The 107225-nt window shown below is 56.8% G+C and carries 90 protein-coding genes and 13 pseudogenes (1 of these 103 cut by a window edge); 44 read left to right on the top strand and 59 right to left on the bottom strand.

Annotation, left to right across the window (positions count from 1 at the left end):
- Positions 1-546, top strand: a pseudogene (locus AD662_RS29645) (hypothetical protein); the annotation flags it as partial.
- A 296-nt stretch (positions 547-842) separates the two neighbouring features.
- Here the strand turns inward: AD662_RS29645 and mdeB are convergent.
- The 4 genes from mdeB to AD662_RS11555 all read right to left on the bottom strand — a co-directional run bounded on the left by mdeB (position 843) and on the right by AD662_RS11555 (position 5654).
- A complete protein-coding gene (gene mdeB, locus AD662_RS11570) occupies positions 843-3542 on the bottom strand; it encodes an alpha-ketoglutarate dehydrogenase (protein ID WP_053187265.1) in 2700 nt (899 codons plus the stop codon).
- The gene (locus tag AD662_RS11565; RefSeq protein WP_053187261.1) at positions 3539-3961 is read right to left on the bottom strand and encodes a hypothetical protein; all 423 of its coding nucleotides are present in this window, start codon (positions 3959-3961) and stop codon (positions 3539-3541) included. Before AD662_RS11565 ends, mdeB begins: the two co-directional genes overlap by 4 nt.
- 56 nt (positions 3962-4017) lie before the next feature.
- On the bottom strand, positions 4018-4479 hold the full coding sequence (locus AD662_RS11560) for a hypothetical protein (protein WP_053187258.1): 462 nt from the start codon (positions 4477-4479) through the stop codon (positions 4018-4020).
- A gap of 158 nt (positions 4480-4637) precedes the next feature.
- Positions 4638-5654 carry a 1-aminocyclopropane-1-carboxylate deaminase gene (locus tag AD662_RS11555; protein ID WP_003200489.1) on the bottom strand — a complete coding sequence of 339 codons (1017 nt, stop codon included), beginning with the start codon at positions 5652-5654 and terminating at the stop codon, positions 4638-4640.
- A gap of 199 nt (positions 5655-5853) precedes the next feature.
- Between AD662_RS11555 and AD662_RS11550 the strand changes: the two genes are divergently transcribed.
- The 4 genes from AD662_RS11550 (at position 5854) to AD662_RS11535 (ending at position 9288) form a co-directional block, all read left to right on the top strand.
- Positions 5854-6363 carry an Lrp/AsnC family transcriptional regulator gene (locus AD662_RS11550; RefSeq protein WP_053187255.1) on the top strand — a complete coding sequence of 170 codons (510 nt, stop codon included), beginning with the start codon at positions 5854-5856 and terminating at the stop codon, positions 6361-6363.
- Between the two features lie 139 nt (positions 6364-6502).
- A complete protein-coding gene (locus tag AD662_RS11545; protein ID WP_024616699.1) occupies positions 6503-7021 on the top strand; it encodes a transporter suffix domain-containing protein in 519 nt (172 codons plus the stop codon).
- Positions 7022-7094: 73 nt separating this feature from the next.
- Complete coding sequence (locus tag AD662_RS11540) at positions 7095-8225, top strand: HlyD family secretion protein (RefSeq protein WP_018608156.1); 1131 nt, start codon at positions 7095-7097, stop codon at positions 8223-8225.
- Entirely contained in the window at positions 8215-9288 is a 1074-nt protein-coding gene (locus AD662_RS11535) for a DUF2955 domain-containing protein (RefSeq protein WP_053187252.1), read from the top strand. The genes AD662_RS11540 and AD662_RS11535 overlap by 11 nt, the downstream gene beginning before the upstream one ends.
- Before the next feature lie 17 nt (positions 9289-9305).
- On the opposite strand, the pseudogene AD662_RS30115 reads toward AD662_RS11535, so the two are convergent.
- From AD662_RS30115 to AD662_RS11520, 5 genes and pseudogenes are all read right to left on the bottom strand, one after another.
- Positions 9306-9647, bottom strand: a pseudogene (locus AD662_RS30115) (ATP-binding protein); the annotation flags it as partial.
- Positions 9648-10166: 519 nt separating this feature from the next.
- A pseudogene (locus AD662_RS30110) lies at positions 10167-10502 on the bottom strand (response regulator transcription factor); the annotation flags it as partial.
- Between the two features lie 210 nt (positions 10503-10712).
- Positions 10713-11762, bottom strand: a pseudogene (locus AD662_RS30105) (sensor histidine kinase); the annotation flags it as partial.
- A gap of 1294 nt (positions 11763-13056) precedes the next feature.
- Positions 13057-14184, bottom strand: coding sequence for an ABC transporter substrate-binding protein (locus AD662_RS11525; protein WP_235862396.1), 1128 nt, complete (start codon positions 14182-14184; stop codon positions 13057-13059).
- Positions 14185-14373: 189 nt separating this feature from the next.
- On the bottom strand, positions 14374-14985 hold the full coding sequence (locus AD662_RS11520) for a LysE family translocator (protein ID WP_053178904.1): 612 nt from the start codon (positions 14983-14985) through the stop codon (positions 14374-14376).
- 98 nt (positions 14986-15083) lie between these two features.
- Between AD662_RS11520 and AD662_RS11515 the strand changes: the two genes are divergently transcribed.
- Positions 15084-15536 carry an Lrp/AsnC family transcriptional regulator gene (locus AD662_RS11515; RefSeq protein ID WP_053187243.1) on the top strand — a complete coding sequence of 151 codons (453 nt, stop codon included), beginning with the start codon at positions 15084-15086 and terminating at the stop codon, positions 15534-15536.
- A 39-nt stretch (positions 15537-15575) separates the two neighbouring features.
- Here the strand turns inward: AD662_RS11515 and AD662_RS11510 are convergent, their stop codons facing one another.
- From AD662_RS11510 to AD662_RS11475, 8 genes and pseudogenes are all read right to left on the bottom strand, one after another.
- Positions 15576-16205, bottom strand: a complete 630-nt coding sequence (locus AD662_RS11510; RefSeq protein WP_053187241.1) for a LysE family translocator — start codon at positions 16203-16205, stop codon at positions 15576-15578.
- Positions 16206-16539: 334 nt separating this feature from the next.
- Complete coding sequence (locus AD662_RS11505) at positions 16540-16863, bottom strand: P-loop nucleotide/nucleoside kinase family protein (RefSeq protein ID WP_053187238.1); 324 nt, start codon at positions 16861-16863, stop codon at positions 16540-16542.
- Positions 16864-16992: 129 nt separating this feature from the next.
- Positions 16993-17154: pseudogene (locus tag AD662_RS11500) on the bottom strand (EAL domain-containing protein); the annotation flags it as partial.
- Between the two features lie 226 nt (positions 17155-17380).
- Positions 17381-19033: a hypothetical protein gene (locus AD662_RS11495; RefSeq protein WP_053187235.1), complete on the bottom strand. Its 1653-nt coding sequence runs from the start codon at positions 19031-19033 to the stop codon at positions 17381-17383.
- 242 nt (positions 19034-19275) lie between these two features.
- Positions 19276-20112 (bottom strand): sugar phosphate isomerase/epimerase family protein, encoded by an 837-nt coding sequence (locus tag AD662_RS11490; protein ID WP_053187233.1) that lies wholly within the window; start codon positions 20110-20112, stop codon positions 19276-19278.
- Position 20113: 1 nt separating this feature from the next.
- Positions 20114-21346, bottom strand: a complete 1233-nt coding sequence (locus AD662_RS11485; RefSeq protein WP_053187229.1) for an NAD(P)/FAD-dependent oxidoreductase — start codon at positions 21344-21346, stop codon at positions 20114-20116.
- Between the two features lie 18 nt (positions 21347-21364).
- Entirely contained in the window at positions 21365-21685 is a 321-nt protein-coding gene (locus tag AD662_RS11480; RefSeq protein ID WP_018608132.1) for a MocE family 2Fe-2S type ferredoxin, read from the bottom strand.
- A 36-nt stretch (positions 21686-21721) separates the two neighbouring features.
- Positions 21722-22810: a fatty acid desaturase family protein gene (locus AD662_RS11475; RefSeq protein ID WP_018608130.1), complete on the bottom strand. Its 1089-nt coding sequence runs from the start codon at positions 22808-22810 to the stop codon at positions 21722-21724.
- Between the two features lie 162 nt (positions 22811-22972).
- Between AD662_RS11475 and AD662_RS11470 the strand changes: the two genes are divergently transcribed.
- Positions 22973-24022 (top strand): LacI family DNA-binding transcriptional regulator, encoded by a 1050-nt coding sequence (locus AD662_RS11470; protein WP_053187227.1) that lies wholly within the window; start codon positions 22973-22975, stop codon positions 24020-24022.
- Between the two features lie 162 nt (positions 24023-24184).
- On the opposite strand, the gene AD662_RS11465 is transcribed toward AD662_RS11470, so the two are convergent.
- From AD662_RS11465 to AD662_RS11435, 7 genes are read right to left on the bottom strand one after another with little or no spacing between them, the layout of a single operon-like run.
- Entirely contained in the window at positions 24185-24841 is a 657-nt protein-coding gene (locus AD662_RS11465) for an HAD family hydrolase (RefSeq protein ID WP_169788910.1), read from the bottom strand.
- 48 nt (positions 24842-24889) lie between these two features.
- A complete protein-coding gene (locus tag AD662_RS11460; RefSeq protein WP_053187221.1) occupies positions 24890-26308 on the bottom strand; it encodes a UbiD family decarboxylase in 1419 nt (472 codons plus the stop codon).
- 14 nt (positions 26309-26322) lie between these two features.
- Positions 26323-27573 (bottom strand): MFS transporter, encoded by a 1251-nt coding sequence (locus tag AD662_RS11455; RefSeq protein ID WP_174553533.1) that lies wholly within the window; start codon positions 27571-27573, stop codon positions 26323-26325.
- 25 nt (positions 27574-27598) lie between these two features.
- Positions 27599-28819, bottom strand: a complete 1221-nt coding sequence (locus AD662_RS29640) for a phosphoribosylanthranilate isomerase (RefSeq protein WP_074849653.1) — start codon at positions 28817-28819, stop codon at positions 27599-27601.
- Positions 28816-29871 (bottom strand): anthranilate phosphoribosyltransferase, encoded by a 1056-nt coding sequence (trpD, locus tag AD662_RS11445; protein WP_018608121.1) that lies wholly within the window; start codon positions 29869-29871, stop codon positions 28816-28818. Before trpD ends, AD662_RS29640 begins: the two co-directional genes overlap by 4 nt.
- Positions 29868-30479, bottom strand: coding sequence for a cysteine hydrolase family protein (locus tag AD662_RS11440; RefSeq protein ID WP_018608119.1), 612 nt, complete (start codon positions 30477-30479; stop codon positions 29868-29870). The genes trpD and AD662_RS11440 overlap by 4 nt, the downstream gene beginning before the upstream one ends.
- A gap of 27 nt (positions 30480-30506) precedes the next feature.
- Entirely contained in the window at positions 30507-31562 is a 1056-nt protein-coding gene (locus AD662_RS11435) for an LLM class flavin-dependent oxidoreductase (protein ID WP_159439824.1), read from the bottom strand.
- Positions 31563-31937: 375 nt separating this feature from the next.
- Between AD662_RS11435 and AD662_RS11430 the strand changes: the two genes are divergently transcribed.
- On the top strand, positions 31938-35168 hold the full coding sequence (locus AD662_RS11430) for a DEAD/DEAH box helicase (protein ID WP_053187216.1): 3231 nt from the start codon (positions 31938-31940) through the stop codon (positions 35166-35168).
- A 186-nt stretch (positions 35169-35354) separates the two neighbouring features.
- On the opposite strand, the gene AD662_RS11425 is transcribed toward AD662_RS11430, so the two are convergent.
- A complete protein-coding gene (locus AD662_RS11425; protein ID WP_053187213.1) occupies positions 35355-35849 on the bottom strand; it encodes a calcium-binding protein in 495 nt (164 codons plus the stop codon).
- Here AD662_RS11425 and AD662_RS28470 point away from each other — a divergent pair.
- Positions 35824-35958: pseudogene (locus AD662_RS28470) on the top strand (transposase domain-containing protein); the annotation flags it as partial. The gene AD662_RS11425 and the pseudogene AD662_RS28470 overlap by 26 nt on opposite strands.
- Positions 35959-36087: 129 nt before the next feature.
- Here AD662_RS28470 and AD662_RS11420 read toward each other — a convergent pair.
- Positions 36088-36996, bottom strand: a complete 909-nt coding sequence (locus AD662_RS11420) for a hypothetical protein (protein ID WP_053187210.1) — start codon at positions 36994-36996, stop codon at positions 36088-36090.
- Positions 36997-37338: 342 nt separating this feature from the next.
- On the opposite strand from AD662_RS11420, the gene AD662_RS11415 reads away from it, so the two are divergent.
- From AD662_RS11415 to AD662_RS11405, 3 genes are all read left to right on the top strand, one after another.
- Positions 37339-37542 (top strand): EAL domain-containing protein, encoded by a 204-nt coding sequence (locus tag AD662_RS11415; RefSeq protein ID WP_053187207.1) that lies wholly within the window; start codon positions 37339-37341, stop codon positions 37540-37542.
- 288 nt (positions 37543-37830) lie between these two features.
- Positions 37831-39933 carry a putative bifunctional diguanylate cyclase/phosphodiesterase gene (locus AD662_RS11410; RefSeq protein WP_053187204.1) on the top strand — a complete coding sequence of 701 codons (2103 nt, stop codon included), beginning with the start codon at positions 37831-37833 and terminating at the stop codon, positions 39931-39933.
- Between the two features lie 293 nt (positions 39934-40226).
- A complete protein-coding gene (locus AD662_RS11405) occupies positions 40227-41759 on the top strand; it encodes an ATP-binding response regulator (protein ID WP_074849651.1) in 1533 nt (510 codons plus the stop codon).
- A 557-nt stretch (positions 41760-42316) separates the two neighbouring features.
- On the opposite strand, the gene AD662_RS11400 is transcribed toward AD662_RS11405, so the two are convergent.
- The 11 genes and pseudogenes from AD662_RS11400 to AD662_RS11355 all read right to left on the bottom strand — a co-directional run bounded on the left by AD662_RS11400 (position 42317) and on the right by AD662_RS11355 (position 54336).
- A complete protein-coding gene (locus tag AD662_RS11400; protein WP_018608094.1) occupies positions 42317-43498 on the bottom strand; it encodes a hypothetical protein in 1182 nt (393 codons plus the stop codon).
- A 166-nt stretch (positions 43499-43664) separates the two neighbouring features.
- Entirely contained in the window at positions 43665-44903 is a 1239-nt protein-coding gene (locus tag AD662_RS11395) for a serine hydrolase domain-containing protein (protein WP_018608092.1), read from the bottom strand.
- Positions 44904-44909: 6 nt separating this feature from the next.
- Positions 44910-45866, bottom strand: a complete 957-nt coding sequence (locus tag AD662_RS11390; protein ID WP_018608090.1) for an ABC transporter ATP-binding protein — start codon at positions 45864-45866, stop codon at positions 44910-44912.
- A 24-nt stretch (positions 45867-45890) separates the two neighbouring features.
- The gene (locus AD662_RS11385; RefSeq protein WP_053187201.1) at positions 45891-46922 is read right to left on the bottom strand and encodes an ABC transporter ATP-binding protein; all 1032 of its coding nucleotides are present in this window, start codon (positions 46920-46922) and stop codon (positions 45891-45893) included.
- Positions 46922-47806 carry an ABC transporter permease gene (locus AD662_RS11380; RefSeq protein ID WP_053187198.1) on the bottom strand — a complete coding sequence of 295 codons (885 nt, stop codon included), beginning with the start codon at positions 47804-47806 and terminating at the stop codon, positions 46922-46924. Before AD662_RS11380 ends, AD662_RS11385 begins: the two co-directional genes overlap by 1 nt.
- Positions 47803-48819 (bottom strand): ABC transporter permease, encoded by a 1017-nt coding sequence (locus AD662_RS11375; RefSeq protein WP_033062669.1) that lies wholly within the window; start codon positions 48817-48819, stop codon positions 47803-47805. Before AD662_RS11375 ends, AD662_RS11380 begins: the two co-directional genes overlap by 4 nt.
- Positions 48820-48987: 168 nt before the next feature.
- Entirely contained in the window at positions 48988-50532 is a 1545-nt protein-coding gene (locus tag AD662_RS11370) for an ABC transporter substrate-binding protein (RefSeq protein ID WP_018608082.1), read from the bottom strand.
- Positions 50533-50755: 223 nt separating this feature from the next.
- On the bottom strand, positions 50756-51583 hold the full coding sequence (locus AD662_RS11365; protein ID WP_018608079.1) for a helix-turn-helix domain-containing protein: 828 nt from the start codon (positions 51581-51583) through the stop codon (positions 50756-50758).
- 185 nt (positions 51584-51768) lie between these two features.
- Positions 51769-51988 (bottom strand): annotated as a pseudogene (locus AD662_RS29775) (ammonium transporter); the annotation flags it as partial.
- A gap of 33 nt (positions 51989-52021) precedes the next feature.
- Positions 52022-53737 carry an alkaline phosphatase D family protein gene (locus AD662_RS11360; protein WP_053187195.1) on the bottom strand — a complete coding sequence of 572 codons (1716 nt, stop codon included), beginning with the start codon at positions 53735-53737 and terminating at the stop codon, positions 52022-52024.
- The gene (locus AD662_RS11355; RefSeq protein WP_139213107.1) at positions 53734-54336 is read right to left on the bottom strand and encodes an MBL fold metallo-hydrolase; all 603 of its coding nucleotides are present in this window, start codon (positions 54334-54336) and stop codon (positions 53734-53736) included. Before AD662_RS11355 ends, AD662_RS11360 begins: the two co-directional genes overlap by 4 nt.
- 356 nt (positions 54337-54692) lie before the next feature.
- Here AD662_RS11355 and AD662_RS11350 point away from each other — a divergent pair, with 356 nt between their 5' ends.
- Positions 54693-55814 carry a hypothetical protein gene (locus tag AD662_RS11350; RefSeq protein WP_053187188.1) on the top strand — a complete coding sequence of 374 codons (1122 nt, stop codon included), beginning with the start codon at positions 54693-54695 and terminating at the stop codon, positions 55812-55814.
- A gap of 47 nt (positions 55815-55861) precedes the next feature.
- Here AD662_RS11350 and AD662_RS11345 read toward each other — a convergent pair.
- Positions 55862-56137, bottom strand: a pseudogene (locus tag AD662_RS11345) (IS5/IS1182 family transposase); the annotation flags it as partial.
- Between the two features lie 345 nt (positions 56138-56482).
- Between AD662_RS11345 and AD662_RS28460 the strand changes: the two are divergent.
- A complete protein-coding gene (locus AD662_RS28460) occupies positions 56483-56821 on the top strand; it encodes a hypothetical protein (protein WP_074849649.1) in 339 nt (112 codons plus the stop codon).
- A gap of 301 nt (positions 56822-57122) precedes the next feature.
- Here the strand turns inward: AD662_RS28460 and AD662_RS11340 are convergent, their stop codons facing one another.
- The 5 genes from AD662_RS11340 to AD662_RS11320 form a co-directional block, all read right to left on the bottom strand.
- The gene (locus tag AD662_RS11340; protein WP_109755298.1) at positions 57123-58196 is read right to left on the bottom strand and encodes a polyamine ABC transporter substrate-binding protein; all 1074 of its coding nucleotides are present in this window, start codon (positions 58194-58196) and stop codon (positions 57123-57125) included.
- Positions 58197-58240: 44 nt separating this feature from the next.
- Positions 58241-58582, bottom strand: a complete 342-nt coding sequence (locus AD662_RS11335; RefSeq protein WP_027912458.1) for a cupin domain-containing protein — start codon at positions 58580-58582, stop codon at positions 58241-58243.
- Positions 58579-60003 carry an NAD(P)/FAD-dependent oxidoreductase gene (locus AD662_RS11330; RefSeq protein WP_027912459.1) on the bottom strand — a complete coding sequence of 475 codons (1425 nt, stop codon included), beginning with the start codon at positions 60001-60003 and terminating at the stop codon, positions 58579-58581. The genes AD662_RS11335 and AD662_RS11330 overlap by 4 nt, the downstream gene beginning before the upstream one ends.
- Before the next feature lie 57 nt (positions 60004-60060).
- Positions 60061-60861 carry a helix-turn-helix domain-containing protein gene (locus AD662_RS11325; RefSeq protein WP_030141819.1) on the bottom strand — a complete coding sequence of 267 codons (801 nt, stop codon included), beginning with the start codon at positions 60859-60861 and terminating at the stop codon, positions 60061-60063.
- A gap of 104 nt (positions 60862-60965) precedes the next feature.
- Complete coding sequence (locus AD662_RS11320; RefSeq protein WP_235862394.1) at positions 60966-61796, bottom strand: DMT family transporter; 831 nt, start codon at positions 61794-61796, stop codon at positions 60966-60968.
- On the opposite strand from AD662_RS11320, the gene AD662_RS29515 reads away from it, so the two are divergent.
- From AD662_RS29515 to AD662_RS11295, 6 genes are all read left to right on the top strand, one after another.
- Complete coding sequence (locus tag AD662_RS29515) at positions 61780-61980, top strand: hypothetical protein (protein WP_162492173.1); 201 nt, start codon at positions 61780-61782, stop codon at positions 61978-61980. The genes AD662_RS11320 and AD662_RS29515 overlap by 17 nt on opposite strands.
- Before the next feature lie 71 nt (positions 61981-62051).
- Complete coding sequence (locus AD662_RS11315) at positions 62052-62669, top strand: TetR/AcrR family transcriptional regulator (RefSeq protein WP_025214418.1); 618 nt, start codon at positions 62052-62054, stop codon at positions 62667-62669.
- A 185-nt stretch (positions 62670-62854) separates the two neighbouring features.
- Positions 62855-64162, top strand: coding sequence for a sulfite dehydrogenase (gene soxC, locus AD662_RS11310; protein ID WP_223528798.1), 1308 nt, complete (start codon positions 62855-62857; stop codon positions 64160-64162).
- Entirely contained in the window at positions 64149-64724 is a 576-nt protein-coding gene (locus tag AD662_RS11305) for a c-type cytochrome (RefSeq protein ID WP_025214420.1), read from the top strand. The genes soxC and AD662_RS11305 overlap by 14 nt, the downstream gene beginning before the upstream one ends.
- Before the next feature lie 61 nt (positions 64725-64785).
- A complete protein-coding gene (locus tag AD662_RS11300) occupies positions 64786-65175 on the top strand; it encodes a DUF2946 family protein (protein ID WP_025214421.1) in 390 nt (129 codons plus the stop codon).
- 71 nt (positions 65176-65246) lie between these two features.
- The gene (locus AD662_RS11295; protein ID WP_025214422.1) at positions 65247-67397 is read left to right on the top strand and encodes a TonB-dependent receptor; all 2151 of its coding nucleotides are present in this window, start codon (positions 65247-65249) and stop codon (positions 67395-67397) included.
- A 210-nt stretch (positions 67398-67607) separates the two neighbouring features.
- Here AD662_RS11295 and AD662_RS30100 read toward each other — a convergent pair whose 3' ends face one another.
- The 4 genes and pseudogenes from AD662_RS30100 to AD662_RS11280 form a co-directional block, all read right to left on the bottom strand.
- Positions 67608-68375: a methyl-accepting chemotaxis protein gene (locus tag AD662_RS30100; RefSeq protein ID WP_374046025.1), complete on the bottom strand. Its 768-nt coding sequence runs from the start codon at positions 68373-68375 to the stop codon at positions 67608-67610.
- A 96-nt stretch (positions 68376-68471) separates the two neighbouring features.
- Positions 68472-69485 (bottom strand): annotated as a pseudogene (locus tag AD662_RS30095) (HAMP domain-containing protein); the annotation flags it as partial.
- A 247-nt stretch (positions 69486-69732) separates the two neighbouring features.
- A complete protein-coding gene (locus tag AD662_RS11285; RefSeq protein ID WP_025214424.1) occupies positions 69733-70968 on the bottom strand; it encodes an NAD(P)/FAD-dependent oxidoreductase in 1236 nt (411 codons plus the stop codon).
- A gap of 12 nt (positions 70969-70980) precedes the next feature.
- The gene (locus AD662_RS11280; RefSeq protein WP_025214425.1) at positions 70981-71328 is read right to left on the bottom strand and encodes a RidA family protein; all 348 of its coding nucleotides are present in this window, start codon (positions 71326-71328) and stop codon (positions 70981-70983) included.
- Positions 71329-71790: 462 nt separating this feature from the next.
- Here AD662_RS11280 and AD662_RS11275 point away from each other — a divergent pair, with 462 nt between their 5' ends.
- The 10 genes from AD662_RS11275 to AD662_RS11230 all read left to right on the top strand — a co-directional run bounded on the left by AD662_RS11275 (position 71791) and on the right by AD662_RS11230 (position 81682).
- Positions 71791-71997, top strand: a complete 207-nt coding sequence (locus tag AD662_RS11275; RefSeq protein WP_025214426.1) for a hypothetical protein — start codon at positions 71791-71793, stop codon at positions 71995-71997.
- Positions 71994-73130 (top strand): aminotransferase class I/II-fold pyridoxal phosphate-dependent enzyme, encoded by a 1137-nt coding sequence (locus AD662_RS11270; RefSeq protein ID WP_025214427.1) that lies wholly within the window; start codon positions 71994-71996, stop codon positions 73128-73130. The genes AD662_RS11275 and AD662_RS11270 overlap by 4 nt, the downstream gene beginning before the upstream one ends.
- Positions 73130-73867 carry a histidine utilization transcriptional repressor HutC gene (gene hutC, locus AD662_RS11265; protein ID WP_025214428.1) on the top strand — a complete coding sequence of 246 codons (738 nt, stop codon included), beginning with the start codon at positions 73130-73132 and terminating at the stop codon, positions 73865-73867. Before AD662_RS11270 ends, hutC begins: the two co-directional genes overlap by 1 nt.
- Before the next feature lie 368 nt (positions 73868-74235).
- Positions 74236-75018, top strand: a complete 783-nt coding sequence (locus tag AD662_RS11260) for a transporter substrate-binding domain-containing protein (protein WP_025214429.1) — start codon at positions 74236-74238, stop codon at positions 75016-75018.
- A 56-nt stretch (positions 75019-75074) separates the two neighbouring features.
- Positions 75075-75794 carry an ABC transporter permease gene (locus AD662_RS11255; protein ID WP_053187185.1) on the top strand — a complete coding sequence of 240 codons (720 nt, stop codon included), beginning with the start codon at positions 75075-75077 and terminating at the stop codon, positions 75792-75794.
- Positions 75791-76501: an ABC transporter permease gene (locus AD662_RS11250; RefSeq protein WP_027912470.1), complete on the top strand. Its 711-nt coding sequence runs from the start codon at positions 75791-75793 to the stop codon at positions 76499-76501. The genes AD662_RS11255 and AD662_RS11250 overlap by 4 nt, the downstream gene beginning before the upstream one ends.
- 16 nt (positions 76502-76517) lie before the next feature.
- A complete protein-coding gene (locus tag AD662_RS11245) occupies positions 76518-77282 on the top strand; it encodes an ABC transporter ATP-binding protein (protein WP_027912471.1) in 765 nt (254 codons plus the stop codon).
- Positions 77283-77655: 373 nt separating this feature from the next.
- Positions 77656-79347 carry a urocanate hydratase gene (gene hutU / locus AD662_RS11240; protein ID WP_053187182.1) on the top strand — a complete coding sequence of 564 codons (1692 nt, stop codon included), beginning with the start codon at positions 77656-77658 and terminating at the stop codon, positions 79345-79347.
- Entirely contained in the window at positions 79344-80876 is a 1533-nt protein-coding gene (hutH, locus tag AD662_RS11235) for a histidine ammonia-lyase (protein ID WP_025214434.1), read from the top strand. The genes hutU and hutH overlap by 4 nt, the downstream gene beginning before the upstream one ends.
- A 473-nt stretch (positions 80877-81349) precedes the next feature.
- Positions 81350-81682: a carboxymuconolactone decarboxylase family protein gene (locus AD662_RS11230; protein ID WP_025214435.1), complete on the top strand. Its 333-nt coding sequence runs from the start codon at positions 81350-81352 to the stop codon at positions 81680-81682.
- A 370-nt stretch (positions 81683-82052) separates the two neighbouring features.
- Here AD662_RS11230 and AD662_RS11225 read toward each other — a convergent pair whose 3' ends face one another.
- Complete coding sequence (locus AD662_RS11225) at positions 82053-82277, bottom strand: thioredoxin family protein (protein ID WP_223528801.1); 225 nt, start codon at positions 82275-82277, stop codon at positions 82053-82055.
- On the opposite strand from AD662_RS11225, the gene AD662_RS29770 reads away from it, so the two are divergent.
- Entirely contained in the window at positions 82179-82457 is a 279-nt protein-coding gene (locus AD662_RS29770) for a hypothetical protein (RefSeq protein WP_235195341.1), read from the top strand. The two genes, AD662_RS11225 and AD662_RS29770, sit on opposite strands and share 99 nt — an antisense overlap.
- Here the strand turns inward: AD662_RS29770 and AD662_RS11220 are convergent.
- The 4 genes from AD662_RS11220 to AD662_RS11205 form a co-directional block, all read right to left on the bottom strand.
- Positions 82454-83149, bottom strand: a complete 696-nt coding sequence (locus AD662_RS11220) for a DsbA family oxidoreductase (RefSeq protein WP_025214436.1) — start codon at positions 83147-83149, stop codon at positions 82454-82456. The two genes, AD662_RS29770 and AD662_RS11220, sit on opposite strands and share 4 nt — an antisense overlap.
- Positions 83150-83320: 171 nt before the next feature.
- Complete coding sequence (locus AD662_RS11215; RefSeq protein WP_025214437.1) at positions 83321-83875, bottom strand: OsmC family protein; 555 nt, start codon at positions 83873-83875, stop codon at positions 83321-83323.
- 363 nt (positions 83876-84238) lie between these two features.
- Positions 84239-84802: a TetR/AcrR family transcriptional regulator gene (locus AD662_RS11210; protein ID WP_025214438.1), complete on the bottom strand. Its 564-nt coding sequence runs from the start codon at positions 84800-84802 to the stop codon at positions 84239-84241.
- A gap of 107 nt (positions 84803-84909) precedes the next feature.
- Positions 84910-86394, bottom strand: a complete 1485-nt coding sequence (locus AD662_RS11205; RefSeq protein ID WP_025214439.1) for an amino acid permease — start codon at positions 86392-86394, stop codon at positions 84910-84912.
- A 376-nt stretch (positions 86395-86770) separates the two neighbouring features.
- On the opposite strand from AD662_RS11205, the gene metC reads away from it, so the two are divergent.
- Complete coding sequence (metC, locus tag AD662_RS11200) at positions 86771-87961, top strand: cystathionine beta-lyase (RefSeq protein ID WP_025214440.1); 1191 nt, start codon at positions 86771-86773, stop codon at positions 87959-87961.
- A 298-nt stretch (positions 87962-88259) separates the two neighbouring features.
- Here the strand turns inward: metC and AD662_RS11195 are convergent, their stop codons facing one another.
- On the bottom strand, positions 88260-89186 hold the full coding sequence (locus tag AD662_RS11195) for an AEC family transporter (RefSeq protein ID WP_025214441.1): 927 nt from the start codon (positions 89184-89186) through the stop codon (positions 88260-88262).
- Between the two features lie 183 nt (positions 89187-89369).
- Positions 89370-90254 (bottom strand): LysR family transcriptional regulator, encoded by an 885-nt coding sequence (locus AD662_RS11190; protein ID WP_025214442.1) that lies wholly within the window; start codon positions 90252-90254, stop codon positions 89370-89372.
- A gap of 175 nt (positions 90255-90429) precedes the next feature.
- Between AD662_RS11190 and AD662_RS11185 the strand changes: the two genes are divergently transcribed.
- Together AD662_RS11185 and AD662_RS11180 are read left to right on the top strand one after the other, a co-directional pair.
- Positions 90430-90819: a DUF2946 domain-containing protein gene (locus AD662_RS11185; RefSeq protein ID WP_025214443.1), complete on the top strand. Its 390-nt coding sequence runs from the start codon at positions 90430-90432 to the stop codon at positions 90817-90819.
- Between the two features lie 202 nt (positions 90820-91021).
- Positions 91022-93007, top strand: coding sequence for a TonB-dependent receptor (locus tag AD662_RS11180; protein ID WP_038436690.1), 1986 nt, complete (start codon positions 91022-91024; stop codon positions 93005-93007).
- A 35-nt stretch (positions 93008-93042) separates the two neighbouring features.
- On the opposite strand, the pseudogene AD662_RS29765 reads toward AD662_RS11180, so the two are convergent.
- Positions 93043-93192, bottom strand: a pseudogene (locus AD662_RS29765) (GlxA family transcriptional regulator); the annotation flags it as partial.
- 2 nt (positions 93193-93194) lie between these two features.
- Here AD662_RS29765 and AD662_RS11175 point away from each other — a divergent pair.
- Positions 93195-94510 (top strand): annotated as a pseudogene (locus AD662_RS11175) (TonB-dependent receptor); the annotation flags it as partial.
- Between the two features lie 180 nt (positions 94511-94690).
- On the opposite strand, the pseudogene AD662_RS28455 reads toward AD662_RS11175, so the two are convergent.
- Positions 94691-94825: pseudogene (locus tag AD662_RS28455) on the bottom strand (helix-turn-helix domain-containing protein); the annotation flags it as partial.
- Between AD662_RS28455 and AD662_RS11170 the strand changes: the two are divergent.
- Positions 94824-95375: pseudogene (locus AD662_RS11170) on the top strand ((Fe-S)-binding protein); the annotation flags it as partial. The pseudogenes AD662_RS28455 and AD662_RS11170 overlap by 2 nt on opposite strands.
- 14 nt (positions 95376-95389) lie before the next feature.
- On the opposite strand, the gene AD662_RS11165 reads toward AD662_RS11170, so the two are convergent.
- A complete protein-coding gene (locus AD662_RS11165) occupies positions 95390-96418 on the bottom strand; it encodes a GlxA family transcriptional regulator (RefSeq protein WP_025214446.1) in 1029 nt (342 codons plus the stop codon).
- A gap of 133 nt (positions 96419-96551) precedes the next feature.
- Here AD662_RS11165 and AD662_RS11160 point away from each other — a divergent pair, with 133 nt between their 5' ends.
- Together AD662_RS11160 and AD662_RS11155 are read left to right on the top strand one after the other, a co-directional pair.
- Complete coding sequence (locus tag AD662_RS11160) at positions 96552-97442, top strand: MBL fold metallo-hydrolase (RefSeq protein WP_025214447.1); 891 nt, start codon at positions 96552-96554, stop codon at positions 97440-97442.
- A 97-nt stretch (positions 97443-97539) separates the two neighbouring features.
- Positions 97540-98085 carry a cysteine hydrolase family protein gene (locus AD662_RS11155; protein ID WP_025214448.1) on the top strand — a complete coding sequence of 182 codons (546 nt, stop codon included), beginning with the start codon at positions 97540-97542 and terminating at the stop codon, positions 98083-98085.
- Between the two features lie 146 nt (positions 98086-98231).
- On the opposite strand, the gene AD662_RS11150 is transcribed toward AD662_RS11155, so the two are convergent.
- Positions 98232-99203: an IclR family transcriptional regulator gene (locus AD662_RS11150; RefSeq protein WP_223528804.1), complete on the bottom strand. Its 972-nt coding sequence runs from the start codon at positions 99201-99203 to the stop codon at positions 98232-98234.
- Here AD662_RS11150 and AD662_RS30090 point away from each other — a divergent pair.
- The 6 genes from AD662_RS30090 (at position 99106) to AD662_RS11120 (ending at position 106002) form a co-directional block, all read left to right on the top strand.
- A complete protein-coding gene (locus AD662_RS30090) occupies positions 99106-99315 on the top strand; it encodes a DUF1656 domain-containing protein (RefSeq protein WP_053187179.1) in 210 nt (69 codons plus the stop codon). The genes AD662_RS11150 and AD662_RS30090 overlap by 98 nt on opposite strands.
- Positions 99312-100193 carry an efflux RND transporter periplasmic adaptor subunit gene (locus AD662_RS11140; RefSeq protein ID WP_025214451.1) on the top strand — a complete coding sequence of 294 codons (882 nt, stop codon included), beginning with the start codon at positions 99312-99314 and terminating at the stop codon, positions 100191-100193. Before AD662_RS30090 ends, AD662_RS11140 begins: the two co-directional genes overlap by 4 nt.
- Entirely contained in the window at positions 100190-101869 is a 1680-nt protein-coding gene (locus tag AD662_RS11135; RefSeq protein ID WP_025214452.1) for an FUSC family protein, read from the top strand. Before AD662_RS11140 ends, AD662_RS11135 begins: the two co-directional genes overlap by 4 nt.
- Positions 101870-101921: 52 nt before the next feature.
- Positions 101922-102251 (top strand): carboxymuconolactone decarboxylase family protein, encoded by a 330-nt coding sequence (locus tag AD662_RS11130; RefSeq protein ID WP_025214453.1) that lies wholly within the window; start codon positions 101922-101924, stop codon positions 102249-102251.
- Between the two features lie 486 nt (positions 102252-102737).
- Complete coding sequence (locus AD662_RS11125; RefSeq protein ID WP_025214454.1) at positions 102738-103700, top strand: GlxA family transcriptional regulator; 963 nt, start codon at positions 102738-102740, stop codon at positions 103698-103700.
- Positions 103701-104724: 1024 nt separating this feature from the next.
- Positions 104725-106002 carry an O-acetylhomoserine aminocarboxypropyltransferase/cysteine synthase family protein gene (locus tag AD662_RS11120; RefSeq protein ID WP_053187176.1) on the top strand — a complete coding sequence of 426 codons (1278 nt, stop codon included), beginning with the start codon at positions 104725-104727 and terminating at the stop codon, positions 106000-106002.
- Between the two features lie 845 nt (positions 106003-106847).
- On the opposite strand, the gene istB is transcribed toward AD662_RS11120, so the two are convergent.
- Positions 106848-107225, bottom strand: partial view of an IS21-like element ISPsy20 family helper ATPase IstB gene (istB, locus tag AD662_RS11115; RefSeq protein WP_024677664.1) — the 3' end only. The gene runs 426 nt beyond the window's last position; the window shows 378 of its 804 coding nt (coding positions 427-804); the start codon falls outside the window, past its right edge — the gene reads right to left on this strand; it ends in the stop codon at positions 106848-106850.

Below are 107225 nucleotides of genomic sequence, written 5' to 3'. Positions count from 1 at the left end.
CTGCAAATTCCTGTGGGAGCGAGCCTGCTCGCGATGGCTGTGGATCAGCTTGCATCAGCGTTGGATGTGCCGCCGTCATCGCGAGCAGGCTCGCTCCCACACTGGGTCGGGAACGATCTACAGATTTGCGGCCACTGCAAATCCCTGTGGGAGCAAAGCTTGCTCGCGATAGCGGTGGATCAGCTTGCATCAACGTTGGATGTGCCGCCGTCTTCGCGAGCAGGCTCGCTCCCTCACTGGGTCGGGAACGATCTACAGATTTGCGGCCACTGCAAATCCCTGTGGGAGCAAAGCTTGCTCGCGATGGCGGTGGATCAGCTTGCATCAGTGTTGGATGTGCCGCCGTCTTCGCGGGCAAGCCCGCTCCCACACTGGGTCGGGGGCGATCTACAGATTTGCGGCCACTGCAAATTCCTGTGGGAGCAAAGCTTGCTCGCGATGGCGGTGGATCAGCTTGCATCAGCGTTGGATGTGCCGCCGTCTTCGCGGGCAAGCCCGCTCCCACAGGAGAAACGCGGTCCCACCAAGAACCAGGTCGGCTACTAGGCCGCCTCGCGGTGGACGTTGATCTCGGCGCCCCGTTAACCACGCTGGCTGAACGAAGGTATTGCGCAGTGGGCAACCCGGCATGGATGCCGGGTTAGCCGCGCTGGGCCATGGATGGCCCTTCGCGGCGGCCCACGGAGCAATGCCTTCGTTCAGGCATGCCGAGCCTAGGCGAGGCACCGAGTGGTGGGGCATGAGCGTTTTGCTTACTTTTGCGCTTCTCAAAAGTGAGCCGCTGTAAGAGCGGAACCCTAAGCGGCCGTTACCGCAGCAACGGATATACACCCCCCCTGAAATCAAGCATCCCAAGGGGCCACCGCGTCCACATCAATGGCGTACCGCCCAATGGCCTCGGCACACACACTGGCATCGAGGCGCCCCATGTGCACCAGGGCAGTCAGCGCACTCAAGACAATCTGGTGGCGGTCCACTTCGAAGAACCTGCGCAACTGGTCGCGGGTATCACTACGGCCAAACCCGTCGGTCCCGAGTACCGTGTAGCGGGCATCGAGATAACTGGCGATCAACTGCGGCAAGGCGCGAACGTAATCGGTGCAAGCAATGATCGGCACCGAGTCGTTGAGCGACGCCTGGACATGACTACGGCGCGAAGGCTGTCCAGGATGCAGTCGATTCCAACGTTCCACTTCACGGGCATCACGTGCCAACTCGGTGAAGCTGGTAACGCTCCAGACCTGACTGTCGATACCCCAGTCGCTCTCCAGCAACTCGGCGGCGGCAATCACTTCGCGCAGGATGGCGCCGGAACCCAACAACTGGACACTTCCACGCGCACCCTCGACTTCATGCCGGGCGAACCGATACATGCCCTTGATAATCGCCTGTTCGACGCCTTCAGGAAGGTTGGGCTGCGGGTAGTTCTCGTTCATCAAGGTGACGTAATAAAACTCGTCCACCTGACGCTCCAGCATCTGACGCATGCCGTGATCCAGGATCACCGCGAACTCGCCGGCAAATGCCGGATCGTAGGCACGGCAGTTGGGGACCATCGCCGCCATCAGATGACTGTTGCCGTCCTGGTGCTGCAGACCTTCGCCCCCCAATGTCGTGCGGCCTGCGGTGGCCCCGAGCAAAAAACCGCGGGCCCGTTGATCCGCCGCCGCCCAGATCAGGTCGCCGATGCGCTGGAAGCCGAACATCGAGTAGTAGATGTAGAACGGCAGCATCGGCAAGCCATGCACCGAATAGCTGGTCGCCGCTGCAACCCAGGAACTGATCGCCCCCGCCTCGCTGATGCCCTCTTCGAGAATCTGGCCGTCCAGCGCTTCTCGATAGCTCAGGATCGAACCGATGTCTTCCGGCTCATATCGCTGCCCCACGCTGGAATAAATACCGATCTGCTTGAACAGGCTGGCCATGCCGAACGTACGCGCTTCATCCGCCACGATCGGCACGATGCGCGGGCCCAGTTGTTTGTCCCGCAGCAGACCACTGAGCATTCGAACGAACGCCATGGTGGTGGACATTTCCTTGCCTTGGGCAGCAATGGCAAACGCGCCATAGCTGCTGACGTCAGGCACCGCCAATGATTCGGCAGTCGAAGGACGCGATGGCATGTAGCCGCCCAATGCACGGCGACGCTCATGCAGATAGCGCATTTCAGCACTGTCTTCAGCGGGCTTGAAGAAGCTCAACGAGGCGGCCTGTTCATCAGTCAACGGCAGGTTGAAACGATTGCGGAACGCGATCAGCGCCTCCCTGTCGAGCTTCTTCTGCTGGTGCACGGTCATCTTGCCCTGCCCGGCATCGCCCATGCCGAAGCCCTTCTTGGTCTGCGCCAGAATCACGGTGGGTTTCTTGCCTTCGAGCAGCGCGCTTTGATAGGCGGCGAATATCTTCACCATGTCGTGACCGCCACGTTTCAGACGGTCGATCTGTTCATCGCTCAGGCCTTGTCCCAACTGCGCCAATGCCTCGTTCTGACCAAAGAAATGATCACGGTTAAAGCGCCCGTCTTTTGCCGCGAACGTCTGGAACTGGCCATCGACGGTGCTGGACAGCGCCTTGACCAGCGCGCCATCTGTATCACGCGCAAACAAACTGTCCCAGTCGGAACCCCAGACCAGTTTGATGACGTTCCAGCCTGCCCCACCAAACAACGCCTCCAGCTCGTCGATGATGCGACCATTGCCACGAACCGGCCCGTCCAGCCGTTGCAGGTTGCAATTGACCACCCAGACCAGATTATCCAGCCCTTCCCGCGCGGCCAGCGTCAGTGCCGACATGCTTTCCGGCTCATCCATTTCCCCGTCGCCAAACACGCCCCAGACGGTTCGCCCGGAGGTGTCTTGCAGGCCTCGATGCTCCAGGTAACGCATGAAGCGCGCCTGGTAGATCGAGCTGATCGGACCGATGCCCATGGAACCGGTCGGAAACTGCCAGAAGTCCGGCATCAACCAAGGATGCGGGTAACTCGACAGCCCCCGGACACCCTTGGCGCGCGCGCTGATCTCTTGCCGATAATGCAGCAGATCCTGTTCTTCCAGGCGTCCCTCGAGGAACGCCCGGGCATAGACCCCTGGCGCCGAGTGCGGCTGATAGAACACCAGATCGCCACCGCTCCTTTCGGTTCGCGCTTTGAAAAAATGGTTGAAGCCCACTTCGAACAAATCCGCCGCGCTGGCATAACTGGCGATATGGCCGCCCAATTCGCCATAGGCGTAGTTGGCCCTGGCAACCATGGCCAACGCATTCCAGCGCATGATCGAGGCCAGCCGTTCTTCGATGGCCAGGTCCCCTGGAAATACCGGCTGGCACTCAACACTGATGGTATTGATGTAAGGCGTGCCATGGCTGGGCCGCCAACCGATGTCCGAGGCGCTTGCCACAGCCACCAGCATGTCGAGAATCTGTTTGGCCTGTGCCGTGCCGCTATGGGCGATAACCGACAGCAAGGCGTCCCGCCATTCAGCAACTTCTTGAGCATCTTCAGTGGTCTGGCCCGGCCATTGGGCATGAATATCGAACAGGTTCATGGGCATCTCCTGCAAATGTCAGGCAACGCTTCAAGGTGGCGCGAATAGCTCAATCGGGCGAGTTTTTTGACTTGCTCTACCGCGTCAATGACGGAGCGCTCGGCCCAGCTGTCTTGCCCTATCTGGTAGATGCACGGGTTGCCAATGGAAAGATTGTTCAATAGATACTCTTCAAGTTCACCGCAAACGAGAAAGCTGTAGTCACACCCCGCTACGTGTACTTCAACGCACCTGCCAGCCCCTGTATCCGAAGGCTCAACCTGCACAAGCGCGATATTGTCAAAACAGCTGAACCCATGATGCATCAGGTCAATATGATCACTGTCAATTGCGGACACGATGACAACAATGCGGGTACAGCTCGAAGGTTCACGCATCCACTTCGTGGTTTTAGAACGACAGTCGGCAGATCGGCTCATGAGTGCGGCCTTTCCATTGGGGTCATAAATTCAGGCGTGTGTGGCGATGACTTTCGCTAGATGAAACAACGCTCTTGCAAGCCGCTTTTCACCAGTGTCCGGGTCACCGATAAAATCTCTTCCACCTGTTTATCGATCGCTGCGTGGGAGGCTACGTCTTCCAGTTTGAGGACACGCAGTGGGTGACCGCAGACTGATCCCAGCCAGGTGAGACGGGGTATCGGGCTGACTTCGACATCCAGTAAAAAGCAGCCTTTGGATACGCCGCGCAGCAGTTGGCTGGCCCGGCAGGTGGTCGCCGGCGCTGCATCTATCGGGTTGGACCCAAACTGCAACCAGTCGAGCATAAACGCCCTGGATTGCTGGACCACCAGGTAAGCAACCTGGTCCCAGTCGTCGATTTCCATGTGCAACTTGTCAATCAGGTACTGGGGCAACGCGGCGCTGGTCACGATGACGACCCCGGTATCCGCCAGCGGTTCTTTCACCCAGATTGCAGACTGCGATATCGCATGCATGGTGGTACTCCCAGCGTGATTCCTGAGCCTGGCTGACACAATCCCCTGTGGGAGCGAGCTTGCTCGCGATTGCGTTGGTTCAGTGCCTACGGAGGTACCTGACAAATCGCTATCGCGAGCAAGCTCGCTCCCACAGGCAACCCCAAGCAGTTCTACGCTCAGCCGTTACGAAACAGGAAGCTGTAGGCGTTCAGCGCCGGCGCCCCGCCCAAGTGTGCGTAAAGCACTTTGGAACCTTCGGGGAATTCGCCACGACGGACCATTTCAATCATGCCGTGCATCGATTTACCTTCGTACACCGGGTCTGTCAGCACACCTTCAAGGCTGCCGCACAGTCGGATGGCTTCCAATGTACCTTCGTTGGGCAAGCCATATTCCGGGTAGGCGAAACGCGTATCGAGCACCACGTCCTCTTCCGTAATCTCGCGTCCCAGCTCCACCAGCTCAGCCGTGTGTCGGGCGATGCGCAGGATCTGTGCCTTGGTCTGTTCCGGCTTGGCCGAAGCGTCGATACCAATCACATTCTTCGAACGACCGTCCGCCGCGAAACCGACAACCATGCCCGCCTGCGTACTGCCGGTCACCGAGCAGACCACGATGTAGTCAAACTTGAAGCCCAGTTCTTTTTCCTGCTGCCGCACTTCTTCGGCAAAGCCGACGAAACCGAGGCCGCCGTAGGGGTGTTCGGAACAACCCGCCGGAATCGGAAACGGTTTGCCACCCTGCTCCACGACATCGCTCATGGCCTTTTCCCAACTTGGCCGAATGCCAATATCGAAGCCAGCGGCGTCAAGCCGCACGTCAGCGCCCATGATCCGCGACATCTCGATGTTGCCGACGCGGTCATACACCGCGTCGGAATAGTTCACCCAGTTTTCCTGCACCAACACGCACTTCATGCCCAGGTGGGCAGCGACGGCAGCGACCTGGCGGGTCTGGTTCGACTGGATGCCGCCGATGGAGACCAGCGTATCGCAGCCTTGCTCGATCGCTTCAGGAATAAGGTATTCGAGCTTGCGTGTCTTGTTCCCACCAAAGGCCAGGCCACTGTTGCAGTCTTCACGTTTGGCATACAGCTCGACCTTCCCCCCCAGATGTTGACTGAGGCGCTTCAAGGGCGTGATGGGCGAAGGACCGAAGGTCAATGGATAACGTTCAAAACGATTCAGGTTCATGACTCTGCTCCTTGATATGGGATATCCAAGCGCCAGACCGAAAGGGAAAAGGCCGCATTCCAGGCTCTTTCCAGAGGGGCTTCGATGAGTTCAATATTAAGAAGAATCCAAAAAATATGTGTTGCAAGTTTCCGCCACTTGGAAAAACATAATTTCCATTAAGTAACACCAAACATACTTTTAATGCGTGGAATTCAACATGCGAGCAACAAACACTCACAAGAAGCCGGGCGCTACGGCCCCAGTGCCGCAGCCACTGGATCGAACCGACCGCGCGATTCTCAAGGCCCTGCAACGGGATGCCTCCATCTCCAACGTGGCGCTTGCAGAGAAGGTGAAGTTGAGTGCCCCGGCTTGCCTCAGGCGCGTGGAACGACTCAAGCAGGTCGGGCTGATCAAGAACATCGTCGCCCTGTTGGACAATGAAGCGCTGGATGCGGGGATGGTGGTCTTGATCGGCGTGGTGCTGGACCGCTCCACACCGGAATCCTTCGCCGCATTCGAGGCGGCCGCACAAAAAGTGTCCGGCTGCATGGAGTGCCATGTGGTGACGGGGGAGTTCGACTACTTCATGTTGCTGCGCACCAAGGACAGCAACAGTTTCAACCGGCTCCACGCGGAGCAATTGCTTTACCTGCCCGGGGTTCGCCAGATTCGCTCGTTCATGGGCTTGCGCCAGGTCTTGTCGACAACCCACATCCCCCTTTGAGGCTCCCGTCAGATCGAGCAGGCATCGGGGGGATGCGCAGAAAAACTGACACGACTGAATGCGTTGGCAATCCAGCTGCTAAGCTCAATTTCGCTCCAGACCACAACCAATAACAATGTTCAAAGAAAGGTAAGGCAGCATGACCACGGCACAGTCTCCGGCAACGTCCGCGAAATGGCGTTTCAAGTTAGGCATCGCCATTCTTTGTCTAATGCTCACGTTGTGGTTGTTGGTGCCACTGGCAGCGGCCGCGGATGTGCCCCGCTCCACCATCGCCGCTATCACCGGCGCCCTGTTCATCATCAACAAGGTGTTGTTGCTGCTGGTGATCGCCGTGATGGGCAAGGCGGGTTTCCAAGAGCTCAAGCAGCATGTATTCAGCTATGTGTCGGGCCTTGTGCCCAACGCCGAGCAAGAGGTAAGCGTCACCCGCCACCGTATTGGCCTGGTGATGTTCTGCTTGCCGTTGGTGTGTTCCTTTCTCGAACCCTATGTCGACACCCTCGCGCCCGGTCTGCGCCCCAATAGCTGGGCATTGCAACTGCTGGGCGATGCCCTGTTGGTTGGCAGCTTCTTTGTACTGGGTGGCAATTTCTGGGAGAAATTGCGCGCGCTGTTTATCCGAACCGCACGGGTCACTGCCTCCGACCCGGTCTGAGCCAACGCCCGGATCGCCTCCCCCCGGCGCGCTGTCGGTTGTTCTTGAAGCGCCATGACTTACAGGTGCCGATATGCCCGAAACACAGAACGCTCCCGTTTCCGTCGAGCCTGAGCGCCAAGCCGAACCGCCTCCTGAAAAGCCTGCGCCAGCCAATCCGCTGCGGCGCATTGCACTAGGTGTGGCGGTGTTGATCGCCGTGCTGTTTACCCTCTCCATTTTTATGGAACGACGCACGCCCTCGACGTCGCAAGCCGTGGTGCAAGCCTATGTCGTGCAAATGGCTGCCGAGGTAGGTGGTCGTGTGACAGAAATTGCGGTGCTCGACAATGCCCGGGTGAAGACTGGCCAGGTGCTGTTTCGTATCGACCCGCAACCCTACAAGCTTGTCGTCAGCGAGGCTGAAGCGCGGCTGGAAGAAACCGGCCAGGCGTTGGGTGCCAGCACCGCCTCGGTGGATGCCGCCCAGGCACAGCTGGTGTCGGCGCGCGCGCAGCGTGACAACATACGCGAGCAAGCCCGGCGGGTGAACCAATTGGTCGAGCGCGGTGTGTTCGCCCCGGCGCGCCAGGATGAAGCCAAGGCCTCGCTGAGCTCCGCCGAGGCGGCCGTGAGCAAAGCCCAAGCCGACCTGGAGCGGGCGCGTCAGCAATTAGGGCCCAAAGGCAACGACAACCCGCAATTCAAGCAAGCCCTGGCCGCACTGGAAAAAGCCCGGCTCGACCTGGTGCGTACCGAAGTCATTGCACCCGCCGATGGCGTGATTACCCATCTCCAGCTCGCCGTGGGTCAGGTCGTCAGCGCTGGCCAACCGGCACTGACCTTCATCGACAGAGGCACCGTATGGGTGTCTGCCGCCTTCAAGGAAAACAGCCTGGAGCATGTGCAGGCTGACGACCCGGCGGAACTGGTGTTCGATGTATTGCCAGGCCGCGTGTTCAAGGGCCGCGTTGAAAGCGTCGGCTGGGGTGTCGCGCAACAGGATAGCAGCAACTCCGCCCTGCCCTCGGTGCGCAACGAGAGTGGTTGGGTGCGCGACCCGCAGCGCTTTCCGGTGCGCCTGCTCGTGGAGGAACCGCACCCGATCGGCCCGCGATACGGCTCGCAAGTGACCGTGGTGATCTACACCGATGACAACCGCATGACTAACGCGCTAGGGGCATTTATGACACGCCTGGGCGCCTGGCTGAATTATGTCAATTGATGGGCAAGCTGCGCTGGAGCTGCTGCGGATAAAACGCCAGGGATTGCGCGTCGCCCTGGCAGCGACCGTAGGCTTGTGCACGGGTCTGGTCCTGGGCGACATCCTGCCTTTTCTCGCGCCCTTGTTCGCCATCCAGTTCCTCTTGGCCAGCCGCCGCGCACCAGCGTTGTCTCAGGGATTGATAACGTTGCTGGTGAGTCTGCTGACCGGCGCACTGCTGGTGTGTATGACCGGCATGCTCGGTGAGCGGCCGTGGGTGCTCCTGCCGGTGCTGTGGCTGTTTTATTTCGCCTGTTTTACCGCGCAAGGCCAACAACAGGGCGGCGCGGGGCCGGCGCTGATGCTGGTCATTGCCATTGTGGTACCGATGCTCGATATCGTGCAGCGCGATCTGGGCGAGTCCATCGTGCTAGTGCTGGTCAAGGCGGTCAGCCTGGGATTGCTGCTGACTTGGGGCGCCCATGCGCTGCTGCCCGACCCTGCTGGTGAATACACCGACCAGCAAATCGCACAGCCGCGCGAGCTGACGCTGGTGATTCACCAGGCCATGGCCAGCGCGGCGATTCTGCTGGCCATGGTTGCCCTGTGCCTGAGCGCCCCGCGGCTGGCCACGGCGATGGTCGTCCCCATCACGGTGGCCTCGTTGCTTAGCCAGTTTTCGCTAGGCATGAGCAGCCGCACCGCCCTTGGCCTGGTGATGGTCAACCTGCTGGGCGGGGTGGTGGCTTCCCTGGCCTTTACGCTGTTCGAACTGCGGCCGACCCTGTGGCTGGTGGCGCTGATCCTGCTGCTGGTAAGCCTGCTGTTTGCCGGCAAAGCCGCCATCGGTAACACCGCTGGCAAAGTATTCGGCGGGGGGCTCATGACCTTCCTTATTCTGTTCGGGCTTGGTGTATCACCGTTGCCGACGGAAACGCCCCAGCTGTTTTCCACCCGTATCGCCTACGTGCTGTTTGCGGTTGTCTATGCCGTTGGCCTGGCCGCGCTGTTGTGGCCAAGGGCGGGCGTCATGCCGGCCGAGGCGGCCGACGCCCATCGCAGCCTATCGTCCGTCGACCAGTAGCATCCGCGGCTCGGTGTTCACCGCTTACTCGGCGGCGCCTCAAGGGGAATATCGAGGACAAAGGTTGCGCCCTGTCCTGCCCCGTCGCTGCGCACGCTCAAGCTGCCCCCCATTTCCTGTGCGGCCAGCGCGCAACTGTGCAGGCCAAAACCGTGACCGTCTTTGCGCGTCGTGAAACCATGGGAAAAGATCCGCGCCAGGTGCTCAGGCGCAATCCCATTACCGTTGTCGGCCACCGTGATACGCAATACTGCCCCGTCAGCGAGGGACGCGCTGAACGTGACGCATCGGCTGCGATCGATCACGCCGTCCAACGCCTGCTTGGCATTGTTGATCAGGTTCACCAGGATCAGCAGCATCCGGTGCCGGTCCAGCGGCAGCAGGGGCAAGTCGGCAATGTCCTTGACCACCGTCACCTCCTCGCGCGCCAGTAATCCAGCACTCATGCGCAAGGCATCGTCGATCAACTCTGCGACCGGCACTGTCTCAACAATACTGACAGCAACGGCATAGGACTGCTGGGCAGCGACAATGGTTTTGATCTGGTCAATGCCCTTGGTGAGTTGTTCGAGTTCTTCGATGATGCCCTGCTGCTCTTGCGCCACCACTTTCGCCAGCTTGAGCAGGTAATCAGGCAACATCTTTCCCTTGTGGTCTTTGGTGAGAAAATCGCTCAGGTCATGGACGTGTTCGTTCATCATTTGCGCCACCTTGCCCAGCCCCTGGGCTTTGGAGGTGCGCATCTGGCTGCTGACCAGTTCTGCCGATACGTTCACGCTGTTGAGGACGTTGCCGACGTTGTGCAGCACAGTCGTGGCGATTTCGGCCATGCCCGCCTGACGGGATTTTGCATTCAGTTCGGTTTGCACCTGGCTCATGCGCAGCGCCGCGCGTACGCGAGCCTTGAGCTCCAGCGGCGAGAAGGGTTTGGCGATATAGTCATCGGCGCCACTCTCCAGCCCGGAGACGCAGGCCTCGCTACCGCCGCGGGCGGTCACCAGGATCACGGGCAAATGGGCAAAACCGGCGCTGGCCTTGATTCTGGCTGTCAGGCCGAAGCCGTCGAGCTTCGGCATCATCACATCCGAGACGACGACATCGATGGGCTGACGCTGCAGGAGTGCCCAGGCCTGCTCCCCATCCGTTGCGGTGACGACGCTGTAGTCGTCGCGCAACAGCTCGCGGAGATAGCCAAGCATTTCCGGGCTGTCGTCGACCACGAGCACGTTGGATCGCAAAGCGTGTTCCGAGTGCTGCGCCTCCGCGTCGTCCATCGGCGCCCGGTCATTGCGACTGCCAAGGCGACCGTCGTCGAAACGCAGGTGGCGCTGCTCGGTTGTGCTTGCTGTGCTCGGTGACGATCGCTCGTGCATATTGCTGGTTTCGGGCGGTACGGTGTTTTGCTCAGCCCCCAGCGGAAGTCGAACAAAGAAGCACGAGCCCTGTCCGGGCTCGCTGTTGACGCCGACTTCGCCGCCCATCAGTTTGACCAGATCCTTGACCAGGGCGAGACCGATGCCGGTGCCGCTGTAATGGCGCGTGGCGGAATTGTCGATCTGGGAAAAACGCTGGAACAGCAACGGCAGTTTGTCAGGCGCAATGCCAATCCCCGAGTCTTGCACCGCGAGCTCGAATCGCTCACCATCAATCGCAGTCACTGCCAGGTGCACGGTGCCGCCAGCGGGCGTGAACTTGATGGCATTGCTCACCAAGTTGAGGAGAATCTTCTCGAAGTGTCGGGGGTCCAGGAACACCGTGCCAAGCGTGGGATCGATGCTGCAGGTCAAGGTGCAGCCTTTGCCCTCGGCCACCATGGCGGCATCTTCGGCCAGCACACCCACCGTCTTGTTCAAGTCAACGGGCATCGGACACAACTCGAACTTGCCCGCTTCGGCCTTGGAGAAATCGAGGATGTCGTTCACCCGGTTCATCAGGCGCAGCGCGTTGCGTTGAGCGCGATCGACCTGCACATGCCAGTCCGCCGGCGGGGTGGTCGCCGCCGAGAGTTGCTCCAGGGGAGCGAGAATGAGGGTCAGGGGGGTGCGCAGTTCGTGGCTGACCGTGGCCACGAAATCGCTCTTTGCCTGGTTAGCCGTCTCGGCCTGGTTGCGCGCCTGAATGAGTTCGATGGCCTGCGCCTCCAGCACCTCGGTCTGGTGGTGCAGCGTGTCGGTCCGCTCGGCGACCATTCTCTCCAAAGAGGCCTGGACTTGCTGTCGTTCGGCCTCGGCCTCGGCCTCCAGCACCCGGATGCGCAGGGCATTCTCCTGGAACACCCGTACGGCGCGGGTCATGATTCCAATCTCATCGCCGCGTTCGGCGCTGGCGATCTCGGCGTTCAGGTCGCCGGCCGCAAGCCGGCGCATGACCGAGGCCAGGGCCACGATGGGCTGGGCGATGAATCGCGACGTGCTCCAGGCGATGGCGCCGGCCAGCAGGATGGCGACAGTACCGGCAACGATCGTCGCAAGCATGCCGCGATCATTGTGGATCAAGGCATCGGAGCGCGCCTGGCCAGCGAAGCGCGCCACCAACAGGCCGGCGCTTCGTGCCTCGTTGCGAACCTGGTCGCGCGCGCCGCTCAAGGCGTTGCTCGCCTGATGGAACCTGGCGAATGCCGCCCGGTAGCCAGCAATCTGATCGGTGACAGTCAGGGGGGTAGCCTTGGCTTGCAGCCCCACGGACGAAGGGAGAACGCGAGAGAGACGGGTAAGCTCGTCCAGGATGCCGCCGACCGAGCCGGCGACCTCGGCCGACGGTGACAGGCGAAACGACAGGGTCTGCGCCTCCAGGGTGGCAACACGCTCGGCAAAACGCTTGGACAACGCGGCGGCATTGTTCAGCAAACCGGTTGCAGCCTGAATGTCGCTTGCGTCATGGACAACCTGCCCCTCCACTTCAGCCAACATTGCCTCGAGGCGCTCGACCACATCCCCGACGGCGACGAGCTGCCGCAAAGCCTCGCCTCCCCGGAGCTTGGGCGCCTCGCCAAGGTGCCCGACCGCCAGGCTGACCGCAGCGACCGCCGTCGCCAACTGGTCCACGTTCTCTCGCTCCTGCGGCGCCGTCATCAACTCGCGCAATTGCTCGACCACGGGCGCGAGTGCCGCGCTGGCGTTCCGCGCCGCGGTGGCGGCCGCCCCATTACCGGTCACCAGCATCTTGGCCACATTGGCGATGATGATCCGTTCGCCGTTGCGCAGGATATCCAGAATGCGATGAGCACTTTCGATGTTGCTCACCCGCGCCTCGTGCTCAGCGGCGCGGGCATCAACCCCCTTCAGCCCATCGGCGATGCCCTGTTCGACGAGGATCGTCGCCTCTCGCATCCGCCCGTAATGGGCTGTCATGTTCTCCGTTTCGCCATCCATGGTCAGGGTCGCCGCTCGCAAGGTGGCGATTGCCGCGGCGAGCCTTTGCAGACTGCCCTTGAGCGATTGCGCCTCTGCCACCGGAATGGCAGTGAGGCCGGCGATAGCCGTCGCCACCATGCCTTCGGCCTGGGACAGGCTTTCCTGGTCGCGGGTGGCGATGAAGTTTTCCACCCGCCCGGTGGCGCCGTTGACCGAGGCCAGAATTTCCGCGGAATGGCTGGCGGAATCCACCGCACGCACCATGCCGCGCAGGCCATAGAGGTTCACCAGCGATACCACCAGCATCAGGAACACCAGCGCGGCGACCGCCAGGCCAATCCTGACGGCAATGGGCCTGTCCGTGGAGGATTTGAATGTCAACATGGCGCCTCGCCCCCTCGCTCCACGCCTGCCACTACTGCTTCGTCACCTCCGGCAAAGGCGTCGGCGCCGCCGTATTGCTGATGGCCGCGTCGATCATCGCCGCAACGGAAGCCTGGCTGTAGAGAGGATTGGCAGCGCCGCCCACCGGCATCGTGGCGAGCCAGGTGTCCAGGTCTTTCGCATCGATGCGTACCAGCGGTACCTCGACGAACTTGGGCACCTGCTTGCCCGCCAGAATCTGCTGGGCCACCCAGAAACCCACCTGGGAGACGCTCGGGGAAGCGGAGACCGAGACGGTCTCGTAGCCATTGGCATCGCGCTCCTGCTTCCACAGGGCGAGTTCGTCCTGACGGTTCCCCATCACGATGATCGGCAAAGGGCGTCCCGCCGCCTTGAAGGCCATGGCCGCGCCATAACCGTCGCCGCCCTGAGTCGCGACGGCATCAATGCTGGGCAGCGACGGCAGCGCCAGCGCCACCTCCTTGCGTGCGACAGAAGCCGTCCAGTGCCCGTACACGGTCTTGGCGAACTTCAGGCCCGGATAGTCGCTGGCGGCCTTGCGAATGCCGTCGCTGATGTTTTTATCGGTGGCATCGCCGGCAATGCCGCGGATCTCCAGCAGCGTCCCGTTCCCCTTGAGTCGCTCGGCGATATAGTCCATTTCCACACGGCCCATGGCGGACCAGTTGTAGTCCACGGTATAGGCGCAGGGTTCGGTGACCAGGCTGGCCATGACAACCACCACGATGCCGGCGTTGCAGGCATCGCGGATCACCCCGTTGAGGGCCGTGTCGGACGCGGCCAGGATGACGATGGCGTTGGCCCCCTTGACGATCATGTCCTGGATATGGGCCGCTTGTTCCGATGCCGAGTTATTAGCGCTGACCACCGGCGCCTCGCGGATCAAGCCATCCTTTTGCGCCTGGACCGCAATCTCCTGCCAGTTGCGCACCATCACCTTGCGAAAATCGCTGCCAGCGTAGGAGTTGCTGAAGGCAATGCTATAGCTTGCGGTAGGGCCGCCGGCGATGCCGCCGTCGGCAGCGTGGGCTGGATTGACAGCAACCAGCGCCAGCCCGGTCACGCAGCCGGCCAAGCGCCAGAAGATTTTGTGGATGGTCGAAATACGTCGATGGACACGCGTTACCAGACTGCGCATTCGACCATTCAGAGAATAGAACCGGGCATGAAGAATCAGACACATACAGACTCCTTTCCTTGGTGGGCGACAAGTGAAACCAGTACATTGCCTGCAGTGGCAATGAGCATAGTCTCAACGTGCCCGCTTCGCGCGGCCATGGAAGGATTTCAGCCAACTGAGCGATACACAAGGTCACATCGGCTACGGCTATGAAAGGGCCAACCGCAGAATCGCAGGCATCGTAGTCAGTATCAAGATGATGGACATGGACACGTTGAAGGCTAACGAATAGCTGGGGCGCGTTAGCACCTGGCGTAATGCAGCCCCACCCACTGCCCAGACTCCCACGCATAGCATCGACAGAGCCGCCAATAGAGCAGCTGCTATACATAGGTTCAGGACATGGTTTTCGACGGGTATATAGGTTGCAGATGCGCTAATTGAAAGCGCCCACGCTTTCGGATTTATCCACTGAAATGCCGCACCCGCTAATAGCCCCATTGGAGGCCGGCTGTCTTGACCGATTTCCAACGGGCCGCTGGTTGCAATTTTCCAGGCCAGCCAAAGGATATAGCCTGCGCCGACAACGCCTAGCGCTGTATGAAAACCTGGCGCCGCGTCAAATAGGGCACCTAGCCCCAGCCCAAGCAGCACGAACTGCAAGCTGACTCCAAGGGCGATACCACTGACCAAGGGCATCGTTCGCATCACGCCCACCTTCGCACCTGAGACCAACACCATGGCGTTATTAGGGCCCGGTGTACCGGTCATCACGATGGCGAAAATCATGAATGGAATGAGGAGCGTGGGATCGGTCATGACAAGGATAAGCCTGCTTGAGAAGTGCGGAAATTTTATAGCGCAGTACACGCACAATGGTTGCATAATCACGAATAAATCCAGGACAAACACAACTAATGAGCGAATTTGATCAAATTGACAGGAGAATATTGCGTGAGCTTTCGCGGGACGCCCGCCAGACCAATTTGAAGCTGGCCGAACGAGTCGGGCTGTCTGCCTCCGCCTGCCTGAGAAGGGTTCAAGAGCTAGAGCGATCTGGGGTCATCACAGGCTATAGGGCAGTCATCGATAGGTCTCGCCTGGGAGCAGGGTTTGTGGCCTACGTGACCGTAGGACTCTCCAACCACACGAAGGACACGCTTCGGGCTTTTGAAAAAGCGATCTGCGCCTGTCCGGATGTGGTTGAGTTTCACACTGTCACCGGGACGTTTGAGTATCTTCTGCGTGTCGAGCTGGCGGACATGAAGGCTTACAAGACATTCCACAGTGAGGTCTTGGGTACGCAGCCGCATGTTTCTTCGATTACGAGCTACATCGTAATGGACACGCCAAAGAACGACCGTGCCTAAGCGTGGAGAACCGCCGGCGGCCATACATGGAGCTTCGGCTCAAGCCGGATTGGAAACAGCCAGTTTGAGCCCAAACGCGACAAAAACACCGCCCGTGAGTCGGTCAAGTGCCTTCAGGGCCGCCGGACGCTTCAGGAAATTGCTCAGCGGCACCGTCGCCGCTACCAGAATGCCGAACCAGGCCAGCGTCAACAGCACGTGTAACGCCGCAAGGAAGAAGGAGTAACTGACCACGCTCGCGCCACTCGGGACAAACTGGGGGAGGAACGTGATGTAGAAGACACCAATCTTGGGGTTCAGCAGGTTCGTTAATAATCCGCGAATAAAGGCGTCACGCGAAGAGCCAGCCATGTTCTCGATCCCCTGCCCTTGCAACATTGTCCTGGGTCGCAGCAGCAGTTTTACACCCAGCCAGACGAGATAAGCGGCACCCACAATTTTCAGCGCAAGGTAAGCCCACTCCGAAGCTTGCAACAAGGCACCAAGCCCCAGTGACACCGCGGCTCCCCACACCAGGCACCCAAGCACAATACCGATAGAGGCCATCGCCGCCGAACGTCGTCCCCCGGTCGCTGTAGCGCGAAGCACCATGGCTGTGTCCACGCCGGGGGTAACCGTGAGCACTGACGCAGCAGCGATGAAGGCAAGCAGCAGGGATAAGTCGCTCATTTGGATCTCCATGGCAGTCGGCAGCTGTACGGCTATCCACTCTAACTAGCTACTTCGGAACATGCTTGCAAAGTGATCCCGGTTTTCAGCGCCCTGTTTAAATTCAATGGCCTACGGCGGGCGGTGATGCCAACCTGCCTGTACATTTTTTGAGCGCTCGTTAAAACGCCCTGTCTACCTGGCATCGGCGTGGTTATCCACAGACATACTCACGGATTTCTTGGATAACTGGATGGGGTCGTGAAGCACTCCTGCCGTAGCGAACCTATGGATTCGATGCCCTGTATTTCGCGAGATGTAACCCCACCTTTAATGCCCCTATATTTTCAACGGATCAAATCCGGTGTATGACAACATCCAGTCCTTCCGTCTGGTCGGGTGCACGAAAGTAGCTCGTGATCAGGTCGAATTCAGCATCAGTGGCTGCGAAGTCATGCCTCGAGAGCATGTCGATGACCAGCGGCCCCAGGACATCCCGGATCCGATGCGCATGCAGGATGTAGTCCGCTACCGATTTGATCTGATCAGGGTAGAGCCTTGAAAGCCAGTGATCTTCGCTCAACAAAACGGCTGAATGCTCAGCCTTTAACGATCGGGCCAGCGTGGATTTTCCCGAAGCAATTTTACCGCACAAGAGGTGGAGTACAGGCGTGGGCATGGGACGCGTCCTTATGTCGAGGTCCGATAATGGCCCATCGAGTATTTTGGACGCAATGCGGTGAATGACGAGTGAGCAACGGACTGGCAGTGTTCACACCCATCAGGAAACATGATGAAGGGCTTGGAGGGTCAGTGCCATGTCAATCTTCAGCACCTGCGGCTGGAACATGGCCAGCAGGTTAAGGCCCGAATAGCCCGCGCCAAAATCGTCGACAGCGGTAATGAAACCCTGGCGCTCGTACTCCACGAAAATCGATTTGAGGTGCTCAGGGTCTACCACCTTCTCGCCTCGATGCTTTCGACATGCCCCGACACAGGCTGATCAAAGCCCATCAGCATGATCCGCGCCGGCTTGCCGACGTGGATCTGCCGGATCTTCGTCTCCCTCAAAATAACCTGTGATCCAGAAGCTCGCCGCGTCGAGGACAGCAACCGTTGTCGAACCGGCCGTCGCAAGCAACGATCGTCGCCAGGCCACATACTTTTCAATGACGTTCTCTCGACGAGGAAGGCTGCTACACGATATCACCATCATCCTGAGCAGGCGGACGCGCGGGCGCTGAGGACGATGCTTGGACCGGCGTAACGGCGAGCGGCGGCATGGGCACGCTCTGACCATGTACGGCTTGGCTTTGAGAGGTGCCCGCGGCGCGTTGCCTCAGGGCTCCCATGCTTTTGTCCCAGGCCGATTGGGAGGTGGTGCCAATGGCGCTGGCAACGCTAATGACTCCATTCCCTACCGCTTGGGCTGCACTTTTTGTGTGGTTGGTCGCTGAAACAGCTGTCTCTTTGGCAAATCTGGCGCCGGTGAGTGATGTCTTGACTACAAGCTCACCTCCCTTGGCCGCCACCCTGCCAGCAGCATCTGCGCTCCCTTCTACTGCTTTTGGTACATGGGTATCGACAGCAGCGACGGCTTTTTTCGGCAATGATCCACCTAGCGAGGCACCAGCTGCCCACAGCCCGAAAGCCAGGGTACCCAATACGTTTTTTACACCCTCCGAGGCTGCGGTAGCCGCCATTTTTCCCAGCTCCTTCGACTTGGCCAAGTTGGCTGTGGCGGCTGTACCCGCGCCCATGGCAGAAAAACCGCCAATCAGCAGACCATTTCCTAAAACGCTGACCGGGTCTGCTATCTCTTTCAAGGCATCGCCGCTGATGACCGCATTCAGAGCCGTAGCCGCGCCTTCACCCAGCCGCGCGGAGACCATCTTGACCAGGGCAGTGGCATCGAGATCCTTTAACGTCCTGAAGTCATCCAGCCATTCGGTATCTTGATCAATAGGCTTATGAGCCTGCCCTTGCGGCACAGCATCGCGACGACCATAGAGCATCGCAGGGTCAGCTAAATGGTTAGTGCGATCGCGGCTCACATGGTAATGCTCGATTGCCATGCCCACGATGATAGCCGTGACCGGTCGTAGCGCAGGCTGCAGGACTGCATCCAGGTGCTCTTTGCCAGCAGCCGTCATGGCAAGCGTTGACGCGTACATTGCCGTATTACGTACGGCAAACCCGGTAAGCCACTTATTGGCTTCGTCAAAAGCATTACGCAATGGACCTTTGTCCAACGCCAGCAGCTTTTCCGCCACTGATGCTTGAAGCGCCGGGTGCAGCGTATTGCTCTCGGGCTTAAGGTAATAACCAGGCTTGAAGCCTGCAATCATCTTGTTACCGCCAGCATCCGCCATACCGGCATACAAGCACGCCATGGCGTTCTCTATAGCCGCTTCGCGTACGGTATTGGCATGCTGGCCCGCTACCTGGAGGATGGACGGCTGGAAATTTCCTGCCTCGGTAAGCGCCGCAAAGGGCGTCCCCCCCATCCCTGATTTTATTGATGCAAACAATCTGTCGGCCCTGGCTGCGTTTTTTTCCGCTTTCTCCATGTCATGGACGTTATAGCCCCCTGCCTCCAACCGTTGAGCACGGTCATCGCGAATGGCGTTCAGCTCCGCGTTGCGGGCGCTTGAAGCAGGGGCCGCGGGTTGATCGGAGCCCGCTTCTGTTTCAAGGTGAGCCTCGAAATGGTTTTGAAGCCGCGTGCTCATCGCTAACCCGATAGCGCCGAGGTCAGGAGAGTGAGAGGCCTGTTGCGTTGCTTCCTGCTGTATCTCATCAGGTACACGAGTCAGCTCGCGGCTTGCACGTACATTAGGCGTGTCCATGGCATGTCCTCTTAGTGATCGGCAGCTGGAAGAATGCAAATGACCCCGGTATGAGCGGCGACATCCTTACACCTGAGTGACCGTGCCGAGAGAAGCGTTCCAAAGGATGTGATAAAAATGAACACCAAGCGGCTACTGGATAACCCGCGCCGTGGATTGACCGCCGCAACAGCGGTTTTCCAATCTGGACCTCACCCGTTTTTCCCACTGATACAGACCGTCACAACCAATCATGCCTTGGATCAGCGCCCCGCCTGACATTCATCCCAAACACCACGCATCAGTTCCTTCAGCATCAGCGCCTCGCCCCAGCGATCCGTTAGATCGCGCCCATCACTCCCTGTGATCGCATAGGGTGGCGGGCCAAGCTCGCAGGTGAAGGACAGGCTCGCGGGAGTGTTCGGTCGCGCCAGCCAATCCTTGATTCCGTAACGCCACCAGCCCAGAAACCGGTCCAGCCAGGGGCGATGCTGGGCGAAGGTCAAGGGCACCTGGACCTGCTCACTATTAGCGACCCGCCCATGAAAACCCCAACTGTGTCGTAGGATGGTGTGAATCTGTTCGTCGTCTTCGGCAGTGGCCGACTCAGGCAATTCGCGGCCCACGACGTAATGGGACAAGTCAGCCAACAATTTGAGGTCGGGCATCTGCGCGAGCAAGTCGAGGGTGAACAACAGGTCACTGGTGAGACGATAGCGGTGGGTTTCCAGCAGGATCGGAAAGTCCACCTGCTCGGCCAGACGCTGCCAGCCTTCGATCAGTGTGATCGCCTGTGCCAGCGTGCGCGGCCGGACGTCGGCTTGCAGCGTGAGGTGGTGGCAGCCGTAGCGGGAGGCAACCTCAAGCGCTTGCGCCAAGTCACTCACGGTGCGGGGAAACAGTTGACCTTCGATTTGCAGGCCATGCGCCTTGGCAGCGGCATGCAGGCGCTCGGCCTGTGGCGCGATCCAGAAATGGTCGGTGATCCCATCGAAGCCAGCAGCGGCAATCTTCTCCACCTGCGCCTCAAGGGAAAGATCGCATTGACCACGGTGATCTTGCATGGCCCACAGGGACTGAAATACCAGGAATTCACGCATGTCAGGGCCTTAGCAGATGTTTGAGCGACACATCGGCGTCGGCCAATGCGTCCACAGAGAGTGGGGTCAAGTTGGCAATCAGCCGTTCACACAACTTGATGTCCTTGGCAACGCTGTTGCCCTGCCCCCAACCGCAGGCGCCTTGCAAACGTTGCTCGGTGTCCAGGTAGAACAGCAGCAGACCACCGCCTGCCAAGGTACGAACGGCCGAAGGTGGCGTCGGTGAGATCACGCCCACTGTCTGCAAGCCCCAGTCGTACTGATCAGACCAGAAGCCGGGAACACCCTCGAACGGCAACTCGCCGCCCAACAGATTCAATGCCGCGTGGCGGCCCTGGGTCTCGGCATTGCGCCAGGTTTCCTGGCGCTGGAATAACGCGTCGGCGTGCAGGCGAAACTCACACACATCGCCGGCAGCAAAGATGTCTGGCGCGCTGGTGCGCAACTGGGCATCGACTCGAATCCCCTGGCCCACTTCAAGCCCCGCCGCCGCGGCCAATTCGATGTTGGGTTGCATGCCGATACCGACCACCACCCAGTCACAGGGCAGCACCTGGCCGTCCACCAGTTGCACCGCCTCAGCGCGTTCAATGCCTTGTACCCTTTCAAGCGCTACGTTCAGCCGCACGTCAACGCCGTGTTGCCGATGCAATGCCAACAAGGCCTGGGACACAGCTTCAGGCAAGACTCGCCCGGCCAGTCGTGGCCCGACTTCCAGCAACGTCACCTGACAGCCTAAGGTCCGGGCCGTTGCCGCGACTTCGAGGCCGATAAAGCCACCGCCGATGATCACCAGGCGCGTGCCGGGCATCAATGCGCTGCGCAGGGCCAGGGCTTCGTCATGGGTGCGCAGGTAAAGCACGTTGGCCAGAGGTTCAGGCACCAGGGACAAGCGACGCGCTCGGCCCCCGGTCGCCAACAGTAATCGGCTGTAGGGCAACCAACGTCCGTCGGTCAATTGCAGGCGGTGGTGCTGCGGATCCAGGCTTTTTACCGGGTTGCCCGCCAGGTGTTCGATGTTCAGTCCAGTGCGCTGGCTATCTCTCCACAGGCTGCAATCGTCCAGGTCCATCGTGCCCTGCAGCAAGCCCTTGGACAGCGGAGGACGCTCGTACGGCAAATGGTGTTCATCGCCGATCAGGATCAGCCGACCGGTATAACCCTGCTCGCGCAAGGTCAGCGCGGCACGGCCACCGGCATGGCCGGCGCCGACGATAATCAGTGGAGCATTCATGGCGTGCACTCCTGGCGGTCAAGCCGAAATGGCGAGCAGAACCCGTCCCGCGTCGACCCGTACCGGATAGGTCTTGAGATTGACGCACACTGGCGCCCCCAAGGCTTTGCCGGTGCGATAGTCAAAGCGCCCGTTGTGCTTGGGGCACTCGATGACATGGTCCATCACCAGGCCGTCAGCCAGGTGGATCGACTCGTGAGTACACAGGCCAGCAGTGGCAAAAAACTCGTTGTCAGCAGAGCGGTAGATGGCATAGGTATGCGGACCGTGGTCGAAGCGAATGACGTCTTCTTCATTGATTTCGCCCACGGCGCATACATCGATCCATTGATCGTTCATGGCGTTTTCTCTTGTTCGGGATACAGCCGGAAGGTGTCAGCCCAGGGTGGCTTCAGCCTGTGGATGAGCGTCGGTGGCAGGCCTTGAGCTACCGACGGGGCGTCGCACGAAATACGTCGGGTCCTTGCGCTGCTTCAAGAGGGTCGGAATGATTTCCTTGAAGGCCTCGCCTATGTTGGCGTAAGGCGGCGGGCAGTCGTGGCGGATCTCTTCATGGAGTTGCGCCAGGGCGTGGTACGGCACCATCGGGTACATGTGGTGCTCAAGGTGATAGTTCATGTTCATGTACAGAAAGCGCAGTACCCGGTTCATATAGATGGTGCGGCAGTTGCTACGGTGGTCCAGCACGTCTTCCGCCAGGCCCACATGTTGGGTGAGGCCTAACAGGTAGGACAACCAGCCGCCATACAGGATGGGCAGGCCGATATACATCAGCGGCAACCAGCTGTGCAGGTAAAGCGCCGCGCCAAAGACAACGGCGTAAATCACCAGCCAGATGCGGGCCGCCAGGAACACCTTGGACCATTCGGACTCAGGGATGAACGTCTGTTCCTCGGCACCCATTTTGCCAACCGCGTGCCGGCACACGCCTCCCATCGTCTTCAGCAGCAACGGGATCTGGAACAGGCTCAGCAGCATCATGAACAAGCTCGGTGGACGCGGTTCGACGATTTCCGGATCGCGGCCGACGACGATGGTGTCGGTATGGTGCCGGGCATGGCTCCAGCGCCACACATGAGGCTCGAACATGCACATGAAGCTCGCCACCTGGTAGAGCGCATCATTCATCCAGCGGGTCTTGAAGGCGGTGCCGTGAACGGTTTCATGCCAGCGCGGGTTGGAGGCGGTGGCGTATAGAACGCCATACGCAAGGAAAAACGGCACACAAGCCCAAGTGCCCCAGAACCAGTAGCCGCCGAAGCCGGTGATCAGCAGGGTCAGCAGCCAGATGGCGGTGTCGAGCAAGGCCGGGCCGTCGCGGCGCTGCATCAGTTGCTTCATGCGTTGACGGGAAATGGGCGACTGGTACCAACTGGCCGATACAAGGCCTTTTTCAGCCGCGCGGGCGGCTTCAGGGCCGGTCAGGCGATAGTCCCGAGTAGAGGCGGTGTTGTCTTGAGACATTGTTATTGTTCTCCGCAAGCGTGAGATGTCAGGTGCTTTGCGAAAGAAAATATAGAGAGCGTGAAAGGCCCCCTCAAGGTCTTGAATACATTCCCTATCAAGCTATCATCCAGCTCCTGCGGGGCTTGATAGTTTTCTATCAAGACGCTCTGAAGGTGCATCATGAGTAACAATAAACGCCCCACCATCGCCACGGTCGCCGAACACGCAGGCTTAAGTGTCGCCACCGTCGACCGCGTGCTCAACGCTCGCGCCCCGGTTAATCCAGCCACTGCCAAACAGGTGCTTCAGGCCGCAGAAGCCGTGGGTTATTTTGCCGCGCGGTTGATCGGCCAACGCATTCTCGAACGTCGCCCCACGTACCGTTTCGGCATCCTGCTACTGGGTACCGCCCAGGCGTTCTACGCCAACCTGGCCCAAGCCATCACCGAGGCCGCACAGCGCCAGGCCGGGGCCAACCTGACCTGCCAATTCGAATACGTTTTTGATCGCACCCCCAGCGCCATCATCGCCCAGATCGAACAGTTGGCGGTGCAGTGCGACGGCCTGGCAGTGGTCAGCTTCGCCCACCCGCTGATCAACGCCGCCCTTGCCCAGATTCGCGAAGCCGGAGTGCCCGTGGTGGCATTGCTGTCGGGCATTCATGAGGCGGCGGCCGAGCCCTATGTCGGCCAGGACAATCAGGTAGTCGGGCGCACGATGGGGTGGCTGCTGGCCCGCACCTGTGGCGCGCGCAAAGGCAGCATCGGCATTCTGCTCGGCGGACATCGCTTTCTTGGTCACCAGGAGCGGGTCGAAGGCTTGCACAGTTACTTGGCCGAACACGCACCTGGGTTGCGCCCGCTGGAGCCGCTGATCAATCTGGATAACTGCGACATCACCGAAGAAGCAACCCTCGACCTGCTGGTTCGGCATGACGATTTGCGCGGGTTGTGCGTGGTAGGCGGCGGTGGCGACGGGATTATCAACGCCTTGGCGCAACTGCCCAAACGCCCGGCGCTTTGTTGCATTTTGCAGGAGTCCACCGAGCTGTCACGCCAAGCCCTGGCCCAGGGTTTGGTCGACGTGGTGATCGATTCTCAGCCGCGCCAGACTGCAACGGCGCTGGTGGATCTACTGGTGGAATTGCAGACTGCGCAGCAGTTCGATCCTGTGCGTCACCGGGTGCATATTGCGCTGCAGATTGTGACATCGGAGAATTCCCAAAGCTGATGGGCGGCGGTATAGGTGACCTTTACCTTCGTGGTGCGCCTAATTTCATGCAGCCCCAACGCTGGTGTCATTCCAAACGCTTCAAAACCCAACTCATCCAAGAGTTCGTCCTGATAGGCAAATTATTCGTTCCGTAGACTGATTCCTGGTGCCCGACCGCATCTACGCGCGGCAATCTTCCAATCGCAGCAGATCCATCGCCGTCAGGATAACGAAATCCGGCGCCAGCAACTCGCAGCGTGACGCCAGCCCGTACCCGTAAGCGGCCCAGCAACTCGCGACGCCAAGGCTGCGGGCATACCCGAGATCGATCTCGGTGTCGCCGATCACCAGAACCCGGGCGTTGTCGCCGTGACGCATCCGGGGCTTGATCTGTTCAAAAAAGCTCTCCGGGCCCGGCTTGGGCGCGCGATCACCGACAGCCGCCACTACCCCGCGAAAATACGAGCCCAGATGGTATTGCTCAAGGGTGGCCTGGATCGAGACCTCGCCCTTGTTGGAAACAATAAACAGCTCCTTACCCGCCTCGTGCATCTGCTGCAAAATGGTTTCAATACCGGGATAAGGCGCACTCTCGGCAACGCCCAATCCGCCGTTGTAGATCGCCCGATAGTCAGCGGCCCACGCCGGTAACTCAAGCCCATCCGCAGGCCCCAGCAACACAGCCAGCATATCCACCAACGAGAGTCCCTGATCGATCACCTGGTCGATCAAGTGCACGGCAAACGGCGCCACACCACGGCGGCGGGCCAGGGCTTCAAGGGTTTTGCGGATCGCGTTGCGGGTGTCGAACAGCGTGCCATCGAAATCAACCAACAAGGTGCAATAGTGCATAGACGATGGATCACTCAAAGGGGCAAAAACCACTCAGGCAAACGCCCGGCGAAACCGTGGGCGCAAGGCAAACGGCACCGTGCAATCGAAGACGCTTTTGGGTGCGGTCCCCGTGTACTCCCCCGGGCAGTAAAGGCTCGACAGCGTAGGATCAAGCGGCGTGCCTGGCAGCGGTCGGGTGCCGTGAATATCCATTTCTGCCCGAAAGCGGGTGGACATGGCCCACAACACGTCCTCGGAGGAACAGGGGTTGACGTCCTCGTCCACCAGCACAATATTCTTGGTGCTGGAGATGGCTTCGAGCAGGCGCTGCGAGAGCTGCCTGACCAGTTGATCATCCGCCTCGCAGGACTTGACCACCTGCAACACGGTAAACAGGTGTCCGCCGCCGGCGGGTTGCGCCACGATATCCTTGACCAGCCTGTTCATTCCCCACTCGCTGAGCAACCGCAGGATCGATACTTCCTGGCCCGCACCCAATAACTCCGACTGCTCTCGACCCGGCCCCGAGAGCGCCTGATACAAGGCACCCGGGCGGTGACTCAAGGCGCTCACACGCAGCGTCGAGACTTCGCCGCACGGTGAGTAGTAACCCAGGTACTCCGGCATGGAGTGCGCATCACCAACCTCTGACTCCGCCTCCATTTCGGTCCCCAGGCTCGCCTCCAACACGATCTGCGCGTGTTCGACAAACCGTCCGGCGTTGGAATAACACGGCGCAAGCTCGACACCGCGTCCGCGAATTGCGCCTGCCACGCCCAATTCGTCGTCACCAAAACCGAGGGCCGGTTTACTCAAGGCCGCCGCGATATAGATGGCCGGGTCCATGCCAATATTGACTGAAACCGGCAACCGTTCGCCTCGCTGGGTATGCAGATCAATCAGGCGTTGCAGGTCGCCTCCCGGATAGATCGCAATCGCCACCGAAGAGGGCTTGATCGTGATGCGATGCACCGAGCAATTGGTCGCGCCACTGCGCTCATCGCGGGCATACACCATACCCAGCGTAATGGTCGGCCCCGGGTCACCGGCCGAACATGTGAGCGCGGGCAGCAGCGTGTGCAAGTCGGGCTGTTCCACCACCACCCGTTCCGCCGCAGAACGCACCATGACCGGCTCGATCGGGCTCATGATCGCCCGATACACCAACTCGGCGTTGCACACCTCCGTGCCGTGCCGGCCTTGAGGGTCCAGGAGAATCCGCGTGTTGGCCCGGCTGCCGAAAACCCCCAGCAACACCGCAAACGCCCCCGTGCGCGGCTTGCGGTACAAGCGCAGAGGCTGTTCAGCGCTCATCACCGAGTTGGTCGCTGTTCGGTACGCCCCCAGGTAATCACTTAATAAATCCAGGTTCGGATCAATCGGTGCATCGATGTATGCCACGGTTTGCCCGTAACGCTCAAGCACCTCCAGCGCCGAACACAGGTCATGAATCTCAAGACCGTCTGTCATCACCGCGCCCTCGCTCAGGAACCCGCCGAGGCCGCCGGGATCGCAACTTCAGGCACCTGGCGCCCGGCAATCAGGACGAACACCACCGATAGCAGCGCACAGAGCGCACCCAGCAGGATCGACGCCGAGTAACTCTGATACAGGTCGAACAGCAGCCCCGCGACGCTCCCGCCGATCAAGGCGGCCACCCCTACCGATATGTAGAGCGAGCCCAGGATCGCCCCCAGATTCGCCGTGCCGAACCAACTGGCGGCCACCGATGGGTAAAGGGATATACAGCCACCATTGGCCACACCAAAACACAGGGCGAACAGCGCCAGCGTGGTGAACGTATGGGCACCCAGCCACAGTAGATTGAGCAGCACCAGCGCGAAGGTCAGAACGATCAGCAGGCGACGCGCGCCCATCCGGTCCCCGATGCTGCCCAGAAACAAGCGGCCGGCGACGTTGCCCACACCGATCAGCCCGATCAACAAGTTGGCCTGGGTGGCGGAAATACCAAACTGCCGCGCGTAGGGGTTGATGTGCACAAGCGCGAGAAATAGCCCAACCGAACCAAAAAATATCGCCCCGAAATACCACCAGAACCGCCCTGTACTCGCCGCCTCGGCCAGGCGCATGCCGCTGGGCGCCGCCTGACGCCCGGGGCTCGCATCAGCCGGAGTGAAGCCATCCGGAAAGAGCCCCAGCTCTTGCGGATTGCTCCTGACCAGCGACGCCACCAGCAGCCCCACCACAAGTATCGCCCCCGCAAAAATCTGCAAGGTCGACTCCCAGGAAAAGTGCTGCATCAGCAGCCCGGCGGCGGATGGACCGACAAACGTTCCAACCCCGGTTCCCGCCAGTGCAATGCCCGAAGCCTTGCTGCGATTCTTGACGAACCAGCGCTGGACCGCGGTCACCGTGGGCACATACACCAGGCCTACCCCCAGCCCGACCAAGGAACAGAAACACACGAGGAATAGTTGCAACGATCCCGGGACAAGGCTGCTGAGGAAGAACCCCAGCGCCAGCAAGACAATGCCCACCCCGACCACGACGCGGGTAGAGATGCGATCCGCCAAGGAACCGGAAAACACCCCGACCACGTAGTAGATGAACGCCGTCAGTGAAAACACCGAGGCCACGGAAAAACGCCCCACATCGAAGTTGGACTGGATCTGTGAAAAGAACGCGCCGAAGGAGTAAGCGCCACCAAAGATAAGGGCCAGCAGCAGATGCGCCGCGAACACCACGTACCATCCTGGAAAGATTCTGGTTTTCATCACACTGTTCTCGCACTTGCAGACGTTAATAGGCGACGCTGACCACGCTGGAAGTGGCCCCGGACACTCGCACGCGAACCAGGGTCTTGACCTCCAGGCCAGTGACATTGCGCACCCGCTCGACGCCGGCGTACTCGAGCTTCTCGGCCACACAGATAATCTGTTCGACATGCGCGCCTGCCCGCCGCACCGCCTCGATCAAACCGATGAGCGTGCCACCGGTGCTGATCAGATCATCGACAATCACCACCCTATCACCGGGCTCGACGCCGTTGAGGTACAACTCGCCGGAAATATACTCACAGTCGAAGCCGACCTTGACCTGCCCTTCGAGCCCCGACGGATACCAGCGCGCAATGCCAAATGGCAGGCCGCAGAGCAACGAGACCGCAGCCAGCAACACTCCGCCCTTGTCCTCCTCTCCTACAAGCTTCAACCCCGGGGAAAGCTCTGCGGCCTCGCACACTCGTTGCGCCGCCACGTGCAGCAACCGCGCCGGGGTCGCGGGTACTTGCTCGGTCAGCGAGTTAATCAGGAACTGCTTGCCGTTGACCTCCACCAGTGGCCGGTCATGGAATGCGTCGCGCAGGATATCGACTTCACCGAATGCCAACTTTTCCAGGCGTGGCTCCTGCCCCGCCGCCTCGACCGCCGAGACAAAGGCGCGCATCTTTGCGCTGTCCTTGGTGGTGGCGGTTGCCGAGACGCCGCTGCTGACATCCACCCCGTCCGGGCTCAAGGCCTCCATCAGGTGCCGCACGTTGTTCACATTCAGGCCTCCGGCGACGATCACCGGGCGGGAAAAATGACGGCGCTGCAACAGCGCCCAATCGAAACGCTTTCCCGTACCACCGTCTTGCCCCTCAACATAGGTATCGAACAGATAAGCGCTCACCTGATAGCTATTGATCAGGTCGATATCCACTTCAGCGGCGACACGGAAGCCCTTGATCACTGGCTTGTCGATCTGCTGGCAATACTCGTTGCTCTCATGGCCCTGCAACTGGACCATCGAAATGCCGGAACGCTGGATCGTCTCCAGCACGAAGGGCAACGGTTCATCGACAAATACGCCGACCGTGCTGATAAACGGCGGCAGCTGATTGATGATGCTGCGCACCACGTCGGCACTGACCTGCCGCGGACTTGGCGAAAAGACAAAACCCAGCGCATTGGCTCCCGCACTCACGGCCGCCAATGCATCTTCCAACGTGGTGATGCCACACATCTTGATGGTTGTTTTCATAATCCCTGCCCTAAAAATCCTTGAAAAACCTGATAGGCCTTGCCGCTATCAATCGCTTCGCGAGCCATGTATGCGCCTTCCAGGAAACTCCCTGCCCTGGCGCTCAACACCAGCAACGCGCTCGCTGCGATCACCACCGCATCGCTGCGGGGTCCTCGCTCACCTTCGATGATGGCGGTGCACAGTTGCGCGTTGCGTGCTGGGTCCCCTCCGACGAGGTCCTGCATGCGGCAAGCGTCAACACCGAAATCACGCGGATGCAGGCTGAACGTCTCGACGGTGCCGTGACGGACATGCGCGACCCGGGTTTCACCGACGCAACTGACTTCATCGAGGCCATCGAGGCCATGCACCACGAAGGCTTCTTCACGACCCAGTCTTTGCAGCGTGTCGGCCATCAGCTCAAGCTGAGTGGGTCGTGCGACGCCGATCAGTTGACGCTTGACGCCCGCCGGGTGAACCAGCGGGCCCGCCAGGTTGAAGACGCTGCGTACGCCGATCTCACGCCTGATCTCGCCGATACGCGGCGCAAACCGATGAAAACTGGCGGTGGCCACAAACGCAAAGTTGTACGCGGCAAGGTCCGCGCGGATCTGCTGCGCGCTACTGCGTTGCTCAACATCCACGCCCAGCGCGGCAATCACATCACTGCTGCCACAACGGCTGGTGACGCTGCGGTTGCCGTGTTTCACAACCGGCACGCCCACCGCAGCGGTAACAAAGGCAGCCGTGGTGGAAATATTGAACGTACCGGCCCGGTCACCGCCCGTTCCGCCGATATCGACCGCGTTGTCGAAGCCAGTCTGCAAGGGCGTACTGCGGCTCAAAATGGCATCCACCGCCCCGGCAATCTCGTCCGCTGTTTCACCTTTGCGACTCAAGGCAACCAGCGTGGCGGCAATTTGCAGGTCGCTGAACTGGCAATTGAGAATGGCCTCGACCACGTGCCTCGTCTCCAGTCGGGTCAGATTGGCCCGCTCTTCGACCAGCTGGCGAATTACCTGATGGTAATCGGCACACGGCAGCGGTTTCGCGTCCTGTACCGCACTCATGTCGGCATCTCGCAGCTGCCACGCATGTGTTGCATGACCGACGCCAGAGGTAGTACCTGGCCAAGCACGTAACCGATATGTTCCAGCGCCGCCAAATGGCGAGCCTCACTGGTCCCCGCCACGCATTCGTGCGGCACCCAGACCCGGTAGTCCAACTGCAAGGCATCCTGGGCGGTGGCACGCACGCAAACGTCCGTCGCGACGCCGGTCAGCACCAGGGTATTGACACCCAGGCCCTTGAGTAGCAAGTCTAGGTCCGTGGCGAAGAAGCCGCTGTAACGGCGCTTCACCAGGACATAATCGCTCTCGTGGGGCCGCAGTTCGTCGATGATCTCGATTCCCCGCGTCCCCTCGACGCAATGCTCGGTTTCTCCATACTCCAGTTCCAGCCCGAAATCGACCTTCTGCTTGCGGTGCGACTCGCGGGTATAGATAACCGGGATCCCCAGGGTGCGGGCCAACCCGGCCAATTCGTGGATCAGCGGCACAATGGCGCCGGCCCCCTTGCAGGCAATGGGGGCGTCTTCGTCGACAAAATCGTGCTGCATATCGATCACCAGCAACGCAATACTGTGCGTGGCGCTGGCCGTTGTGAAAGGTCGTTGCATGGTGCTCCCCCATTCCATTGAGACGAGTCAAAAATCGTTGGCGACTATCCCTGCCAGGGCGGCATAACTGTCCCGGGTAGCCGCCAGGTCATCCAGATGGTCGAAGCACATGATGTGCAATACGCCAAAACCGCCGGACTGTGCCTGCATATCCTCGATTCGCTGCCTGACTGTTTCGGCAGAACCCACGATCCAGCAATGCTGGGCGACATACTCCATCGTCACATCGCTGTCGGGCACGTCGGGGTGATGCTTGAGCAATCCCAAGGCGTTGTTACCCGCCAGCATCGGCAGGTAGTCCTCGCGGAAATAGCGGCCCATCTCACCGCCCACCGAACGACGCCAGGCCTCTTTATCGGTGTCGGCGACGAAGAATGGGCGGCTCACCCGCCACATGTCTCTTGACGGCGCAGCGCGTCCGGCCTCAAGCGCCCCGCGCTCCACCGCCGCCCAATGGGTATGCAGGTATTGGGGAGTGAAGCAAAAGCTGATGGGGATCCAGCCATTGGCACCGGCGAGTGCCAGGGTGGCGGATGAGGCCGAAAGGCCAGTCACGCCAATCGGTGGGTATGGCTGCTGGAAGGGTTTGAGGTGGTAGCCCGAACACTTGTCCATCTGGTCGGCGGGCCGCCGTACGGTCCAGTACTTGCCGCGATGCTCAAAGGGGCCTTCGCTTTCCCAAAAGCGAGTCATGATCGCGATCGACTCGGCGGTCATCTCGCGATGCGCGCCAGACTTGTGATCAATGTTGAACATTTCAAGATCGAGGTTGGTACCGCTGGCGCCGATACCGACCATGAGGCGCCCTTCGGAAATATGGTCGAGCCAACTGATGCGATGCGCCAGTTCCGCCGGGTGATGGAAAGGCAACATAAAGGCCCCGGGTGCCAGTTTGATGCGCTTGGTTTTGAGGAAGGCTTGTGCGATCAACAGGTCAGGTGAAGGACATGGTTCTGACGGCATCATGTAATGCTCGCCAATCCAGGCCTCTTCAAAACCGATGCGGTCCAGGTACTCCAGCGTATCCAGATCGTGAAAATGGCCGTCGCGGATGGATCGATGGCGCGGATGCGCCGGCATCATAAAAGCTCCCAACTTCATCAGGTGTCCCCTTAGATCCGTCTATGGTTTTCGTACAACCCCAGAAATCCACATAAGCAATTTCTCGGCCAGCCTCGCTTCACCCACGTCCTGTCGGATGCACCCAAACGCGTGAAAGCGGCAAAACACATTGGATCCAATAAATCCATCGCGTAAAAAAACAGGCCCGACAACTCCCTGAATCGAACAGGCTTTTAAGACGCTTCGCAGCAAAAGGATACATTTAGTAACACTACCTGGAGTCGGTACGCGTACGGTAGGTGACGGGTGCAGCTCGAAGGGAGAAAGCGATGTCCCCCCCCCATGCCTGATATCCTTCCCAGCAGGAATCCAAGCCCAAGCGCTTCAAGGACGAAAATGAATCCACAAAACATCGTGCGCTATTGGCACGCCGTCGAGCTACTGCAACCTCAGGCGGTCCCCAAGCTGAAGAAACGCGACAGCGACTATCAGCCCTATTTCCAGGACATCCCCGCCTCAGCCCAGACTCTGCCATGGATGCCAGCCAACCCCCTGAGCAGACAGCCCCTGCCTAACAAACGGGCATGGAGCCACACGCTCTACGCACACCTCTACGACAATCTGGATGTATCCCGCCAGTTGGAGGCGCTCTATGGCGCAGACCAAGGCTACAAGGAGCCGCAACGTCGACAGTCGGCCCTGTTTGCATTGAAATTTGAAAGCCAGGGCAGGATGGTGATCGACAGCCTGGTGTTGTCTAGCGAGGCGTGGTTTGTCGGCTGCGCCATCAACCATGAGGATTGGACTCGAGGCTTCGACGAAACCCAGAAGTTCCTTCGCGAACAGGCCAACAGCCTGCTTGGAGGTGTGGTCATGGCTGCCGACCTGGCAAGCATGACCGAGCTTATCCGCCAGACCCTCGGGCTCGATGCGTTGTTCGGCGACAAGCCGCGCGTGCATCGCTTCCGCTCAGCGCCGATCAACCCGGACAAGCCCGAACAAGAAGACGATCCACTCAACAGCTTCCTGCTCAGCGATCTGGCCGACGTGGCCGATGCCCTGGCCCACGGCAAGACCAGTGACCCGCTAGCCCGTTATCTGAGCCTGCACGACCCCAGCCAGCGGCTGCATCTCGACCAGCCCCGCGCGGACCTTGCGCTAATCGATCGCCTCGCCCCCTCGCGCTACGCCGTCGGCTGCTGGCCTGCCGAACGGCACCTGGGCCTGGTGCACTCCCAGCAACTGGCGGTCAACAGTCTGCTGCAGACGTTGGGCAACGACACCGGCGTGATGGGCGTCAACGGCCCGCCAGGCACCGGGAAGACAACCCTGCTGCGCGACCTGATCGCCGCCGTGGTGACGCAGCGGGCCGATGTGTTGGCTTCGCTGAGCAAGGCCTCGGAGGCCTTCATCCAGAATGGCCGCGAATCTGCCAACGATGGCGGACGCGAGCGCTATGCTTACCAACTTGACCCGCGCCTGTTCGGCTTCGAGATGGTGGTGGCCTCCTCCAACAACGGTGCCGTCGAGAACGTAACTCTCGAGTTGCCCCAGCGCGACAAAATCGACCCGTCCTGGTTGCCCGATGCCGAATATTTCAGCGAGCTCGCCGAGCTTACCAGCGGCAGGCCTGCCTGGGGCCTGATCTCTGCAGCGTTGGGCAGCAAATCCAAGCGCACCCAGTTTGTCGAACGCTTCTTCTATGGCAAACGTCCTTCTAAAGCGACGAGATCAGAAAACGAGCCTGCGCCTCTGAACCTGGAACCTCTCGACAGCCAAGCCCCGGACGAAGACCTGTACACCGGTGAGCTCATGCTCGACAACCCGGAAGCGGACAACGAGCCGGCGCCCAAAGGCATGCGTGAGTGGCTGAACGAGCAGGCGCAGCAGATGAAGCTGCTCGCGCCCGCCGAAAAAGCTACCCTCTGGCGCGTCGCCGTCAAACAGTACCAGGCCGCCAAGGACACCGAACAGACGCTGCGTGCTCAGGTCAGCGACATCCTGGAACGGATCCGGGCCGTGATCAGTGCCAAGGCGCGGATCAGAGAGAAGGAACAGGAGCGCCAGATCCGCCTGACGCAGCGCCGCAGCCTCGACGAGGAACAAACCACGCTTGAAATCCGACAGCTAACGCCCGCCCGTGAGCAACTGCAGCATGAACTCCAAGCCCTCGAAGCGCACCTTGTACAAAAGCCCGGTTTGCTCGCCAACCTGTTCAGCCTATGGGGTGCTCATCGCACTTGGTCCGCCCGGCAACGCCTGCTCGACGGCGCCCATGCCCTGGCCCGTGAGGCCTTCGACAGCGTCCAACGCCAACTGCAGCGACTCAGCGCCCAGCTCAGCCAACTCAATCGACAATTGGCCACGGACGAACAGGAGATCAACGAAGCCATACGCCACGCCACCCTGCAAATCGACAAGGCTCGTAGCGTTGCCCAGGCCGGCCAGGCCGAACACCTGCTGATTTGGCTCGCGCAAGGCCAGCTCGGCAGAGGCAGCGAGATCGAATTGCTCGAACCCTGGATCCTCGAAGGCTGGCGCCAGGCCAGGTCAAAAGTGTTCATCGAAGCGCTCAAGCTACATCGCACCTTCTTCCAGATCGAAGCCTCGCGCCTGGGCAATAACTTGGCCTTCATCACCAGCCTGCTGACCGGAAGCCGTTATCGTGGTGTGTCCCAAGCCGTGATGCGCTCGGCCTGGGCGTCGCTGTTCATGGTGGTACCGGTGCTCAGTAGCACCTTTGCCTCGTTCGCCCGCTCCTTCGGTAGCCTCGGTTGCGGCGAGATCGGCTGGTTGCTGGTGGACGAAGCTGGCCAGGCCACCCCGCAGGCTGCGGTGGGCGCGCTATGGCGCGCGCGCCGTGCCGTACTGGTCGGTGATCCGCTGCAATTGGAGCCCATCGTCACCGTCTCCGACGCCGTGCTTGAACACATGCGCACCCGCTACCAGGTCGACGCCCACTGGCTGCCCAACCGCCAGTCCGCCCAGACGCTTGCCGACCACGCCACACCCTGGGGTCGCATGGCCGGCCCCCAAGGCCAAAAATGCTGGGTCGGCCTGCCGTTGGTGGTGCACCGGCGCTGCGACAAACCGATGTTCGACCTGGCCAACCGCATCGCCTACGACGGCGCAATGGTCTATGGCACCATTGCCCCGCCCCCAGCCAAGGAAACCCCAGCCCGCCTATCCACAGGTTGGGTGCACGCAAGCGGTCGCTCTTCCGGCAACTGGGTCGACAACGAAGGGCACGCCCTCGAACGCCTGCTGGCGTTGCTTGATGCCGACGGCGTGCCGCCCGACAGTATCGCCGTCATCACCCCCTTTCAGGACGTGCGCAACCAGCTCAAAGACCGCCTCCACGGGAAGATCGTACGTGGCACCATCCACACCATGCAGGGCAAGGAAGCCGCAGTCATCATCCTCGTCCTGGGCGGTAACAGCGAAAACGCCGGCGCTCGCAATTGGGCAGTGTCTCAACCCAACCTCCTCAATGTCGCCGCCACTCGGGCCAAGCGCCGGCTGTATGTGATCGGCGATCGCAATGACTGGAGGCAGCGTAATCTCTTCTGCAACGTCATGGACCTGCTACCCGCCCATCCCCAGATGACTGCCGATACACCCGCATGACAAAAGGCCGCCTCCAGTATTCCAGGCGGCCTGACGGTTCAAGAAGCCGTTGGGTTCTACATCCAAGGAATACTGCATGCTAGCCGCCGATTCAATGGCCTGAAGCGGTACAGCAACCGGCCGATGGCGCGGATATCGTGCTTGGTGCACTCGGTCAAAGTGCCATGGGCAACTAACCTCATCCCGTCATACCAACGCCTCTTTGTAATTGTTCGGCAGTGACGTTTGCCCCGCTGCAGGTGGTGCAAACGCCGCCATTGCTCCGACCAGTTGGTCTACCTGATTGTCCAGCAGGACTTTGCCATCGGCGGTTCGGAACTGTTCGACGTGCTGAGCCTTTTGCGTACCAGCCTGGTCCGAGGATGACCATTTGGAAATCGTCACCTTGTCTGCCGTGCCGATGATACTGACCTCTAGATCCATGCCGTTTTTACGAAACCACAGCTGATCAGCGGAGATTCCGCTACCGAATTGCAGCACATCGGTATTCGTTGCAGAGTCGAAATCATCAATGACGCCCTGGCTTGCGTTGCGATCAAATTGGTAAAGGTCGTTGCCCGCGCCGCCGCGCAGCCAGTCATTGCCCATCCCGCCATCCAGGCGGTTATTGCCCCCGTTGCCCGTCAGCTGATTATTCGCGGCGTTACCGGTGGCGTTGAGTTTGATCCAGTCGGCGCGCATGAATGGGCATGATCCGTATGCTTATCTCAAAGATGTGCTGACGCGGTTGCCGACACAGCGGGCCAGTGAGATCAGGCAACTGCCACCGCATCAGTGGATGCCGGCCTGACTTACGCAAGGTGAGAGGGGTGGACGCTTACGCCCAGCGGACGGGTTTCGAAGAAACAGCGACCGGATGCTAGCTCCGGTCGCTGTCGTGAAGGGTTACGCTATGCAGGCATTAAGCGCTTTTGTATTTTTAATATTGGTCGGAGCGAACCCATTCCCCCAGGCCTACGTTCCTCCAGCCGGGTGCGACTGCACTGGATAGTGCCCCTGAACCCGTCCGTGATGTATCGATGGTTCCTATGTCGGAAAACGAAACCGTGTTGCGCTGACCTTCATAGACAGTGCTTCTCAGCACGAACGTCCCGTTCTTCTCATCGATGCTTTCCAGTATGCCTTGTACGGCCAGTGGATTCCCGCTTCCGGTGGTTGTCACGCGCCAGACGAGCAGATACCGGTCGAGTGATTGTTTGAGTTGGGCCGCCACTTGAACACGGGTGACATACTCATTGACATAAGCATCACACGCTTGCTTCACAGGGCTGGTGATATTTCTGATCTGCCGCTTCCTGTCATAGTATTCCTCATAAGGGTCTGCACTAGGCCCTTCGGAGGAATAGATGACGTCTTGGCTTGCGAGGTGATGCTCGATGTCGGCGGAGGCCATTTCGGCGGCGGCAGCATCGGCAATGGCGTCGATGCCGTTCTTGCCGGGTGCAGCCTTGGCTGCGTCATCGGTTACGGATTTGATGGCCTCGTTGATGAGGTTGTTGTCCGCATCCAGGGCCTCTTCGTAGGCGGTACAGGCTGCCTCGTAGGCGATGTAGGCAGCTTCAAGAGTTTTGTTATCTGCGCTCGCTTGAGCGGCCTCGAGTACCTTGAGGGCTTTGTCGTAGGCGACGATCGGCGCCCCCTGGTCGAGGGCGACAGTAAACACCCCCCAGACCAGTGCATACACCTGGGCATCCCGCAGCGCCCGCACCGCATCAGGGTCAGTAGCAGCGTCCTTTTTTTCTGTGATGATAGCGAGGCGATTTTTTACCGCGTCGCAGGTTTTGCAGTCGCGAATACTTGAGAGCAACGCGTCCAGTTCTGTAGCCATAAAACGGACTCCTTGTCCGATCAAATTGGAAAAGCGCTGACACTTCTGTTTGCCAGCCTGTCCATGTATAGGCCACCTTTTGAGAGGCGGCCACTGCCAGTTTGTTTTTTCTTACAACGACTTACAGATGATTGGCCGGTAGATGGATCCGAGAGTGGACTTCGAAAACGACACAGCGAACAGCCTGGGTTCTGCCCACCGTCCGCGCGGCACGGGGGATCTACGAGGTAGATTTTCTTCTCCCAGACAAACGCTGAACATGAGCAAGATGTGTTTCGCAGACGCTTACAAGCTCGTCGCACGGGGTGATGATGGTGTGGGTGCGCTGGAAAAACCTGCGCGATGATTGGCAAACAACTGAGCTTGTCGGCCATCGCTGAGGGGGTTGAAACACGAGCACAACGTGACATGCTGGCTGCTATGGGTTGCCATAACTATCAGGGATATCTATTTGGTCACCCCATGGACATAGATGCATTAGAGGATTACATCGAAGGTAAAATTGATCTAGTTCGTCTAGGTCGTTCGGTGGATCGGAACAAGTGAGTCATCCATCGTCTTGTCGAGCGAGTTGTTCAAGGCATGAATCTGCCGCATAAAGCCAAGAAAAATCAACTGATACAATCCTGTAGTGACACACTTGTTTGTCACTACAGGTGGGGAATTGCACTCCTCTTGACCAAGCACTAACGGCGATATTGCGCGAGTTCTGATTGCCTGAACGCTTACCTTTCGCAGGCAACTTTGGCAGGTCACTACACCAAAGCTGATTCCTTCAGAAATTTTCCGTGCCGCCGATAACCAAAAGAGTTGGACTACACTTCCGGAGTTTCAATGCTTGTAAGCAGTTATAACAGCCTATATGTCCTGCTATCCCTGATTGTCGCGATCTTGGCTTCCTATACTGCGCTGAACATGGCTGGTCGTGTCACGCGCACCCAAGGAAAAGCCTCGGCACTTTGGCTGGCGGGCGGTTCATTCGCCATGGGCACCGGCATCTGGTCAATGCACTTCATCGGTATGCTGGCCTTCCAACTGCCCATCGAATTGGGCTATGACTTGCCCCGCACTGGCCTATCGCTGGTGATCGCCATCGCCTCCTCGGCCTTCGCCCTTTGGCTGGTATGCCAAAAGGAAATGCCGCTGTCTTGGCTGCTGGTGGGCGCGGTGTTGATGGGTATCGGCATTGCAGCCATGCACTATACCGGCATGGCGGCGCTGCTGATGAATCCCGTGGTGGAATACGTTCCGTCGCTGTTTGTACTGTCGGTGCTGATCGCCATCCTCGCCTCTGGAGCGGCGCTATGGATAGCCTTCCGCCTGCGTGGAGAAGGCAAGTACATCAATCGCGCGCGCCTCTGCTCCTCCCTGGTGATGGGTTGCGCCATTGTCGGAATGCACTACACAGGCATGTCAGCAGCAAATTTCCCGCTGGGCAGTGTATGCGGTGCGGTCAACACAGGTATCGATAGTAAATGGCTGGTGGTGCTGGTGATCCTGGTCACCTTGGCCGTCTGCGCAATTGCCCTGATTATCTCGATGCTCGACGTCCGTACCAGCCTACTGGCCAACTCCCTTGATCGCGCCAACAGTGAGCTAGTGCAACTGGCCCTGCACGACAATCTGACACGTCTGCCCAATCGCATCCTACTCAACGACCGCCTTGAGCAGGCGATTCAGAAAGCCGGCCGGCAAAAGAGCCAGTTTGCCGTGCTGTTCATGGACTTGGACGGATTCAAATTGGTGAACGATACCTACGGCCATCACACCGGCGACCAGTTGCTGGTGGAAGTGGCTACGCGTATCAATAATGCCAAGCGCGGCGAAGATACAGGGGCGCGCTTAGGGGGCGACGAGTTCGTACTGCTGATTGACCTCGCCGAGCCGGAAGACGCTGCGGCTCTCGCCCAACGCCTGGTGGAAGATATCAAGGCCCCATTCGTCTTGGGGCGGCAGACAGTACATGTTTCCACAAGCATTGGTATTGCCATTTTTCCAGTCGATGGTCATACCGACCATGAGCTTATGGTCAACGCTGATGCGGCCATGTATCACGCCAAAGAACAAGGTCGAAACGGCTACTGTTTCTTCGAAAGAACCATGAATATCAATGCCCACCAGCAACTGCAGTTGCAGCAGGATCTACGCAAGGCCCTCGACCAGAATGAGTTCATCCTGCACTACCAGCCGAAAATGATTGCTCCCGACGGCCCTATGACGGGTGTTGAGGCCCTGTTGCGATGGAACAGTCCAAACTGGGGCCTAGTGCCGCCGGATCGCTTTCTGCCCCTAGCCGAACGAACTGGGCTGATAGTGCCAATCGGGAACTGGGTAATAAATGAAGCCTGTCGGCAGATGGCCGAATGGCACGCCCTAGGTAAAGGAGAATGGAGTATTGCGGTCAATCTATCGACGGTACAATTGGCCAATGCAGGACTGGTTGACATCGTGCGTACAGCACTGCAAAGCAACGGTCTGCCACCTCGCTTTCTGACCCTGGAGGTAACCGAGTCTACTGCCATGCGCGACGCGGAAGCCGCGCTGATCGTCCTCGATCAGTTGTCAGCGCTGGGAGTCAGTATTTCCATTGACGACTTCGGTACCGGATATTCCAGCCTGCTTTACCTCAAGCGCCTGCCAGCCAATGAGCTGAAGATCGACCGAGGTTTCATCACCGAGCTGGCTAAAAACAACGACGACGCGGCCATCGTTTCGGCGATAGTAGCGCTTGGCAAAACGCTGGGTCTGAGGATCGTCGCCGAGGGTGTGGAAACCTCTGAACAACAAGAGATGCTTACAGAGCTGGGGTGCGACATCTTGCAGGGTTATCTACTGGGCAAACCGATGAGCGCACAGGGGATGCTGGAAAGCTTTAACACCTCCAGTAATCCTGCAGCGGCCACAGGCCCAGCACTAGCAGTGCACCGGTACGATTGATGTTCAAGATCATCACCCAACCAGCCTCCTCCGCTCCTAATACTGGTCTAACCTTTCTTTCAGATTCATCGCGTGGTTCTGTTCGATAGAGGGTCAAGTCATCACGAAGGTGACTGTTCGCAACTTATTGATCGAGGTGCAGTACTGCTTGGCTCCAATCCTGGCGGCCTTGACCTGTCTTAGCGATAACGGGCTGTTTGACTTCGACCGAGCCCTGGCATTGCGGCTGGGAGAGTCAGCAAGAGGCATCTGACTGGCGTTGCCCCATCCTTCTACTTGGAGCTCTAGGCGTTATGATCACCGCCGATACCGTATTCTTAGTCGTCGACGACGCAGACACCATGCGCAGGGTCAACAGTAGCCAACTAGAGCGCTTGGGTGCACGACACATACTAACCGCCGACAATGGTAAAGAGGCATTCGCGCTACTAAGGACGCGTAAGGTCAACGTCATTCTTTCCGACTGGAACATGCCAGTCATGGATGGCCTCACCCTGTTGCGCAAGGTACGCAGTGACCCCAAGTTGGCCATGCTGCCTTTCATCATGATTACCGCAGAGAGCTCCCGCGCCCAAATCACCGAGGCCATCGCTGCCGGGGTCAGCAACATTCTTATCAAGCCCTTTACCGCCAACGACCTTTCGCAGCGCATAACGCGTGCTATGAACCATCGTCCTCGGTTGCATTCGCCACCAGTGATTGCTGAACCAACTCAAGAGTCAAAGGAGGAATACCGTCCGACATTGCTGGTTGTCGATGACGTACCGGACAACCTAGCGCTGATTGCCGGGTTGTTTCAGGACGAGTACCGCATACTGGCGGCGCGCGACGGACGCCGCGCGTTGGCCCTCTGTACTTCCGAGACCCCGCCAGATCTTCTTCTGCTGGATGTAATGATGCCGAACATGGATGGTTTCGAGCTGGCCCAGCACCTGCGCAGCCATCCCAGCGCTAGCCGCATCCCGATCATCTTTATCACCGCCATGAGCGATCCGGCAGCCCAGCTGCGCGGGTTGGAGCTGGGCGCAGTGGATTTTGTCAGTAAGCCGGTGGATCCCAAGTCGCTACACCTTCGGGTAAGCAATCTGTTGCGCCTGGTCGAACAGCGCAACGCGCTGCAGCAGGAATACGACACCATGCTGGAGCTGGAACGCTTGCGTGAGGAAGCCAGCAGTATTTCACGTCATGATCTGAAGGCGCCGCTGTGCAATATCCTCGGCTTGGCCCGCAGCCTGCTCGAAGGCGGCAATCTGCTGCCACGCCAGATGCAAATGTTGCATAGCCTGGAAACCGACAGCCAGAACCTGCTAGGAATGATCGACATGGCTGGCGACATCTACAAAATCGAAACCGGTAATTTCGAACTTAAGCCGGTCGCGGTCGAACTGCTGCCCCTGGTACGGCGCCTATGCGAATCGGCCAGGCTGACCTATCAGGCAAAAAAACTGACCATCGAGGTAGTGGCGGAACACACCAACGAATCAACACCGGTGCTAGCCAGTGGAGACGAATTGCTGTGCTTTTCTCTACTGAACAACTTGCTGAAGAATGCCTGCGAGGCGGCTCCTGAGAAAAGTCGCGTTCGACTGACATTGATACCTGCCGAACATATCGAATTGGTAATGGAGAACCAGCCAGCGGTACCCGTAGCATTTCGGTCACGGTTCTTCGAAAAATACGCAAGCGATGGCAAATCTGGCGGTACGGGGCTTGGTACCTACTCAGCGAAACTACTCGCTGAAGCCCAGCAAGGAAGCTTGGAGCTGGAGATCGATGACGAGGCGAATCTGACACGCTTACGGTTGCAGCTGCCGCCTAGGAACTGAAGTTCTATACCTCGGCTGAACAGATCTAGGCCTTGGTAGTACATCATGCTTGGTTTGATCGCCGCGTACTGTTCAGTACTTATGGTGGGGCCGTTGAACGCTGATAATTCCTAACTCGTGGAAGCTGTTCCCAATCTCGAGGATCAGTCCGCTCTGCGGAAATCCACTGAACGAAGACTCGTCCAATACTATTCGAAAGCGACCAATGCGAAGAGGTCGAACCTCACGCCGGCGTGTGCTTGTGCTTTCGAGGCGCATCAGCAGCAGGGTAAGTGCGGAAACAATACAGACGATCGCCACACAGCCACTGACATTGGGAAATCCCAGGCACAAAAAAGCCACTCATCCGAGTGGCTTTTTTGTGAATCTTGGAGCGGAAAACGAGACTCGTATCGGGTGTCCTACTCGTTGAAATCTAAGGATTTTACTTTCTTTCCGGAGCAGGAAAAGACTTGATTCCGGACTTGTTTTGGAGGGGTATCAAGGACCAGAGGTATGATTCCCAGCTCTGCCATTGGGTCTACGCGAACATCCGTAAGTTGCCCAAAAAATCCAAATCAGAAGTAATAGCCGATATTCATATACAGCTGGTTTTCCCACTGATCACTACCACCAGCCCCCAGACTCTGGGTGAGGCTGCTGCCACCGATGACCGGATCATTCTTGCCGTACAACCACTCCGTGGCGATCCACAGTTTGCTGAGGGAGAACGAGGTGCCGAAAATCATCCGTTGCGAGGTCTTGAAGTCGTCTGCGGATTTATCGAAGGCGCTGTAGTTGGCGTACAGCTGCACACCGCTGATCTGATCGAACAGGTACTTGCCACCAACGTCGTAGCTCACATCCGCCACGTACAAGTTGCCGCGACTGGCGACGTTGTAAGTGGCGTCGTAACCGCCGAAAGTCACCAGTTCATCAGTGCCGGGGTTGCGCGGGGACATCTGCTGTCGCGCAGCTTGCAGTTGCACGCCCCATGGCCCGTTTTTACCGATGTAGTGCACCGCCACGGCATTGCGCCGGCCGTCGTTGTTGGTGTCGCGGTTCTCCAGGGACGAGGTCAGGCCAGAAATCCCGACTTCGGACTTCCACGGCCCCAAGTCCATCGCCTTGGCCACCCGCAGTACCACGGTGTTGCGTTCCTGGTTGTTGCTGCCGTCGATGACATAGCTGTCCGCTTCGGAGACAACGCTGGAGTAGGTTTCGCCCTTGCTGGTGCCTTTGCCCTGCGAGGCAGGGCGAACGTAGTAACCGGCCTGGATATTCCAGTCACCGCTTTGCTGGATGTACTTGGCGCCAAGTTCTTCCAGGTCTTCCAGTCCCACGACGTTGCCCAGGGTTTGATAGAACGTGCTGCCAAAATACGGCTGCAAACCGAACGGCACCTGGTTCAGACCGACCTGGATTTGTTGGTCAGGGTTGAACTTGTAGCCGATCCAGGCGAACTCGGCGAACTGGACGTCACCTACGTTTTCTGTGTACTGATAAGGGTAGGCTCGTCCGTAGAAACGGTACTTGGCCTCGCCGATCCAAGTATCAGAGTTGTACTTGGCGGAGAGGATCACGGTATCGAAGTTGAACTTCTGGATGTCGCGATCCGGGTCATAGTCCCAACGCGCCCGGACCGCGCCACCAAGATTGAGATTGTCAGTGACCTGTATCGCCATCGCAGGCGTGGACAGCGCGTACGACAGCGCCAGCGGGATCAATGAGCGCAAGGCCCGGGTGGTATTCAAGTTCATGGTCGCTCCGTCTTTAAGTTTTATTTTTGGCAACAACCATCCCGGCCACGGCAAAGCGCGGTCTGGATGAAATAGGTATGGCCCGCCGAGACTGAGGCTGGAACAGCGTCCAGGTGCTAGCGGGCTAAACGGTGTTTGAGAAGCCGCTGTCGTTTAAACTTCGGCGTCAGTTGCGTTGAAGTTCTTCAACCACAGCGGCACAAGCACGGAAGGTGTCCAACGTCCACTCTGGATTGATAAAGTCCGGCCAACTGGAAAGCTTTACGATCGCCACTTCAGCAGCCGGATCCCAATAGATACTCTGACCAAATACTCCGCGCGCCGAGTAGGTGCCCTGCTCACTGTCCAATACCCAGCACTGATTGCTGTAAGCCGCAGTCGGAAAGCTCTTGGTGTAGTAGCCGTAGAGGACTTCGAAAGCGGGTGTGGAACCACGTCCGCATGCACGCACAAACGTCTCTGGGACGATCTGCTGGCAATTGAAATGTCCACCCTGCAAATACATCTGGGCAAAACGCCCGAGATCACGCAGCGTGGCGCTCATCCCGCCATCGGCCAATGCAGTTCCAACACAATCGAGGGTGATATTCGCGTCTTGCTCTGCCCCCAGTCTTGACCAGATCTCTCGACTCAACAAAACGGGGAGCCGCTCGCCGCACGCCCGCTCACAAACCCAGGCCAACACGTCGGTATCCACCGAGCGATACTCAAAGAACTGACCATGCTCACGGTCTTTACTCAGCGACTTCAACAAACCATAAATGCTGTCAGGAGACTCTCGCTCTCCCCGTTCACGCCAACCCGAGGCGATATCCAACTGGATGAATTCAGCATCCGGATCGGTGTAGTCCTCCCTGAACCTCACGCCCGTGCGCATATCCAGCAGATCCTGTACCCGGGCATCGCCATAGCCGCTTGCCGAAAGCTCGGGCACATAGTGGCTGACGTGCGCTTGGGGATCGATTCTGCCCTGGCCTATCAACCTGCCGACCAGGCTGCCGACGATGGTCTTGGATACCGATTGCAACAGATGCAACGTGTGCGGCTGCATACCATTGAAATACTGCTCGGAAACCACCTTGCCCTGATGAAGCACCAAGAAACCATCGGTGTAGCTATCGGTCAGGAAGGTCGCCAGATCGGTTTGCCCGCCGTCGACCCGCTGGAAATGTACGTCGTCCAGTGAACGCTCGTTGCGCTTGAGTTCGCTGACCGGCCCGGGACCACGATGAATAGCAGCCACCGGAAACAGCTGGCTCATGTGCTGGAACGACCAGCGGTTATAGGGCGGACTGTCCCAGTTGTGCTGACGAACTTGCTTTTCCCGGGGCGGCGGATAGCCCTGCATCAGCCTTAAATCCTGATAACCAATGCCAGGAGCGGTCATGTCATTTTTATTGTACATAGGGGTTCAGCTCTCATCGTTCAGAGGGTGGTGGCAAGAAAAACGGTGGCCATGATCCTGGGTCTCGGCTGGCACCTCTCGGCGACAACGCTCACTGACCCTCGGGCAACGGGGCGCGAAGTGGCACCCGGTAGGCCGATTCAAGGGGCTGGGGATCTCGCCGCTCAGGACTTGCAACTGGTCACGGCGTTCCGGGTCGATGGAGGGCACTGAATTGAGCAGCGCACGGGTGTAGGGATGACGCGGTCGACCGAACACCTGCCCCACAGGCCCGGCCTCGACGATGCGCCCCAAGTACATCACCAGCACCTGCTGCGCCAGATATTCGACCGTCGCAAGATCGTGGCTGATGAACAGGTAGCTCAGGCCATTATCGGTCTGCAGCGTCTTGAGCAATTGCAGCACTTGGGCCTGGACCGACACGTCGAGCGCCGCCGTAGGCTCATCGAGGATCAACAGTTTTGATTCCAGCGCGAGGGCCCGGGCGATAGCGATACGCTGCAACTGGCCACCGGAGAATTCATGGGGATAGCGCTCCATGTGTTCCTCGCCCATCCCCACATTTCCCAACAGCGAGAGAATGCGCGCGCGCAAGGCACTACCGCGCAAACCAAAGGCAACCTTCAGCGGCTCGGCAACAATTGCCTTGATTGTCATTTTCGGATTCAGCGAGGCGTAGGGATTCTGGAACACCATGCTCAAGCTCCTGCCCCGCGCCCTGGCATCAGTAGGCAGCGGGTGACCTTCGACCAGAATTTGCCCACTGTCGGCTGGCAGCAGACCGAGCAAGGTCGCGGCCACCGTACTTTTTCCACAACCGGATTCCCCCACCAGCGCGACCGTCTCACCGACCTGCACCTCCAGGCTGATGTGGTCGATGGCGGTCACCAGGCCGTCGCGGCTGGCGTAGGTCTTGTGCAACTGAGTGACGCTCAGCAGCGCGGGCTGTTTGTTGTTATTCATAGCCGTTTACCTTTCAAAGAAGCCTCACACCTTGACCAACGTGTTGTGACAAGCCACCCAGTGTTCCTCGCCGATTTCCACCCTCGGCGCAGCCTGGACGCATCGCCCGGTGGCGCGCTCACAACGCGGGTTGAAGGCACAGCCAGGCGGGGGATCCGCCATGTTCGGCACCTGCCCCGGGATGAAGCCCAGGGGCTGAGCCCCCTGCCCCAGCTTTGGCACGGTGCCCATCAATTTCAGGGTGTAAGGGTGCGCAGGTCGCTGGAACACCTGGCCCACCGGACCGCTCTCCACCACTTCGCCGGCATACATCACCGCCACCCGATCACAGAGCGAAGCCACCACCCCAAGGTTGTGGGTGATAAACAGAATCGCCAGGTCCTGCTCCTTCGCCAGCTTGCGCAGCAAGGCGATGATCTGCGCCTGCACCGTGACGTCCAGCGCGGTGGTCGGCTCATCGGCGATCAGCAGTTTCGGTCGACAGGCCAACGCCATGGCAATCACCACCCGCTGCAACTGGCCGCCAGACATCTGGTGCGGATACTTGGCTAGCGCCAGAGAAGGATCAGGCATGCTCACCGCCTCCAGCGAGCTCAGCGCCTCGGCGCGGATTTGCGTCTTGCTCAGTTGCCGATGGCAACCGATGACATCGAACATCTGCCGTCCGACCGTGAAGAACGGGTTGAGCGCCTTCATCGGATTCTGAAAGATCATCGCCGCCCCTCCGCCGCGCAAATCCGCTAGCTGCGATACCGACGCACCGTTGACCTGCTGTCCGGCGACCTTGACACTGCCGCCCAGCCGAGCGGCCTCAGGCATCAATCCAAGGCAGGACATGGCCGTCATGGACTTGCCCGAGCCCGACTCCCCCACCAATCCAAGGATCTCGCCGCGCCTGACCTTGAGGTCGATGCCGCGTACGGCCTTTACGGTCTTGAACAAACCAGGGAAGGACACCGTCAGCCCTTCCACTTCCAGCACCAACTCTTGAGCGGCGTCGTTATTCGAAGCAGCGAGATGTTCGGGAGTAGACGGTTGCAAGGATTCGTTGATCATCAGCGCGTCCCCTTCTTTGGATCGAGCACATCGCGCAGCCCGTCACCCACCAGGTTGACGGCCAGTACCAGGACAAAAATCGCGACGCCGGGGAACAGCACCGTCCAGGGATTTTCGAGCAATTGCGAGCGCGACGCCGCGGCCATCAACCCCCATTCGACCATGGGCGGCTTGGCCCCCAGCCCGATAAAGCTCAGCGAGGCAGCGGCGAGAATGGTGTAACCAAAGTCCATGGAGCCCTGCACGATCACAGGCGTGGTGGCATTGGGCAGGACATGGCGAAGCAAGATACGGAAATGACTGACACCCATGGAGCGAGCGGCATGGATATAGGTTTCTGAACGAACCCGTACTACCGCACCACGCATGATCCTCGCGTACCAAGGGAACCAGGAGACCGCGAGCGCTAACATGGCGTTGGCCAATCCCGACCCCAGCGCAGCAGTGATAGCGATCGGTAACAACAGCGGCGGAAAAGCCAGGAATACGTCCGAGACACGCATCAGCAGCGTATCAATTCGACCACCGAAGTAACCGGAAACAAGCCCAATCGGAATCCCGATCAGCATCGCGATCAGCGTCACGCTCACTCCGATGATCAGCGAGGTGCGTGCGCCATAAAGCACCCGAGAAAGGATGTCGCGACCAAACTCGTCGGTGCCCATCCAATGTACCCAGTTGGGTGCCATTAATTTCTGGGAAAAGACAATCTTGTTGGGTTCATAAGGCGCAAGCCAGGGGGCGAAGATGGCCGCCAGGATGATCAGCAGCAATAACAGCGCGCCAAATACAAACAACTTGTTATCGCAGGCAAACGCCAGGGCCTTGATGCGCCATGATGGGGCTCGCGAGGGCATGGACAGGGATACGTCTTGGATACTCATTGGACTCGCAGCCTCGGATCAACAAGGTGATACAAGAGATCAACAATCAGGTTGATCGACAGATACGTCGTGGCCAGCACCAGGGTGGCCCCCATCACAGCGGGGAAATCATTCTGGGCAATCGAAAACACCACGAAACCGCCCAGGCCGGGCCAATCGAAAACGAACTCGACAACGACTGCACCGCCGAGCAAGTAACCGAAGGTCAGGCCCACCACTGTCAGCAGCGGAATCATTGTCGCCTTCAAGGCATAGGCGTAATGGATACGCCACTTGGGTACGCCGTAAGAAACCGCCGTACGGATGTACTCCTCGGAGAGCACCTCCACCATCATGTTGCGGGTGATCCGGGTGACAGTGGCCAAGGTCACGACCACCAGGGTGAGCACGGGCAGCGTCAGGTGTTTGATGGCGCTCCACAGTGCTACGAAATTACCGGCCAGCAGCGTGTCGATCAGGTAAAAACCGGTCACGCGCTCAAAGGGGCTATCGAGAAGAATGGAAGCATCGATACGTCCTTGCAGGGGCAACCAATTGAGCTTGCCGTAGAACAGCAACTGCAACCCCATGGCCAAGATGAAAACGGGAAATGCCGTCCCGGCGATGGACCCCGCTCGTGCCACGTTGTCGACCACTGAGTTCTGCCGGGCCGCCGAGATGACGCCGATTGGCACCCCGAGCAGCACCACCCAGAACATCGCCAGGAATGTCAGTTCAAACGTCGCGCCTACCCGCCTGATGACCTCCTCCGCCACCGGCCGCCCGGTGCGCAAACTGGTGCCAAAATCACCCTGGAGAAGATCGCCGATGTAATTGAAGTATTGGATCGGCAGAGGTTTATCCAACCCCAGTTTTTCCCGCGCGACGGCAATCTGCTCCGCCGTGGGGTGGTTTCCCAGCATCATCTCTACCGGGGATCCGGGAAGAGCTCGGCTCAGAACGAAGGTGATGGTCAACACGCCCAGAAGAATGAAGAACATCACTACCAATCGCTGGGCTATATACTTCGCCATTTATACTACCTTTTGTGGCTAATAAACTTGGCCCTGACTTCTTACGCCCAGCACAAAGCCCTCAAAAGAAAATTAGCTCTTGAGGAGTAACCGGGCGAATCAACCGACTGTCGGTTTACAAGGTAAATCAGGCCTACACCTACAACTTCATCGCAAACAACTCGGCATTCAGCGATTCAAGTTGTAATAGAGAATTGCCTCATAAGCAGGGTTCAGGCTCTTTTCCATACCCTTGATGTCTTTGCGGGAGACACGTATCTGCTGCACGTCGGCGTACCAGATCGCAGGAGCGTCCTTAGCCAGGAGCTGCTGGGCCTGAACGTACTTTTCAGAGGATTTTGTCCTATCACTGCCTTCCAGCGCCGCCGCCTCTTCGATCAACTGATCAAAAATTGGGTTGCTGTAATGAGACAGATTGAACAGCGTTGCCTTCTCGGTATGGAACTCACTGAAAAGCCAATCGCTGGGTGTCGGATACGTTGGCCACCAAGCCATGGATTGCAGGTTGGGAGCGGTGTCCAACTTCTTCGCCTTATCCCAGATCACCCCCCACTCACCGGGGCGTAACTCCACTTCCAAACCAACTTGGGAGGCGGTCGCCTGGAAGAGTTCAGCAGCGTTTGCATAGACACCACTGATGTACTGCATCGAGACCTTCCAGTCCTGCTTAGGTACGCCGGAGGCTTCCAATAATTGTCGGGCTTTATCCAGATCGTAAGAAGCCATAGGCACGCTGGCATGCCCCCAGATACTGCTGGGCAAAGGTCCCTTGGACACACTGCCGTAGCCGTGCAAAATATCGTTGGTGACACCTTCATAGTCCCAGAGATATTGCAGCGCCTGACGAAATGCCACGTTATCCGTAGGGTACTTCTGGGTATTGATCAAGAACTGGAAGTTCTTCCACGAAGGCGCGGTGCTCACCTTGATGGCGGGGTTCTCTCCCAACACCTTGAGCTGATCAAGAGGGATATCCCAGGCGACACCGGCCTCGCCATTTTTGATCATCTGGGTACGTGTAGAGGCTTCCGATACGACTTTTACGATGACCCGATCGAATTGCCCTTCTTTCCAGCCTCCCCAGTAACCATCGAAACGTTCGAGTACCACTTGCTGGCCCTGTTCAACCTGGCCAAGCTTATAGGGGCCGGTGCCGATGGCGTTGGGAGCCATCATCCAGTCATGCCCTTTATCCACCGCCGCCGGGGCGATGATGTAAGCCGCATATTGACCTGCCGCGATCAGATTGGCCGGAGTGGGATTCTGGAACTTGAGCACTACCGTGTCGTCAGCGACGACCTCGACGGAATCCAGGGCTTTCCATACATACGCAGCGCCTTGTTTTAGCCCTTTGACGTAGTCGATGGATTTTTTGACCGCGGCGGCGTTGAAGGGCGAACCGTCATGAAATTTAACGCCGTGCCGCAGCTTGAAGGTCCAGGTCTTGCCGTTGTCGCTGCTTTCCCAGGACGTGGCGAGCCCAGGGGAAAACTCCTCGGCACTGCCCGGAGCGTTATAGACCAGAAGCGTCTCGTAGATATTGCCCAGCACCCGCACCTCTTCCGAAAACGCCGAGGCTGGATCCCAATCCTTGAAAGAGGCTCGATCAGCGACAACCAAGGTATTGTTTGCCGCACACACCAAGCCACTGGTCAACGGCGCAGACACGGAAAGCGCCATCAACCCTGCCATCAATGTTCTTTTGAAGTTCATCGGTGTTCCTCTTATTTTTATGATGGGCGCAGCGGGTCACTTGCACGAGCAGGCATTAATCCAGCTGGAATGAACGACGTAATTGGTCGTTCGTGAAACTGCCTGTTGAGCGGTGTGGCTCATTATTGATCTGCCGCACCGCCAGCTCAATTTCGCGAGCGCTAAGAAAAAAACGCCTGATGACGCTTGAAAGCGTCACCTGGCGTCTGTTTTTAAAGCGGGGTTAGAACAACGGAGGAACGAGGTTGAACTCACCCTCGGATGGGCGAATCAGCAGCCGCGCCCTCACCTCGCTGGGGATCTCAGGGGCATCAATCGGGAAGCAGCTGCAACTGGAAAGCGCGTTACGCAGATCGATCGATTCACCGAGGTACTCAAACACAATCTGCGCACCAAAAGGACGTCGAAAATTGTCGCCCGACACGCCGAGCACCAAGCCGTTGAGAAAGCGGAAACGACTGCGATAGGACGGGTAAAGCGCCGACCAGATATAGCCCCGAGACGATAGGTATTCGTGCTCGACGATGTAAATCAGATCGGATGAGGCAAAGCAGAACCCACGATATTTATTGATGCCGAAACTCTTCAGTTGGTCATCACCCAACCTCACTCGCTCGTAGGTTTTACTCAGGATCTTGTTGCCGGAACGGGTCAGGCGGGTAATCGACTTGATCACCTCCCCTGATCCGGAGGGCGACATCAAATAGACAAAGTAGTAACCCTGGTACTTCGACAGTTCCTGCGCGGAGCTTGGGAAAAAATCGGCTGGTACTGCGCTGTCCGGCTCTCGCACTGTGCGCTGTCTGTTGAGCAAAGCGCGGAACGACTCGTGCTCGGAGAATATTTCATCCTCATCCACCCCGAAAAAAGCGCATATCTTGCGAAGGGTGAACAGTGAGGGAGTCGCCTGCGCCCCCAAGTATTTGTTGAACTGCTGGCGGTTGATATCGAGGGAGCGGCACACCATCGCCACCGATTTATAGTACCCGCAGAGAAGGCGCAAGTTTTGACTGAAGTCTTGCGTCGACTGGGGTGAATTGGAACTCGCCATTTAAAAGTATTCCTAACGCTACCATGGACAACACGTTGGACTAACTGTCGCTTGGATCAGGGTTTCAGAAGCTTGGCATTCATTGCCAATCCGTGATTCACGCGAGCATTGAGCCCGACCATAGCGCCTGGGTGGGGGAATGTTCAACAAATACACACCCCGGCGTTTATAGAGTTGCAAAGATCTCAATGGTTGTAAGTACGCTCGTTGTGCTCGGTCAGATCCAACACCATCCATTAGCGCGCAAACCGGTCACCGCATTGATCACCTTGAGGACGACCCACTGATGACAAAGCAATAGACCGTCGTCAGCAACACGCCTTTGATTTGCGCCACGACCTGAGCCCCCATGGTCACGCCTTCGACCAAACCTCCCACCGACGGCACGCAGAACACCCCGCACAGCAAACAGGCCAAGCCTCGGGAACGTACGCCATGTCACCAAGGCGCCAGCTTCAGTCTCTCCGGCATCTTGCGTATCTGACCGTCTCCGTGACTTCGTGCAATCGGATCCCCATCCTCGTCGAAGGCCTGCACGGCCAGTTCCGCCGCTACCGGGTCCACGTCGACTCGGCAGAAATTGTCATCCTGGGTGAAGCCCCACGCCCTGTAGTGCATGATGCCCTGGGCCGGACTGATGGCAAAGCCATCCTGGGTATTCGCAGCGCGTGAATTGTGGACGTAGCCAGCGGGGTCGCCATCGGCGAAAGCAAACGGCCAATAAAATGCGGAGGAGACGATGGAATAAGCCTTGAGCGCCGCAGCGGGGGCCGAGAACTCCAGTTGCGCCACGCTGGAGCAATGGATGTCGCCGGAGAGGAAGATCACGTTCTGCACGTTCCCGTCCACCATTGTTTGCAGAATCCGCCGGCGTGTGTTGGGAAAGCACGGCCAGGAGTCATCCTTCTCCTTGTGTTCATCGCTGAGCAAGGTGTCCACCCCGTTTGGCAGGAAGACGCTGGAAGATACGATGAACTTCGGCACGTTGCCGCGGGTTTGCTGCATGTGCGCCAGCCACGCGCATACCCGATCCAACTGGCTCGGTTCGTTGGGATCAAGAGAGGGCCGACCCAGTAAGTGATTGTCGGCCAGCCCCGGCAGATCGGCGAGAAAGCGCTGGGTGCGGGTGTCCAGTACAAAGAACGGATAGCCGGCGCAAACGAAGTCGTAAAACAGGTTCAGGGTGCCCATGCGCTTGAGCGAGGCAGGCACCCCGTACGCCGGATCATTTACATAGCTGTCGGTGAAACGCGGCCCGTGACTCCACTGGTAACTCATGTAGGCACCAATGGCCAGGTTGAAGAGCATCCTTTTACCATTGCTCTGGTGCAGGCGATCCTGCGACCAGTTATCCTCGATTTCATGGTCATCCAGGATCATGTAGGTTGGCACGCGGCTCAACAGCTTACGCATGTTCCGGGACCCGAACGCAATGTGGTAGCGCTCCTGAAACTCCGCGTAGGTATCCGCCAGGCCGATTGGCACCAGGCGATTGAACATGTCCGCATAGATCTGATCCCCGGCCATGAGTGACAGGTTGACCGGCCTTGCCTCGTGCTGCTTGAGCATGGGGCGAAAGATGCGGTCGGCTTCCTTGCGCTTCCATAGCAAACCTGGATAACGGCACGAGCCCAGCAGAAAACTGAGTGGGGATGCGGCTTGTCCTGGCGCTGGCTGTGTGGTGAACGTAGCCTCGGCAAACGCTTCGCCCAAACCATTTTCGAGATTCAACTTGTCGGCCCATACGGACGCGTCTGGGAGCTTGGACGCAATCTCCTCGCTGGTTACATTGCTGTCATTGGGATACGCATCATCCTGATTCAGCGACGCCATGCGCACGGTGTAGGTGGTGGCGGGATTGAGCGTGTAAGGCTGCAGTTTTTTTTCCTCTGCCGCATCTTTCCAGAGGGACTTGTCTACGCCCAGATTCAACGTGCCGGTACGGTCGTATTCGCGGGGCAGGCGAAAATAGAAGATATCGCCCGGCTTTACCTTGCCGTTTTTTCCTACGACACCTAGCACGCCAATGGAGCGGACCTCTTCATCGAGTTCTTTTCGATCGAGGCAATCCGAGGCGGCAATCCACAGCCGGCACGAACGATAGGTAGTGTGTCCCACGATGGGACCGAGTGCGGGCGCGCGAAGCGTACTCATGTAGGGGCATCCTTCCAGGCTGGTTTATGCAACGGTTTCCGTCCACGTCCGAGCCAGCCATTGCGAAGCAAGTGCAGAGGGGCATCGAGGACCGAGTTCAGTTCCTGATTTCTTGTTTGAGATTGAAAAACACCTCCTTTGGGTGGTCTGGAGGAACAAAGTCCCTGCCTTACGCGGCAGCAAGCCGGGCCGGCCGTTCTGTTGCCGTAAGCAATCGCGTCGGGCGCGTAGCGCTGCATGATCACTGGAACATCGAGCAAGTGGTCATAATGCGCATGGCCAATCAGGAGGACTTTTACGTTCTTCACGTCCGGCAGGTAATCGGCGATACGCTGCTCATTCGCGCGAACAAAGATGGGGACGTTCGGATTGCTGAAGGACGGTGCGAGTAACAGGCCGTTGCCGTGCCAGTTGAGTAGCCAGCCGCCTACGCCGAGGTAGGTGATCTTCGGCTCGGTCAGATTGTGTTCGTTGGCGGTGGGCTCTTTACCACAGTCCTCCCGTGGAGAGCGATCTTCGGCGCAACCCACCAGGCCGGGAGTGAGGTCCTTGGCGCAGCCCGCCAGACACAGCAGCATCAGTGCAATGACCAGACGCATCGCCATCCTCCCTGACATCCCGAACATCAGTGCAGCCATTACACGCTAGTTTATTTTCCGCGGCACCGCTATATCGCGCTGGCTTCTAAAAAGAAATAACGCAATCGATTGAAATAGCGTTATTGCAGAACTCTGGAAAACGCCACAAAGGAGACTAAATTAGTTGACACCCACCAACAACTGAAACTAGACACCCAAATGACCTAGTGCTAACGTCAGCATTAACCGACCCATTCGGCGCCATAAAGACTTATAGTCTATGAGCGACTCTTGTTCGCGGCATAAAAATAACGAACAGTGTTACGCTCGTGTAACAGTCTATAATCTTGTTTTCATTTCAGAGGGGATCGCAAAACATGCCTATTGTGCTCCCTAAAACCGATCATCTCGCAGACTCGGTCAAGCGAGCCAAGCTTCTGTTGGCATTCGCTACACAAGCCGGAATTCCGATTGCCGACGCTGACTTGAAAGCAGTAATTGGCGCAGAGCAGGCGCTCGATAAGGGGGAATTGACGCTTGACCAAGAAGCGGCATTTTGGACGTCGCTGTCGAAGTTGGCCGTCGCCGTGCGGCCAGTGACCATCGCCAGCCTTCAAGACACGGGGCTGGTTACCGGAAGTTCATTGATCGGTCTGTTTACCAATCGGGCCAGCAAATATGTCGCGTGGGGGTCGATGGCCACCTTATTGATAATACTCTGCGCACAAATTCAGGCGGTACAGCTTTCCTCGCGCATTCAAGGCCTTGATGATCTGGTCGCGAAGAACAAGACCTCCATTGATACCGTGTTGAAACTCTGGGTGGAAAGTCAAAATGCGACACTGGTTATAAAATCACTGGACCCTACAAACAACGTTCCCGTTACAACTGAAGCCAAGGCAAAACAAATCGCCGCCTACTCTGTCTTTGTAGCAGCCTATGAGCAAAATCGCGCAATACAGTCGGAACGCGCTTCCGCCGCCAACTTGCTGAATTTCTCCAGGACATTCTGGATGGTTACATTCTTTGATGAGCCGCCCATTACAACAAGGTCTTCTCCCAAAGATATTGCCCCTCCTATGGAGTCTTCCGAGCGCCCCACATTGTCACTAGGCGAGTCTGTTGATGAATATCGTCCTCGCCAACAGGCCCAAAACCAATACGATATTCTCTATCGCCTGCTCCTGCCAGCGTTGTACGGCTTGCTGGGTAGCTGCGTGTTTGTGTTGCGCTCCGTCAGTTCACAACTGGAGACCTTCACGTTCACCTGGACACGGCGCCTGCTTGGGTCAGCGCGATTGGCCCTCGGACCGATCCTGGGCGTCGCGTCTCTGGTGTTGATCGCCCCTTCGAAGACGGACGCCTTGGGCAACTTACCTCAGATTGGGATCGCGCTGATTGCCGGGTACTCGGTAGACTTGGTATTGAATTTCATGGATAGGATCACCGCTGCTTTCGGGCATCCATCTTCAACACAATCGCCATCAGGCAAGCCTTAGGCTCTATACGCAAAAAGATATCGCAAACATCGCATGGAACAAGCCAGTTAAACCATGGCGGCATAGCTTTTCGCGAGTCTGTCGAAGCGCGTCATGATCCTGCGGTTCTCTTTCAGCCAGCCAAACATACGTTCGATGATATGGCGTTGTCGGTACTTGGGCCGATCAAACAGTCTTGACAGGTCGGGTTTGGGTTTGCGCTTCATCGAGCGCAGCGGGATGGCGAGTTGCGTTCGATACTGATCGCGATATCGACGCAGTGCTTCAATGCCGTAACCCTCGTCGGTAAGCAACCCATTGCAGCGTTTGCGTGGGCGGCAACGTTATCTTGAGGGAATGCTTACATTATCCAGCAGCTGGGCATTGCTGATATACATTTATCCCATTAGCAAAAACACATCCTGACTTTCAGAATTGGGCGATACAGTATATCGACACGACTGTCTCAGATGACGACCTGAACAGCATTACATTAAACCCCAATACATGCATTCATAATGCAGCGATGGAAAACATTGCAGGATTGTTCGGCAGAGTGCTACTAATACTTTGCTGGAGTCCGCACGAACGCGACGATAATTCTGGTAGGTTGCATGCCTATATCGGCCGCAATGCGTCACACGACAGAGATTCGCAGGCAATGGGGTCGACTACACATGAGTTAAAACATGAAAAATCAAGATAAAACCATTCGCAAGCTTGCCACGCAACGAGTTGCCAGTATATTTAACACCCCTATAGATACCTTTAATGAAAGTTCAGTATTTGGACGCGACCTCAAAGCCACTCGCCCTCCTGGTTTATTCAGAAAAAATGAATACGATGTAATCGAAGGTGACATACTGGACGTATGCACCAGAGAAAAATACAAATCGATAATTGCTGGAAAATTAACAATTTACACCGTCGGTGATTATTGCAACCATATGATTGAATGCTACAAAGCAAACCCGAAGGACGTAGTTAAAACTTTAAAAGCAGATTCCCTAGATCCTGACCTAGGTTGAGATTCGAGAGGGCACGATAGACGAGAAACGACTCACACCTCAGCACATAAATTTCAGACAAAAAAAAGCCACTCATCTGAGTGGCTTTTTTCTGAATCTTGGAGCGGGAAACGAGACTCGTATCTGGTGTCCGACTCGTTGAAATTTAAGGGGTTTCTTTTCTAGCCGGAGCAGGAAAAGACTTGATTCTGGACTTGTTTCTAGAGCACATCAAGCGGTCATGGTGCCAGTGTGAGGCATGCTTTCGCACCGCGGACCTGCCGCCGATGATCCGGGCTGCCCGCATCATCGACGATTGACTTTATTGTCCGTTTTTAACCCGACTCCAAACACGCGTGCGCAGCCGGTCGGTCTCCAGCGGCATCGCTTCCAGCACAAAGAGTTTCTTCATCACGCTTTCAGGCGGGTACACCATCGGGTCGTTGAGAATGGCCTTGTCGACCATGCCTTCAGCGGCAGCATTGCCGTTGGCATAGTGCACGTGGTTGCTGATGTCAGCCATGACGTTGGGGTCCAGCAGGTAATTCAGAAACGCGTAACCGGCAGCTTCATTCGGAGCATCGGCAGGCATGGCGACCATGTCGAACCACATGGGTGAGCCTTCCTTGGGGATGGCGTAGGCAATCTGTTGGCCATTGCCGGCCTCATTGGCTCTGGCGGCCGCCTGCATCACGTCGCCAGAGAACCCGACGACCAGACACACGTCTCCCGTTGCAAGATCGCTGGTGTACTTGGAGTTGTGGAAGTAATTCACATAGGGCCGCACTTTGAGTAGCAGCGCCTGGGCCTTCTCGTAGTCGGCCTTGTCCTTGCTGTGATGCCCAAGCCCCAGGTAGTTCAAGGCGATGGGAAGGATCTCGGGGCCGTTGTCGAGCATGGCTACGCCGCATCGGGCGAGTTTTTTCATGTTCTCCGGCTTGAAGATGATGTCCCATGAGTCTATCGGTACATCGCCCAGGACTGCCTTGACCTTGGCGACGTTGTAGCCGATGCCGGTGCTGCCCCACAGGTACGGGAAACCGTATCGGTTGCCCGGATCGTTGGCCTCCAGAACTTTCATCAGCGTCGGGTTGAGGTTCTGCCAGTTCGGCAGTTTGCTACGGTCCAGCGGTTTCAGCGCACCGGCCTTGATCTGCCGGGCCATGAAGTGGTTGGAGGGAAACACCACGTCATACCCGGAACGGCCGGCCATCAGTTTGGCGTCGAGGACCTCGTTGCTGTCGTACACGTCATACTGAGTCGGGTGCCCGGTATGGCTGGTAAAGTTTTGCAGGGTATCTGGGGCAATGTAACTGCTCCAGTTGTAGATCCTGACGGTGTCTGCCGCCTGAGCGGTGGACGCGATCAACAGTAGCGGAACGATCGATTTCAACATACGAGACCTCAACCTTTGTTCTAAGCGTTATGGATGAAGGCAGTTCAGAAAATCAGCACATAGCTTTTGCGAACGGTTTCTTGTATGTCCCAGACTCCCGTGGTGTTCGCAGGCAACATCAATGCGTCGCCGGCCTGGATATAAAGAGCCTCACCGCCATCCGGGGTGAAGGTGCAGCGTCCCTGGATGAAATGGCAGAACTCCTGTTGCACGATCTGGCGCCGCCAGCGGCCGGGGGTGCATTCCCACACGCCGGCTTCGACGCCGTCATCGCGTTCAACGCTTGTCGTGGCAACCTGTGAAACCGGCTCACCCAGCGGTACGCCGACAGCGCCCGATTCCCCGAGAGACAAGTGCGGGGTGTCGCGAAAATGATCGATCTTCATGGGAACGGCTCCTTGGACTTCATCAATCGTTCCATGCAACCCGCCAGACCCTCGGCCATCCGGCGACGCCAGCGCGGTACATGGAGGTTGGCCAATATCCGATCCTCGTGAACAAAGCTCTGGATAATGGCGTTGTAACCCAGCCAGCGCAGGGGCTCTGGCTCCCAGCGTGGCAACGAGGCCAGCGGACGGTCGGCCCACACCCAAGGCTGGCGGGTCAGTTCGTTGTCCTGACCAAGAATCAGCGCGGCCACGGTGCGACCACCCAGGTTGCTGGCGCCTACGCCTTCGCCGCCATAGCCACCGGCGAGTGCAATTTTCTGGCGGCGGTCGGCCAGCATGTGCGGGTGAAAGCGCCGCGCGACGCCCAAGTTGCCGCCCCAGGCATGAGTCAGGCGAACATCGCGCAACATCGGAAATAGCTCGCTGAACAGGTACTGGCGCAACTCACGTTCGGCCTGACTGAGGTTGAAGTCACTGCGCAGGCGACCTCCAAAGCGATAGCCTCCTCGGGCACCAAATACCAAGCGGTCATCGCGGCTGCGCTGACCGTAGGTGACCTGTCGGCTGTTTTCGCTGAAAGCCTGGCCACGGCTAAGTCCAATTTCGGCCCACACATCGGCCGGGAGCGGCTCAGTTGCAACGATCAGGCTCTGGGCGGCCAGTTGATATTTGTTTAACGGGGGCAAGGCACTGGCATATCCCTCGACTGCCGGCACCACCCAATCGGCGCTCACCCGACCGTGCTCGGTTCGAACTTGGCCTGCCGTCCAGTCGAGCACAGCGCTTTGCTCGAAAATCCGCACACCCATGCGTTCCACGACATCGGCTAGCCCCCGTACCAACCGGGCAGGTTGAAGGGTCGCGCAGTGAGGTGAATACAGGGCGCCGTACGCCTGGGCCACATTCAATTGTTCGCACAAGGCCTGAGCGCTCAACCAGCGATAATCGTCCTCACCCAGGCCTTGGGCATGGGCGGCAGCGAGTTGTTCGCGCAGGCGCCGTTCTTGCTCGGGATACCGCGCCGCGCAGTACAGCACGCCACCTTTACGCAGTTCGCAATCGATGCTTTCGACGTGGCACACCCGCGCCACTTCATCGGGGATTCCGTGCAGCAGTTGATATCCTGCATGACGTTGGGCGGCGGGCAAGGGCCCCAGGAGTCGGTCTTCGCCGAGCAGATTCCCCATCAACCAGCCGCCATTGCGGCCGGAGGCGCCGAAACCGGCAATCTGTGCTTCAACTATGACGATATCCAGGTGCGGTGCTTGCTGCTTGAGGTAATAGGCCGTCCAAAGGCCGCTGTAGCCGGCACCGATGATCACCACATCGGCTCGCAGATCCTGATGCAACGCCGGACGCGGCGTCAGCGCCTCGTCGACTTGCTCCATCCACAAACTCACACCACCCCAACCAGCCATTACCTGCTCCATCGTTTGATTGCCGACAGAGCTTAATGCGCAGCGAAGGGGCCTGTGTTATCTGCGGGTACGCGCGCAATTGGCCTTCAACCAGGCTTTTGGTGTGCAGCCGGTATGGCTGCGGAAAGCCTTGTAGAACGCCGAGGTGGAATTGAATCCGGCAGCCACTGCGAGGGCATCGATGGGTGCGTTTTCGTCGTAACTGGCGAGGCGTTCAAGGAGGTAGGCCAAGCGAGCCTGAGTCACGTAGCGATAGAAGCTTTGCCCGAGCACTTGATTCAATAGGTAAGACAACTGATTACGGCTGTACCCGGTGGCGCTGGCGATCCGAGCAAGATCCAGGTCAGGATCCAGGAATGGCTGTTGGCGGGTAAAGTAATCGGCCAAGTCTCGCGCCATGAAACTCAACTGGCGCGCCGAGAGCCCTAGCTTACTGATGGCGGGGGCGCGACGCCCGGCGTGGGGCTCGCCGTCGCGCACGAGTGACGCGTATTCGTTGACACGCAGGATCTGACCCTCACATACGGTGATTGCTTCGCTGGTGCGAAAAACCACCCGCTCGCCACTGCCCTTCAGAGCGGTCTGGTACTGGATGAATGCCGTGCAGCCGTCAGCGCGGATGCGGTCATTGTGCTCAAGATATTCATCGGGATGGCGCGGCAACGTGCCGGTGATGTAGGCGCGCAGCTCGGTCAGGCCCATGCTGCGGTTCTGGAAAAAATCGTTGTATTGCACTTGCGGGTGATAGAGCGCGAGTATCGCCTCCAGGTCGCGGTGCTTCCAGGCCATGTGATAGCGCAGCACCACCTCAAGGGTGAGTTTTGTCTGTTCGGCGGTATCTGACGGGACGAGAAGCATGGGTTGACGGGCCTTATGACTGGGCGGCACCAGTCTAGTCCTTGAGTGGTTGAGCGAACAAATTCAGGCACGCGCAGGTGCACATGATTGAGCGAGCGGGGCCTCTAGCTGCCTGTGGCTCTGCCATGCTTGCCACCCAGCACCAACGCAACGCCGCCCAGTACAGCAATGGATGCCAACACCATCCTTACGCTCAGGCTTTCCCCCAGAAAAACGATGCCCGCCAGCGAAGCCAGGATGGGCACGCTCAACTGCACCGTCGCGGCTTGAAACGCTGCCAGATGACGCACCGCGACGTACCAGACCGCGTAGCCGACGCCTGACGCTAGCGCGCCGGAAAGAACCGCATAAAGTATCCCCTGCGGATCCCAACGCAACGCTGAGAGAAACGGCACGCTTGCCATCAAGACCAGGGGAATCGAGCGCAGGAAATTGCCGGTTGTGGTTGCCAAGGGATCGGCGACAGTTTTGCCAAGCAGTGAGTAGATCCCCCATGCCACCCCCGATAACAGCATCGTGAGTGCGCTAACGGGGTCAGGTGCTGCGGCACCTGGAAGCAGCAGGCTAACCAAGCCAACAATCGCCAGCACAAACCCAACGACTGCCAACGTGTGCATCCGCTCGCCTTTGAACACGCCGTACAGAACCATGCTCAGTTGAACCGCGCCAAACAACAGCAGCGCCCCCGTCCCGGTCTCCAAATGACGGTACGCGAAAGAAAAAGCAAAGACGTAAACGAACAAGGCTGCGGCGCCCTTCCAACTGCCTTTGATCGTGCTGGAGGACCGTCTCAAGGCACATATCAGCCATAACACCAAGGCCCCGCTGGCCAGCCGGACCACGCTGAAACTCGCGGCATCGATGTTGGTGTGCTTAAGCGCCAGGCGGCACAGCAGCGAGTTCGCGGCAAAGGCGAGCATGGCGAAACAGATCATCGCGATCAATCTTGCCGAAGCTGACGAGCTGGACGCCTTCGTTACGGAGTTGCTTATTGTCATGGTCGATCCCAATGCCCAGGCAGGCTCTCAGAACACTCGACGCCACCGCGCCCTTGAAAATACGTTAAGCGCCTCTGTACCGATCGGTCAATACAACCATCTTCCTGCAACCATGGTATGAGCTTCTCCCGTCTGTATCCTTCAGCACGCACGCATGGGTATGATTGACGTTCAACCGGTTGGAATCGACCCATGGGAAAAAAGAACGCCGTCGTCGCTGCCGAACCTGCTGAAACAAGCACCAAGGAGCGAATACTGAAAATCGCCGCGCAGTTGTTTTCGACGCGCGGGTTTCACGCGACCGGCATGGCTGAGTTGGAAAAAGCCACTGGCCTGGCTCGAGGCGCGCTGTATTACCACATCGGTAGCAAGGAAGAATTGCTGTTCGAAATCACCAGCCGGTATCTGCGGGTGCTCATCGCAGAAGGCACGCCCCTGTGCGAGAGCGACCAGCCTGCAGAAGATAAATTTCGCCAATTCTCGGCCATCGTGATGCGCACGATTGTCACCCACCTGGCCGAAATGACGGTGTGTTTTCGAGAAGTGTATTCGGTCATTGGCGAGCGCCAGACTGAATTGCTCGACCTGCACCGGCAGTATGAAAAGCTCTGGTCGAATATCCTCAAGGCTGGCGTGAGCGAGGGGACCTTCCGCACATCTGACTCGTTAGCCGTGAAGGCTATTCTTGGTATCCACCACTACAGCTACTTGTGGATCAAGCCCGGTGGCCCGCGCTCTCCGGAATCCATCGCGACGTTCTTTTGCGACACCCTCCTGCCCGGACTGAAGGTTGAGCCGCGCCCGGCTTGACTGTCATCAGCGGCGCTTCAAGTGCGCCGCTTTCCTCGCTCCCCTCATTCACGTGCCATCACCGATGGTCGTCCTTGCGACTGGACCACGCGCGTTTTTCGTTCTAGGCTTACCTACAGACCGACCGATCGGTCTATAGACTCGCCGTTGGGTCCAGCCCGACAAAGGAATCAGAGGGAACAACAATGACAAAAAAATCCATGGTCCCCGCCAAGCAAGACATGCCTCAAACATCTTTGGCTCGCAGGGATTTCTTGATTAAAAGCGGGGCCGTTATCGGTACTGCTGCCTTTGCTCTGGGCGATAGCGACTTGGTCAGCGCAGAGACGACCAACGTCGCCCCTCTTGATCCGAACCTGCCCCTTGAAGTCCCGCAATGGACCCGTAGCCTTGGCGCTCCCACTGCAAGCCCTTATGGCAAACCTTCAACGTTCGAAACCAAAGCCGTCAGGAATCTATATCCCGGCCTGAAGGACACGATGTCCGCCTACAGCACCTCCCCACTTCAAGAGCTGGACGGCATCATTACACCGAACGGCCTGTTCTATGAGCGCCACCACGCAGGTGTCCCGCAAATCGATCCGGCGCAACACCGGCTGGTGATCCACGGCCTCACCGAAAACGCCTTGATCTTTACCGTGGACGAGATACGCCAGTTCCCCGCCGTGTCACGCGTGCACTTCATGGAGTGTTCGGGCAATCCATCGTTTCTACCTCCCTGGGGCAAAACCGCCGCCGAAGTCAGTGGCCTGGTGAGTTGCGCTGAATGGACGGGCGTTCCCCTGAAGACCCTGCTGGATGAAGCAGGGCTCAAGCCGCAAGCCAAGTGGATCATCGCCGAAGGGGCGGACGGCGCGGCAATGACACGCAGCATTCCCATCGAGAAATGCCTGGACGATGTGATGGTTGTCTACAGCCAGAACGGCGAGCGTCTAAGGCCGGAACAGGGCTACCCGCTGCGCCTGTTTGTCCCCGGCTACGAGGGCAATACCCACATCAAATGGCTACGCCGACTTCATGTCACCGATGCGCCCGCCTACAGCCGGGAAGAAACCGCCAAATACACCGACTTGATGGCGGACGGCAAAGCTCGGAAGTTTTCCTTCGTCATGGAGTGCAAATCGCTGGTGACCTACCCTTCCGGCACCCAGAAACTGACACGCAAGGGCCTGCATGAGATGCGTGGCATCGCCTGGAGCGGCCACGGCAAAATCACCCGCGTTGACGTTTCCGTCGATGGCGGCAATAACTGGACGCAAGCCAAATTACAAGAACCCATTCTGACCAAGGCGCTGACTGTCTTCAGGGCGCCTTTCGAATGGAACGGCCAGGAATTGATGATCATGAGCCGCGCCATCGACGAGACCGGCTATGTTCAGCCGATGCTGGAACAGTTGATTGATGAACGTGGCAAGGTCTCTTTCTACCACAACAATTCGGTGCAACCGTGGCGTGTTTCCAGCAATGGGGAGGTGACCAATGGACGGGCTTAAAGGTGGATCGTTTCTCATCGGTTTGCTGTGCGCCTGTGCGCTGACTCATGCCTCGGCACAATCCCAATACGGTTTGGGCACCAAGGCTACCGAAGCGCAGATCGCCAGTTGGAACATCGACGTGGCGCCCGACGGCAAGGCCTTGCCTCCAGGGCGCGCAACGGTGGCTGATGGGGAAAAGGTCTACATGAGCAGCTGCGTCAGCTGCCATGGCGTGAAGCTCGAAGGTGGCATCGGCCCCGCGTTGGCGGGGGGCGCTGGAACGCTGACGACTGAAAAACCGCTCAAGACAGTCGGCAGCTATTGGCCCTATGCAACGACGCTTTTCGACTACATCCGCAGAGCCATGCCCTTCCAGGCGCCACAGTCATTGTCCAACGAACAAGTCTATGCGGTGACCGGCTACATCCTGCACATGAACAAGCTGCTGGACGCCAACGCGACCGTGGATGCATCGACCTTGGCGGATGTAAAGATGCCGAATCGAGACGGTTTTTATACCGACGACAGACCGGACAGCAAGGCGGTTGCCTGTATGTCGAACTGTTTAAAAGCTCACTGACGGATCAAAAAATGTAAAATCCGCTCGCCGATAAACCGTTCCTTCTCAACGAGCTTTGCTGATGAAGCTGGCCAGCCGCGAAAAATCGATGATTGCCTGGGTGCTGTACTTCAGCATCCTGTTCGGTTCGTTGCTGTGCGCGATGGGCCATGGACAAATGGCCGGCTTGCGATTGAGCGGTTTGGACGGCGGACTGTTTTGCTCTACTGACGGCGGGGCAATATTCGAGGGCCTGCAGGATGTGCCCGCCCCTTCGCTGCCCGTCGTCGCTGATTGCGTCATTGCGAGCCTGTTCGGTGCGATCCTGCTGGCGGCGTTTTTCGGGCTGCTCGCCCTGCTTGCCGGCGAGCCAACCAAGCCCTTGCCCGCACAACCGACCCGTTGCCTACCCAGGCAGCGATGGCCCTTGATCAATCCTCGCGCCTCCCCCGCCCTGCTTCCCTCGCCTTGACATCATCACCACTTGCCGCTGCATGACGCGCGGTCGGTGTGTGCTCATCGAATTAAGCCAGGAAGCTTTTCATGTTTCGCTTGACTACTTTAGCGCTGCTCGCGGGCAGCACCTGCGCGTGGGCGCAAGACACGACACTGAACTTACCCACCAGCTACATCAACGCCTCGGCCGACCAGCCGAAACCGGCCACCAGCCTGGACCTGGACACCCCCATCGAAAGCGGCTCGCGCCTGAACCTCAGTGCTCGGGAAAATCCCGCCTCTGTGAGCGTGGCCGATCGCAAGACAATGGAACGCATCGGGGCACGCAACTTTCAGGACGCGGCGAACGCCCTGCCTGGGGTGAACGCTTCCGCGCCGCCCGGCTGGGGTGGCTATGTGTCGTACCGTGGTTTCAACGGTGCCCAGATCAGCCAGTTGTTCAACGGCATCAATCTGCAATACGGCGGCGCAGCACGTCCGGTCGCCGCCTGGATTTATGACCGGGTGGAATTGCTCGGCGGCCCCTCCTCGTTCCTCAACGGCAGCGGTGCCGTGGGTGGCAGCCTGAACGTGATCACCAAGCTTGCCAACCGCGACGAAGATACCTTCGAAGGCCGGATGAGCTACGGTCGCTACGACACCTGGGAAACCGCGGTCGGCTTCAATAAAGCGCTCAACAGTGGCGATGGCCCACGCCACTACGCGCGCCTCGACTACAGCCGCACCAACAGCAACGGCTACATCGACCGCCAGGAGAACGGTGCGGGCAACCTGGCCTTCTCGCTGCTCAGCGACATCAACGACCGACTCTCCCATACGCTGGCGATCGAGTACCTGGAGGAGAAGGAAGACAGTCCCTACTGGGGCACGCCGGTGCTGCAACCGCTGACCGGCAAGCTGCAGATCGACAAGCGCAACCGCTTCAACAACTACAACGTCGAGGACGGTCGCTACGAGCAGAGCACCCGCTGGATACGCTCGATCACCGACTACCAGCTGGACGACAACACCCAATTGCGCAATACCTTCTACCACTACGATGGCCAGCGCGATTACCGCAACCTTGAGGTCTACCGCTACAACAGCGACAACAGCGCCATCGCCCGCTCCGGCGGTTACCGCCAGCGGCACGACCAGGAGGTCAACGGTGACCGCATCGAGCTGACTCACCAGGCTCAACTGTTCGGCCTGGCCAGCGATTGGGCGCTGGGCGTGGATTACAACACCAACCAGCAAACCAACTACCCGTTGTCCAAAGGCGCCTTCGACACCATCGATCCAGATGGCTTCGAGCCGGGCCACTTCCTGGACATTCCGGGGATGGATGCACCGCGCAGTAAAGGTCGCAGCACTTGGACTGATACTTCTTCGGCGTTCGTCGAGAACCGCACGCGCCTGACCGAGCAACTGGCACTGATCACTGCGCTGCGCTATGACCATATCGATTTCGAGGTGGTCGATCATGCGGCGCAGGCCAGGCTCGACAAGCGTTGGGATGCAATCACGGGACGCCTGGGCCTGGTGTACGACCTGACGTCGAATGTCAGCCTTTATACCCAATATAGTACGTCGGCCGAGCCGCCGGGAGGGACGCTTACCAGCGCCTCCATTGCCCAGGTGGGCGACTTCGACTTGAGCACCGGTCGCCAATTCGAGGTGGGCAGCAAGTTCGATTTTCTTGACGGTCGCGGCTCGGCCACCGCCGCGGCCTACCGCATCGTGCGCAAGAACATCTCCGTCCCCTCCTCGACGGTGCCCAACACCACCGAACAAGCGGGTCAACAAACCTCCACCGGCATAGAGCTGGCCGCGTCATTCAAGATCACGCCCAAGCTATTGGCGGCCGGTAACTTCAGTTGGGTAAGGGCTGAGTACGACGAGTTCAATGAAACCATCGCCGGTGTTGTGTTCTCGCGCAAAGGCAAGAATCCGGTGAATATTCCCGACCGCGTAGCCAATCTCTGGCTGACCTATGACGTGGCTCCTGACTGGCAGCTCGGGGCTGACGTGCGCTATGTGTCGTCGGTCTACGCCAACACCGCCAATACGACCTGGGTGCCCTCGTACACTGTCTATGGTTTGTCCATGACCCACGATCTGGACAAACACGTACAGGTCAGCGCGCGCCTGCGCAACCTGACCGACGAGGTCTATGCCCGTTTCATCCACCAGAGCAACACCCAGTATTACGTGGGCGAGCCGCGCAGTCTGGAAATCGCTGTGCAGTGGAAGTACTGACGACCCCGAACGGAATGCAGCACACGGTCTGGCGACCTGACAGGTCTAATCATGATTCGGAGCGCAGTCCTTCCCGCGTTGATCAGCCTGTTTGAATGGCCCGCTGGACGGGACCGCCAGGGACGGCGGCTTTCACTGTTTTTTCTCTGGGCTCAACGCTCATGGGGCTTACCCTCTAATCGGCAATTGAGCGTCCATTGTTCGTACGGACTAAAACTTGAAGCGCCCGACCAATCCTTGAAGTTGGCCAGAAATGGCCGTCATTCGCCCCGATCCGGCATGGGCTGAATGCGCGAACTCCTCTACCATCTGCGCATCGGCGTGGATCTGTGCGATGTGCCGATTGATCTCCTCCGCCACTTGATGCTGCTCCTCTGCCGCCGTGGCGATCTGGGTGTTCTGGTCGCGAATCGAGTCCACTGAAGCGCGGATCTTGTCGAAGCTGTCGCGGGCCCGCTGGATCCGCTGCACGCTAGCCTGGGACGCTTGCAGGCTGCCTTGCATCTGCTGGGTGACTTCCTGGGTGCGGCGAGCGAGGTTACCCAGTAGGCTGTCTATTTCGCCGGTAGAGTCGGAGGTGCGACGAGCCAGGGCGCGAACTTCATCCGCGACCACTGCAAAGCCACGCCCTTGATCACCCGCACGGGCGGCTTCGATGGCGGCGTTGAGCGCCAGCAAGTTGGTCTGCTCGGCAATCGAGCGAATGGTGTCGAGAATCGCATTGATGTTATTGCTGTCTTGCTCGAGCAGCTGCATGGTCTGGGTCGATACCTGCAGCTCCTCACTGAGCTTGAGCACGCTGCCGGTGGCTTCGCTGATTTGCTTCTGGCCATCGTGCACGTCGCGGTAGCCTTCGTCAGCACTCGACGCCGCGGCACTGCAGGAACGTGCGACCTCATTGGCAGTGGCGAGCATTTCATTGAAAGCGGTGCTTACCAATTCCACCGCCTCACGTTGGCGGCCGGCAGCCAGGTTCATGTTATTGGCGACTTCGTTGGTGTCAGCGGCAGCGACTTGCAGATCGGACGACGCATTGCCAATACGCTTCACCAACTGAGCGATCATGCTTAGAAACTGATTGAACCAACCGGCCAGGTTGGCAGTTTCGTCCTTGCCCCGTACTTGGAGTTGACGTGTAAGGTCACCTTCACCTTCGGCAATCTCTTGCAACCCATCAGCCACGCCACGAATCGGGCGCACGATCACGCTGGCAAAACCAGCACCAACGATGGCGAACACCACGGCCAATGCAACAGCGATGGCTGCAATCAACCAGGTCAGGCTCATGGCGTCGGCCATCACTTCATCACGCTTGATCAGGCCAATAAAACGCCATCCCAGGCCATCGGAACTCAGGACGTTGACCATGTATGGCACACCATCGATCTCGACTTGAGTCACCCCATCAGCGCTTTTGGCCAATTCGGCATAGCCGGGTCCTAGCTCACCTAACGGCTTGAAATTGTTTTTGGCATTTGCGGGATCGACCAAGACATTGCCATTGGCCTCGACCAACATCAGGTAACCACTCTTGCCCAACTTGATGGCTTTGACCAATTCAGTCAGTTGCTTGAGCGATACGTCCACGCCAACGACGCCCACCGCGGCACCGCTCGCGTCATTGATCGTGCGGACCGTGCTGACCAGCACCATGTCATCGGGTGCCCAGTAATACGCGCCCGTCCTTACGGTTGAGCCTCGTGCGGCTTCCATGGCAGCCTTGTACCAAGGTCGCACCCGTGGGTCGTAGCTGGCCATTGTCTGGTCATCGGGCCAACCTGCAAAACCTCCGTCATTGAGTCCAAGGGAAATGGAAGCCGTGGTTGGGTGGGTTTCTGCGAAACTGTCGAATACCACCTGGATCTGTCGATCGACCTTCGTCACAGGCGTTTTCGGGGCGTCAGCGGCCGTATAGTTCTTCAATCCCTGAACGTTGGCGATCCGAGGGTCTTTGGCAAGGTATTCGACGTTTTGGCGGATGCTGTCGAAAAACTGCCGCATCCCGCGGTCAATCTGCCTGATTTCGCGGCCACTGCTATCCAGGAAACTGGCTTGCGCTGCGCTACGCAAGTTCAGTACGACAACCATTGCGACCAATATGACTGGCGCGCAGGCGATAGCGGCAAACGCCCACGTGAGTTTCTGTTTGATGTTCATGAGTATTCCTGGGCAGGCAGATGGAACGTGGGCGCCCATGGGTAAAAGCGCCCGCGGCGAGTGCCGTAAACGTTGCTCACACGACGTGGAAACGAGACAACTCGGTCGTCATTTTTCTTTCAGATAATGCCTGCCCTCCTCTCAAGAGGAGGGACGAGAAGGCCGACGCATCGTCAATTCAGAAACGCCCAGGAGCGAAGGGTGCCGGCTCTACCACTGGTGTTTCTCCCATCATTAATTCCGCAAGCAGCCGGCCACTGACCGGACCTAGCGTAAAACCTTGATGAGCATGGCCGAAGTTGAACCAGAGCCCCTTATGCGACGGCGCGGCACCAATGACCGGTTTCATATCAACGGTACAAGGTCGCGCACCGCTCCATGGCGTCCGCTCAACCTGAGATCCCAATGCCAAGAGTTGTCGGGCCGCGCTTTCGGCCTTCCCTAGCTGCACTGGGGTCAGAGGCGCATCGAGACGGGCGAATTCGGCCCCCGTTGATAGACGCACACCACGCTTCATCGGCGCCAACATGTAGCCTTGCTCGGTATCAAGCACGGGGCGACTCAAGTTTGCCCCGTCGGCGAAATGGGCGTGATAACCACGCTTGATAAACAACGGGATGCGGTAACCCATGGGCCTCAGCAACTCTTGGGCCCAAGGACCAAGCGCCACGACGACCTGTGATGCTTCGACCGGCCCGGACTCGGTGGAGACTCGCCAGCCAGCTCCCGCTTGGCGCAATGAACGGGCATCGCCGCGTTCAAACTGTCCGCCCTCACGCAAGAAGAGCTCGGCATAGCGTTGCACCAGCTCTCCCGGATCAACACAGGTCCAAGGTTGAAGCCAGTGAATCCCCCCAACGAGAGCTTCACCCAAAGCGGGTTCTGCGAGCCTGAGCCCGGCGCCGTCCAACGCTTGCGACAATACACCGTGCGCACTCACACGCTGGGCGCTCTCCATCGCCTTTTCATATTTTTCCGGGGTTCGAAAAGCTTGAATCCAACCTTTGCGCACGATCAGGTGTTGGGCCTCGCTTTGCTCGATCAACTCGGAGTGCTCGCTGATTGAATGCTCGACCAAGGTCCGAAAGGCGTCCGCAATAGCTTGGTAATGCCTTGGCGCTGAGTTGGCCCAATACCTGGTCAGCGTAGGCATGTACTCCGGCAGCGCACGCAGATGATAATTGACGCCGATATCGCGCTTGGTCACCACTCTCATCAGGCTCGCCAGGTCCCTTGGGAACCCGTACGGTTCAACGGCCTCGCGCTGGATGATCCCGGCATTACCGTATGACGTCTCGCGCCCGGGCGCCCCCTTGTCTACCAAGGTCACCGCACAGCCCCGGCGTTGCAGATGCAGGGCCGTGCTTATACCAACGATGCCGGCACCCAGTACTACTACTTGTTTGTCGTTCACGCTGCCTCCAACTCAAGCACGCTGCTGCGCGATGACACTGATTTCAACCAACGCATCCACCACGAGGCCGGCACAGACGGTAGCGCGAACAGGCAAATTGGCCGTGAAAAACGAAGCATAAATCCTGTTGAACTCGGCGAAGTTACTCCGCTCGGTCAAGTACACCGTGACGCTCACAACGTCATCCAACGACAGTGACTCAGCTTCCAGTGTTTGAGCAATGCGCATCAAGGTCAGGCGCGTTTGTGCCTCGATACCCTCCGGGAAGCTGCCATCCTCATTGAACGGCAACTCTCCAGACAAAAACACGAGACCTTGGCTGTGGCGGACTTTTGAAAAGGGCAGATTGCTAACCGTCATTGTGGTGATTCTCTCTAAGCGGACTTATGAACGCGCCTATAACAGGCGCCATTTTTAGCCATCGACTCGACCGAGCGTGTCACAGCAGATCGGAAATCGGTCTACAAGCTTTATCGATGGATAAGTATATACAGGACTAAGCATTTAACGTGCCTGTTAGACAAGGACCCCCTTCAGACCCCTGATCCGAAGTGGATCGAGCACTACTTCTGTCCAAAATACTGTCCGCAGAAAGCCTTACCATGCGCTTCCTTTCGACTCATCAATGAGATACCGGAAACACTCCGATGCAACCTTCAGTTACACCTGAAAAAATATTCATGTGAGCCCCCCCTGGCCTGGAAGGCGTTTACGAGCAGCGATCAACAGAAAAGATAAGGCTTGGCCTGAACATTGCGTTGCCTATATATACAGGATCATACAGCACCACTTCCTTGTGGCCCTGCACCTAAGAGGTAATCAATGAAAAAACTGCACCAGATGACTGCCGCGACTACCGAAGGGATGAGCCTCGCAGACCGGATCGCCGAATTGGCGACACTCTTCCACTACAGCCTCCCGCACGAAATCCTTCAAAGCGCTGAACAGCCGAGCCCGCAGCGTCCCCTGCGGCACCATCCAGATCGCAATACCTTCCAGCAAAATTCCCGAGAGGTTAGCCTTGTATGAACGCCAACGACCTGACCCTGCTTGCTCGCGCTGAAGTACGCGAATTGGCCAGTTACAACGCCGGCCTCGCCGCTGATGCAGTGCGCAAACGCTTCGGTCTGACACGCGTCGCTAAATTGGGCAGCAATGAAAACCCAATGGGCACCGCCCCCGCTGTCAACGCCGCGACCACCCAAGCCTGCCATGAGATTGCGCTGTACCCCGACTCTGGCTGCCAGGCACTACGCTCCGCACTCTCGGAAAAACTTGATGTTCCGGAAGATCGCTTCGTGTTCGGCAACGGTTCTGAGGATTTGCTGAGTGTCATCAGCCGAGTGTTTCTGGACCATGATGATGAAGTGGTTACCGTAGTGCCCTCCTTCGGCTTGCATTTTATTTTTCCAGTGGCAGCCGGCGCTCGGGTAATCGGTGTCCCCATGACCGACCAAGGCACTTTTGACGTGGCGGCCATGATTTCCGCCCTTACACCGCATACCCATGTGCTGATGTTTTCCTGCCCCTCCAATCCGGTTGGCTGCACCTTGAGCGCAATCGAATTGAAGCAATTGCTCGATGCATTACCTCCGAAGTGCTTGCTGGTGTTTGACGAAGCCTATTACGAATACGCCCAATGGGAGCCTGAGTACCCAGACTGCCTCGGCTTGATCCAGGCCAGCGGCAAGCCGTTTATCCTGCTTCGAACCTTCTCCAAGGCCTATTCATTGGCAGGTTTACGCATCGGCTATGGCATTGTCAGCGACCCGCTACTGGCCGATTTGATCAATCGCCTGCGCACCCCCTTCAACGTAAACCGAGTGGCCCAAGCCGCTGCGGTCGCCGCGCTGGCCGATGAAAATCATCTGAATGCTGGCCTCTCCCACGTCGCCAGCGAACGCCGACGACTGGAGATCGCACTGCAAGAGCAAGGCATCACAACTGCCCCCTCCATGGCTAACTTCCTTTTTTTCAGCACCCCTTATCCTGCCGAAGTCATCAACCAGGCATTGCTGCGAGAAGGGGTCATCATCAAGCCTTGGCGCGAAGCGGGATATACTCAGTACTTGCGGGTATCTATAGGAAGCTGTGAGGATAACGATCTTTTCCTCCATTCCTTGGCAAGAGTCCTTGCCGCACAAGAGACACGGACCGACTGATGATCAAAAATGCACCACAAGCGCTCTACCGACGCGCGAAGGAATTTGTGCTGGACCAACTTCGAGCGGGCGTTTGGAAACCTGGCGACCTGATCTACTCAGAGAACCAGTTGGTGCAAGAGCTGGGCATCTCGCGCATGACCGTCAATCGAGCCCTGCGCGAGCTGACCGAAGAAGGTCTATTGGTGCGGATTTCAGGTGTTGGAACATTCGTAGCCGAAAGCAAGCCGCAATCGAACCTGTTGCGCATCACCAACATCGCTGACGAGATTCTCGCTCGGGGTCATAGTTACGGCTGTCGCGTCCTGCACCTGGGACGCGAATCCGCATCGATGTCAGTCGCTTCCGCCCTGGGCCTGCCCACGGGCTCTTCGGTTTTTCATCTGGTTTGTGCGCACAGCGAAGAAGACGTGCCAGTGCAGCTTGAGGATCGTTACGTCAATCCCGAGCTGGTGCCAGAGTTCCTGAAACAAAAATTCGGCGAACACCTGCAACCGGCCAAATACCTTTTGCAAGTCATCAAGCCCGACGAAATGGAACATATCGTAGAGGCCTGCCACCCCAGCGCAGAGGAGAGCAAACATCTGCAAATCGATGCAACTGAACCTTGCCTGGCCCTCATACGCCGGACTTGGAGCCAAAACAAAATTGTCACCTTTGTGCGGCTCGTCCACCCCTCCTCCCGCTATCGACTGGGTAGTCGCTTACCCATGAATGCAGCTCACAGAGACGTCTGACTCTTCGACACATCTGCCGTAAAACTTGACCAGCGCCGCTTCCAAAGGGCGTCGGTCGCTTTCTGATTCATACATCACAATAGACCCAGGCCCTACGCCCGTAGTGACCGGAAAAACGAAACTGATCACCCCCCTCCCCTCAGCGTTTCCAGCCCTTCTTCCACCCATGCACATCCGAGCAGATAAATGGCTGCTTGATTGGCTATGCCTGTATGTACAAGTATGTATTTACGCGGTAAAGTCGATCCGTCACCTCGACACGCTTAAACCAAAAAATGGGCTCTGTGTACCACTCCCATAGCGACACACACGAGCTCCGTACCGCATCCGTGCGCTCAAGCGCTCTTTGGTCCTTAGGAATAAAAACAATGAAAAAATCTATTTTGACCCTCTCCGTACTGGCGTTGTGTGTGGCTGGCAGCTTTGCCTCGGCCAAGGAGTACAAGGAGTTGCGGTTCGGCGTTGACCCCTCTTATGCCCCTTTCGAGTCCAAAGCTGCCGACGGTAGCCTGGTGGGCTTTGACATCGACTTAGGCAATGCGATTTGTGCTGAATTGAAAGTGAAGTGCAAATGGGTCGAGAGTGATTTTGACGGCATGATTCCCGGCCTGAAAGCCAACAAATTCGACGGCGTGATCTCCGCCATGACCGTGACATCCTCGCGCGAAAAGGTCATCGACTTCTCCGATGAGCTGTTCTCCGTTCCTACCTCCTTCGTTTTCAAGAAAGGCTCCGGCCTGACCGAAGATATCAAGACGCTCGTCGGCAAGACGGTTGGTTATGAGCAAGGCACCACAGAGGAAGCTTATGCAAAAGCCGTACTGAACAAGGCCGGGGTCAAAACCCAAGCCTATGCCAACCAGGATCAGGTCTATTCGGACTTAGTGACTGGCCGTCTCGATGCCTCGATCCAGAATATGTTGCAAGCCGAAATGGGCTTCTTGAAGTCGCCGCAAGGGGCGAATTTTGAGGTAAGTAAAGCAGTCGAGCATGAACTGTTGCCCGCGAAAACCGCGGTAGGTCTCGCCCAAGGCAACGCCGATCTCAAGGCCCTGATAAACAAAGGCATCAAGGCACTGCATGAGGATGGCAGCTATGTAGCCATCCAGAAAAAACACTTTGGTGATCAGAATATCTACAGCGGTAAATAACACGCTGCGCCCATTTTCGGATGGGCGTTTTTTCTTGATTGACGAAGGGCTGTCCAATGCTAGAAAACCTATTGCAGACTCTAGGCTTCAGCCTAAAGGGTTTCGGCCCGCTGTTGCTGCAAGGCTCCTGGATGACTGTCAAATTATCCGCACTGTGCTTGTTGCTGAGCGTGGGCCTGGGCTTGATCGGTGCCAGCGCGAAACTCTCGAAGTCAGCCTTGCTACGCATCCCTGCGCAAGCCTACACCACGCTTATCCGCGGCGTGCCCGACCTGGTCTTGATGCTGCTGATCTTCTATAGCCTTCAGACGTGGCTGACGAATCTGACCGATGCCTTTGGCTGGGAATATATCGAGATCAATCCTTTCAGCGCAGGGGTCATCACCCTGGGCTTCATCTACGGTGCGTATTTCACCGAAACCTTCCGCGGAGCGATTCTCGCCGTTCCAAAGGGGCAATTAGAAGCAGCCACGGCCTATGGCCTGACCCGCGCCCAACGATTCCGCCTGGTGCTCTTCCCGCAAATGATGCGCTTTGCATTACCGGGCATTGGCAACAACTGGATGGTGATCCTGAAAGCGACCGCACTGGTCTCGATCATTGGTCTGGCTGACCTGGTCAAGGTTGCCCAGGATGCAGGAAAGAGTTCCTATCAACTGTTCTTCTTCCTGATCCTTGCAGCGTTGATCTATTTGGTTATCACCACCGCGTCAAACTATGTCTTGCGCAGGCTGGAAAGTTTTTACGCCGCAGGAACTCGGGAGGCCGTGCGATGATTGAGCTATTGCAAGAATATTGGAAACCCTTTCTGTACCACGATGGTTATCACATCACGGGCTTGGCGATGACACTATGGCTGCTCAGTGCCTCGCTCTTCTTCGGCTTCTTGATGGCGGTCCCGCTATCGATTGCCAGGGTTTCAAGCAACCTTTTCGTGCGCTGGCCCGTACAGTTCTATACCTATTTGTTCCGTGGCACGCCTCTGTATATACAGCTACTGATCTGCTACACCGGCATCTACAGCCTCGCTGCGGTGCGCTCCCAACCGCTGCTTGATGCATTCTTTCGCGATGCGTTGAACTGCACCATCCTGGCCTTTGCCTTGAACACTTGCGCCTACACCACGGAGATCTTCGCCGGGGCGATACGCAACATGAATCATGGTGAAGTCGAAGCAGCGAAGGCCTTTGGGCTTCGAGGATGGAAGCTTTACACCTATATCATCATGCCGTCTGCATTGCGTCGCTCACTGCCGAACTACAGCAACGAAGTGATACTGATGCTGCATTCCACCACGGTCGCTTTCACCGCCACGGTACCGGACATCCTCAAGGTTGCCAGAGATGCCAATTCAGCAACATTTCTGACCTTCCAATCGTTCGGCATCGCCGCAGCGATTTACCTCGCTATCACTTTCTCTCTGGTCGGTCTGTTCCGTCTGGCTGAGCGCCGTTGGCTGTCATTCCTCGGCCCAGCTCATTAATTCAGGGTGCTCGAATATGTACAAACTGACCGTAGAAAACCTGCATAAAAGTTATGGCGACCACGAAGTCCTCAAGGGTGTTTCGCTGAAAGCAAAGGCCGGCGACGTCATTAGCCTGATCGGTGCCAGCGGGTCGGGCAAAAGCACATTTTTGCGCTGTATCAACTTTCTGGAAATCCCTAGCAACGGCGCCATGAGCCTCGACAATCAGCCGATACGCATGATCCATGACCACCACGGCATGCGCGTTGCAAACGCAGATGAACTGCAGCGGCTGCGCACCCGACTGGCGATGGTATTCCAGCATTTCAATCTGTGGAGCCACATGACCGTGCTCGACAACATCACAATGGCCCCTCGCCGAGTGTTGGGGGTCAGCAAGAAGGATGCAGAGGAGCTGGCTCGGCGTTACCTGGACAAGGTTGGTTTACCATCGCGAGTTGCCGATCAATACCCGGCCTTTCTCTCGGGCGGCCAGCAGCAGCGCGTCGCGATAGCCCGGGCGCTGGCCATGGAACCGGAAATCATGCTGTTCGACGAACCGACGTCTGCCCTGGACCCTGAACTAGTAGGAGAAGTGCTGAAGGTCATTCAGGGCCTCGCCGAAGAAGGCCGAACCATGATCATGGTGACGCACGAAATGAGCTTCGCTCGTAAGGTATCGAACCAGGTGTTGTTCTTGCACCAAGGGCTCGTAGAAGAGCAAGGGCCGCCTGAGGAAGTGCTGGGGAACCCTAAGAGCGAGCGTTTGCAGCAATTTCTCAGCGGCAATCTGAAATAACCGAAGTGCCTTAAGCCGGCTGGACGCTTACCGTGCCTGAAAAATGTTTTCAGGCGCGCGATTGCGTCCGAAATGGTTCGCCGTTCTGTTGACCAGAAGAGCCACGTGCGAGAGCAATCCCAGCGTCTTGCTCTGGCTCAGCTCATGATCCCTGGCTGAAACTGTCACAGCGCGCCCAGTGCGCAAAGCTTGATGGCAAAACCTGCATCAATGCCATTCGAACGAAAAAACTAATCACGTGAAGATATTCATGCCGACAACAATAGTGGTCAAAAATCTGCTTGATTAAGCTTGTATATACATGATTATATTTACTCGCCCAGATGTAGCGAAAACCAACAATAAGCTGCAAGTCATCTCGAGAGGATTACCGGTGAGCAAACCACTCCATTTCCGTAATATCGAAATCCGCGCCCCTCGCGGTAACACGCTGACCGCCAAGAGCTGGCTGACCGAAGCGCCGCTGCGCATGCTGATGAACAACCTCGATCCGGAAGTGGCCGAGAACCCCAAGGAGTTGGTGGTCTACGGTGGCATCGGCCGCGCGGCGCGCAACTGGGAGTGCTACGACAAGATCGTCGAAAGCCTCACCCACCTGAACGACGACGAAACCCTGCTGGTGCAATCCGGCAAACCGGTGGGCGTGTTCAAGACCCACAGCAACGCCCCCCGCGTACTGATCGCCAACTCCAACCTGGTGCCGCACTGGGCCAGTTGGGAGCACTTCAACGAACTCGACGCCAAGGGCCTGGCCATGTACGGCCAGATGACCGCCGGCAGCTGGATCTACATCGGCAGCCAGGGCATCGTGCAGGGCACGTATGAAACCTTCGTCGAGGCTGGTCGCCAGCATTACGATTCCAACCTCAAGGGCCGTTGGGTGCTGACCGCCGGCCTGGGCGGCATGGGCGGTGCGCAACCGTTGGCCGCGACCTTGGCCGGCGCATGCTCGCTTAACATCGAGTGCCAGCAGGTGAGCATCGATTTCCGCCTGAAAACCCGCTACGTCGACGAGCAGGCCAAAGACCTCGACGACGCCTTGGCGCGCATCGAGAAATACACCGCCGAAGGCAAGGCGATTTCCATTGCACTGTGTGGGAACGCGGCCGAAATCCTGCCGGAAATGGTCCGTCGTGGTGTGCGTCCGGACATGGTCACCGACCAGACCAGCGCCCACGACCCCCTCAACGGCTATCTGCCGGCCGGCTGGACCTGGGACGAATACCGTGCCCGCGCCAAGACCGAGCCCGCCGCCGTGGTGAAGGCCGCCAAGCAATCGATGGCCGTGCACGTCAAAGCCATGTTGGCCTTCCAGAAAATGGGCGTGCCGACCTTCGACTACGGCAACAACATCCGCCAGATGGCCCAGGAAGAGGGCGTCGAAAATGCCTTCGACTTCCCGGGTTTCGTCCCGGCCTACATCCGTCCGCTGTTCTGCCGTGGCATCGGTCCGTTCCGCTGGGCGGCGCTGTCCGGTGACCCGCAGGACATCTACAAGACCGACGCCAAGGTCAAGGAACTGATCCCCGACGACGCTCACCTGCATAACTGGTTGGACATGGCTCGCGAGCGCATCAGCTTCCAGGGCTTGCCGGCACGTATCTGCTGGGTTGGCCTGGGCCAGCGCGCCAAGTTGGGCCTGGCGTTCAACGAGATGGTGCGCAGCGGTGAGCTGTCGGCGCCGATCGTCATCGGCCGTGACCACCTCGACTCCGGTTCCGTGGCCAGCCCGAACCGTGAAACAGAATCCATGCAGGACGGCTCCGACGCCGTTTCCGACTGGCCGCTGCTCAATGCCTTGCTCAACACCGCCAGTGGCGCGACTTGGGTATCGCTGCACCACGGTGGCGGCGTCGGCATGGGCTTCTCCCAGCACTCGGGCATGGTGATCGTCTGCGATGGTACCGATGAAGCGGCCGAGCGGATTGCCCGCGTGCTGCACAACGATCCGGCGACCGGCGTGATGCGCCATGCCGATGCCGGTTACCAGATCGCCATTGATTGCGCGAATGAGCAAGGCTTGAACCTGCCAATGATCACTCTTGTTAAAGGAGCCAAAGCATGAAAACACTTAACGTTATCCCAGGCCAATTGAGCCTTGCCCAACTGCGTGCCGTTTACCAGCACCCAGTAAAAATCACCCTCGACCACAGTGCCTCTGCGCAAATTGAAGCCAGTGTCGCTTGCGTGGAGCAGATCCTCGCCGAGAATCGCACCGCCTACGGTATCAATACCGGTTTCGGCCTGCTGGCCTCGACCCGTATCGCCAGTGAAGATCTGGAAAATCTGCAACGTTCGCTAGTACTGTCCCACGCCGCTGGTGTGGGTGAGCCGATCAGCGATGCGCTGGTGCGGTTGATCATGGTGCTCAAGGTCAATAGCCTCAGCCGTGGTTTCTCCGGCATACGCCGCGTGGTGATCGATGCTCTGATAGCATTGATCAACGCCGAGGTGTATCCGCATATTCCGTTAAAAGGTTCGGTCGGCGCATCTGGTGACTTGGCACCTTTGGCGCACATGTCCCTCGTGCTGCTGGGAGAAGGCAAAGCCCGTCATAAGGGCGAATGGCTGGAAGCCACCGAAGCACTGAAGGTGGCCGGTTTGGCGCCGTTGACGCTGGCTGCCAAAGAGGGTTTGGCGTTGCTCAACGGTACCCAGGTGTCCACTGCTTATGCTCTGCGCGGTTTGTTCGAGGGCGAAGACCTGTTTGCAGGCGCCTTGGCCATCGGTGCGTTGACGGTCGAAGCTGTCTTGGGCTCCCGCTCGCCGTTTGACGCACGTATCCATGCCGCTCGCGGCCAGAAGGCCCAGATTGATACAGCTACTGCTTATCGCGACCTGCTGGGCCAAAGCAGTGAGGTCGCCGATTCGCACAAAGACTGCGGCAAGGTCCAAGATCCCTACTCTCTACGCTGCCAACCTCAAGTCATGGGCGCATGCCTGACCCAGCTCCGTCAGGCCGCGGAAGTATTAGTCGTCGAAGCGAATGCCGTATCCGATAACCCACTGGTCTTTGCCGTTGAAGGTGACGTGATCTCTGGCGGCAACTTCCACGCCGAGCCAGTGGCCATGGCCGCAGACAATATGGCATTGGCCATTGCTGAAATCGGCTCGCTGAGCGAGCGCCGCATTTCGTTGATGATGGACAAACACATGTCACAACTGCCGCCGTTCCTGGTAGCCAATGGCGGCGTGAACTCGGGCTTCATGATTTCTCAGGTGACAGCAGCAGCGCTGGCCAGCGAGAACAAGGCGCTAGCTCACCCCCATTCCGTAGACAGCCTGCCCACATCCGCCAATCAGGAAGATCACGTGTCGATGGCACCCGCCGCCGGCAAACGGTTGTGGGAAATGGCTGAAAACACCCGTGGAATCCTGGCTGTGGAGTGGCTAGCGGCCTGCCAAGGTCTGGACTTGCGTGACGGCTTGAAGACGTCGCCCAAGCTGGAACTGGCCAGGAAGAGTCTGCGAAGCAAAGTGGCCTATTACGAGAAGGATCGCTTCTTCGCGCCGGATATCAATGCGGCCAGTGAATTATTGGCTTCCGGCTGCTTGAACGACTTGGTATTGAACACATTGTTGCCCAGCATCTGATAGATGATATCCGCCATGATCGCGTGAGTTATTCTAGCTGATAGTCCCGTACGCGTTAAATGCCCAGGCAGTTTTTTGCTCCACAGCTATGACGATAGATTCTCGTTTTGGCTGTGGAGCTTTTTATTGCTTCCCAGTAATAGTCTTATGTAAGTGCGCGGGAAAATTAGCTTGACAACAGCATTACCCCCCTAAGGCTCCTTATGCGCTCAAAATTCTGATACCAGCAGCATTCCCTGATCACGCGAACTCCGCTCAAGTACCTCCTGGTTCTGAGCCGGGAGAGCTCATCACTACAAATAAGGCATTAACGTCAATGCCCTCTCATCACACCAGCTCACCCCTTCTACGTCGACCGCACGATCAAGCATTTGTAAGACACACTTGCATACCTACCAACTGGATGGTATGTTTTGATCGGTTTCACACCTCCCCTACACCTACAGGGCATCGCGCCCAAAGTGGAATATCCCATGCAAGATTGGAAGCAAACTCGAAAAGACGTCAGCGCCCGCCTAGTGCAACTGAATGGCCTATCCCCAGAGACCATGAAAGGTTTGGCTTCTTTAGGGAGCGCCGGCGAAAGAACAAACCACCTCGACGCTAAGACTCGTGAACTGATCTCACTCGCAGTTGCCGTCACCACCCGTTGCGACGGCTGCATCGCTTTCCACGCAGCTGAGGCCAAAAAGCTCGGCGTAACGACTGAAGAGGTCTCAGAAGCTTTGGGCGTTGCGATTAATATGAACGCTGGCGCTGCATTGGTTTACAGCACTCACGTTTTGGATGCATTCGATAAATCTTGATACCCAGCAGTGCGGAAGGATCAATAATAGTAGAGGCTTAGCTACCCCCGTCGCCAGTTAAATCTGAGAAGTCGCTAAAGCCCTATAAGCTGTTCTGCATGCCATTAGCCAACCACGTCGTTGTGCTGATGGCCTGCCGATGAAATCAAAGTCTTTACATTATCCGAACTTCGTTATCGCTGATACTCCGGCTGAAGCGTAACTGTATTCAAGCAAAGGCTACGCTGGGCTAAACATGGCCTGGCCGGTCGCAAAGCGGAGCTTAGCTTGCCTATACGCCAGTCGGACACTTAGCCCAGCAACATCCTGACGCGCTTCCTACACTCATTCGGACAGTCAATTTGAGAGCGCATCGAAATTTTAGTCCGACCTACAGAACATCCTTTAAGTCAGCTAAGACTGCTTTCTTCAACGCGGCAGCCGATCGAGAGCCAGCCAAAACCAAACGTAATCGCCCTTCGTAGAAAATCGCCAAGGATGGAACCGACCGGACACCATGCATCTGGGAGATCGTGGGCGAAACAGCCACATCAATCTTCCCGAATGCGGCGCGCGACTGCAGCTTTTCTGCCAGCTCATTAAAAACCGGTTTCATTTCTTGACAGGGCTTGCACTAGGACGCCGAAAACAGCACAGCGCAGTTACCTTTTGCAACGAATCGGGCGAACTCTCCGGCTTTCACGTCTACAATACGGCTCATCTGCACTTCACCCACAACATCATTCCAAACCCAGAAATTGCGGCACCAACAGTGCCGAAGCATCTCTGGTATTAATTACATCCATCAAGCCCGCAAACTTGACTGCTGGACGACTCATGTTCGTCACTTGGTTCGAAATACATTTGATTGAGTGCTTGAGAAAAGATCTCTTGAGGCTGAGCCCCCGAAATAGAAAATGAACTATTGAAAACAAAAAACGGGACGCCCGAGTGAAATTGCCCCATAGCACGCTCGTCTTCCTGCATCCGGTGAAACAATTCATTAGATGACCACGCGAGTCGAATCGACTCATCAGAAACACCTACAGATTTTGCAATCGACTCTAAACTACCTCGGTCAAATAGTGACTTACCCTGGGTAGTACTTTGCTCATAGAGCGCCTCCACCAAGTGCGTCTTCAATACTTCATCGTCAATCGCTTTGACGAGGACATGCGCATCCGCGGTGTCACCAAACATCATGGTTTCAAAACGGTAATCAAGCCCTAAAGATTGGCCATATTGCTTTACCGCACTCATCATATTCAAAACAGCGGTTGAACTACCTAATTTGACTTTAAGGGCTCTCACCATAGACTCAGCAGTATGGTTAGGGGCAAGACGATACGCTCTCACGTTTACCTGTACATCGTCTTTGTACGGAAAGTCCTCAAGCGCATTCTCAAAACGACGCTTGGCGACCCAACACCAAGGACAGACGAAATCAGACCAAATATCCACTACAAACTTTTTCGAAATAGCGCTCATACACCCCTCTATATTAAAATAAATAAAAAACGCTGCTACCCATTGAGCAAAGTTCAAAAACCGTTTAAAAACAAAAAGCAACGCGCTCAATTACAATAGCAAAGGTAGCAACGCCAGTAGGCCTTGCCTACTGGCGCTCTCAAGGTTGTAAAGATGAAAGATCTGATAATATCAGTCCTCACGAACCTCGAGGGTTGGCACCATGCGGATGGCTTTGGAGAAATTCGCGTAATTAACTGATGTTTTAATTACATTTTTGTGCAGTTCTTCTACACGCTCAAGAGGTGCATCGGTGTGAAGACGGATTACGACCCGCACTTGGTCGTACCCTGGGTTTACGCTCTCGTCGATGCCCAGAAAACCACGCAAATCGAGAGTGCCGTCGGTCTCAATTTCCAGACTGTGGATTTTAATGCCCATCATGGCTGCGTTAGCTGCGTAACCTACCGCCATACAGGCGTTCAGCGCGGCCATCAGCAGCTCTTGAGGATTTGGCGCCGAGTTCTGACCTAACAGTTCAATTGGCTCATCGGCGACGATTTCGAAATCACGCGAATAGGTTTCACCGGCTAAGCTGTAACGGCTGACTTTCGCCACAGAGCGCGTCTGGCCTTTCCACTGGGTATTGACGTTGAAGCTCGCGTGACGCTTATTCGCATCCTCCGCAACACCTTGAGCAAACTGCTGCAGAGCTACGACATCAATACCATTCAGATTAGTTGTCATTAAAAAACCCTCTATTGAACGCATTTTTTGGCTGGATAAATGTTACGCACAGCAATCCTACCTATTAGTAGGTTTGCTAGCAATAAAATTCTTTGACCTGGTACCCCACCTCCCACGTGCTAACGGTGCGATCAGCTCCTATCCCTAATTAAACGTAGCTTATGGCGAAGTACCGCCTGTCCGATCTGACAGGCGGAGAAACGCTTGGAAGGTGTGTGCGAACAGAAAACCTATTTGTGGGATTAGATCAGCTGTTGAGGTGGACTGCAGAGGGGGTAGAAATATGAAGCCCACCTAATAAGATGGGCAAACACAACGTGAAAGGCTTCCTACTGATTTTGGTAATCTGATTCTCAGTGTATATTACGAAACGACAATACTATTCAATATCAAATCAAACCCAGACTGATCAACAACTGTATCATTGAGCGCCCAAGATACAAAACTGCTACCCTCAAGCAAGCTCAATATCGCCCGTGAAACTGTTCTGGGATTAAGATCCGCCTTTATAACCTTTTCAGATTGACCCAATGCGAGATTATTTTCCAACCAAGCAATATGGATTTCAAAAAACCTCCTAGTCAAATCCTTAAGACTGTCCGGCAGAGCAGAAAGTTCGGCAGCGAGCGCACCACATAAGGGTAGCATTCCATTTTTTGAGCTATCAATAAACAGCTTAGAAAACTCTCTCAACCGAACGATCGTGTCGGTGCTCTCTTCATTTATCAATTCTAGACTCTTCACAAACCTAAAAAGATAGCTATCAATAACGGCAATTCCAAGCCCTTCCTTTGTAGGAAAGTGATGATGAATACTCGCCTTTTTTATACCAATTTCGTCAGCCAAATCGGCATAGCTAAATGCAGCGTACCCTTTGGTACGCAGCAACAGCTCGGCAGTGGTTAAAAGGTCAGAACGAGTACTCATAAATCTTACCTTGCATTATTGACACACGCATATTAACTGCTTTACAGCAACGATTCAACTTAAAGCGATGAAAGCACGTCATAAACCGTGCTCTCATTGGCATTAAGCTATACTCCTACATGGCTCGAACTGTTCTCTATTTTTTCCGAGCGCACGGCTTTGGAACGGACGGCCTTTGCCCAACCCAGCATTAGAGCTCCAGCGACTACCGGTATAGATAAAACAGTATATGTTCCATTAGGATAATCGAAACCCAATAGCACCAGCACTACGAGCAAGAAACCCAGGGTCAGCCAAGAAGTAAACGGAGCACCTGGCATTCTAAACGAGACCATCTCGGCTTCACCTCTCTTCACCGCACGACGATACATTATTTGAGAAAGTACAATGAATGCCCAAGTGGAAAGGATCCCCAGAGAAACTAGATTAAGCAGCAGCTCAAATAGCTGGGACGGAATTAGAAAATTCAATAGCACGCCAAATACGTTGATCCCCATTGTCACTAAGATCCCCATATAGGGAACCCCTTGGGTGCTCATACGTTTAAACATCTTGGGGGCAGATCCTCCCATGGCTAGCGATCTCAGTACCCGCCCCGTTGCGTACAAGCCTGAGTTCAGACTAGAGAGTGCGGCAGTCATTACAACGATATTCATAACGGAGCCAATTCCAGGAATGCCGAGCGCTTCAAAGAACGTCACGAAAGGGCTGACATTAGCGCTGTAGGCCGTCCACGGCAATACAGTGACTAGCAAGAATACCGAGCCTACGTAAAAAAGCCCTATTCTCCAAACCACGCCATTGATTGCTTTAGGGATGACCCTTTTGGCATCTGCCGTCTCACCAGCAGCGGTTCCCACCAACTCTATACTCGCATAAGCAAAAATTACGCCTTGCACGATAATAATCGCCGGCAGAAAGCCATGGGGAAAAACACCTCCATTATCCGAGATCAAATGCAGACCCGGGATGTGCCCCGCCACCTCGTGGCCAGTTGCAAAAAAAAACGAGCCGACAATCAAAAAAATGCTGATAGCTGCCACCTTAATAACAGCAAACCAAAACTCCATTTCACCAAACCATTTGACACCAACCATGTTCATCAATGTCACAACGCCCAAGGCGCTAAGCGCGAATATCCACTGTGGAACGTCCGAAAAAACGCTCCAGTATTTCATGTATATCGCAATCGCTGTTATGTCAACTACACCCGTTAGTGCCCAAACCAAGAAGTACATCCAGCCCGCTACAAAGGAGGCGCGCTCCCCCATAAACTCTCTAGTATAAGATACAAAACTCCCGCTGCTAGGGCGGTGCATAACCAGCTCACCCAATGCTCTTAGTATGAAAAAGGCGAAAACTCCACACACTAAATACACCACCGCAAGTGCAGGCCCGGCAATTTGAAGTCTGGCCCCTGCTCCCAAGAACAACCCAGTGCCGATAGCTCCGCCGAGTGCCATCATCTGCACATGGCGTTTTTTTAGGTGTTTTGAGTAGCCACTTTCATGAGAGTCAAGCCAGTTCGATCTGTCTCTCAATTCGCTTTCACACTGAACGGCTGGAGCGGGCTGTACGTTTTTCTTTTTCATGTGTCACCCAAACAATTAATTTGCAGATATTTTTCTTATCCCTTGCAAACTTAAGTCTTTCCTCCCCAGCTTCAAAGAGAAGAAAGAGAGCGCACCGCGCCTTCACCATTACGGTTATTAGGCCTCGCTCTAGAAATGTCCTCGCGCGCCATAAGCATCACATTTCGGTCGAAAAGGCCGAAACCATCAGGCACGAAAAACCTACCATCTACTCGGTAGCCATGCAATAGATTTTATAATACAAGGATAACTCTCTGTTTTTAAAGACGTTTTTACTAAACGCAAACCAGATGGTAGACATTTAATAAATTTAGTACTTTAATCTCAGTGACACGCGCAACGACACGCCCCCACTACTCAAGAAATGGCAGCCTGTATGAAGAAATATAAAACCGTGCAAACCCTGCTCGCCCATGCTTCTATCAACCCCAATCAGCATCATGGTTTCGTGAATACACCGGTTTACCGGGGCTCCACCGTAGCTTTTCCTACATCGGAATCGATGCGCGAGGGTCGCCAAAAATATTCGTATGGCCGGTGGAATAACCCTTCGACAGAGGCATTGACTCAGGCCCTCCAGCAGTTGGAGGGAGCGGAAGGCACGGTTCTTTGTCCTTCAGGGCTCTCGGCATGCACGACTGCCATACTGTCTGTCGTGGGAACTGGGGATCATCTGCTAGTTGCCGACAATGTGTATGCGCCGATAAGGGCTTTTTGTGAGCAGGTGGGTCAACGGCTGGGGATTGAGGTCTCGTTTTACGATCCGACAATAGGAGCCGGAATCGTTGACTTGCTCAAGCCGAACACTAAAGCGATCTATACCGAATCTCCTGGCTCCTTGACTTTGGAAATACAAGACCTCCCTGCTATAGCCAAGGTTGCACATGATCATGACATCCTAGTTATTGCAGACAACACTTGGGGCACCCCGCTTTACTTTCCTTCATTGGAACTTGGTGTTGATCTGTCCATCATGGCAGCTACGAAATATATCGTCGGTCACTCCGATGCGGTTCTTGGCACCGTATCAGCCTCCAAGCGCGCGTGGGACAGCCTCAAACGATTCCATTTCAGCATGGGCTTATTTGCGAGTCCAGATGACGTGACGCTGGCGCTCCGGGGCATGAGAACACTTGATGTGCGACTGGAGCGTCATTACAGAAACGCTACGATTGTCGCCAAGTGGTTGGAGACACGCGAGGAGGTGAAAGCGGTTTATTATCCTGCATTAGAATCTCACCCTCAGCACCAGTTATGGAAGAGGGATTTTAAAGGAGCGTCCGGTTTACTCTCCTTCGTGACCAAACCTTCAACACAAGTAGCGGCAGATGCACTTTTGGATAGCCTATCGTTGTTTTCAATTGGTTACTCTTGGGGTGGTTTTGAAAGCTTGGCGATGATTGCCGACCCCAAACCCGTCAGAAGTGCGACCTCTTGGGAAGTCGACGGGCACCTGGTGCGGCTTCATATCGGTCTTGAAGATCCATCTGATCTTATCTCCGATCTCGAAGAAGGCTTTGCGAGGTTCAATATGTTACGTAGCCAGCAGATTATCGAATACTCATGAAACTGTGTTAGGCACAGCGCATTATGGGCTGTGCCTAACGCGTGAAGGCGATCAACCCGAAGGGTTTGGCCGCCCGGCACCAACTCATGTTCTCGCTTCATAACTCGACCCGGTGTCGCGGCAGCAAAAGTCGTTTTCCAAACAGGAGTACGGTGTTCGAGGGGGGGCAGATGCAAAGTTTCCTGAAGTGGTCTGCTCATCTCTCGTTTGTCAATGAGTAACACCTGACACACTCGATCGAACCAGAGGCGCTTTCTTGTCGGTCTTACTTTACTCAATGTTTGTAAACACTTGACACTCAAACCCACTGGGCCATCACGAGGATAACCGCTGGAAGTGCTAATCCTGCCAGCATGGTCTGGCAAGCGATGATCCCAGCCATAAGGGGGGCGTCTCCCCCTAATTGCCTTGCCATGATGTAGGAGGATGAGGCTGTGGGCAGTGCCTGGAATAGAAGTGCTGCAACCGCGGCCTTTCCTTCAAGTTCGAATAGGTGGCACGCCAAAAGCGTAACCAGTGGCATGATTATAAACTTGGTCAGCGACGAGTAACCCACCGGGCGAAACCATTGTCTTATGCTTCCGAACTCAAGCGCAGCACCAACGCAGAGCAATCCGAGCGGCAGTGACGCTTGTCCCAAGGCCTTGAGCATCGGCTCAATACCGACAGGCAGTCCCCAGCCCGAGACCTGGATCAATCCGCCGGCGAAGCACGCGAGTATCAGTGGGTTCAATGCCAACTGCTTGAGGACTTTGCTAAATGGCATCCTGCCGGCTGACCCGTACTTCGCGAATACCATTACGCACAGGATGTTCACGCTGGGCACTATGGCCGCGTTCGCGACCGCTGCCAGGGCTATACCCTGCACACCGAACAGGCCCGCGGCTGCCGACACGCCTACGTAGTTATTGAAACGTATCCCACCCTGAAAAACCGAAGTGAACGCAGCATCGTCCATGGTGATCAGCGACTTCGCGCCCAACAACATTAGCGATACCACCACAGTCGAGAATACGAGCACCGAAACCATGCTTTGAAAGGGCACGCCATCAAGGTTGGCGGTCGCCAGTCCGTGAAAGAAAAGAGAAGGCAGCAACACGTAATACGCCAGGCGCTCTGCCTGTGCCCAAAAAGTATCCGTCAGAAATTGACGACGCTTGAGCCACGCGCCCAGCACGATCAGTAGTGCGATGGGCAACAAGGCAGTCAACAAGGAAAGGGTCATACGCGTGCCTTGGTTTTTTGTGCCGACGGTTCACATCCCACAATCAGTCGGCTCATCAGCGGCATGTCTACGGCAGGTCCAGTGATCATGGTGCCCTCAAGAACTCACTTGTACGAGGACCACGATAAGAGGTCGGACTCCAAAATAAAAACGTTTTAAACTTCAGCAATCAACAAGTATTACTCATGGTTTATCGTGCAAGACATGCGCTTTCACCGCGTTCGCCAGGGCTACCGCCAGTCGCCCAAGGGGACGATCTTCGCGCTCCAGCAATACCACGCGCCTGGTTTTTTGAGGCATGCCGAACGGCCCAACGGCCAGTGTTTTCAAGCTTGCGACTTGATGTCCAGAGAGTGGAATGATGGATACGCCCAGTCCGCTTGAGACCATCTGGATAATCGCATCCTGGCTATCCAGTTCCATGCTGGTCTGCACGCGCAGCCGCATAGCGCGAAGCTCTCGCTCAATCGTTCGACCTGCCCAGGCGCGAGGATCAAATCGAATGAACGGCTGGCTTTTGAGTAGAAGCTTCAAGTCCTCATGCGCATGAGACACCGGCGCGATGATCCAGAACCCTTCCTCGTAAAGTACCGTGCTTGCCAGGCCATAAGGGTGTGGCTTCACCGGCTCCGTGGTGATCGCAACGTCAAGCTCGCCCGCCTCCACGCGCGTGGCCAACTCAGCGGACATTCCCGACGCAACAGTAATGCGCAGGTGAGGATGCTCAGCACGCATTGCCGACAACGCGAGGGGCAAGGCGCTCGCCAGCGCTGTATGAATGGCACCGATTCTGAGCCTGCCGCGCAACTCAGTGTCGCCTCCAATCTCGGAGGAGATCCCGTCGTATAGGGCTAGAATTTCTCGCGCGCGCTCAACGGCAATATGGCCTGCATCCGTCAGCACCGGCAACCGTCGTGAGCGGTCAAACAGGCGTGTATTGAAATCCTCCTCCAAAGACCGAACATGAAGGCTGACAGCTGATTGGGTCAGGTGCACGGCGTCCGCTGCTCTAACAAAAGAACCGTATTGGGCAATGGCAAGCAGTGTTCGAAGCGCGCGTAATGACATAGCCATTCATCCTGCAAATTGGTGGCCGAGCTTACCAGTTGGGGCAGGCGCATGGTTTGGATGGAGCCTCGCTCCTGCCTCTCCAATGACCTGAGGCGATATGGCGCACCCGGGTAAAATTTACTTCAGTCATTAAAGCGGGCTAAATAGCCGCCCCTTCGCGGCGATTTCATCTATGGGTTCGTTGAAACGCATTTGTCCCTGGATTGCCTGTCTGGCCGTACTACTCAATCTGTTCGCCATGCCGATGAGTCGTGCGATGCAGACGCCGGACGTGCGCCTGATGCTTTGGGGTGGTTTTTGTTCGGGCGGGAACTTGAGGGCCTTGCCAGCAGACCTCGGCAAGATGATTGATGCCTTGCAGCTGCCCCAGTCGAAACCTGTCATGCAGCATGGCGACTGTTGTTGCGGCCATGCAGGATTGGCAGCGTTACCGTCCAACTACTACCGGCACTTTCTCCCGCAGTACACTTCCAACGCTGCCCTCGAAAACCCTGAATTGCCGACGCTGCATCCGCGGATCCGTTGGCCCAGCTTGAGTCCACGCGCCTCCCCCTTCGCCTGATCACAACACCGCTAACAGTGCGGTGCTGCCATCTTTAAATTCTTTAGCGACCTGCGATGGACGCTGAACGCCCTTAAAGTTTCTTGATCATCAGGAAGTGCGTGCTATGCCTGCTTCAACTACTTTGCGCCCCGCAACGCGTTTGTCTGTGCACCGTCCCCTATGGCCCCTGTTTTCAATAGGCGTGCTCACGTTGAGCCCGATGTCAGTGGCATTAGCTGAAGCCAGCAGAGTCGAAAGTTCGACCCTGACCCTGGGTGCAGTCAGCATTCAAGGTTCCGCCAGCGGACCGTTAAGCACAAGTAGCGTGCTTAGCTCAGTTGATATTCTGGGTGCTGACATCCTTGAAAAGATGCCGGTCAACTACAGTTGGGAGCTGTTCAGCCGCGCGCCTGGGGTGATGCTGACCGAGTTCAATCAAGGCACCACCTCTGGCAAAATCTCCTTTCGAGGCTTCAATGGCGAAGGGGAAGTGAACGCGGTCAAATTGCTGATCGACGGCATTCCGAGCAACAGCAATGACGGCAACATGCCGTACATGGACATGATTTTCCCCATGGAGCTGGACAGCATCGAGGTGGTGCGTGGCACCAGTGATGCGCGTTATGGACTGAATAACATTGCTGGCAACGTCAATATGCTGACCCGCACGGGTGGCGACTACAACAAGGCGCGGCTGCGTTATGGCAGCTTCAATACTCAGGAAGCCCAAATCGCCAAGGGCTTTGAGAGCAGCAACTGGACTCAGAATTACTTCTTCGCCTATCAAAAATCCGATGGCTACCGGGATCATGCCGAGGCAGACAAGTTCTCAATGTCAGGCAAATGGTTCTATATGCCGGACGACGGCAGCTACCGCATCGGATTGGTCACTCGTCATTACGAAACCGAGGCTCAGGAGCCAGGTTATCTGGCTGAGGATGATGCCCGACATCATCCGGAAATGACTAACAGCTTCAACTCAACCGACAAGGGCACCCGGCGCATGAACCAGGTCAGTCTGCATTTCGATACAGACCTGGCTGACACCCTTGCCTGGTCAGCGAAGAGCTACGTCAACACCTTCGATGACAGGCGCTGGACACAATACTGGAGTTCGAGCTCGCAGCAGGAGCGTGACAACTACGAAACGCAATATGGGGCGCTCACCTCTCTGACTTGGCGCCCGGAAGTCAGTTGGCTTTACGATTTCGCCCTGGAAGGTGGTACAGACATACAACAGCAGCAAAACAAAAGTGAGCGCTATCGCACCAAAGACCGTGCGCGTCTGGCGACTACGCGCGACCAGCAGTTCGACTTCGATACCTATGGCGCTTATGTCCAGGCCGAGATCAAACCGCTTGAATCTCTGAAGATCATACCGGCCTATCGGGTCGACAAGATCCAAGGCGATTTCACCAATGAGATGACCGGCATGGACTACGACATCAACGACTACGGGTTGATCAAACAGCCGAAAATCAACGTCGTGTATTCGCCGTGGGATGTGGCCAGCTTCTACGCGAATTGGGGACGTACCTTTCAAGTGGGCACCGGGGCTGCGGCTTATAAGATTCCGCCCAGGGATACCGACCTAGCACCGTCGATCAACGAAGGCTGGGAAACCGGAATCAAGTTCACGCCGGCTGACTGGGTGGACGGGCGTGTTGCCTATTGGCAGCAAGAGGCTTCAGGTGAAGTCAGTCGCCGGCTGAACGACCCGAGTGGTGAGTCAGACAACGTTGGTGAAACTCGGCGGTGGGGTTATGACTTGCAGATGAACCTGCACCCAAACGATCGCACCGAAATATGGATGGCGTACTCCTGGCAGTATTCGAAAATCCTCCAGCCGAGCGCCACTCTGCCTAACAGCGAAGGTCAGGAAATCGACCATATCCCGCATCACCTATACAACGTGGGCATCAGCTATGACGCGACACCTGCATTACAGCTGACTGCCTGGATGAACGGTCAGACTAACTACTACCTTGAACGGGAAAACACGAAGGGAACTTATGGCGGCTACGTGCTGATGAACCTTGGCGCAACCTACAAGGTAACGCGGTCAGTGAGCGTCGATCTGCAACTGAAGAACCTCACAAACCGATATTACGAATACGTCTGGTACGACCCGGACGGTGCTCAGGCATCCCTCCACTCGCCAGGTGATGGTCGCGCGTTTTATACCGGAGTGACCGTAGATTTCTAGGGGCGATAATGACTGAAGCTTTTCGGTTCCAGTCATTAGCTAGACAGTTCGGCAGTGTGCTCACTGTTGCTCGTCTTTCGGACCGGGCTCATTTCACGACAAAACATTCGCCTGTACTCAGAAGGCGAGGTGCCGAGCTGAACGCCGAATTGTTGCCTCAAGGATAAGGTGGTGCCAAAACCTGCTCAACCGCTTCAACAACTACAACGTCGAGGATGGCCGCTACGAGCAGCGCACCCGCTGGATACGCTCGATCACGGACTACCAGCTGGACGACAATACCCAGTTGCGCAATACCTTCTACCACTACGATGGCCAGCGCGATTACCGCAACCTTGAGGTCTACCGCTACAACAGCGACAACAGCGCCATCGCCCGCTCCGGCGGTTACCGCCAGCGGCACGACCAGGAGGTCAACGGTGACCGCATCGAGCTGACTCACCAGGCTCAACTGTTCGGCCTGGCCAGCGATTGGGCGCTGGGCGTGGATTACAACACCAACCAGCAAACCAATTACCCGTTGTCCAAAGGCGCCTTCGACACCATCGATCCAGATGGCTTCGAGCCGGGCCACTTCCTGGACATTCCGGGGATGGATGCACCGCGCACTAAAGATCGCAGCACGTGGACCGATACCTCGTCGGCGTTCGTCGAGAACCGCACGCGCCTGACCGAGCAACTGGCGCTGATCACTGCGCTGCGCTATGACCATATCGACTTCGAGATCGTCGATCATGCGGCGCAGGCCAGGCTCGACAAGCGTTGGGATGCAATCACGGGACGCCTGGGCCTGGTGTACGACCTGACGTCGAATGTCAGCCTTTATACCCAATACGGTACCTCGGCCGAGCCGCCGGGAGGGACGCTTACCAGCGCCTCCATTGCCCAGGTGAGCGACTTCGACTTGAGCACTGGTCGCCAATTCGAGGTGGGCAGCAAGTTCGATTTTCTTGACGGTCGCGGCTCGGCCACCGCCGCGGCCTACCGCATCGTGCGCAAGAACATCTCCGTCCCCTCCTCGACGGTGCCCAACACCACCGAACAAGCGGGTCAACAAACCTCCACCGGCATAGAGCTGGCCGCTTCATTCAAGATCACGCCCAAGCTATTGGCGGCCGGTAACTTCAGTTGGGTAAGGGCTGAGTACGACGAGTTCAATGAAACCATCGCCGGTGTTGTGTTCTCGCGCAAAGGCAAGAATCCGGTGAACATTCCCGACCGCGTAGCCAATCTCTGGCTGACTTATGACGTGGCTCCTGACTGGCAACTTGGGGTCGACGTGCGCTACGTATCGTCGGTCTACGCCAATACCGCCAATACGACGTGGGGGCCTTCGTACACCGTCTATTGTTTGTCCATGACCTGGACAAACACGTGCAGCTCAGCGCGCGTCTACGTAACCTGACCGACGAGGTCTACGCCCGTTTCATCCACCAGAGCAACACCCAATATTACCTGGGGGAGCCGCGCAGCCTGGAGGTCGCTATGCAGTGGAATTATTGACGAGCAAAGTGCCATAGCGCTGCAGCGCTATGGTCGAACATGACGCAATTAGCTGGCCGTTCTACACGCGAACGGCCCGCTAGCAGCGCTTACATGTCACCCGCCATATTTATACGGGACTACTTTGTGGAATCAATTAGTCTTCCGACCAGCCATCACAACCGATAGCCCCGTTCTTTTTCATGACGGTTCAGAACTTTGAGATTCATCGGCACACGCTTGAAGTCGCAGGCGATATTGTCCGGGACTCTCCCCAGTCCATTTCTTAAACGCACGATGAAAGGCACTGGGTTCCTGGAAGCCTAGTTGAAAAGCTTTTGAAAAGGCCGCACGTTTCAACGGTGAAGCGTTGCACCAGCTTCAGAAGCACGAGATACCGCTGGTGGGCCTCGATCCCGCGATGACGTTGGTGTATCGCCAGGAGTATGCGAAGACGCTTGGCAGTCACAAGGTTCCTACCGTACTACTGCCGCAGGAGTGGCTCGCCAATATGCTTCCACAGTCGCAGATTGTGAAAGATGCCGATCCCTATCATTTCCTTCCCCACTGCACTGAAAAGACAAATGAGCCAAACAGCATCGTCCTTTGGCAACAAGTCTATGAGCGCATGGGACTGAAAATGAGCGTTCAAGCCAGCGGGTGCTGCGGCATGTCCGGCACCTATGGGCATGAGACGAAGAACACCAGAACTTCTGTAGTGATCTACAAACAATCCTGGGCGCCGCTTGTGAAAAGATTTAATGCTTCTGGCCGGTTAGTGGCCGACGGATATTCTTGCCGAAGCCAGGTGAAACGACAGGATGGAGTAACCGTCTCACATCCGCTGCAGGCGCTGCTCGCTGTCGTCAGGAATCTTGCTGCCTGAGCCACGAGGCATGATTAAACTTTTACCTGGGAATGGGTAAATGACTCGGCCGTGTGCTCATTGCCGCCCGCCTTCGGGCCTGGCTTCATTTCACGGAAAAACATTCGCCGATACTCAGAGGGTGAAGTGCCAAGGTGAACGCCGAACTGTTGTCTCAACGACAAAGGCGTTCCGAAACCCGCCTCACCGGCGACACACTCGATAGGTAAGTCGGTCGTTTCGAGCAGCTGTTGTGCTCTGGCGACTCGCTCAGCATTCAACCATTTTGAGACGGTGCTGCCGGTCGCCTCCCTAAATCGCCTGGTAAAAGTGCGCCGACTCATTTTCGCCATGTCCGCCAGCAAATCGAGCGACAGATCACTCGCAAGGTTCATTCGGGCCCACGCCAGTACATTAGACAAATGAGTCTCGCTAGACAGCTGCGGCACAGGATGCTCTACGTACTGAGCCTGGCCTCCCTGCCTGTGCGGCGGCGTCACCAGCATCTTCGCAGTGCGATTGGCAACATCAGCACCGAGTCGCTGACGTATTAGATGCAGACAACAATCAATTGCTGCCACAGTTCCCGCAGAGGTGATGATGTTGCCATCACTGACATACAGCACTTCAGGCCTGAAACGAACTTCTGGGAACCGTCGCCCAAACTCGTCTCTGACTGCCCAGTGAGTGGTTGCTTCTTTGCCATCAAGAAGTCCTGCATCGCCGAGCACGAATGCTCCCAGACATAGCCCGACGATGAGCTTGTCTTGGGCATTTGCACGCTGTAAGGCTTGCACAAGCTGCGCAGACGCTGCGACAGAATGATCGCCCCACGCCGGAATGACAATTACGTCGGATGTCTCCATCAGTTCCAGGCCATGATCGACCGCTAAGCCTATGCCTTGGTCGCTTATCACCATTCCCGGCGTCTCTGCACAGTAACTGACCTCGTAATGAGGTTCACCGGGTGCGGATTGAGCTGTTCCTAGCACCATTCCAGGCACGGAAAGATGAAACAGGCTGACACCGTCAAAAGCCAGAACAGCAACGCGTGTGGATTGCATCAGTCAGCCTCATATTCGAGAACAGCGCAGGTATCGTGGCCCAATTATATCGGAATCTGTCATTCAGGCCACTGTTGAGTCCCAGAGCATTGGGCAACAATAGAGTCACTGATGCAATAACAGGATTAACGAGATGAACTTTAAAACACTTCCAATCGCCCTTAGCCTTGCCTGCACTGCCGCGGCCTCACCCGCATTTGCGAGCTCCGACACTCCCAATTCCCCGGACGCGGCCCATAAAGTCGACTTGCAGCAAGTTCGTAACGCAACGGTAAAAATCTCCTACGGTGGCACAACCTTTCTGATCGACCCGATGCTGTCCCAAAAGGGAACCTACCCAGGATTTGAAAATACCTACCGTAGTAACCTGCGCAACCCACTTGTCGATCTGACCGAGTCGCCAGAAAAAGTAATCTCTGGTGTTGACGCCGTCATCGTCACTCATACGCATCTCGACCACTGGGATGATGCCGCACAAAAAGCGCTGCCGAAAGACATCCCGCTGTTCACGCAGCATGAGGACGATGCGAAGCTGATTCGCTCGCAAGGGTTCAAGAACGTACGCGTTCTGACAGACGAAGCGGAATTCGGCGGCGTCAAAATCACCAAAGCAGGTGGTCAGCACGGCACCGACGAAATGTATGCCGCTCCCCCACTCGCCAAACTTCTAGGCGAGGCCATGGGCGTTGTGTTTGAAGCGCCAGGCTACAAAACTCTCTACCTAGCCGGCGACACTATCTGGCGTAAAGAGGTAGACCAAACTATTGAGAAATATCACCCTGAAGTCATCGTACTCAACGCCGGGAAAGCGAAGGTAAACGGGTTCGAGGGCGCGATCATCATGGGTGAAGAGGATGTTCTGCGCGCTTCACAGGCCGCAAAAAACGCCAAAATTGTTGCCGTGCACATGGACGCAGTCAACCACATGTCGCTGACCCGCAAGGAATTGCGCACTTACGTCAAAGAGCACGGTATCGAGAGTCGCGTAGAGATACCCGAAGATGGCGCATCACTGGAGTTCTGACTTAAATTTTTTGAGGTTGGAAATGCAGGTGTTCTATCTGTCGACTTCAACCTTCAAGCCGCATGCTTAGCTCGGATAATTCGACCGGAGATCGTTCATGAAACGTGGCCTTGTAGTAGTTGACCTGCAAAATGAATACCTGCCCACAGGCAAATTGCCGTTAGACGGCATCGTAGCTGCTGTAGCGAATGCTGTCCGAGTGATCAGCCACTCGCGCGATATAGGAGCTCCGGTTTTTCACATACGGCATGAGTCCAACGATGAACGCGCTCCAATCTTCGTCAAAGGCTCGAACGGTGCGCAAACCCAGCCTGCTGTTGCACCTCTGGGTAATGAGCCTGTGATTGTAAAAGCACACATCAACGCCTTCCGGGAAACGGATCTTAAGCAGCAGTTGGAAGCAGCGGACATCGAGGAACTCGTGGTAATCGGTGCAATGAGTCACATGTGCATCGATGCCGTAGTGCGCGCGGCGGCAGACATGGGCTACCCCGTTACGGTGCTGCATGACGCCTGCGCCACCCTGGATCTCACATTTGGTGGTGTTAACGTTCCTGCTGCTCACGCACACGCCACGATGATGGCAGCGTTCGAGTTCGGTTACGCCACCGTCAAGTCGGTGGAAGATTACCTCTCGGCCTGACCGCGTGACGACAAAACTTGCCGGGGCCCATTGGGCCCTGGCTTTCATCGTAAACGCATAAATAAGCTGATGGCGGGGGCAACCCTCCACGTTTCCATGGCCTCGGGATCGGTCAGGCTGACCTCTCGGAACTCTCCGTTCGCGCGTTAGCCGTCTATACCTATTTCTTTGAGCAACCCTTGCTTGCAGCTCAATAACTCCTCAACGTAAACACTGCGATTCCTTTCGAAACGCAATGTGGGGATGGGCATTGATATTGCGAAACGGCCTAACACGGTATCTAGCGCGACTGCTGTAGTGGTGATGCCCTCAATGAGTTCGCCGTGATCGCTTGAAAGCCCTGTTTTCCGAATATCGGCCAGCTGATTGAAAAGACTCTGGAATTCCGACGTGTTTCCCTGGGTAGCGCTTTCAGCTGCAAACAACTCTTTCACATCCTCATCTTGGTCTAAAGCGAGAAGAGCCCGTCCAGCAGACGTTCCATAGAGTGGCGTATCCAGTTGGCCAAGGCGTGGCATCACCTGCAACTCACGATCAGCAACTACACGATCCTCAACGATCAGTTGGATTCCGGCAGGTCTAGAAAAGACAACCGTCTCTTGAACCCTCTCGCTCAGCTTATGCAGCCAAGGGCGGACGACGGTCATACGGTCGACATGGGCGTTCGCGACGAGCCTCAACAAACCCGCGCCAAGGCTGATTCCGCCAGCGCCTTCAGTACGAATCATTCCCTGCTCTTCGAGCGCTCCTACGATGCGTTGCACCGTTGAGCGAGGCAAATCTACAGCTTGGGCTATTTCGCCCAAACTCATCCCGCCAGCGCTTCTTCCCAATACATTCAGAATTTTTGCCGCGCGTGCAATGACCTGAATACCCCCACTACGCTCATCGCTGACGCCTGCTTGAACCCGCTCGTCCATGGACACCTCCACTTTTTCGGTCACTGTATCATATTGCGATACAATATTATTTTGCGGTACAGTTACCGCATTGCGATACATCACAAGTGCGAGGCTGACGATGTTGCGTGAATTTTCAGTCGCAGGCCTGCTGATTACCCCAATGGTGATCTGCGTTGGCGCTGCGGCATCCCTGACCTGGATTACGTATGTGCTCATTCCGCAATGGGCAATACAGCAATGGATTTGGAAGCGCTCATGGCTGGGGCTTTCCCTATTCGTCTTCTACATCGCCAGCGCCCTCGCCTTTCTCGATGGTGGATGGAAATGAATTCGGCAATTCGGGTCTGCGTGACGTTACTGATCTCATGTTGCGCGGTGCTGGCGGGGTCGTGGACATGGAAGCACTACCAACTCTCACCCTGGACGCGAGATGGGCGAGTTCGGGCCGATGTAGTGGTCGTAGCACCCGATGTAGCGGGCTGGGTGACCAGGCTCGAAGTGCGAGACAACCAGGTGGTAAATAAAGGCGATCTGCTTTTTGAAATTGATCCCGTCCGTTATCGCTCCCTCGTGAACGAGTCGAAAGCCCGAATGGAACACTCAAAGCACGCTTGGGAGCTTGCAGCACTTCTGGAGAGCCGCCGTGTTCCATTGGCCAGGATCAACGCCATAAGCGCTGAGGATTTGGATAACGCCCACTCCCAAGTCTTGCTGGCCAAATCCCAATATGAGGTCAACAAGGCGCAGTGGGAAACCGCGAGGATCAACCTCGCCCGCACATCCGTGGTTGCGCCAGCTGACGGTACGATCACCAACGTCAGATTGCAGGAAGGCAACTACGTAGCCCAGGGGGCTCCCGCCTTCTCACTCATCAAAAACGATTCGTTTTACGTGACTGCCTACTTCGAGGAAACGAAGCTTCTCGATATACGTGAGGGGGATATGGCCGAGGTGTCGTTCATGTTCGGAGGGCCTTCGATTAGTGGCCGCGTCCAAAGCATCGCCAGAGGCGTCGCCAATACCAACACACAAGCAGATCCAATGTTGCTGCCTCAAGTACAGCAGGCATTCAACTGGGTGCGACTGGCGCAACGCATACCGGTCGACATAAAGCTGGAGGCGAACGCTGCGAGCACGCGCTTGATCGCTGGCATGAGCGCATCGGTGAGGATTCATCAGCGCCCCACTGAGAGGGGCAGACCATGAGAGACGCACTGAAGCACTACTTGGCGCCTGACTTGCGCAGCTTGGTATTCGCTTGCAAGGGGCTGTGTGCCGTTACGCTCGCTCTAGCGATTTCGATGAGCCTGGATCTGGACAAGCCATTCTGGGCGATGGTGGCGTCAATGATGCTCCAGGCTCGCCCCGAGGCCGGATTGGTCATCGAAAAAGCGGCATGCCTTGCTCTGGGATCAACGGTTGGCGCCGTGATAGCGGTACTGATCTTGGACAATTTGACGCCATATCCTGTGTTAGCTATTGGAGCACTCGCGCTGTGCGTTGCCGTCACTTCTACAATCGCCTCGACCATGCGGCATGTCAATTTTGTATTCGCAACGTCATTAGTGAGTGTTACAGCGATTCTGATTGTACTTTTCGCCTTGGCCGATCCTGCAAATACCAGCAGCGGATCGATCTTTATGGTGATTCGGGCTCGGTTGAGCGAAGTTCTGGTCGGAGCCAGCAGTTCCATCCTGACCAGCGTCCTGCTTTATCCCTTCAAGGTGCAGAAGGTGCTGGAGACGGGTATGAATCGCCTACGGGATTTGAGCCTCACCCACGTCTCGGCGATTCTTCACGCTCAATCAAATCCAGCAGCTGTCCATCAGCAGCGCATAGGCATCATCGCCTTGTCCACTTCCATAAACGATGACGCCAATGCAGGACGCTATGAACTGGCAAGCAATATCGATGCAGCCCTACTCGCCGCCAGCAACGCCTTGACCATCGTTGCATGGGGACAAACCATCGAGCGCATATTGAGTGATAACCCAAAGCGTTTATCGGAGATGCTGGCCCGTTTCGTCGATCACCACGCTCATGGCTGCAGCTCGCTCGAGGCAGAGAGCCTGAAGAAAGTATCCGAGGCACTTTCAGCGATGCATGGGGCCTGCGATTCAATCGCTGAAAGATCGCACGGGACGCAGCGCTTTCCACGGTTCAATCGACATCGTGACTGGCTCGTCGGACTGAGAGCGGCGCTGCGAAGCTCACTTGTTTTCCTGAGCGCTATCGCCATATGGATTCTGTCAGGCGAACAAGCCGCACTCATCATGATGATCGTGCTACCTGCCTTGCTCTCCCAGGCATTCTCCTCACACCCAGTGCCGCGCGTGGCAACCGCCAAGTTACTGGGGGGAGCCTTGATTGCCATCCCTATTGCCATCCTGTTTGTACTCAGTTCGCTTGCGCAGGGTTCGGGCGATTTCGAGATGTTGATACTGGTGCTTTCTGCACCTCTTTTTCTGGGGCTGATGAGCATGACTTCACCGTCACTCGCACCTTACGGTCTCGGTTTTTGCCTCACCCTGGCGGTGCTTGTTCAGCCAAGCAACTACATGACATTCGCAATTGATCAGTGCCTGTCCACTGGATTGGGAATCGCAGCAGGCCTCGGCTTGTTATACGCAGGATTTGATCTTATAGGGCCGCCCAAACATACATGGCTTCAGCGACGAGTTATCAGAGCACTCTACTTAGACCTGAAAGAGATGGGTAAGAAGGGGCGATCAGCCGATTGGCTCAACCAACGTGCAGCCGAGCGTCTTTCCTGTCTCGCTGCATACGAGCCGCAAACGCCGACCGGCAGGGCATTGACGCTGCGCGGGCTCAACTTACTCGAGTCTGGCCACCGCATGAAGCTCGCATCAGATGAACAATGAAAGCTTCGAATTTACCTCCACTCCTTAACACCGAACTCAAAGGTACTCCGAAATGCACAACCATCAGGCTGACGCAAACTACATGGGCGACCTGCAAGACGCCGCTCCCGAGATGGTCGCAGCTTTTTTCAACTTCGATAAAGCTGTCTTCAACAAGGATGTCGGCAGCCTTAACCTAGCCACACGGGAGCTGATCGCCGTGGGAGTAGCCGTCACTACACAGTGTTCCTACTGCATTGCCGACCATGCCAAGCGAGCAGTCAACGCGGGTGCGTCGAAGCAAGATGTGGCTGAAGCAATCATGGTGGCGACGGCCCTTCGTGCTGGTGGAGGTATTACCCATGGCTGGCAAGCGATGAAAAACATCGCTGACACGAAGTAGAGGCCGAAGAGCTTTGCCCAGACCATGAAAACCTAACGATTGAGGCAAAGCGGCTCTATTGTCAGAGAGATCGGGTACGAGCTTAAGGTTGAGCCGCCACCTGCAGCGCAGCCGACGCTCGTTACAATTGATCTCTCTTTTCCAAAGTAGTGACGCCCTGCCAAGCAGCACCGACTGGCAATACGGCGCAATCCTGGTGACTTTGAGCGTTGCGAACTCTCTAAGCCGTCGTGATATCGAAGCTCTCTGCAGCCGTTGCCGAGCTAAATGTAACGCCTATTGCCGCCAGGCAGCGCCTTCTCAACCTGCGTTCGAGGTAGGGCAATTCCTTGTTTTAGCGCTCAGGCAATCCGTCCATCAAAAAATCATGACGATGTTCCGAAAAAGCGCATAGATATCTATTGCGAGAGGGCGATCGAGTGCTCAAAATTGCTCCGTAAGTCGTCAGTGAACGTGTCCAGTCTTTGCCTCTTGGAATAGCTGTTTATGCGCCCCAAATCCATACAGTTCATCACCTACCCGAACGTAAGTTTGCTTGACTTGGCAGGGCCTCTCGACGTGTTCACGGCAGCCAACCGCTTCTCCCGCCAAAACCATCAACCGTATACGATTTCCATTTTAGCGTTAGATCCAACCACTGAGATATGCTCAAATTTCTCAATAAACACTGAAACGCTGCAAGCAGAAACCTCTTCACCGCACACCTTAATTGTACCCGGCGGACCAGGCATATATGATTTCTGTAAAGACCCGAAGTTCGTCACACACTTCATAAACCATGTAGACAAAGCCGAGCGCCTGATTTCTGTTTGCACTGGTATATTCGCACTAGCCTGCGCCGGAAAACTTGACGGCCGGAAAGCAACCACTCACTGGTCGGCGTACGACGAACTGGAAAGAAACTTTCCATCAATAATAATTAAACGAGGCCCAATATTTATTAATGATGACCACATATGGACATCAGCAGGTGTGACATCAGGGATTGATCTAGCATTATCGATCGTCGAGAAAGATTTGGGACATACCGTTGCGCTGGAGGTTGCTCGATATCTGGTAATGTTCCTCAAACGCCCTGGAGATCAGAATCAATTCAGCTCTTCCCTAACCCTGCAATCGAAGAGCAGTCAATTCTCAGATTTGCATGCATGGATTAGTGAAAACCTAAGCACCGATTTAACAGTACCAGTGCTCGCAAACTTCATGAATATGAGCGAAAGAACCTTCATACGCAAATACTCGGAATCGATGCAAAAAACACCAAGCAAAATGGTGGAACTGCTCCGACTAGACGCTGCCCGCGATATGCTTACAAGCTCAAACAAACCACTCAAAACCATAGCCCAGTACTGCGGGCTAGGTAGTGAATCAACCCTCATCAGAAGGTTTGTGAAGAATTTTGGCATCACCCCCAAGGAGCATCGCGCACGCTTCAATTCGACCGAATAACGTTGCCAACGCTCACAACGCAGCGATATTTTTGGCAAAAAACGCCTTCCCCAATCCTGAGCGTCATCTCACCTATCAATAGCAAAGAGCTAAATAGCTTGATCGCCTTGAAGCGACATCCGCCAAAATCTGGCGGACATGATCAATATTTTGTCATTTCCTCATGAAAAATTTTCTTTAAATTACCCCACCTCAAATAGCCTGTTCAGAGGCGACAGAGACTAAGACTTGGAGATCAAACCTTAGCATCTAACACCGTATAGATAACACGCTTGGATACCTTCCTTCATGTTCAGCGTCAGAGACTCCCCCATGTCCAAACTGGCAATCAACACAATCGAGCTACAAGTAAAATTGGATAACAACCTGCACATGGAGATCTTATCGCGACTAAAAAACATAAAAAGACTTTCGCCACAATGCGTTGAGTACGATCTCACGCAAAGTACAAACCTCAACAGCTGGATTATAAAATTCACTTGGATTGATGCAGCCTCAATGCATAATCACTTTTCCTCTGAATCATTGCAGACCCTTCTAACGTTATTAGCTTCCAGATGTACGAAACTTTACTTTGAAAAAACCTTGAACACTGAAGGGTAAGACTACTCCGCGGCTCTGAGAAGGCGCTGCCACAAACCAAAATCCAAAAATCCTCCGAGCTCCGCATGTACCCACAGTTCGTACGCGGCCCCGATTTGATATGCACTCGCGCATGAGTCCAAGACGATCCTTAAACAGTCGCAGGAAGCAGTTGCCCGCACCTCCTGGCAAAGTCATGACGGCGACTCGTGTCTGGAGATTGTGTGCTGTCTGATCTGCGTTTAATGTCATGCCGCGAACGCGTGATCACCAGAAATTGTGGAACGCCTTCACATAAATTCTGCGCGCAGCGTTGTGGGCGCCCCCCCTTCGGCAGATTTGGACTTACCGGGTCAAAGCACTCGAAAGTCGGCATAATCGACTTCGACAAAAATCTTCGTGCCGCAAAATCCGGAACAATTTAAAGGGATCAATACCAATCATGAAAGACGCCACCATCGCGCTGCACCATGGCTTCAAGTCGGACCCGACCACCAAGGCTGTCGCAGTGCCTATTTATCAGAATGTTGCTTTCGAATTCGATAACGCCCAACACGGTGCTGACCTATTCAACCTGGACGTGCCGGGCAACATTTACACCAGAATCATGAACCCCACCAATGATGTGCTGGAACAAAGGATGGCCGCCCTCGAAGGCGGCGTGGCAGGGCTGGCCGTATCGGCCGGCAGCGCGGCAATCCATTATGCGATCCAAACGTTAACCCGCGCAGGTGACAATATCGTCACCACTCCACAGCTCTATGGCGGCACCTACACTCTCTTCGCACACCTGTTGCCAAGCTTTGGCGTGGATGTGCGTTTTGCCCGAGATGACTCTGCCGAGGCTATCGCCGAACTGATCGACGACGACACCAAGCTGGTGTACTGCGAAAGCATCGGCAACCCGGCGGGTAACATCATTGATCTCGAAGCCCTGGCTGAAGCTGCTCACACCCGCGGCGTACCGCTGATGGTCGACAACACGGTGGCTACGCCTATCCTCTGCAAGCCGATTCAGTTTGGGGCCGATATCGTTGTGCATTCCGTGACCAAGTACGTCGGCGGACACGGCAATTCCCTGGGCGGTGTGATCATCGACAGCGGCAATTTCCCTTGGACCCAATACCCGGAAAAATTCCCCAGCCTCAACCAGCCCGAGCCGGCGTACCATGACGTGATTTATACCGAGAAGTTCGGGCCCGCCGCCTTCATCGCGCGCGCACGCACAGTGCCATTGCGCAACACCGGCGCGGCACTGGCACCCATGAACGCGTTCCTGCTGCTGCAAGGCCTGGAAACGCTCGCGCTGCGCATGGAGCGTCACACCGACAACGCCCTGAAAGTTGCGCAATTCCTGCAGAGCCATGCTGAAGTGGAATGGGTCAGCTACGCCGGTCTCCCGGACCATCCTCATCACGCACTAGCACAAAAATACATGCAGGGTAAACCGTCGGCGATCCTATCGTTTGGTTTGAAGGGCGGCTATGACGCAGGCGTGCGCTTCTATGATGCTCTGCAAATCTTCAAGCGACTGGTCAACATCGGTGACGCCAAGTCGCTTGCCTGCCATCCGGCTTCCACTACCCATCGGCAAATGAACCAGCAGGAACAAGCAAAGGCTGGCGTGAAGCCCGAAATGATTCGTCTGTCGGTAGGCATCGAGGCGATTGAAGACCTTATCGACGATCTGAGCCAGGCGCTGGGCTCGTCTCAAATGTGAGGCGAGAAGGTCGGCTAGGGCGTTATATCCTATCCGCATTGCTCATTCAGTAGGCGGCCATAGGTTCTGCGAAGCCGCAGATGTACTGTGTGGTGATGCCCTTTGCTTGACTACAATCGCCGTATATTCACTGTTCTTAATTTTTCGCGAACGTCGCCAAGTCCCGGAGAAAACAGTTCGGGCACCTGGCGCCGTCGCCCTCCTCTGATACCATCGACCCAATCCTAATAATGGCGAGCCCGAAGTCCAATATGGCGTAAAAAATCAATAATTTGACATTTTTGCGAGAAGCGAACGTAGCACCATGATAAAAATAGAATTTATTTTATAAATTGCATCTTATTGATAAAATATCAGATAAATCTGGCCCATAAGAACATTATACAAAAAAACAACCTCGCAGTTTAAAACTTGCAACCCCGTCAACGCCGCGGACCTCAACCCCCTGTTTTTTTCTGCCAAGATCAAGAGAACTCACACGACGAACAACAACTTCCACAAACACACCAATAAATCACCTCTTCTATAATCATACAAAATATAAATACACCATTACGAAACGATCATCATATATCTCAACCGTGGCGCCCCCCCCTCTCTTTAAGACTCGGGATTCGCAGCACACCAAAATAGCCATACGTTCACTTGCAAGCTAAGGAGCAAAACATCTCAATGGAGTGATTCTGTTGGCGCTGATTGAAAACTGACCCACCCTGCCGATTGAAAATTGACCCAGGACGGATTGCTAATTTCTGTCCCAGCAATTGTGGATAAGCTTAGCAGCAGTGTTCCGATTAAAGACGCATCAAGCCCCACCGCATGCAGCAGGGCATTTATGGTGCGGATCAAAATGGCTCATCGTCCTCGATATCATTTCCGTCCTTTCGCTTTCGTTCGCGTGTTTTGATCTTTGTCTGGGCAGCCAATGTGCTGTGTTGCAGGCGGTAAGACTCGTTGCCTGTTTCAACGATATGGCAGTGGTGTGTCAGCCGATCCAGCAGCGCCGTAGTCATTTTGGCGTCGCCAAACACACTCGACCATTCCGAGAAGCTCAGGTTGGTGGTGATAACCACGCTGGTGTGTTCGTACAGTTTGGACAGCAGGTGAAATAACAGGGCACCGCCGCTTTGACTGAAGGGCAAATACCCCAGCTCATCGAGTATCACCAGGTCTGTTCGTAGCAGTCCCTGGGCGATTCGGCCTGCCTTACCATCGTACTTTTC

The organism is Pseudomonas kilonensis (assembly GCF_001269885.1).
GTDB classification, from domain to species: domain Bacteria; phylum Pseudomonadota; class Gammaproteobacteria; order Pseudomonadales; family Pseudomonadaceae; genus Aquipseudomonas; species Aquipseudomonas kilonensis.
The sequence above is the reverse complement of the archived record's forward strand: the minus strand, read 5'-3'. Positions and strand labels throughout refer to the sequence as shown.

Bases quoted from the DNA above. Each gene is read 5' to 3' on its own strand.
- mdeB (WP_053187265.1), bottom strand. From the start codon at position 3,542: ATGAACCTGTTCGATATTCATGCCCAATGGCCGGGCCAGACCACTGAA.
- AD662_RS11565 (WP_053187261.1), bottom strand. From the start codon at position 3,961: ATGAGCCGATCTGCCGACTGTCGTTCTAAAACCACGAAGTGGATGCGT.
- AD662_RS11560 (WP_053187258.1), bottom strand. From the start codon at position 4,479: ATGCATGCGATATCGCAGTCTGCAATCTGGGTGAAAGAACCGCTGGCG.
- AD662_RS11555 (WP_003200489.1), bottom strand. From the start codon at position 5,654: ATGAACCTGAATCGTTTTGAACGTTATCCATTGACCTTCGGTCCTTCG.
- AD662_RS11550 (WP_053187255.1), top strand. From the start codon at position 5,854: ATGCGAGCAACAAACACTCACAAGAAGCCGGGCGCTACGGCCCCAGTG.
- AD662_RS11545 (WP_024616699.1), top strand. From the start codon at position 6,503: ATGACCACGGCACAGTCTCCGGCAACGTCCGCGAAATGGCGTTTCAAG.
- AD662_RS11540 (WP_018608156.1), top strand. From the start codon at position 7,095: ATGCCCGAAACACAGAACGCTCCCGTTTCCGTCGAGCCTGAGCGCCAA.
- AD662_RS11535 (WP_053187252.1), top strand. From the start codon at position 8,215: ATGTCAATTGATGGGCAAGCTGCGCTGGAGCTGCTGCGGATAAAACGC.
- AD662_RS11525 (WP_235862396.1), bottom strand. From the start codon at position 14,184: ATGCGCAGTCTGGTAACGCGTGTCCATCGACGTATTTCGACCATCCAC.
- AD662_RS11520 (WP_053178904.1), bottom strand. From the start codon at position 14,985: ATGACCGATCCCACGCTCCTCATTCCATTCATGATTTTCGCCATCGTG.
- AD662_RS11515 (WP_053187243.1), top strand. From the start codon at position 15,084: ATGAGCGAATTTGATCAAATTGACAGGAGAATATTGCGTGAGCTTTCG.
- AD662_RS11510 (WP_053187241.1), bottom strand. From the start codon at position 16,205: ATGAGCGACTTATCCCTGCTGCTTGCCTTCATCGCTGCTGCGTCAGTG.
- AD662_RS11505 (WP_053187238.1), bottom strand. From the start codon at position 16,863: ATGCCCACGCCTGTACTCCACCTCTTGTGCGGTAAAATTGCTTCGGGA.
- AD662_RS11495 (WP_053187235.1), bottom strand. From the start codon at position 19,033: ATGGACACGCCTAATGTACGTGCAAGCCGCGAGCTGACTCGTGTACCT.
- AD662_RS11490 (WP_053187233.1), bottom strand. From the start codon at position 20,112: ATGCGTGAATTCCTGGTATTTCAGTCCCTGTGGGCCATGCAAGATCAC.
- AD662_RS11485 (WP_053187229.1), bottom strand. From the start codon at position 21,346: ATGAATGCTCCACTGATTATCGTCGGCGCCGGCCATGCCGGTGGCCGT.
- AD662_RS11480 (WP_018608132.1), bottom strand. From the start codon at position 21,685: ATGAACGATCAATGGATCGATGTATGCGCCGTGGGCGAAATCAATGAA.
- AD662_RS11475 (WP_018608130.1), bottom strand. From the start codon at position 22,810: ATGTCTCAAGACAACACCGCCTCTACTCGGGACTATCGCCTGACCGGC.
- AD662_RS11470 (WP_053187227.1), top strand. From the start codon at position 22,973: ATGAGTAACAATAAACGCCCCACCATCGCCACGGTCGCCGAACACGCA.
- AD662_RS11460 (WP_053187221.1), bottom strand. From the start codon at position 26,308: ATGACAGACGGTCTTGAGATTCATGACCTGTGTTCGGCGCTGGAGGTG.
- AD662_RS11455 (WP_174553533.1), bottom strand. From the start codon at position 27,573: ATGAAAACCAGAATCTTTCCAGGATGGTACGTGGTGTTCGCGGCGCAT.
- AD662_RS29640 (WP_074849653.1), bottom strand. From the start codon at position 28,819: ATGAAAACAACCATCAAGATGTGTGGCATCACCACGTTGGAAGATGCA.
- trpD (WP_018608121.1), bottom strand. From the start codon at position 29,871: ATGAGTGCGGTACAGGACGCGAAACCGCTGCCGTGTGCCGATTACCAT.
- AD662_RS11440 (WP_018608119.1), bottom strand. From the start codon at position 30,479: ATGCAACGACCTTTCACAACGGCCAGCGCCACGCACAGTATTGCGTTG.
- AD662_RS11435 (WP_159439824.1), bottom strand. From the start codon at position 31,562: ATGATGCCGGCGCATCCGCGCCATCGATCCATCCGCGACGGCCATTTT.
- AD662_RS11430 (WP_053187216.1), top strand. From the start codon at position 31,938: ATGAATCCACAAAACATCGTGCGCTATTGGCACGCCGTCGAGCTACTG.
- AD662_RS11425 (WP_053187213.1), bottom strand. From the start codon at position 35,849: ATGCGCGCCGACTGGATCAAACTCAACGCCACCGGTAACGCCGCGAAT.
- AD662_RS11420 (WP_053187210.1), bottom strand. From the start codon at position 36,996: ATGGCTACAGAACTGGACGCGTTGCTCTCAAGTATTCGCGACTGCAAA.
- AD662_RS11415 (WP_053187207.1), top strand. From the start codon at position 37,339: ATGATTGGCAAACAACTGAGCTTGTCGGCCATCGCTGAGGGGGTTGAA.
- AD662_RS11410 (WP_053187204.1), top strand. From the start codon at position 37,831: ATGCTTGTAAGCAGTTATAACAGCCTATATGTCCTGCTATCCCTGATT.
- AD662_RS11405 (WP_074849651.1), top strand. From the start codon at position 40,227: ATGATCACCGCCGATACCGTATTCTTAGTCGTCGACGACGCAGACACC.
- AD662_RS11400 (WP_018608094.1), bottom strand. From the start codon at position 43,498: ATGAACTTGAATACCACCCGGGCCTTGCGCTCATTGATCCCGCTGGCG.
- AD662_RS11395 (WP_018608092.1), bottom strand. From the start codon at position 44,903: ATGTACAATAAAAATGACATGACCGCTCCTGGCATTGGTTATCAGGAT.
- AD662_RS11390 (WP_018608090.1), bottom strand. From the start codon at position 45,866: ATGAATAACAACAAACAGCCCGCGCTGCTGAGCGTCACTCAGTTGCAC.
- AD662_RS11385 (WP_053187201.1), bottom strand. From the start codon at position 46,922: ATGATCAACGAATCCTTGCAACCGTCTACTCCCGAACATCTCGCTGCT.
- AD662_RS11380 (WP_053187198.1), bottom strand. From the start codon at position 47,806: ATGAGTATCCAAGACGTATCCCTGTCCATGCCCTCGCGAGCCCCATCA.
- AD662_RS11375 (WP_033062669.1), bottom strand. From the start codon at position 48,819: ATGGCGAAGTATATAGCCCAGCGATTGGTAGTGATGTTCTTCATTCTT.
- AD662_RS11370 (WP_018608082.1), bottom strand. From the start codon at position 50,532: ATGAACTTCAAAAGAACATTGATGGCAGGGTTGATGGCGCTTTCCGTG.
- AD662_RS11365 (WP_018608079.1), bottom strand. From the start codon at position 51,583: ATGGCGAGTTCCAATTCACCCCAGTCGACGCAAGACTTCAGTCAAAAC.
- AD662_RS11360 (WP_053187195.1), bottom strand. From the start codon at position 53,737: ATGAGTACGCTTCGCGCGCCCGCACTCGGTCCCATCGTGGGACACACT.
- AD662_RS11355 (WP_139213107.1), bottom strand. From the start codon at position 54,336: ATGCGTCTGGTCATTGCACTGATGCTGCTGTGTCTGGCGGGCTGCGCC.
- AD662_RS11350 (WP_053187188.1), top strand. From the start codon at position 54,693: ATGCCTATTGTGCTCCCTAAAACCGATCATCTCGCAGACTCGGTCAAG.
- AD662_RS28460 (WP_074849649.1), top strand. From the start codon at position 56,483: ATGAAAAATCAAGATAAAACCATTCGCAAGCTTGCCACGCAACGAGTT.
- AD662_RS11340 (WP_109755298.1), bottom strand. From the start codon at position 58,196: ATGTTGAAATCGATCGTTCCGCTACTGTTGATCGCGTCCACCGCTCAG.
- AD662_RS11335 (WP_027912458.1), bottom strand. From the start codon at position 58,582: ATGAAGATCGATCATTTTCGCGACACCCCGCACTTGTCTCTCGGGGAA.
- AD662_RS11330 (WP_027912459.1), bottom strand. From the start codon at position 60,003: ATGGCTGGTTGGGGTGGTGTGAGTTTGTGGATGGAGCAAGTCGACGAG.
- AD662_RS11325 (WP_030141819.1), bottom strand. From the start codon at position 60,861: ATGCTTCTCGTCCCGTCAGATACCGCCGAACAGACAAAACTCACCCTT.
- AD662_RS29515 (WP_162492173.1), top strand. From the start codon at position 61,780: ATGGCGAAACAGATCATCGCGATCAATCTTGCCGAAGCTGACGAGCTG.
- AD662_RS11320 (WP_235862394.1), bottom strand. From the start codon at position 61,796: ATGATCTGTTTCGCCATGCTCGCCTTTGCCGCGAACTCGCTGCTGTGC.
- AD662_RS11315 (WP_025214418.1), top strand. From the start codon at position 62,052: ATGGGAAAAAAGAACGCCGTCGTCGCTGCCGAACCTGCTGAAACAAGC.
- soxC (WP_223528798.1), top strand. From the start codon at position 62,855: ATGACAAAAAAATCCATGGTCCCCGCCAAGCAAGACATGCCTCAAACA.
- AD662_RS11305 (WP_025214420.1), top strand. From the start codon at position 64,149: ATGGACGGGCTTAAAGGTGGATCGTTTCTCATCGGTTTGCTGTGCGCC.
- AD662_RS11300 (WP_025214421.1), top strand. From the start codon at position 64,786: ATGAAGCTGGCCAGCCGCGAAAAATCGATGATTGCCTGGGTGCTGTAC.
- AD662_RS11295 (WP_025214422.1), top strand. From the start codon at position 65,247: ATGTTTCGCTTGACTACTTTAGCGCTGCTCGCGGGCAGCACCTGCGCG.
- AD662_RS30100 (WP_374046025.1), bottom strand. From the start codon at position 68,375: ATGAACCTGGCTGCCGGCCGCCAACGTGAGGCGGTGGAATTGGTAAGC.
- AD662_RS11280 (WP_025214425.1), bottom strand. From the start codon at position 71,328: ATGACGGTTAGCAATCTGCCCTTTTCAAAAGTCCGCCACAGCCAAGGT.
- AD662_RS11275 (WP_025214426.1), top strand. From the start codon at position 71,791: ATGAAAAAACTGCACCAGATGACTGCCGCGACTACCGAAGGGATGAGC.
- AD662_RS11270 (WP_025214427.1), top strand. From the start codon at position 71,994: ATGAACGCCAACGACCTGACCCTGCTTGCTCGCGCTGAAGTACGCGAA.
- hutC (WP_025214428.1), top strand. From the start codon at position 73,130: ATGATCAAAAATGCACCACAAGCGCTCTACCGACGCGCGAAGGAATTT.
- AD662_RS11260 (WP_025214429.1), top strand. From the start codon at position 74,236: ATGAAAAAATCTATTTTGACCCTCTCCGTACTGGCGTTGTGTGTGGCT.
- AD662_RS11255 (WP_053187185.1), top strand. From the start codon at position 75,075: ATGCTAGAAAACCTATTGCAGACTCTAGGCTTCAGCCTAAAGGGTTTC.
- AD662_RS11250 (WP_027912470.1), top strand. From the start codon at position 75,791: ATGATTGAGCTATTGCAAGAATATTGGAAACCCTTTCTGTACCACGAT.
- AD662_RS11245 (WP_027912471.1), top strand. From the start codon at position 76,518: ATGTACAAACTGACCGTAGAAAACCTGCATAAAAGTTATGGCGACCAC.
- hutH (WP_025214434.1), top strand. From the start codon at position 79,344: ATGAAAACACTTAACGTTATCCCAGGCCAATTGAGCCTTGCCCAACTG.
- AD662_RS11230 (WP_025214435.1), top strand. From the start codon at position 81,350: ATGCAAGATTGGAAGCAAACTCGAAAAGACGTCAGCGCCCGCCTAGTG.
- AD662_RS29770 (WP_235195341.1), top strand. From the start codon at position 82,179: ATGCATCTGGGAGATCGTGGGCGAAACAGCCACATCAATCTTCCCGAA.
- AD662_RS11225 (WP_223528801.1), bottom strand. From the start codon at position 82,277: ATGAAACCGGTTTTTAATGAGCTGGCAGAAAAGCTGCAGTCGCGCGCC.
- AD662_RS11220 (WP_025214436.1), bottom strand. From the start codon at position 83,149: ATGAGCGCTATTTCGAAAAAGTTTGTAGTGGATATTTGGTCTGATTTC.
- AD662_RS11215 (WP_025214437.1), bottom strand. From the start codon at position 83,875: ATGACAACTAATCTGAATGGTATTGATGTCGTAGCTCTGCAGCAGTTT.
- AD662_RS11210 (WP_025214438.1), bottom strand. From the start codon at position 84,802: ATGAGTACTCGTTCTGACCTTTTAACCACTGCCGAGCTGTTGCTGCGT.
- AD662_RS11205 (WP_025214439.1), bottom strand. From the start codon at position 86,394: ATGAAAAAGAAAAACGTACAGCCCGCTCCAGCCGTTCAGTGTGAAAGC.
- metC (WP_025214440.1), top strand. From the start codon at position 86,771: ATGAAGAAATATAAAACCGTGCAAACCCTGCTCGCCCATGCTTCTATC.
- AD662_RS11195 (WP_025214441.1), bottom strand. From the start codon at position 89,186: ATGACCCTTTCCTTGTTGACTGCCTTGTTGCCCATCGCACTACTGATC.
- AD662_RS11190 (WP_025214442.1), bottom strand. From the start codon at position 90,254: ATGTCATTACGCGCGCTTCGAACACTGCTTGCCATTGCCCAATACGGT.
- AD662_RS11185 (WP_025214443.1), top strand. From the start codon at position 90,430: ATGGGTTCGTTGAAACGCATTTGTCCCTGGATTGCCTGTCTGGCCGTA.
- AD662_RS11180 (WP_038436690.1), top strand. From the start codon at position 91,022: ATGTCAGTGGCATTAGCTGAAGCCAGCAGAGTCGAAAGTTCGACCCTG.
- AD662_RS11165 (WP_025214446.1), bottom strand. From the start codon at position 96,418: ATGCAATCCACACGCGTTGCTGTTCTGGCTTTTGACGGTGTCAGCCTG.
- AD662_RS11160 (WP_025214447.1), top strand. From the start codon at position 96,552: ATGAACTTTAAAACACTTCCAATCGCCCTTAGCCTTGCCTGCACTGCC.
- AD662_RS11155 (WP_025214448.1), top strand. From the start codon at position 97,540: ATGAAACGTGGCCTTGTAGTAGTTGACCTGCAAAATGAATACCTGCCC.
- AD662_RS30090 (WP_053187179.1), top strand. From the start codon at position 99,106: ATGTTGCGTGAATTTTCAGTCGCAGGCCTGCTGATTACCCCAATGGTG.
- AD662_RS11150 (WP_223528804.1), bottom strand. From the start codon at position 99,203: ATGAGCACATACGTAATCCAGGTCAGGGATGCCGCAGCGCCAACGCAG.
- AD662_RS11140 (WP_025214451.1), top strand. From the start codon at position 99,312: ATGAATTCGGCAATTCGGGTCTGCGTGACGTTACTGATCTCATGTTGC.
- AD662_RS11135 (WP_025214452.1), top strand. From the start codon at position 100,190: ATGAGAGACGCACTGAAGCACTACTTGGCGCCTGACTTGCGCAGCTTG.
- AD662_RS11130 (WP_025214453.1), top strand. From the start codon at position 101,922: ATGCACAACCATCAGGCTGACGCAAACTACATGGGCGACCTGCAAGAC.
- AD662_RS11125 (WP_025214454.1), top strand. From the start codon at position 102,738: ATGCGCCCCAAATCCATACAGTTCATCACCTACCCGAACGTAAGTTTG.
- AD662_RS11120 (WP_053187176.1), top strand. From the start codon at position 104,725: ATGAAAGACGCCACCATCGCGCTGCACCATGGCTTCAAGTCGGACCCG.